This is a genomic window from Paracoccus sp. JM45, assembly GCF_003590715.1.
In the GTDB taxonomy this organism is placed as follows: Bacteria; Pseudomonadota; Alphaproteobacteria; order Rhodobacterales; family Rhodobacteraceae; genus Paracoccus.
Window position 1 is genome coordinate 1 of sequence record NZ_QQVY01000002.1, and the last position, 113034, is coordinate 113034.

The 113034-nt window shown below is 61.1% G+C and carries 115 protein-coding genes and 2 tRNA genes (1 of these 117 only partly in view); 51 read left to right on the forward strand and 66 right to left on the reverse strand.

From position 1 onward, the window contains the following. Nucleotides 1-72: 72 nt before the first annotated feature. The 3 genes from DWB67_RS03705 to DWB67_RS03715 form a co-directional block, all read right to left on the reverse strand. The gene (locus tag DWB67_RS03705) at nt 73-387 is read right to left on the reverse strand and encodes a multidrug efflux SMR transporter (RefSeq protein ID WP_119806191.1); all 315 of its coding nucleotides are present in this window, start codon (nt 385-387) and stop codon (nt 73-75) included. A 99-nt stretch (nt 388-486) separates the two neighbouring features. Further along, nucleotides 487-1683, reverse strand: a complete 1197-nt coding sequence (locus DWB67_RS03710) for a UbiH/UbiF family hydroxylase (protein ID WP_119806192.1) — start codon at nt 1681-1683, stop codon at nt 487-489. A gap of 81 nt (nt 1684-1764) precedes the next feature. Next, entirely contained in the window at nt 1765-2442 is a 678-nt protein-coding gene (locus DWB67_RS03715; RefSeq protein WP_119806510.1) for a pyrimidine 5'-nucleotidase, read from the reverse strand. A 65-nt stretch (nt 2443-2507) separates the two neighbouring features. Between DWB67_RS03715 and DWB67_RS03720 the strand changes: the two genes are divergently transcribed. From DWB67_RS03720 to DWB67_RS03735, 4 genes are all read left to right on the forward strand, one after another. Further along, nucleotides 2508-3131 carry a GntR family transcriptional regulator gene (locus DWB67_RS03720; protein WP_119806193.1) on the forward strand — a complete coding sequence of 208 codons (624 nt, stop codon included), beginning with the start codon at nt 2508-2510 and terminating at the stop codon, nt 3129-3131. Beyond that, a complete protein-coding gene (locus DWB67_RS03725; protein WP_255418537.1) occupies nt 3124-3753 on the forward strand; it encodes a DNA-3-methyladenine glycosylase in 630 nt (209 codons plus the stop codon). The genes DWB67_RS03720 and DWB67_RS03725 overlap by 8 nt, the downstream gene beginning before the upstream one ends. Further along, nucleotides 3750-4406, forward strand: a complete 657-nt coding sequence (locus DWB67_RS03730; RefSeq protein WP_119806195.1) for an alpha/beta hydrolase — start codon at nt 3750-3752, stop codon at nt 4404-4406. Before DWB67_RS03725 ends, DWB67_RS03730 begins: the two co-directional genes overlap by 4 nt. Before the next feature lie 172 nt (nt 4407-4578). Continuing rightward, complete coding sequence (locus DWB67_RS03735) at nt 4579-5178, forward strand: HNH endonuclease (RefSeq protein ID WP_119806196.1); 600 nt, start codon at nt 4579-4581, stop codon at nt 5176-5178. Here DWB67_RS03735 and DWB67_RS17995 read toward each other — a convergent pair whose 3' ends face one another. The 4 genes from DWB67_RS17995 to dapA form a co-directional block, all read right to left on the reverse strand. Continuing rightward, a complete protein-coding gene (locus tag DWB67_RS17995) occupies nt 5179-5352 on the reverse strand; it encodes a hypothetical protein (RefSeq protein WP_182911481.1) in 174 nt (57 codons plus the stop codon). 104 nt (nt 5353-5456) lie between these two features. Then, nucleotides 5457-6095 carry an NrsF family protein gene (locus tag DWB67_RS03740; RefSeq protein WP_119806197.1) on the reverse strand — a complete coding sequence of 213 codons (639 nt, stop codon included), beginning with the start codon at nt 6093-6095 and terminating at the stop codon, nt 5457-5459. Further along, a complete protein-coding gene (locus tag DWB67_RS03745; protein WP_119806198.1) occupies nt 6092-6649 on the reverse strand; it encodes a sigma-70 family RNA polymerase sigma factor in 558 nt (185 codons plus the stop codon). Before DWB67_RS03745 ends, DWB67_RS03740 begins: the two co-directional genes overlap by 4 nt. 200 nt (nt 6650-6849) lie before the next feature. Next, entirely contained in the window at nt 6850-7725 is an 876-nt protein-coding gene (gene dapA / locus DWB67_RS03750) for a 4-hydroxy-tetrahydrodipicolinate synthase (protein WP_119806199.1), read from the reverse strand. 13 nt (nt 7726-7738) lie between these two features. On the opposite strand from dapA, the gene DWB67_RS18255 reads away from it, so the two are divergent. Continuing rightward, nucleotides 7739-7870, forward strand: a complete 132-nt coding sequence (locus tag DWB67_RS18255) for a hypothetical protein (RefSeq protein WP_255418538.1) — start codon at nt 7739-7741, stop codon at nt 7868-7870. After that, a complete protein-coding gene (locus tag DWB67_RS03755; protein ID WP_182911482.1) occupies nt 7863-9923 on the forward strand; it encodes a lytic transglycosylase domain-containing protein in 2061 nt (686 codons plus the stop codon). Before DWB67_RS18255 ends, DWB67_RS03755 begins: the two co-directional genes overlap by 8 nt. On the opposite strand, the gene DWB67_RS03760 is transcribed toward DWB67_RS03755, so the two are convergent. The 3 genes from DWB67_RS03760 to DWB67_RS03770 all read right to left on the reverse strand — a co-directional run bounded on the left by DWB67_RS03760 (nt 9889) and on the right by DWB67_RS03770 (nt 12735). Then, complete coding sequence (locus DWB67_RS03760; RefSeq protein WP_119806201.1) at nt 9889-10845, reverse strand: DMT family transporter; 957 nt, start codon at nt 10843-10845, stop codon at nt 9889-9891. The two genes, DWB67_RS03755 and DWB67_RS03760, sit on opposite strands and share 35 nt — an antisense overlap. A 117-nt stretch (nt 10846-10962) precedes the next feature. Beyond that, nucleotides 10963-11754 (reverse strand): inositol monophosphatase family protein, encoded by a 792-nt coding sequence (locus DWB67_RS03765; protein WP_182911498.1) that lies wholly within the window; start codon nt 11752-11754, stop codon nt 10963-10965. A 66-nt stretch (nt 11755-11820) separates the two neighbouring features. Beyond that, a complete protein-coding gene (locus DWB67_RS03770; protein WP_119806203.1) occupies nt 11821-12735 on the reverse strand; it encodes a LysR family transcriptional regulator in 915 nt (304 codons plus the stop codon). Nucleotides 12736-12826: 91 nt separating this feature from the next. Here DWB67_RS03770 and metF point away from each other — a divergent pair, with 91 nt between their 5' ends. Further along, the gene (metF, locus tag DWB67_RS03775) at nt 12827-13705 is read left to right on the forward strand and encodes a methylenetetrahydrofolate reductase [NAD(P)H] (RefSeq protein WP_119806511.1); all 879 of its coding nucleotides are present in this window, start codon (nt 12827-12829) and stop codon (nt 13703-13705) included. On the opposite strand, the gene DWB67_RS03780 is transcribed toward metF, so the two are convergent. Both DWB67_RS03780 and DWB67_RS03785 read right to left on the reverse strand, forming a co-directional pair. Next, the gene (locus DWB67_RS03780; RefSeq protein WP_119806204.1) at nt 13702-14760 is read right to left on the reverse strand and encodes a DUF2235 domain-containing protein; all 1059 of its coding nucleotides are present in this window, start codon (nt 14758-14760) and stop codon (nt 13702-13704) included. The two genes, metF and DWB67_RS03780, sit on opposite strands and share 4 nt — an antisense overlap. Before the next feature lie 34 nt (nt 14761-14794). Further along, nucleotides 14795-15949, reverse strand: a complete 1155-nt coding sequence (locus tag DWB67_RS03785; protein WP_119806205.1) for a type III PLP-dependent enzyme — start codon at nt 15947-15949, stop codon at nt 14795-14797. A gap of 319 nt (nt 15950-16268) precedes the next feature. On the opposite strand from DWB67_RS03785, the gene DWB67_RS03790 reads away from it, so the two are divergent. Beyond that, on the forward strand, nt 16269-16619 hold the full coding sequence (locus DWB67_RS03790; RefSeq protein WP_119806206.1) for a DUF1428 domain-containing protein: 351 nt from the start codon (nt 16269-16271) through the stop codon (nt 16617-16619). Between the two features lie 66 nt (nt 16620-16685). Next, entirely contained in the window at nt 16686-19775 is a 3090-nt protein-coding gene (locus DWB67_RS03795) for a valine--tRNA ligase (RefSeq protein WP_119806207.1), read from the forward strand. Nucleotides 19776-19818: 43 nt separating this feature from the next. On the opposite strand, the gene DWB67_RS03800 is transcribed toward DWB67_RS03795, so the two are convergent. From DWB67_RS03800 to DWB67_RS03810, 3 genes are read right to left on the reverse strand one after another with little or no spacing between them, the layout of a single operon-like run. Further along, nucleotides 19819-20922, reverse strand: a complete 1104-nt coding sequence (locus DWB67_RS03800) for a pyridoxal phosphate-dependent aminotransferase (protein WP_119806208.1) — start codon at nt 20920-20922, stop codon at nt 19819-19821. Nucleotides 20923-20964: 42 nt separating this feature from the next. After that, on the reverse strand, nt 20965-21201 hold the full coding sequence (locus DWB67_RS03805) for an Lrp/AsnC ligand binding domain-containing protein (protein ID WP_119806512.1): 237 nt from the start codon (nt 21199-21201) through the stop codon (nt 20965-20967). Nucleotides 21202-21231: 30 nt separating this feature from the next. Beyond that, a complete protein-coding gene (locus tag DWB67_RS03810) occupies nt 21232-22608 on the reverse strand; it encodes an MATE family efflux transporter (protein ID WP_119806513.1) in 1377 nt (458 codons plus the stop codon). Nucleotides 22609-22738: 130 nt separating this feature from the next. Here DWB67_RS03810 and DWB67_RS03815 point away from each other — a divergent pair, with 130 nt between their 5' ends. From DWB67_RS03815 to plsY, 3 genes are read left to right on the forward strand one after another with little or no spacing between them, the layout of a single operon-like run. Beyond that, nucleotides 22739-23698, forward strand: coding sequence for an aspartate carbamoyltransferase catalytic subunit (locus tag DWB67_RS03815; protein WP_119806209.1), 960 nt, complete (start codon nt 22739-22741; stop codon nt 23696-23698). A 2-nt stretch (nt 23699-23700) separates the two neighbouring features. After that, complete coding sequence (gene pyrC / locus DWB67_RS03820) at nt 23701-24981, forward strand: dihydroorotase (protein WP_119806210.1); 1281 nt, start codon at nt 23701-23703, stop codon at nt 24979-24981. Beyond that, entirely contained in the window at nt 24978-25559 is a 582-nt protein-coding gene (plsY, locus tag DWB67_RS03825) for a glycerol-3-phosphate 1-O-acyltransferase PlsY (RefSeq protein ID WP_119806211.1), read from the forward strand. The genes pyrC and plsY overlap by 4 nt, the downstream gene beginning before the upstream one ends. A gap of 26 nt (nt 25560-25585) precedes the next feature. On the opposite strand, the gene DWB67_RS03830 is transcribed toward plsY, so the two are convergent. From DWB67_RS03830 to DWB67_RS03880, 11 genes are all read right to left on the reverse strand, one after another. Then, on the reverse strand, nt 25586-25996 hold the full coding sequence (locus tag DWB67_RS03830) for a hypothetical protein (protein ID WP_119806212.1): 411 nt from the start codon (nt 25994-25996) through the stop codon (nt 25586-25588). A gap of 152 nt (nt 25997-26148) precedes the next feature. Further along, nucleotides 26149-27519, reverse strand: a complete 1371-nt coding sequence (locus tag DWB67_RS03835) for a glutamate--cysteine ligase (RefSeq protein ID WP_119806213.1) — start codon at nt 27517-27519, stop codon at nt 26149-26151. Between the two features lie 72 nt (nt 27520-27591). After that, entirely contained in the window at nt 27592-28143 is a 552-nt protein-coding gene (locus DWB67_RS03840) for a hypothetical protein (RefSeq protein WP_182911483.1), read from the reverse strand. Continuing rightward, nucleotides 28124-28558, reverse strand: a complete 435-nt coding sequence (locus tag DWB67_RS03845; protein WP_119806215.1) for a molybdenum cofactor biosynthesis protein MoaE — start codon at nt 28556-28558, stop codon at nt 28124-28126. Before DWB67_RS03845 ends, DWB67_RS03840 begins: the two co-directional genes overlap by 20 nt. Nucleotides 28559-28562: 4 nt before the next feature. After that, nucleotides 28563-28814 (reverse strand): molybdopterin converting factor subunit 1, encoded by a 252-nt coding sequence (gene moaD, locus DWB67_RS03850; protein WP_119806216.1) that lies wholly within the window; start codon nt 28812-28814, stop codon nt 28563-28565. Next, nucleotides 28804-29436, reverse strand: coding sequence for a CDP-diacylglycerol--glycerol-3-phosphate 3-phosphatidyltransferase (pgsA, locus tag DWB67_RS03855; protein ID WP_119806217.1), 633 nt, complete (start codon nt 29434-29436; stop codon nt 28804-28806). The genes moaD and pgsA overlap by 11 nt, the downstream gene beginning before the upstream one ends. Before the next feature lie 72 nt (nt 29437-29508). Next, nucleotides 29509-31359 (reverse strand): excinuclease ABC subunit UvrC, encoded by a 1851-nt coding sequence (gene uvrC, locus DWB67_RS03860; RefSeq protein ID WP_119806514.1) that lies wholly within the window; start codon nt 31357-31359, stop codon nt 29509-29511. A gap of 300 nt (nt 31360-31659) precedes the next feature. Then, nucleotides 31660-32436 (reverse strand): SDR family oxidoreductase, encoded by a 777-nt coding sequence (locus DWB67_RS03865; RefSeq protein ID WP_119806218.1) that lies wholly within the window; start codon nt 32434-32436, stop codon nt 31660-31662. Then, a complete protein-coding gene (locus DWB67_RS03870; RefSeq protein ID WP_119806219.1) occupies nt 32433-33356 on the reverse strand; it encodes a calcium/sodium antiporter in 924 nt (307 codons plus the stop codon). The genes DWB67_RS03865 and DWB67_RS03870 overlap by 4 nt, the downstream gene beginning before the upstream one ends. Nucleotides 33357-33461: 105 nt before the next feature. Further along, nucleotides 33462-34244, reverse strand: coding sequence for a S49 family peptidase (locus tag DWB67_RS03875; protein ID WP_370453564.1), 783 nt, complete (start codon nt 34242-34244; stop codon nt 33462-33464). 71 nt (nt 34245-34315) lie between these two features. Continuing rightward, entirely contained in the window at nt 34316-35371 is a 1056-nt protein-coding gene (locus DWB67_RS03880; RefSeq protein WP_119806221.1) for a LacI family DNA-binding transcriptional regulator, read from the reverse strand. Nucleotides 35372-35494: 123 nt separating this feature from the next. Between DWB67_RS03880 and DWB67_RS03885 the strand changes: the two genes are divergently transcribed. After that, nucleotides 35495-35571: transfer RNA gene (locus tag DWB67_RS03885), tRNA-Arg, on the forward strand. Between the two features lie 158 nt (nt 35572-35729). Continuing rightward, nucleotides 35730-37121: a hypothetical protein gene (locus DWB67_RS03890; protein WP_119806222.1), complete on the forward strand. Its 1392-nt coding sequence runs from the start codon at nt 35730-35732 to the stop codon at nt 37119-37121. Between the two features lie 42 nt (nt 37122-37163). On the opposite strand, the gene DWB67_RS03895 is transcribed toward DWB67_RS03890, so the two are convergent. Continuing rightward, on the reverse strand, nt 37164-37718 hold the full coding sequence (locus DWB67_RS03895; protein ID WP_119806223.1) for a hypothetical protein: 555 nt from the start codon (nt 37716-37718) through the stop codon (nt 37164-37166). Nucleotides 37719-38032: 314 nt separating this feature from the next. On the opposite strand from DWB67_RS03895, the gene DWB67_RS03900 reads away from it, so the two are divergent. Then, a complete protein-coding gene (locus DWB67_RS03900) occupies nt 38033-38449 on the forward strand; it encodes a pore-forming ESAT-6 family protein (protein WP_119806224.1) in 417 nt (138 codons plus the stop codon). Nucleotides 38450-38506: 57 nt separating this feature from the next. On the opposite strand, the gene DWB67_RS03905 is transcribed toward DWB67_RS03900, so the two are convergent. The 7 genes from DWB67_RS03905 to DWB67_RS03935 all read right to left on the reverse strand — a co-directional run bounded on the left by DWB67_RS03905 (nt 38507) and on the right by DWB67_RS03935 (nt 44898). After that, nucleotides 38507-39694, reverse strand: coding sequence for an AI-2E family transporter (locus DWB67_RS03905; RefSeq protein ID WP_255418559.1), 1188 nt, complete (start codon nt 39692-39694; stop codon nt 38507-38509). 188 nt (nt 39695-39882) lie between these two features. After that, entirely contained in the window at nt 39883-41109 is a 1227-nt protein-coding gene (locus DWB67_RS03910) for a saccharopine dehydrogenase family protein (protein WP_119806226.1), read from the reverse strand. Nucleotides 41110-41149: 40 nt separating this feature from the next. Next, on the reverse strand, nt 41150-42244 hold the full coding sequence (nspC, locus tag DWB67_RS03915) for a carboxynorspermidine decarboxylase (RefSeq protein WP_182911499.1): 1095 nt from the start codon (nt 42242-42244) through the stop codon (nt 41150-41152). A gap of 127 nt (nt 42245-42371) precedes the next feature. Further along, complete coding sequence (locus DWB67_RS03920; protein WP_119806228.1) at nt 42372-42767, reverse strand: hypothetical protein; 396 nt, start codon at nt 42765-42767, stop codon at nt 42372-42374. A gap of 10 nt (nt 42768-42777) precedes the next feature. Then, nucleotides 42778-43563 carry a DUF6478 family protein gene (locus tag DWB67_RS03925; RefSeq protein ID WP_119806229.1) on the reverse strand — a complete coding sequence of 262 codons (786 nt, stop codon included), beginning with the start codon at nt 43561-43563 and terminating at the stop codon, nt 42778-42780. A gap of 194 nt (nt 43564-43757) precedes the next feature. Then, a complete protein-coding gene (locus tag DWB67_RS03930) occupies nt 43758-44096 on the reverse strand; it encodes a 4a-hydroxytetrahydrobiopterin dehydratase (protein WP_119806230.1) in 339 nt (112 codons plus the stop codon). 13 nt (nt 44097-44109) lie between these two features. Further along, nucleotides 44110-44898, reverse strand: a complete 789-nt coding sequence (locus DWB67_RS03935; RefSeq protein WP_119806231.1) for a phenylalanine 4-monooxygenase — start codon at nt 44896-44898, stop codon at nt 44110-44112. A 67-nt stretch (nt 44899-44965) separates the two neighbouring features. Between DWB67_RS03935 and DWB67_RS03940 the strand changes: the two genes are divergently transcribed. Then, the gene (locus DWB67_RS03940; protein WP_119806232.1) at nt 44966-45484 is read left to right on the forward strand and encodes an Lrp/AsnC family transcriptional regulator; all 519 of its coding nucleotides are present in this window, start codon (nt 44966-44968) and stop codon (nt 45482-45484) included. 3 nt (nt 45485-45487) lie between these two features. On the opposite strand, the gene cls is transcribed toward DWB67_RS03940, so the two are convergent. Then, complete coding sequence (gene cls / locus DWB67_RS03945; RefSeq protein ID WP_255418539.1) at nt 45488-47017, reverse strand: cardiolipin synthase; 1530 nt, start codon at nt 47015-47017, stop codon at nt 45488-45490. On the opposite strand from cls, the gene accD reads away from it, so the two are divergent. Together accD and DWB67_RS03955 are read left to right on the forward strand one after the other, a co-directional pair. Then, on the forward strand, nt 47004-47930 hold the full coding sequence (gene accD / locus DWB67_RS03950; protein WP_119806233.1) for an acetyl-CoA carboxylase, carboxyltransferase subunit beta: 927 nt from the start codon (nt 47004-47006) through the stop codon (nt 47928-47930). The two genes, cls and accD, sit on opposite strands and share 14 nt — an antisense overlap. Nucleotides 47931-47990: 60 nt before the next feature. Next, a complete protein-coding gene (locus DWB67_RS03955; protein WP_119806234.1) occupies nt 47991-49262 on the forward strand; it encodes a folylpolyglutamate synthase/dihydrofolate synthase family protein in 1272 nt (423 codons plus the stop codon). A gap of 5 nt (nt 49263-49267) precedes the next feature. On the opposite strand, the gene DWB67_RS03960 is transcribed toward DWB67_RS03955, so the two are convergent. Both DWB67_RS03960 and lysM read right to left on the reverse strand, forming a co-directional pair. Continuing rightward, a complete protein-coding gene (locus DWB67_RS03960) occupies nt 49268-51151 on the reverse strand; it encodes an acyl-CoA synthetase (RefSeq protein WP_119806235.1) in 1884 nt (627 codons plus the stop codon). A 154-nt stretch (nt 51152-51305) separates the two neighbouring features. Further along, on the reverse strand, nt 51306-51815 hold the full coding sequence (lysM, locus tag DWB67_RS03965; RefSeq protein WP_119806236.1) for a peptidoglycan-binding protein LysM: 510 nt from the start codon (nt 51813-51815) through the stop codon (nt 51306-51308). Nucleotides 51816-51984: 169 nt separating this feature from the next. Here lysM and DWB67_RS03970 point away from each other — a divergent pair, with 169 nt between their 5' ends. Further along, nucleotides 51985-52527 (forward strand): CAP domain-containing protein, encoded by a 543-nt coding sequence (locus DWB67_RS03970; protein WP_255418540.1) that lies wholly within the window; start codon nt 51985-51987, stop codon nt 52525-52527. Nucleotides 52528-52530: 3 nt separating this feature from the next. Here the strand turns inward: DWB67_RS03970 and DWB67_RS03975 are convergent, their stop codons facing one another. Both DWB67_RS03975 and DWB67_RS03980 read right to left on the reverse strand, forming a co-directional pair. Then, nucleotides 52531-54327 carry an ABC transporter transmembrane domain-containing protein gene (locus tag DWB67_RS03975; RefSeq protein WP_119806237.1) on the reverse strand — a complete coding sequence of 599 codons (1797 nt, stop codon included), beginning with the start codon at nt 54325-54327 and terminating at the stop codon, nt 52531-52533. A gap of 71 nt (nt 54328-54398) precedes the next feature. After that, nucleotides 54399-55064 carry a 5'-methylthioadenosine/S-adenosylhomocysteine nucleosidase gene (locus DWB67_RS03980; RefSeq protein WP_255418541.1) on the reverse strand — a complete coding sequence of 222 codons (666 nt, stop codon included), beginning with the start codon at nt 55062-55064 and terminating at the stop codon, nt 54399-54401. Between the two features lie 88 nt (nt 55065-55152). Here DWB67_RS03980 and zapE point away from each other — a divergent pair, with 88 nt between their 5' ends. Continuing rightward, a complete protein-coding gene (zapE, locus tag DWB67_RS03985) occupies nt 55153-56253 on the forward strand; it encodes a cell division protein ZapE (protein ID WP_119806238.1) in 1101 nt (366 codons plus the stop codon). Here zapE and DWB67_RS03990 read toward each other — a convergent pair. Next, nucleotides 56250-56879, reverse strand: coding sequence for a DsbA family protein (locus tag DWB67_RS03990; protein ID WP_119806239.1), 630 nt, complete (start codon nt 56877-56879; stop codon nt 56250-56252). The genes zapE and DWB67_RS03990 overlap by 4 nt on opposite strands. A 61-nt stretch (nt 56880-56940) precedes the next feature. On the opposite strand from DWB67_RS03990, the gene DWB67_RS03995 reads away from it, so the two are divergent. Together DWB67_RS03995 and DWB67_RS04000 are read left to right on the forward strand one after the other, a co-directional pair. Next, nucleotides 56941-57270, forward strand: coding sequence for an HNH endonuclease (locus tag DWB67_RS03995; protein WP_119806240.1), 330 nt, complete (start codon nt 56941-56943; stop codon nt 57268-57270). Nucleotides 57271-57744: 474 nt separating this feature from the next. Next, entirely contained in the window at nt 57745-58338 is a 594-nt protein-coding gene (locus DWB67_RS04000) for an outer membrane protein (protein WP_119806241.1), read from the forward strand. A gap of 86 nt (nt 58339-58424) precedes the next feature. On the opposite strand, the gene DWB67_RS04005 is transcribed toward DWB67_RS04000, so the two are convergent. The 5 genes from DWB67_RS04005 to rimO form a co-directional block, all read right to left on the reverse strand. Continuing rightward, nucleotides 58425-58658 (reverse strand): DUF4357 domain-containing protein, encoded by a 234-nt coding sequence (locus tag DWB67_RS04005; RefSeq protein ID WP_147385907.1) that lies wholly within the window; start codon nt 58656-58658, stop codon nt 58425-58427. A gap of 63 nt (nt 58659-58721) precedes the next feature. Beyond that, on the reverse strand, nt 58722-59084 hold the full coding sequence (locus DWB67_RS04010) for a GIY-YIG nuclease family protein (protein ID WP_119806243.1): 363 nt from the start codon (nt 59082-59084) through the stop codon (nt 58722-58724). Nucleotides 59085-59301: 217 nt separating this feature from the next. Beyond that, nucleotides 59302-60957: an energy-dependent translational throttle protein EttA gene (gene ettA, locus DWB67_RS04015; RefSeq protein ID WP_119806244.1), complete on the reverse strand. Its 1656-nt coding sequence runs from the start codon at nt 60955-60957 to the stop codon at nt 59302-59304. Between the two features lie 57 nt (nt 60958-61014). Then, on the reverse strand, nt 61015-61881 hold the full coding sequence (locus DWB67_RS04020; RefSeq protein WP_119806518.1) for a sulfotransferase: 867 nt from the start codon (nt 61879-61881) through the stop codon (nt 61015-61017). A gap of 5 nt (nt 61882-61886) precedes the next feature. Next, the gene (rimO, locus tag DWB67_RS04025) at nt 61887-63263 is read right to left on the reverse strand and encodes a 30S ribosomal protein S12 methylthiotransferase RimO (RefSeq protein WP_119806519.1); all 1377 of its coding nucleotides are present in this window, start codon (nt 63261-63263) and stop codon (nt 61887-61889) included. 123 nt (nt 63264-63386) lie between these two features. Between rimO and DWB67_RS04030 the strand changes: the two genes are divergently transcribed. Continuing rightward, complete coding sequence (locus DWB67_RS04030; protein WP_119806245.1) at nt 63387-63743, forward strand: dihydrodipicolinate reductase; 357 nt, start codon at nt 63387-63389, stop codon at nt 63741-63743. 59 nt (nt 63744-63802) lie between these two features. Next, nucleotides 63803-64264, forward strand: a complete 462-nt coding sequence (locus tag DWB67_RS04035) for a hypothetical protein (RefSeq protein ID WP_220475096.1) — start codon at nt 63803-63805, stop codon at nt 64262-64264. A 6-nt stretch (nt 64265-64270) separates the two neighbouring features. Here DWB67_RS04035 and DWB67_RS04040 read toward each other — a convergent pair whose 3' ends face one another. The 3 genes from DWB67_RS04040 to mnmD form a co-directional block, all read right to left on the reverse strand. Further along, nucleotides 64271-65032, reverse strand: coding sequence for an ABC transporter permease (locus DWB67_RS04040; protein WP_182911500.1), 762 nt, complete (start codon nt 65030-65032; stop codon nt 64271-64273). 5 nt (nt 65033-65037) lie between these two features. Further along, complete coding sequence (locus DWB67_RS04045; RefSeq protein WP_119806248.1) at nt 65038-65973, reverse strand: ABC transporter ATP-binding protein; 936 nt, start codon at nt 65971-65973, stop codon at nt 65038-65040. Nucleotides 65974-66087: 114 nt separating this feature from the next. Further along, nucleotides 66088-66774 (reverse strand): tRNA (5-methylaminomethyl-2-thiouridine)(34)-methyltransferase MnmD, encoded by a 687-nt coding sequence (gene mnmD / locus DWB67_RS04050; protein WP_255418542.1) that lies wholly within the window; start codon nt 66772-66774, stop codon nt 66088-66090. A gap of 30 nt (nt 66775-66804) precedes the next feature. On the opposite strand from mnmD, the gene DWB67_RS04055 reads away from it, so the two are divergent. Genes DWB67_RS04055 through kynA form a run of 11 tightly spaced genes read left to right on the forward strand, consistent with a single transcriptional unit; the run spans nt 66805 to nt 77817 of the window. After that, nucleotides 66805-67842: an FAD-binding oxidoreductase gene (locus DWB67_RS04055; RefSeq protein WP_255418543.1), complete on the forward strand. Its 1038-nt coding sequence runs from the start codon at nt 66805-66807 to the stop codon at nt 67840-67842. 56 nt (nt 67843-67898) lie between these two features. Further along, nucleotides 67899-69170: a DUF4202 family protein gene (locus DWB67_RS18590; RefSeq protein WP_370453565.1), complete on the forward strand. Its 1272-nt coding sequence runs from the start codon at nt 67899-67901 to the stop codon at nt 69168-69170. A gap of 42 nt (nt 69171-69212) precedes the next feature. Then, nucleotides 69213-71495, forward strand: coding sequence for a bifunctional salicylyl-CoA 5-hydroxylase/oxidoreductase (locus tag DWB67_RS04070; protein ID WP_119806250.1), 2283 nt, complete (start codon nt 69213-69215; stop codon nt 71493-71495). Beyond that, on the forward strand, nt 71492-72217 hold the full coding sequence (locus DWB67_RS04075; protein ID WP_119806251.1) for an SDR family NAD(P)-dependent oxidoreductase: 726 nt from the start codon (nt 71492-71494) through the stop codon (nt 72215-72217). Before DWB67_RS04070 ends, DWB67_RS04075 begins: the two co-directional genes overlap by 4 nt. Beyond that, nucleotides 72214-72648, forward strand: coding sequence for a MarR family winged helix-turn-helix transcriptional regulator (locus tag DWB67_RS04080; RefSeq protein WP_119806252.1), 435 nt, complete (start codon nt 72214-72216; stop codon nt 72646-72648). Before DWB67_RS04075 ends, DWB67_RS04080 begins: the two co-directional genes overlap by 4 nt. Next, entirely contained in the window at nt 72645-73457 is an 813-nt protein-coding gene (locus DWB67_RS04085; protein WP_255418544.1) for an enoyl-CoA hydratase family protein, read from the forward strand. The genes DWB67_RS04080 and DWB67_RS04085 overlap by 4 nt, the downstream gene beginning before the upstream one ends. Further along, a complete protein-coding gene (locus DWB67_RS04090; RefSeq protein WP_119806253.1) occupies nt 73454-74587 on the forward strand; it encodes an acyl-CoA dehydrogenase family protein in 1134 nt (377 codons plus the stop codon). Before DWB67_RS04085 ends, DWB67_RS04090 begins: the two co-directional genes overlap by 4 nt. Next, a complete protein-coding gene (locus DWB67_RS04095) occupies nt 74584-74973 on the forward strand; it encodes a thioesterase family protein (protein ID WP_119806254.1) in 390 nt (129 codons plus the stop codon). Before DWB67_RS04090 ends, DWB67_RS04095 begins: the two co-directional genes overlap by 4 nt. After that, the gene (locus DWB67_RS04100; protein ID WP_119806255.1) at nt 74966-75361 is read left to right on the forward strand and encodes a RidA family protein; all 396 of its coding nucleotides are present in this window, start codon (nt 74966-74968) and stop codon (nt 75359-75361) included. Before DWB67_RS04095 ends, DWB67_RS04100 begins: the two co-directional genes overlap by 8 nt. A gap of 18 nt (nt 75362-75379) precedes the next feature. After that, on the forward strand, nt 75380-76999 hold the full coding sequence (locus DWB67_RS04105) for an AMP-binding protein (RefSeq protein ID WP_119806256.1): 1620 nt from the start codon (nt 75380-75382) through the stop codon (nt 76997-76999). Further along, on the forward strand, nt 76996-77817 hold the full coding sequence (kynA, locus tag DWB67_RS04110; protein WP_119806257.1) for a tryptophan 2,3-dioxygenase: 822 nt from the start codon (nt 76996-76998) through the stop codon (nt 77815-77817). The genes DWB67_RS04105 and kynA overlap by 4 nt, the downstream gene beginning before the upstream one ends. Here the strand turns inward: kynA and DWB67_RS04115 are convergent. Beyond that, nucleotides 77814-78533, reverse strand: coding sequence for an N-acetyltransferase (locus DWB67_RS04115; RefSeq protein ID WP_119806258.1), 720 nt, complete (start codon nt 78531-78533; stop codon nt 77814-77816). The genes kynA and DWB67_RS04115 overlap by 4 nt on opposite strands. Continuing rightward, the gene (locus DWB67_RS04120) at nt 78533-79273 is read right to left on the reverse strand and encodes a molybdopterin-binding protein (protein ID WP_119806523.1); all 741 of its coding nucleotides are present in this window, start codon (nt 79271-79273) and stop codon (nt 78533-78535) included. The genes DWB67_RS04115 and DWB67_RS04120 overlap by 1 nt, the downstream gene beginning before the upstream one ends. Before the next feature lie 109 nt (nt 79274-79382). On the opposite strand from DWB67_RS04120, the gene map reads away from it, so the two are divergent. Then, the gene (map, locus tag DWB67_RS04125) at nt 79383-80180 is read left to right on the forward strand and encodes a type I methionyl aminopeptidase (protein WP_119806259.1); all 798 of its coding nucleotides are present in this window, start codon (nt 79383-79385) and stop codon (nt 80178-80180) included. Nucleotides 80181-80219: 39 nt separating this feature from the next. On the opposite strand, the gene DWB67_RS04130 is transcribed toward map, so the two are convergent. Then, a complete protein-coding gene (locus tag DWB67_RS04130) occupies nt 80220-80825 on the reverse strand; it encodes a YqgE/AlgH family protein (RefSeq protein ID WP_119806260.1) in 606 nt (201 codons plus the stop codon). A 104-nt stretch (nt 80826-80929) separates the two neighbouring features. Between DWB67_RS04130 and DWB67_RS04135 the strand changes: the two genes are divergently transcribed. After that, nucleotides 80930-81808 (forward strand): protein-disulfide reductase DsbD domain-containing protein, encoded by an 879-nt coding sequence (locus DWB67_RS04135; protein WP_182911484.1) that lies wholly within the window; start codon nt 80930-80932, stop codon nt 81806-81808. On the opposite strand, the gene DWB67_RS04140 is transcribed toward DWB67_RS04135, so the two are convergent. From DWB67_RS04140 to DWB67_RS04160, 5 genes are read right to left on the reverse strand one after another with little or no spacing between them, the layout of a single operon-like run. Further along, complete coding sequence (locus DWB67_RS04140; protein WP_255418545.1) at nt 81805-85161, reverse strand: efflux RND transporter permease subunit; 3357 nt, start codon at nt 85159-85161, stop codon at nt 81805-81807. The two genes, DWB67_RS04135 and DWB67_RS04140, sit on opposite strands and share 4 nt — an antisense overlap. After that, the gene (locus tag DWB67_RS04145; protein WP_119806263.1) at nt 85154-86491 is read right to left on the reverse strand and encodes an efflux RND transporter periplasmic adaptor subunit; all 1338 of its coding nucleotides are present in this window, start codon (nt 86489-86491) and stop codon (nt 85154-85156) included. Before DWB67_RS04145 ends, DWB67_RS04140 begins: the two co-directional genes overlap by 8 nt. Nucleotides 86492-86547: 56 nt before the next feature. Then, the gene (locus DWB67_RS04150; protein WP_119806264.1) at nt 86548-87375 is read right to left on the reverse strand and encodes a uracil-DNA glycosylase family protein; all 828 of its coding nucleotides are present in this window, start codon (nt 87373-87375) and stop codon (nt 86548-86550) included. 30 nt (nt 87376-87405) lie between these two features. Beyond that, nucleotides 87406-88113: a response regulator gene (locus tag DWB67_RS04155; protein WP_119806265.1), complete on the reverse strand. Its 708-nt coding sequence runs from the start codon at nt 88111-88113 to the stop codon at nt 87406-87408. Nucleotides 88114-88119: 6 nt separating this feature from the next. Beyond that, on the reverse strand, nt 88120-88638 hold the full coding sequence (locus DWB67_RS04160; protein ID WP_255418546.1) for a MarR family winged helix-turn-helix transcriptional regulator: 519 nt from the start codon (nt 88636-88638) through the stop codon (nt 88120-88122). A 155-nt stretch (nt 88639-88793) separates the two neighbouring features. Here DWB67_RS04160 and DWB67_RS04165 point away from each other — a divergent pair, with 155 nt between their 5' ends. Further along, nucleotides 88794-89663: a branched-chain amino acid aminotransferase gene (locus DWB67_RS04165; protein WP_119806525.1), complete on the forward strand. Its 870-nt coding sequence runs from the start codon at nt 88794-88796 to the stop codon at nt 89661-89663. A gap of 100 nt (nt 89664-89763) precedes the next feature. Here DWB67_RS04165 and DWB67_RS18000 read toward each other — a convergent pair whose 3' ends face one another. The 8 genes from DWB67_RS18000 to DWB67_RS04200 form a co-directional block, all read right to left on the reverse strand. Then, the gene (locus DWB67_RS18000; RefSeq protein ID WP_182911485.1) at nt 89764-89934 is read right to left on the reverse strand and encodes a hypothetical protein; all 171 of its coding nucleotides are present in this window, start codon (nt 89932-89934) and stop codon (nt 89764-89766) included. Nucleotides 89935-89994: 60 nt separating this feature from the next. Then, on the reverse strand, nt 89995-90459 hold the full coding sequence (locus DWB67_RS04170; RefSeq protein ID WP_119806266.1) for a PTS sugar transporter subunit IIA: 465 nt from the start codon (nt 90457-90459) through the stop codon (nt 89995-89997). 86 nt (nt 90460-90545) lie between these two features. Beyond that, a complete protein-coding gene (hpf, locus tag DWB67_RS04175; RefSeq protein ID WP_119806267.1) occupies nt 90546-91121 on the reverse strand; it encodes a ribosome hibernation-promoting factor, HPF/YfiA family in 576 nt (191 codons plus the stop codon). A gap of 192 nt (nt 91122-91313) precedes the next feature. Continuing rightward, on the reverse strand, nt 91314-92051 hold the full coding sequence (gene lptB, locus DWB67_RS04180) for an LPS export ABC transporter ATP-binding protein (protein WP_119806268.1): 738 nt from the start codon (nt 92049-92051) through the stop codon (nt 91314-91316). Continuing rightward, nucleotides 92051-92527 (reverse strand): lipopolysaccharide transport periplasmic protein LptA, encoded by a 477-nt coding sequence (gene lptA / locus DWB67_RS04185; RefSeq protein ID WP_119806269.1) that lies wholly within the window; start codon nt 92525-92527, stop codon nt 92051-92053. Before lptA ends, lptB begins: the two co-directional genes overlap by 1 nt. A 21-nt stretch (nt 92528-92548) precedes the next feature. Continuing rightward, nucleotides 92549-93136, reverse strand: coding sequence for a hypothetical protein (locus DWB67_RS04190; RefSeq protein ID WP_119806270.1), 588 nt, complete (start codon nt 93134-93136; stop codon nt 92549-92551). A gap of 4 nt (nt 93137-93140) precedes the next feature. Further along, the gene (locus tag DWB67_RS04195; protein ID WP_119806271.1) at nt 93141-94085 is read right to left on the reverse strand and encodes an SIS domain-containing protein; all 945 of its coding nucleotides are present in this window, start codon (nt 94083-94085) and stop codon (nt 93141-93143) included. 66 nt (nt 94086-94151) lie between these two features. Continuing rightward, the gene (locus tag DWB67_RS04200) at nt 94152-94766 is read right to left on the reverse strand and encodes a ribonuclease D (protein WP_119806272.1); all 615 of its coding nucleotides are present in this window, start codon (nt 94764-94766) and stop codon (nt 94152-94154) included. Between the two features lie 231 nt (nt 94767-94997). Here DWB67_RS04200 and DWB67_RS04205 point away from each other — a divergent pair, with 231 nt between their 5' ends. The 7 genes from DWB67_RS04205 to DWB67_RS18595 all read left to right on the forward strand — a co-directional run bounded on the left by DWB67_RS04205 (nt 94998) and on the right by DWB67_RS18595 (nt 102879). Beyond that, complete coding sequence (locus DWB67_RS04205; RefSeq protein ID WP_255418547.1) at nt 94998-96032, forward strand: ABC transporter ATP-binding protein; 1035 nt, start codon at nt 94998-95000, stop codon at nt 96030-96032. Then, nucleotides 96029-97120: an ABC transporter ATP-binding protein gene (locus tag DWB67_RS04210; protein ID WP_119806273.1), complete on the forward strand. Its 1092-nt coding sequence runs from the start codon at nt 96029-96031 to the stop codon at nt 97118-97120. The genes DWB67_RS04205 and DWB67_RS04210 overlap by 4 nt, the downstream gene beginning before the upstream one ends. After that, nucleotides 97117-98616 carry an ABC transporter substrate-binding protein gene (locus tag DWB67_RS04215; protein ID WP_119806274.1) on the forward strand — a complete coding sequence of 500 codons (1500 nt, stop codon included), beginning with the start codon at nt 97117-97119 and terminating at the stop codon, nt 98614-98616. The genes DWB67_RS04210 and DWB67_RS04215 overlap by 4 nt, the downstream gene beginning before the upstream one ends. A gap of 56 nt (nt 98617-98672) precedes the next feature. Beyond that, complete coding sequence (locus DWB67_RS04220; RefSeq protein ID WP_119806275.1) at nt 98673-99617, forward strand: ABC transporter permease; 945 nt, start codon at nt 98673-98675, stop codon at nt 99615-99617. Then, nucleotides 99617-100486 (forward strand): ABC transporter permease, encoded by an 870-nt coding sequence (locus DWB67_RS04225; protein ID WP_119806276.1) that lies wholly within the window; start codon nt 99617-99619, stop codon nt 100484-100486. Before DWB67_RS04220 ends, DWB67_RS04225 begins: the two co-directional genes overlap by 1 nt. Before the next feature lie 15 nt (nt 100487-100501). Then, nucleotides 100502-102292 (forward strand): gamma-glutamyltransferase family protein, encoded by a 1791-nt coding sequence (locus DWB67_RS04230; protein ID WP_119806277.1) that lies wholly within the window; start codon nt 100502-100504, stop codon nt 102290-102292. Nucleotides 102293-102525: 233 nt separating this feature from the next. Continuing rightward, a complete protein-coding gene (locus tag DWB67_RS18595; RefSeq protein ID WP_182911486.1) occupies nt 102526-102879 on the forward strand; it encodes an FCD domain-containing protein in 354 nt (117 codons plus the stop codon). A 59-nt stretch (nt 102880-102938) separates the two neighbouring features. Here the strand turns inward: DWB67_RS18595 and DWB67_RS04240 are convergent. Beyond that, nucleotides 102939-103023 (reverse strand) — tRNA-Leu (locus tag DWB67_RS04240). A 205-nt stretch (nt 103024-103228) separates the two neighbouring features. Here DWB67_RS04240 and DWB67_RS04245 point away from each other — a divergent pair. From DWB67_RS04245 to gltB, 5 genes are all read left to right on the forward strand, one after another. Further along, the gene (locus DWB67_RS04245; protein ID WP_119806279.1) at nt 103229-104212 is read left to right on the forward strand and encodes a complex I NDUFA9 subunit family protein; all 984 of its coding nucleotides are present in this window, start codon (nt 103229-103231) and stop codon (nt 104210-104212) included. Beyond that, nucleotides 104212-105015 (forward strand): undecaprenyl-diphosphate phosphatase, encoded by an 804-nt coding sequence (locus tag DWB67_RS04250; RefSeq protein ID WP_119806280.1) that lies wholly within the window; start codon nt 104212-104214, stop codon nt 105013-105015. The genes DWB67_RS04245 and DWB67_RS04250 overlap by 1 nt, the downstream gene beginning before the upstream one ends. Before the next feature lie 150 nt (nt 105016-105165). Beyond that, entirely contained in the window at nt 105166-106650 is a 1485-nt protein-coding gene (locus DWB67_RS04255) for an NAD(P)-dependent oxidoreductase (protein WP_119806281.1), read from the forward strand. A gap of 9 nt (nt 106651-106659) precedes the next feature. Further along, nucleotides 106660-107370 (forward strand): hypothetical protein, encoded by a 711-nt coding sequence (locus DWB67_RS04260; protein WP_119806282.1) that lies wholly within the window; start codon nt 106660-106662, stop codon nt 107368-107370. Next, nucleotides 107367-111905, forward strand: a complete 4539-nt coding sequence (gltB, locus tag DWB67_RS04265) for a glutamate synthase large subunit (RefSeq protein WP_119806283.1) — start codon at nt 107367-107369, stop codon at nt 111903-111905. The genes DWB67_RS04260 and gltB overlap by 4 nt, the downstream gene beginning before the upstream one ends. A 34-nt stretch (nt 111906-111939) precedes the next feature. On the opposite strand, the gene DWB67_RS04270 is transcribed toward gltB, so the two are convergent. Continuing rightward, nucleotides 111940-112287 carry an MliC family protein gene (locus tag DWB67_RS04270; protein WP_182911487.1) on the reverse strand — a complete coding sequence of 116 codons (348 nt, stop codon included), beginning with the start codon at nt 112285-112287 and terminating at the stop codon, nt 111940-111942. An 87-nt stretch (nt 112288-112374) separates the two neighbouring features. Between DWB67_RS04270 and mtgA the strand changes: the two genes are divergently transcribed. Further along, nucleotides 112375-113034 carry the 5' portion of a monofunctional biosynthetic peptidoglycan transglycosylase gene (mtgA, locus tag DWB67_RS04275; protein WP_255418549.1) on the forward strand. The gene runs 93 nt beyond the window's last position, so 660 of the gene's 753 nt are visible here — the first part of the coding sequence; it begins with the start codon at nt 112375-112377; the stop codon falls past the right edge of the window.

Here is a 113034-nt window from a genome sequence, read left to right on the forward strand (position 1 = left end):
GCATTTCAAAGACGCCCTGCGGGGGGTCCGGGGGGCGGCAAGCCCCCCGGCGGTCGCGGGACGCAAACAGGCTTAGGACGCAATTTTCATCACGATGATGCCAGAAAAAATCAACGTGGCGGCCAGAATACGCAGCAGGGTCACCGGCTCGCCCATCAGTGTCATGCCGATCACAAAGCTGCCGATCGCACCGATCCCCGTCCAGACGGCATAGGCCGTGCCTAACGGCAGGCTGCGCATGGCCAGCGCCAGCAGCCAGAAGGATGCGATCATTCCAACCACCATGATCCCTGTTGGAAGAAGGCGTGAAAAGCCGTGCGATTGCTTCATGGCAACAGCCCAGACGACCTCAAGCAGTCCGGCAGCAGCAAGTTGGATCCAAGGCATAACGCCTCCGGTCTTGGATCGGGTCGTCCCGAGGTCCTATCTGGCGCCAAGGTCGTCCTTGGACCCTCGACCTAAGGCGCGGCAGCCTGCGCTTCAAGGTCAGCGCAGGCCCAAGCCCGCTTTCATCATCAGGCGGCGCATGGGCGCGATACCGTAAAGCCCGCCCAAAGTCGCAGCCCGCAAATCGCGCAAGGGGCGCAGTTCTGCCTGACTGGCGCGGTTCAACGCGTCGATTCCCAGCAAACGCGCATAGGCATCGGGACGGCGCGTGCGTTCGAACCGCGCCAGCGACTCCGCACTGCCGGGGTTATCCTTGGACAGATCAAGCAGCGCGGCCAGATCGGCCAGACTCATGTTGAGACCCTGCGCACCGATTGGCGGCAGGACATGGGCGGCCTCGGCGATCAGGGCGGTGTGCGGGCCGGTAAAGCGGTCGGCGATCTGGCTGATGATCGGCCATTCAGTCAGGCGCGTCGCCACGCTAAGATGGCCCAGCACGCCTGCGGAACGGGCATTCACCGCCGCCTCAAATTCATCGGCAGGCAAGGCAGCCAGACGGGCGGTTTCACGGCCGTTTTCCATCCAGACAATCGCGGATGAGGATTTGCCTTCCCGATCCGGCAGCGGCACCAGCGTAAAGGGCCCGCCCGAACGGTGCACCTCGGTCGAGACATTGTGATGGGGCCGGTCGTGCGTCACCGCAAAGGCCAGCGCCTTCTGGCCATAGCGCAGCGTACGAACCCCGATGCCCAATGCCTGACGCACGGGGGAATTGCGCCCGTCCGCCCCGACCAGCAGCCGCGCGCGGATACGGCGGCCATCCGACAGCGTCACCAGCGCCCCGTCATCACGGGTCTGGACATTGGCCGTCCCTGTGCCCGGCTGGAAACGCACCGTTTGCAACTGGTCCAACCGTGCCGAAATTTCCCGTCGCAGCAGCCAGTTCGGCAGGTTCCACCCGAAGGGCTGACCGCCGATTTCGGCCGCGTCGAATTCGCGGGTCATGCGGGGTGTCGGCTCGGCCCCGCCTGCATCGACGATCCGCATCACCTGCAGCGCCGTCGCATAGGGTGCCAGCCGTTCCCACAGCCCGATCTTTTCCAGCAATTGCACCGACGGCGTCAGGAATGCCGTGGACCGCAGATCGGCCCCTTTGGCCCCTTCATCGGTCACAGGCAGGGCGGGATCGACGCAGAGAACCGAAAACCCTTCGGCCCCGAAGGCCGCAGCGGTGATCAATCCGGCGATGCCCCCGCCCGAGATCAGGATGTCGATATCTTCGATGCTGCCGTTCATGGCATTGCCCCTTGCCTTACGCCCTGCATGTTGCCCCCAAGCCCGCCAAAGGGCCAGAGGCCGCGCTGTCGCAGGCAGCATTCAGCCACGCAGCAGGCCTTGCAGGAAACCCGTCAAATCATCGGTGCGGTGCTGCACATGGGGGCCATGTTCGGCCAGCCCGTCCAACGCATCGGGACCATGCCGCCCCTGCCCCACCAGAACCGTCCGCATGCCCAACGCATGGGGCACGGCCAGGTTGCGGGGGTCATCCTCGAAAAACGCGGCCTGTTGCGGGTCAATGCCCGCAGCCCCCAGCACACGATCAAAGGCGATGGCCGCGGGTTTGGGGTGAAAGCCCGCTTCCTCGATCCCGTAAACGCTGTCGAACAGCGCCGGATCGTCCAGACCGCGCGCTGCCAGCACCCGTCGGGCATAGGCGGCATCGCCATTGGTATGGATGATCCGCCGCCCCGGCAGGGCGGCAATGGCTTTGGCCAGATCGGGGGCGGGGTCCAGCACCGAAAAATCGATGTCATGCACATCGGCCAGATAATGCGTCGCATCGACCTGATGTTCGGCCATCAGACCGGCCAGCGTAGTCCCGTGCAGCCGCCAGTATTCGGCGCGCAACCGGTCGGCATCGCCCTGCGGGACACCCAGCACGCGCATCATATAAGCCGTCATCCGCCGCTCGATCTGGGCGAACAGCTGGGCTTCGGGCGGGTAGAGCGTATTGTCCAGATCGAAGATCCAGACACGAACATGCGAAAAATCCATTTCCATCCCATAGCTTGGGCCGCTGATGCTTGCAATTCGTCGCGGCACGGCCAATCGTGTGCCGCATGAAAGATGCCTATTCCCTGATCCTGACCGCAATCGAAAGCGGCACCTATCGTCCGGGCGACCGTTTGGTTGAATCCGAATTGGCGGAACGCTTTGGCGTGTCGCGCACCCCTGTGCGCGAGGCTTTGCAACGTCTGGAAACGCAGGCGATGCTGGTGCGCGACGGTCGCAGCCTGATCGTGGCATCGCTGGATCACAGCCAGCTGGCTGAACTTTATGCCGTTCGGGCCGAACTGGAGGCGCTGGCCGCCCGTCTGGCCGCCCGCCATGCCTCCCCCGAAGAGGCGCGCGTTCTGGCCCATATGGTCGAAGAGGATCACAAATCCACCGGCGACCCCGAGGCATTGGCCCGCGCCAACAAACGCTTCCACCGCCAGATCCATCTGGCATCGCATAACCGCTATCTGGTGCAACAGCTTGATCTGGTGCACCGCACCATGGCGCTGATGGCCCGCACATCGCTGGCCGCCGAAGGGCGCAGCGAAACCGCGCTGGCCGAACATGCCCGTATCGTGGATGCCATCACCGCAGGTGACCCCGATGCCGCCGACCACGCGTTGCGGCAACATATTTCGATGGCATGGGAAACACGGCTCAAGCTGGAGGCAAAAGAAGGTGCCTAGGCGCCTGATTTCCACCCAAGATGACATTACCGAAGGCTGCGCCCATCTGGCGCGGGTTTGCCCCGTCTGGGCCAAGGTGCTGCCCCAATTGGGCAAACTGCCCCTGCGCCGCCGCGATGACGGGTTCGAGGCGATCGCCAGCGCCATCGTCGGCCAACAGATTTCCATCGCCGCGGCGGGGGCCATCTGGGCGCGGATGCAGGATGCGGGGCTGTTGACCGAGGCAGCGATTCGCGCCGCCAGCGATGATGATCTGCGCGTCGCGGGTCTGTCGCGCCCCAAGCAACGCTATCTGCGCGGCATTGCCGAGGCGGGGTTGGACTGGTCCGCCCTGCGCGACATGGATGACGATGATGCCATTGCGCGTCTGGTCGCCCTGCCCGGTATCGGCATCTGGACCGCCGAGATTTATCTGAAATTCGCCCTTGGCCGCGCCGATGTGCTGGCCGCAGGCGATCTGGCTCTGCAAGAGGCCGCGCGCATCATGTATGACCTGCCTGCCCGCCCCACGCCTGCGGTCCTGCGCAAGCTGGCCGAACCGTGGCAGCCATGGCGCGCGGTTGCGGCACGGGGGCTGTGGGCCTATTACCGAATAGCCAAAGGACGCGAGGGAACATTATGACCGAACAGCTGACATCCGCCCGCAAGGGCCCTGCCAAGGCCCGCTCGGTCGTGATTTTCGTGCATGGTTATGGCGCGGATGGTGATGACCTGTTGGGTCTAGCCGATCCGCTGTCCCAGCACCTGCCCAATACCGCATTCTATGCGCCAAATGCGTCGGAACGCTGTAAAAACAACCCGATGGGGTTCCAGTGGTTTCCTATCCCGTGGTTGGACGGATCATCCGAAGAACAGGCCAAGGCGGGGATGGATCGTTCCACCGCATCCCTGAACGCCTTTATCGACAAGGTGCTGGCGGATGAGGGTCTGACTGCTGACAAGCTGGCACTGGTCGGGTTTTCGCAAGGCACGATGATGTCGCTGCATATCGCGCCACGCCGCGCCGAACAGATCGCAGGCGTCGTCGGCTTTTCGGGCCGCCTGCTGTCCCCCGAAACCCTTGCCGCCGAGGCGCGTGTCAAGCCGCCCGTCCTGTTGCTGCATGGCGATCAGGACCCTGTCGTCCCGTTCGCCGATATGGATCTGGCCGGTAACGCCCTGCAAGAGGCAGGTTTTGTCGTCTATGGCCATGTCATGAAAGGCACTGCCCACGGCATTTCACAAGACGGGCTGTCCGCCGCGCTTTCCTTCCTGCATGAAAGGCTGCCGCGCTAGGCGGCCTTCTGCCCACCAACCTGTCATGCTGCTGTCACCGCAGGCGATTAGCTTTGCGCCAAAGACGTCCGATGACGCGCAGGCTTGCCAGATGCCTGAGGCGATATATAGTCGGACCATGGATCTGACAGGCACGGCGGTCAAAGCTCCGCCGTGCAGGTGGAAGGGCAATATGCTGGACGATCATCACCAGACCGAATTCCGAACCCAGTTCGTGCGCGAACCGGCCAATCTGCGCCATTATCCGGCGCTGGTGCTGAATGCCGATTACCGGCCGCTCAGCTATTATCCGTTGTCACTGTGGCCGTGGCAGGAAGCGATCAAGGCCGTGTTTCTGGACCGCGTCCAGATCATCGCCGAATACGACCACGAGGTCCGAAGTCAGCGACAGGCCTTCCGGATACCATCAGTTGTTGTGCTGAAAGATTATGTTCGACCCCAAAAGCGCGTGGCCTTCACGCGCTTTAATTTATTTTTACGGGACGAATTCTGCTGTCAGTATTGCGGGGCCAAGGGTGATCTGACCTTTGACCATGTGGTGCCACGGTCGCGCGGCGGCATTACCAGTTGGGAAAATGTCGTGGCGGCCTGTTCGCCCTGCAACCTGCGCAAATCGAACCGCAGCCTGCGCCATTCGGGCATGCATCTGCGCAAACCGGCAAAACAACCGACCGCTGATGAAATGCACACGATCGGGCGGCGTTTTCCACCGAATCACCTGCATGACAGCTGGATGGATTTTCTGTATTGGGACGCCGAACTGGACAGCTGATCAGCTGTCGTGGTCATGCCCGTTGCGATGGTTGTAATGCACCAGAAATGCCGCGCTTAGCGCCAGCAACGGCACGGCAATGGGTGACCACCCAGCAGCAAGGCTGACCCATAAGGTCATGGCGGCCCCAAGTATGACCACCGTGATCAGCATCAGGAAATGGGTTAGTGGCATGGGTCACTCCTCTCCTTAGGGCCAATATGGGGTCTATTGGCGGCATTGAAAAGGCCGGTCTGCGATTCCGGGAAACTTCATGACCCGCAGACCGGTGTTTTGCCTTACCAGCGCAGGAAGCGACGTCCGGCCCAAGCCCCTGCAGCCGTCACGATCGACATGCCCAGCCCGTACCACAGGATAAAGAACAACGGCGTATCTTCATTGCAATGCAGCGCATAGATCGCGGTGGCCGCACCCGCGACGCTTAGCCCCGCCATGGCACCGCTAAGGGCGGGCGCAGGGCTGGCACCGGCGCGCAGCAGATACATCACCACTGCCAGTGTCGGGATCGAAATCAGACTGATCGAGCTGAGGCAGATCATCGCCGTGCCGCCCATACTTCGCGTTTCGACCTGTTCGGGCCGAAGGCCGACAGCCTGCGTCAGCCACCAGACAGCGGCAGCAATCAGAATGGAAAAGATCACCCCGCGTGCAAAATGCAGGGTTGTGGTCTGCGGTCGGGTCAAACGGATCGCAGCCCCTGCGGCAACAACGGTCAGCACCAAGGGAATAACCCATTTCATGGCCGTGACCGGATCCATGATCGCCTGCACCAGATCGGGACGGATACCCAGCACCGCCAGAACAAGCCCGCCGAAAACGGCCAGCATCGCAACCCCCGCGCCCAGAACTTTTGGCGTCAACGGACCGTCGGACACGTCATCCGACGCAATCAGGTTTAGCAGTTCTTCGGTCTTCATAGCCCGTTCTCCTGTCGTACCTTTGCCAACCGCTGCAATGCGCGATGCAAAGCCACCCGCAACGTTCCCGGGGCAAGCCCCAGTTTAACGCCGCATTCATCCTGCGTGCGCGCCTCGATTGCCAGACAGCGCAACAGGGCGGCATCGCGGTCCTGCAAGCGGTCGATCAGCGACGCCGCGTCACGCATTTCAAAACCGTCCTGTTCAGCCTCGGCGGGTATCGTTTCGGCAAAATCATCCACTGGCACATGGACGGCGCGGCCCCGTTTACGGAACGCGTCCACCAATTTGTGCCGTGCAATCGCATAGACCCATGGCCGCAGAGGCATCTGCGGGTCCCAGGTCGCGCGCTTCACGTGAATCGCCAATAAAGTTTCTTGCACCACATCCTCGCACCAGCTTGCGTCCATGCTGCCTGCCCGTGCGCGGATGATTCCGCGCAGAACCGGCGTCATTGCCGACAGAACCCGTCGATAGGCAACTTGGTCACCTGCGATGGCCGCGCGCATAAGCGCCGACCAGTCTTCTTTGACCTTGCTGTCTTTCGCCGTCATCGAACGTCCTTACGCATGCGGGGGCTGCTACGTTACACTGCGGCGCGGTTTGGCCCGAAAAAAATACAGATCGACAAACATTAGCCGATCTTTTCGGGAATGCGAATCCCGCCCGCAATTTTTGCAGGTCGCATTCGCGTTATAAGGCTGGCATGCCGGATCGGGACAGGCAGGGGCGGTGCCCCTGCCCTTTCAGGCGCTTACAGCAGGCCTGCATGTTCCAGCGCGGCATCGATCAGGCGGCGCGTGGGTTCGGTCAGGGGCGTCAGCGGCAGGCGGACGCGTTCGTCACACATCCCCAGACGCGACATGGCGTATTTTGCACCGACCAGACCGGGTTCGATGAAAATGGCGATATGCAGGGGCATCAGCTTGTCCTGATATTCCAGTGCCGCCGCATAGTCGCCGCGCAGGGTCGCTTCCTGAAACTGCGCCGACAACTTGGGGGCCACGTTTGCGGTGACGCTGATACAGCCCACACCACCATGCGCGTTAAAGCCAAGGGCAGTCGCATCCTCACCCGACAGCTGGACGAAATCGGGGCCGCAGGTGATGCGCTGGCAGCTGACACGTTCCAATTTTCCGGTGGCATCCTTGACCCCGATGATCGACGGGATCTTCGCCAGAACGCCCATCGTTTCGGGCATCATATCCACGACCGAACGGCCCGGAATGTTATAGATGATGATCGGTAGGTCACAGGCATCGGTCAGCGCCGTATAATGCGCGATCAGGCCCGATTGCGTCGGTTTGTTGTAATAGGGCGTGACGACCAATGCTGCATCCGCACCCACTTCGGCGGCATGCTGGATCAGCCCGATCCCTTCGCGCGTCGCATTCGACCCCGCACCGGCAATGACCGGAATGCGGCCATCGACGGCCTTGACCACTTCCTCGATAACAAGACGGTGTTCGGCATGGGTCAGGGTGGGGCTTTCGCCTGTGGTTCCGACAGGCACCAAACCGTGGCTGCCTTGGTCGATATGCCATTCGACCAGCTTTTTCAGCGCGTCCAGATCCAATTCGCCGTCCTGATCGAACGGCGTGACGAGGGCTGGCAGAGACCCTTTGAACATGACACGCTCCTTGATGACTGATCTGCTGGGGTTGGATAATGAATTCGCCGACATCCCTATCCCCGCGGAAGGACCTTGCCAAGGTTGTGAATTGCGCCACGACCGTTTGCGAATAAGACTGGATGCCGATGCGACTTATGCGTGACATGCTGTATGCTGGACTTTTTGCGGTCCTGCCCCTTGCCACCCCTGCGCAGGCCGAGGATGCGGGCGCGATGGCGCTGGCCCTTGCCGCCGCCGACAGCCGCGATTGGGTGACGGCCCGCGACGCCGCCCTACGCGCCGGACCCCTGGCTGAAGCTTTGGTCGGCTGGCAGGCATTGCGCGCCGGATATGGCAGTTTCCATGAATACGCCGATTTCTTGCGCGAAAACCCCGGCTGGCCCGGTCTGGATGCGATCTATAAACAGGGCGAGGCAAAGCTGCGTGCCGATGACGACCCTGATGACATCCGCGACTGGTTCAAGGGTCGCCATCCGGCCACCTTGTCGGGGTTGGAGGCGCTGACCCCCACCCTGTCCCGCCGCAAGGCGCGGGAAGAACGGGCGCTGTTTTTCACCCTGCAACCGATGACGGCCGCCGAAGAAACCGCGCTGCTGGCCGATCCGGACAGCGAACTGGCCGAACTGGTCCCCGCCCGCGCGACAGCGATGCTGGATCAGGGCGAATGGCAACAGGCCGAACGGTTGTTGCCCCGCCTGACCCCCGCCTTGCAGCCGCTCATCAAAGCCCGCGTCACCCTGCAATCTGGCCGCGAAGGGGTGGACGATCTGATCCTTGCCCTGCCCGATGGCGCGCGAAGTGATGCCGGTCTAACGATGGACCGCTTTTTGTGGCGCGTGAAAGCCAAGATGCATGACGGCGCGCAGGACCTGATGCTGGAAGCCTCGGTCGATGCCGAAAGCCTGCGTGTGCCGGACCGGTGGGCACAGATGCGGGTCGATTACGCACGTCTGGCCATGCGCAATGGCAATTGGCAACGCGCATTGGATCTGGCCGCCCCGCATTTTCTGGACCCCGACAACCGTCATTATTCCGATCTTGAATGGCTGGCGGGGTTCGCCGCCCTGAAGACCGACCAGCCGCAACTGGCGCTGGATCATTTCCTGCATCTGGAAACCGTTGTGGGGTCCGCCATCAGCAAGGCCCGCGCCTTTTACTGGCAGGCCCGCGCGCATCAGGCGCTTGGGCATGACCGCGACGCCGAAAAAGCCTTCCGTCAGGCTGCCGAATTCCCAGGTGTCTATTACGGCCAGCTGGCGATGGAGCAGGTGCATGAACCCCTGCCCGCCGAATATGCGGTGACCGGACCTGCCATCGACACCCTGCCCGATTGGCGCGGCAGCGATCTGCGGGAAAACGGGCTGTTCCGCGCTGGTCTGTGGTTGATCGCATCGGGCCGTCGGGACGAGGCACAGCGCTTTTTCCTGCATGTGGCGCAGGATGCCGACCCCGAGGACATTGCCCGCATGTCCCGCCTGATGTTTGAAGCAGGCGCCCCTTGGCACGCGTTGCGACTGGCCAAGCAATCCGCCAATCAAGGTGTCATCTGGCCCGCCGCACAATTTCCGCTGACAGGGCTGGAACGCCGCGACCTTGGGCCGCCGCCCGAATTGGTGATGGCCATTGCGCGGCAGGAATCGGAATTCAACTTTGCGGCCAGCAGCTATGTCGGTGCGCAGGGTCTGATGCAGCTGATGCCCGCAACCGCAGAACAGATGGCGCGCCAGATCGGTGTGCCCTATGAACTGGACCGGTTGTCGATGGATGCCTTTTACAACGCCAGCCTTGGGTCTGCCTATCTGCAGGGGTTGGCGGAACGCTTCGGCACTTCGGTCGCGCTGATTGCATCGGGATATAACGCAGGCCCCGGCCGTCCGGCACGCTGGCTGAATGATTTCGGCGACCTGCGACGCGACGCCGATCCCGTCGAATGGGTCGAACTGATCCCCTTTGACGAAACCCGCAACTATGTCATGCGCGTGGCCGAGGCTTTGCCCGTCTATCGCGCCCGCATCCATGGCAAACCCGCGCCGGTTGTCACCCGCTGGGATCTGTCGGGTGGCGGGCTGATGCCGCCACCGCCCTTGCGGCTGACGCTGGCGCTGTCCAAACGCCCGCCGGAACGGCCTGCCTATGGGCCGCAACTGCCGAAGGTCTGGCCTATCGAGCCTTCTGCCTTTGACGCCATAAGGTAAACATTCCCGCGCCGACGACGATGCAGGCACCGATGATAACATTGGTGCGCAATGTCTCGCTGAAGAAGATGACGCCGATAAAGCTGATCCAGACCAGCTGGGTATAGGAAAACGGCTGCAAGGCCGATGCCTCGGCCATTTCATAGCTGCGGATCATCAGATAATGCGATGTCATGCCGCAAACGCAAAGCGCCGCCATCCAGATCCAGTCGGTCGGGGCCAGCCATTGCCAGTCCCAGATACCGACCAGCGTGATGGCCGCAGCCCCCGCAATGCCGGTCCAGAAAAAACTGACCATCGCCGGATCATCCCGCGACACATGCCGCGTCAGCAAACCGTAAAGCGCAAATAACGACGCCGCCCCGAAGGGCAACAGCGCCGACCATGACATCACACCGCCACTGGGGTTCAACACCACAAGAATGCCCGCAAAGCCGAAGCCGATGGCCGTCCAGCGCCGCCAGCCGACCTTTTCGCCAAGGATCGGCCCTGACAACGCCGCAATCAGCAAGGGATAGACCGCAAAGACCGCATGTGTTTCGATCAGGCCAAGGCGGACAAACGCCTCGACCATCAGCAGCACTTCGGCGGCCAGCAGGACCCCGCGGGCGATCTGTGTCAGGGGACGTTTCGTGCGGATGGCGCGACGCAAACCTCCCGGCTGGCGGGACACCAGCACCGTGACAAAGGCGGCAAAGACCCAATAGCGGATCATCACAATCAGCACAGCGGGATATTGCGATCCCAGAATGCGGGACACGCTGTCTTGCAGGGCAAAGATGAAACTGACCACGCACATCAGCAGGATGGCCAGACCGGTCCGGTCCTGCTTTGGCGGCGCAATCTGCGGCGGCATGGGCGGCGGGGCCGAGGCGGTCGCCGCTGAGGCACCATAGGTATAATCGGAATGTTGATCGGACATGGGGAATGCTTTCAGGAACGCCCCCCTGTTGCGCCCCATATGACCCAAGGTCAAGAAAAGGCCGGACTTGCATATCCTGCAAGCCCGGCCCCCGTGTTCTTGTTGCACCGGTCGCGATCAGTCGCGCGTGCGGATCACCTTGGCAAAGGGTTCCAGCAGCGACGGGTTCGCGGCAACGATGCGACCCGATTCCAGCGGGCTTTCGCCTTCGCGGATGCCTTCGACGAAACCACCGGCTTCGCGGACCATCAGGATGCCTGCAGCGACTTCCCATGGCTTGGTGCCGCGTTCCCAGTAACCGTCGAAACGACCGGCCGCGACATAGCACAGGTTCAGCGACGGGGCGCCAAAGCTGCGGACGCCCGCCGAAATCGGCATCAGACGCGCCAGATCCTGCAAGGATGCGGGCAATGCGCCACGGCTGGCAAAAGGAACGCCGGTCGAAAAGACTGATTCGGACAGACGGGTGCGGCCCGACACACGCAGGCGCTGGTCGTTCATGAATGCGCCGCCGCCTTTTTCAGCCACGAACATTTCATCCTTGGCAGCATCGAAGATCACCGAGGCAACAACTTCGCCCTTATGTTCCAGCGCGATGCTGACACCCCAATGGGGCAGGCCGTGCAGGAAGTTGGTCGTGCCGTCCAGCGGGTCGACAATCCAGCGGCGGGTGGGGTCTTCGCCAGCTTCTTCGCCGGTTTCCTCGCCCAACCAGCCATAGCTGGGGCGTGCTTCGCGCAGCTCTTCCTTGATCTGGCGTTCGGCTTCGCGATCGGCGCGGGTGACAAAATCACCGGCGCCCTTGACGCTGACCTGCAGGTTTTCGACTTCACGAAAGTCTTTGACGAGGCCGCGCCCGGCCTTGCGGGCGGCCTTGACCATGACGTTTAGATTGGCGCTTGCCATCACATGCTCCGGAAAAAGGGGTTGGCGCGTCATAGGGCTTGGCGCGCGGAATGTGAAGCGAAAGGCACATCACGCGGCGGAACCACGCAGCATTCGCAGGGGTTCGGTGCGTGAAAGCCGCAACACATGGGCCATATAAGGCTGTGACAGGTCGTCCTGACGCACCGCTGCATAAAGCCGCCGCCGTATTCCCTGCGGCCCCAAAGGCAATAGCGCCAGTTCGGGATTGGCACTTTCACGGCGCAAAACCCAGTCCGGCATGACAGCCACCCCCCGCCCCGATGACACCAGCATCACCGCCACTGCCGTCAGTTCTACCGTCCGTGCCCGCAGCGGTTCAACCCCCGCCGGCGTCAGAAACTGGCTGAACACATCCAGCCGTCCGCGATCCATGGGATAATGGATCAGCGTTTCCCCCGCCAGATCATCAGGGTCGGCATAGCCTTTGGCGACCAGCGGATGCCCCGCAGATACCATCAGCGTCGGTGCGTAATCGAACAGCGGCTGGAAGGTGATGCCCGGCAAATCCTCGGGGTCCGAGGAGATGACCAGATCGACCTCCTCGCGCACCAAGGCAGGCAAGGCACCAAAGGCAAGGCGCTGACGGATATCGACATCGACATCGGGCCATGCGCGGCGGAAGATATCCAGAACCGGCAAAAGCCAGTCGAAACAGGCGTGGCATTCCATGGCGATATGCAGACGCCCGATGCGACCCGCCTCGACGCCCTTGAATTCGGCCTCGGTTGCGGCGACCAGCGGCAGAACCTGTTCGGCCAGCCGCAGCAGGCGGATCCCTGCGGCAGACAGGCGCATCGGCTTGGTGCGGCGGACGAAAAGTTCAAGGCCTGCCTGTTCCTCTAGCGCTTTAACCTGATGGGACAGGGCCGATTGGGTGATATTCAAAACCTCGGCTGCGCGGGCCAGACCGCCTTGGGCATGGATGGCGTGAACAGTTCGCAGATGGCGCAGTTCCAGATGCATGATGAATTCGGCTCACGTTTATCTTGAGGATTATGAATTTGTCTCACGCCGCTGCGCGTGGCACAAGGCCTACGAACCGAAAGGAAACGTCATGACCCGCAAAGACCCAAAGATCAGCTTCGAGTTTTTCCCGCCCAAGACGCTGGATGCCTCGTTCCGGCTGTGGGAAACCGCGCGGGCGCTGGCCCCCCTGTCGCCCGAATTTGTATCGGTGACCTATGGCGCGGGCGGCACGACCCGCAAACTGACCCATGAGGCCGTCACCACGATCAACCGCCAGTTCGGGCTGGAGGTGGCTGCACATCTGACCTGCGTCGAGGCGACGCGCGAAGAAACCATGGCCATCGTTCAGGATTACGCCGATGCGGGCATCCGTGAAATCGTCGCCCTGCGTGGCGATGCCCCCAAAGGTGCCGATAAATTCACCGCCCATCAGGACGGCTTTGCCAATTCCGTCGATCTGATCGAGGCGATTGCCGCCCGTGGCGATATGAACATCCGCGTCGGCGCCTATCCCGAACCCCATCCCGAGAGTGCCGATACCGATACCGATGTCGCATGGCTGAAGCGCAAGATCGAAGCCGGTGCCACCAGCGCCATCACCCAGTTCTTCTTTGACGCTGATACCTTCTTCCGTTTCCGCGACAAATGCGTGGCCGCGGGTATCAATGCGCCGATCATTCCAGGCATCCTGCCTATCCAGAGCTGGGCCGGCACCAAGCGCTTTGCCGCCATGTGCAACACCTCGGTCCCCGATTGGGCGCATGAGGCGTTTGATCTGGCCGCATTGGACGGCACAGAGGCGCAACGCGAACTTTCCACCGGTATTTGCGTCGATCTGTGCGAAAAGCTGATTGCGGGCGGTGTGGACCGTTTGCACTTCTATACGCTGAACCGCCCCGATCTGACCCGCGATGTCTGTGCAGCTTTGGGTGTCCGGCCAAAGGCCACGCTGGAAGCGGTCGCCTAGGTCGATCCACTAGCCGATCCGATATCGCCATACGGCACCGGATCGGCATTCTGCGCCAGATGGTTGACCAGATCGGCATGGCCGACATAGGGAAGACTGACGCTGGAATGCAGCTTTTCGCTGATGTGCCGCCCTGCAATCCGCGGGGTGCGGGCCAGAAATGCCTTGCCCCAATTACGCCACGTGCCGATCGCTGGGGCATCCACGTCACAGGGGAACAACCCGCGCCAGCCGACCGGCAGGTCCAGACCGACGCTTTCGGCACGTTCCAGCATCCATGTCAGCGGGATATTTGACAGGGGTCGCGCGAATTCGAAACCCGACAGCTGGCCGCCAATGTCGGGATGTGCACCACGAAACCACATCTGTTCGATCCGGTCCGCTGCCCATTCGCTGTCCCACAGCAGCGGGGAAAAGGCGGCGCGGGTTTCATCCAGCGCAAGGGCCTGAAACGCATGCCGGATACCTGGCCCCAGATGCGCGTCATGGAAACGGAACCGCGGTTCGGTCAGCATCCACAGCAGCGGCAGGCGGATACCCAAAGCCATCACAGTATCAAAGCAACCGACCATATCGACATCGGTATCAGGCTGGCACCGGCGTCTGCGAAACGCTGCCATCGATGCCTCGGACCCGCCTTTTTGATAATACCGCCATGCCAGCCGCACGTTGCGTTCTGTGGCATATTCCGGCCTTAGCAGCCCGATCCGGCAGATCATGCCCGCAAGGCTGCGGATGGCGAACGCCCCGCGCGAATAGCCAAACATGAAAATCCGGTCGCCTTCCCGATACCCCGAGGCAAGCCAGCTGTAGGCATGGATAATACGGGATTCCAGCGTGATGCCCATGACAAGTTCGGGCAGCGTCCGCCAGCGGTTCCATTGCTGTCCCATCCCGTAATGGATGCGATAGCGGCCTTGGGCGGGTGGCAGGCTTAGCTGGCCGGTCAGCAGGCGATGGATCCGGCCAATCGAACTGCGTCGTCCGTCCCGAAGCGAGGCAAAGGTGCCGTCCAGCAGAATAACATGGGTGGTCGCAGGTCGAATCACATTCATGCCCCCAAGCTAGCATGGGGGCATGAAAAATCGCTTATGACAGTTGCATCACTGTTGCGTTGGTCACCGCGCCGAACCCGTTGAAACGGGTATTGGTCACGGTGGAATAGGCCCCCGCCCCGTGGAAGATGACATAGTCACCTTCGACCGCATCATCGGGCAGGCCCAATTCGCCGGGCAGACGGTCGACCGAATCGCACGTCGGTCCAAAGATGACACGCCCGTGCGTTTCGCCGGTGCGCGGGGTGCCTTCGGGGGACAGAACCTCGATCCGGTCAATGTTCCCGACAATCGGCAATTCCGCCAGACCGCCATATACGCCGTCATTCAGAAAGACATCGCCACCATCGCGGATACCCTTGATACGCGTGATTAATGCATAGGCGTCGGCGCACAGCCCACGTCCCGGTTCGCAAACCAGCGCAGGGGCGTTGTCGCCAAACATCTCGGTCGCGGTATCGCCGATTTCCTGAAAGATCGAAGCCAAGTCAGGTTCGACCCCGATCACCCGATGAGACGGAAAACCACCGCCGACGTTCAGGCGAACCGCTGCAACACCCGCCATATCGCAGATATCCTTGGCCACGCGGATATAGCTTTCCCATGCAATCGGGTCGGTACATTGCGTTCCCGGATGGAAGGTCAGCGACGGGACATAGCCGCGGCGCGCCACCTCGGCCAGCAATTCGGCGGCCAGTTCGGGCGAGGCCCCGAATTTTGACCCGAAGTCATAAGCCGCACCCAAAACCGGCAGCTTGAAACGGGGCGAGATTTCGACCCCTTTATCGCCGACCTTGGCCGGCACCTGTTCGAACAGCTTGTCCAATTCGGATTTGCTGTCCACCGACCACGACGTAATTCCAACGCTGACCGCATGCGCAATTTCTGAACGGCCACGGACAGGGTTGTGGTAATGGCGCGCCGCATGCGGTGCCATCCGCCCGATCAGATCAATTTCGAACGGTGAGGCGACGTCGAAACCCTGAATACCCGCAGTGACCAGATTCTGGATCACGGCCTCATCTGGGTTGGATTTCACAGCATAGGTCACAAGGCCCGGAAAGCCTTGAATGAACTGCCGCGCGCGATCCTGCAGGACCGTTGGCGCGAAGACCATGACCGGATGTTCCGGAGCAAGATGGCGAATGACATCCGCCGGATTATCCCAGACGGTCTTCTGTTGTCCCATTGCGGTTCCTTTCGCAAAGAAAGATGAGCGGGTTGATATGCCGAACCCAGAATTGCGCTTTTGGGTTCCGATTTCGCTGATGAAAAGACCAGAAATGCATGACAGCCCCGTTATTATGACGACAATCATGTCAGTTTCACAAAATCAACCGGCAGCATCGCGCGACGGAACGCAACGCCGGATCACATTGCCATAATCAGGGGTGTCTTTTATCCGAAAAACCGTCCCGCAAACCGGATCCCGCCCCCCCAAAAATCTCACCGCTTGCCCCGAATCTGCAACAGGCGCACCCTGCCCGCAGCCAGAGGGAGTTGGAGAGATGAGCTATTATTCAGGTTTCGTCGCAGCTGTGCCTGCGGATAAGCGCGAAGAATATGCCGCGCATGCGACAAAAGCATGGCCGGTGTTCAAACAGCACGGCGCATTGCGCATGGTCGAAACATGGGGCGAGGATGTCCCCCACGGCAAACAGACCGATTTTTACCGCGCCACGCAGGCGCAGGAACAAGAGGTTCCGGTCTTTTCATGGATCGAATGGCCCGACCGCGCCACAGCCGATGCCGCATGGGCCGCGATGATGTCCGAAGACCATCCCGAAATGGCCGATATGCCATTTGACGGCATGCGGATGTTCTGGGGCGGCTTCAGCCAATTGGTCGATCTTCGCTGACACCGGCGTCTCTTGGCCTTTTGTCCCATATTCGCTAATCCATCCTCAACAAAGGGGATCGCAACGATGACGATGGACAAAAGCTTTGACGCCAAGGCCGCCGAGGCCCGTATCAGCGCCGAATGGGAACAGACCGGTGCATTCGCCGCAGGGGCCAATGCATCGCGCAGTGAAACCTTCACGGTGATGATCCCGCCCCCCAATGTCACCGGCAGCCTGCATATCGGCCACGCCTTCAACAACACGCTGCAGGACATCCTTGTCCGCTGGCACCGGATGCGCGGTTTCGACACACTGTGGCAGCCCGGTCAGGACCATGCGGGCATCGCCACCCAAATGGTCGTCGAACGCCAGATGGCGCAGCGCGATGAACCGAACCGCCGCGAGATCGGCCGCGATGCCTTTGTCGAAAAGATCTGGGACTGGAAACAGGAATCCGGCGACACGATCATCAACCAGCTAAAACGCCTTGGCGCGTCCTGCGACTGGTCGCGCAATGCGTTCACCATGTCGGGTGCCCCCGGCGCGCCCGCAGGTCAGGAAGGCAACTTCCACGACGCCGTGATCCGCGTCTTTGTCGATCTGTACAACAAGGGCATCATCTATCGTGGCAAGCGGTTGGTGAACTGGGACCCGCATTTTGAAACCGCCATCAGCGACCTTGAGGTCGAGAACCGCGAAGTGCCCGGCCATATGTGGCATTTCAAATACCCGCTGGCGGGCGGCGAAACCTATGAATACATCGAACGCGACGAAGACGGCACCGTCACCCTGCGCGAAACCCGCGACTATATCAGCATCGCGACGACCCGCCCCGAAACCATGCTGGGCGATGGCGCGGTGGCTGTACATACCGATGATGCCCGCTATGCCCCCATCGTTGGCAAGCTGGTCGAAATTCCGGTCGGCCCCAAGGCCACCCGCCGTCTGATCCCGATCATTACCGATGAATATCCCGACCCCGATTTCGGGTCCGGCGCGGTCAAGATCACCGGCGCACATGATTTCAACGATTACGAAGTCGCCAAGCGCAACAACATCCCGCTTTATGCGCTGCTGGATACCAAGGGCGCGATGCGGACCGACGGCCTGTCCTATGCCGAAAGCGCGGAAATCGCGTCACGCGCGTCCAAGGGTGAGGACGTCGGTGACGTTACCAACGTGAACCTTGTGCCCGACGAATTGCGCGGACTGGACCGGTTCGAGGCCCGCAAGCGCGTGATCGACCAGATCACCGCCGATGGTCTGGCCGTGACCTATCTGCACAAGGAAATCGAAAAAGAGACTGGCGCAGAACATCTGGAACGCCGCCCCGTCATCGACAACAAACCGATCATGCAGCCATTCGGCGACCGTTCGGGCGTGGTCATTGAACCCATGCTGACCGACCAGTGGTTCGTGGACACCAAACGCATCGTCGGCCCCGCGCTGGACGCCGTGCGCGATGGCCGCACCCAGATTCTGCCCGAGCAGCATAAAAAGGTTTATTTCAACTGGCTGGAAAACATCGAGCCTTGGACCATTTCCCGCCAGCTGTGGTGGGGACACCAGATCCCCGTCTGGTACGGTCTGGACCTGTCGGTCGAGAACTTCGTCGATGACGAAAGCAATGGTGCGCTGGACGAGGTCGAGCTGTTCCGCCTGTTGGCAGACGGTCTGGTCCATGCCGGCGAACGCCAGCAATGCGCCGCGCATTTCGATGATGTCGCAGCCCTTTACGGCAACCTTATTGCCGACCTGCCCCAGCCCCTGTCCCACAGCCGCGTGGTCGAGGTTGCCGACCGTGACGCCGCCGTCCACATGCTGGCGCAATCGCTGGCCGCCTATAACCTGTCGCAGGACCCGACCGAGCTGGTCTATCCGGTCTGGCGCGACCCTGACGTGCTGGACACATGGTTCAGCAGCGGCTTGTGGCCCATCGGCACGCTTGGCTGGCCCGAACCCACGCCGGAGCTGGAAAAATACTTCCCGACCGACGTGCTGGTCACCGGCTTTGATATCATCTTCTTCTGGGTCGCCCGCATGATGATGATGCAGCTGGAGGTGGTGAAGGATATCCCCTTCCACACCGTCTATGTCCACGGATTGGTGCGCGACGAAAAAGGCGCGAAGATGTCCAAATCCAAGGGCAATGTCATCGACCCGCTGACCCTGGTCGATGATTTCGGTGCCGACGCGCTGCGCTTTACGCTGACCAGCATGGCCGCAATGGGCCGCGACCCCAAGCTGGGGCCAAAGCATGTCGAGGTGAACCGCAATTTCGTCACCAAGATCTGGAACGCGACCCGCTTTGCCGAGATGAACGGCGTGCGCGGCGGTGCGGCACGTCCCATGCCGACCCATACCGTGAACCGCTGGATTATCGGCGAAACCGCCCGCATCCTGATGGCCACGGATGAGGCGCTGGCCAGCTATCGTTTCAACGATGCGGCGACGGGGCTTTATGCCTTTGTCTGGGGCAAGGTCTGCGACTGGTATGTGGAATTCGCCAAGCCTTTGTTTGACGGCGACCACGCACAGGAAACCCGTGAAACCATGGGCTGGGTGCTGGACCAGTGCTATCTGATGCTGCACCCGATCATGCCCTTCGTCACCGAAGAGCTGTGGTCCCTGACCGGTGACCGCAAAGGTATGCTGGTGCATGGCGACTGGCCCGAACTGGGGTCCGACCTGATCGACGCGGATGCGGATCGCCAGATGAACTGGGTCATCGCCCTAATCGAGGCTGTGCGTTCCGCCCGTTCGCAGATGGGCGTGCCCGCAGGTGCCAAACTGGACCTGATCGTGACCGAGGCTGACGCCGCCGCCCGCGCCGCCCTGACCGCCAATGCGCCCCTGATCGAGCGTCTGGCGCGGGTCAACACGCCGGTCGATGGCGTAGCGGGCAAGGGCATGATCGCCGTTTCCGCCCAAGGGGCCAGCTTTGCCCTGCCCATCGGGGATGTGATCGACGTGACCGCCGAAACCGCACGTCTGAAAAAATCGCAGGCGAAATCGGTCAAGGATGCCGAAGGGCTGCGCAAGCGCCTGTCGAACCCCAAGTTCGCAGAAAACGCCGAACCCGAGGTGATCGAGGAAACCCGTGCCAAACTGGCGGCACTGGATGACGATATCGCCCGTCTGGCGGCGGCGCTGGATCAGCTGGCCGCGATGTAAGATCATCCCCGCCGGTGGGCTATTCCACCGGCGGGGACAGCCTTTAACCTGCGTTCAGTTCGTCCAACGCCTTGGGCAGCACGACGGACAGCAGGTCCATTTCATCTGCCGGACCGCAACTGATGCGGATACAGCGGTTCAACGGGGCCACACCCGGCATGCGGATAAAGACGCCCCGATCCTCAAGCGCCTTTACCAGATTTGCGGCATATGCGCCGTCATATCCGGTATCTACCGCAACGAAATTGGTGGCCGAAGGCAGCGCCCTCAACCCGTTCTGACGCGCGATCTGGCCGATACGGTCACGCGATTGCGCCACCTGATCCTGCACATGCGCCAGCCATTCGGTATCGGCCAGCGCCGCCAAGGCTCCCGCCTGCGCGATGCGGTTCACGCCGAAATGGTTACGGATGCGATCAAAGCCCGCAATCAGATCGGGCGCACCGATGGCATAACCGATCCGCGCCCCCGCCAGCCCGTAAGCCTTACTAAAGGTCCGCATGCGAATCACACGGGGGTCGTCTGCGTCGATGTCGGGAACAGCCTCTTGCGGGGCAAGCTCGATATAGGCTTCATCCAGCAGCAACAGGCAACCGGCGGGCAGTTGATCCAGCATGGCTTCGATCACCTTGCCGGAATGCCAGCTGCCCATCGGGTTGTCGGGATTGGACAGATAGACCATGCGCGAGCCGGTCTTATGGGCGGCCTCGATCAATGCCTGCGGGTCTTCGTGATCGTCGCGGTAAGGCACCTTGTGCAGCACACCGCCAAAGCCCGTGACGTGATAATTGAAGGTCGGATAGGCCCCTTCGGATGTGACAACCACATCACCCTGTCCGATCATCAGGCGCACCAGCACACCCAGCAGACCATCGACGCCTTCGCCGATGACCAGATTATCAACGCGCACACCCAGATGCGCTGCCAGCGCATTGGTCAGATCATGGCTGGGGGCATCGCCGTATTTCCAGATTTCCGGAACGGCATCGCGCATGGCCTGAATGGCACGCGGGCTGGGGCCAAAACCGTTTTCATTGGCGCCAAGTCGTGCACCAAAGGGCTGGCCGCGCCGACGCTCTAATGTTTCGGGGCCAACAAACGGAATGGTTGAAGGAAGTGAGGCGGGGATCGGGGCAAATCTGGTCATCCGCGATTCATGCCCGCAACCGCCCCCGTCCTGCAAGGGGGCTTAGAATGCCTTGAAGGTCATCGTCGTCAGGGTGCGGCTGATGTGAGGAACATCGAACAGCCGGTCGGACAGATAGCGGCCGACATCCTCATCCTCGGGGATATAGATCTTGGCCATCAGATCGTAATCGCCCGATGTGGAATACAGCTCGGACACGACTTCGCGGTCATAGATGGCTTCGGCAACCTGATAGGTCTTGCCGGGTTCACAGCGGAACTGGACGAAAACGGGGCGCATCATATCCTCCGGATCTTGGGTTGGCGCAGGTTAGACCGCAGCGCGCGGCAGGGTCCAGTCCCCGCGCGCATGACCGCGCCAGAACCGCCACATCAACAGGACCGAGGCCAGCGTCAGCCCCGCGCACAGCCCCAGCCACAACCCCGCCGGACCAAAGCCCATGGGGAACGCCAGCCAATAGGCCACAGGCATGCCGACCCCCCAATAGCTGAAGCCCGCCATCCACATCGGCACATTCGTGTCGTGAACACCGCGCAGGAAGCCAAGCGCGATCACCTGAAACGCATCGGTCAGCTGGAACAGCGCCGCATACATCAGCAGGCTGGCCCCGATGGTGACGATCAATGCTGCCTGCGGGTCGGCAGGGTCCAGATACATGCGGACCAGCTGGTGCGAAAACAACATATAGATCGAAATGGCGATCGCGGCGAAAACCAGCGACATCCAGATGACGGTGATCGCAGCGTCGCGCATCCATGCACGGTCGCCCCGCCCCTTGGCCTGCCCGACACGCACGGTTGCGGCATTGGACAGCCCCAGATGCGCCATGAAGGTGATCGAGGTGATCTGCAGCGCGATTCCATGGGCGGCCAGCTGCGGGATACCGATCCAGCCCATCATGATGTTCGAGGCGACGAACAAACCGCCCTCGGCCACCATGGTCACGCCGATGGGCCAGCCGACGCGGGCGATCTGCCCCATGGCCTGCCAGTCAGGCCGCCAGAACCGCTGGAACAGATTATACTGCCGCGCAACCGGCAGCCAATGCGCGTAAAGCACCAGCAGGATCAACTGGATGATCTGCACGGTGACACTGGCAATGGCCGCGCCCTGAACACCCAGTTCCGGCGCGCCCAGATTGCCGAAGATCAGCACCCAGTTCAGTGCGATATTCAGCGGCAGGCCCGCCAATGTGACCCACATCACCACCTGAGTGCGTTCCAAAGCCGCCAGATAGGAATTCAGCGTCAGCTGGCCCAGCACGATGCCCAGCCCCCAGCCTGCGATTCGCAGATAATCCTGCGCCAGTGCCGACACCATCGGCGTCTGGCCAAGCGCCAGCAAAATCGGTTCTGAAAACCACATCAGCGGCATGACGGCCAAGGCAAAGCCCGCCGACAGCCACAGCGCCATACGGGCACCGCGGCGAACCTCTGTTTCATTGCCGCTGGCGATATGGCTTGCGATCAGGCCCATCACGCCGGTGCCGAAACCCATGCCCAGAAAGAACAGGATATGGAAAAACGATCCGGCGATGATCAGCGCGGCAAGGGGTTCGACCCCGTACCAGCCGATCATGACAGTGTCGCCCACGCCAATGGCCATGCGGGCAAGATGGCTGCCGATCAACGGCAGGCCAAGCGACAGGGTCGCAAGGATATGGGGGCGATACCGGTTCATTTGCATGGCTTCGCCATATCTGGGCAAACACGATCGGGCAAGTGATCTTTGCATTGCCTGCAACCGGCCCCGTTCCGCTTGCCGCACGGCCCGCCATCTGCAATAGATCGCGCACCCCCAGACCAAGAGGCTGCACATGAGCTTTCGCGCCCGCCACCTGCTGGGCATCGACCATCTCAAACCCGCCGAGATCGTGTCGTTGCTGGACCTGGCACAGGAATACGCCGCCCTGAACCGCCGCACCATCAAACATTCCGATGCGCTGGCGGGCATGACCCAAATCAATATGTTCTTCGAAAACTCGACCCGCACGCAGGCCAGCTTCGAACTGGCAGGCAAGCGGCTTGGGGCCGATGTGATGAATATGGCCGTCAGCCAGTCCTCGGTGAAAAAGGGCGAAACCCTGATCGACACCGCCCTGACGCTGAACGCCATGCAGCCCGACCTGCTGGTCGTGCGCCACCCCAATTCCGGCGCGGTGAACCTGCTGGCCGAAAAAGTGAACTGCGCGGTGATCAATGCAGGCGACGGGCGGCATGAACATCCGACCCAAGCCCTGCTGGACGCGCTGACCATCCGCCGCGCCAAGGGTCGCCTGCACCGCCTGACCATCGCCATCTGCGGCGACATCGCCCATTCCCGTGTGGCGCGGTCGAACCTGATCCTGCTGGGCAAGATGGAAAACCGTATCCGCCTGATCGGGCCATCGACGCTGATGCCCGCCGGTGCCGCCGATATGGGGGTCGAACTGTATGAGGATATGCGCGAAGGCCTGAAGGGCGCCGATGTCGTCATGATGCTGCGCCTGCAGCGTGAACGTATGGACGGGGGCTTTATCCCTTCGGAACGCGAATATTACCACCGTTGGGGCTTGGACGCCGAAAAGCTGGCATTGGCTGCCCCCGACGCCATTGTCATGCACCCCGGCCCGATGAATCGCGGCGTAGAGATTGACGGCACCATCGCCGACGACATCAACCGCAGCGTCATTCAGGATCAGGTCGAAATGGGCGTCGCCGTGCGTATGGCGGCGCTGGATCTTCTGGCGCGGAACCTGCGCGCCGAACGCGGCCGCGCTGCCGCAGGCGGGGCATAATCATGGACCAGTTCTTCACCAATGCCCGCCTGATCGACCCCGAAGCCATGACCGACGACATGGGCAGCCTGCTGGTCCGCGATGGTGTTATCATCGGACGTGGCGGCCCTGATGACGCCGCCCCCGAAGGGGCGACCGTCATCGACTGCCGTGGCCGCGCCTTGGCCCCCGGCATCGTCGATTGGGGCGTAAAAATCGGCGAACCTGGCGAACGCCACAAGGAAAGCTTCCGCAGCGCCGGTCTGGCCGCAGCCGCTGGCGGCGTCACCACCATCATTGCCCGCCCCGACACCCTGCCCCCCATCGACACCCCCGAGGCACTGGAATTCGTCGGCCGCCGCACCGCCGATGCCCCCGTCAACATCCACCACATGGCCGCGCTGACCAAATCGCGCGAAGGCCGTGAGATGGTCGAGATCGGATTTCTGACCGATCTGGGCGCCGTGGCCTTTACCGACGGCGTCCGCGTGGTGCGTGACACGAAACTGCTGACCCGCTGCATGACCTATGCCCGCGGATTGAACGCCCTGATCGTCGGCCACCCGCAAGAGGCCGGCCTGTCGCAAGGTGCCGCCGCGACCAGCGGAAAATTCTCCTCGCTCTACGGCATCCCCGCCGTATCGCCGATGGCCGAGGTGATGGGTCTGGACCGTGATCTGGCGCTGGTCGCCATGACCGGCTGCCGCTGGCATGCCGACCAGATCACCACGGCGGCATCGCTGCCCGCGCTGGAACGCGCCCGCAAGGCGGGGCTGGACGTGACGGCGGGGATCTCGATCCACCATCTGACGCTGAACGAATTCGACGTCGGTGATTACCGCACCTTCTTCCGCTTTACCCCGCCCCTGCGGTCCGAGGACGACCGTCAGGCGATGGTGCAGGCCGTGGCAGATGGCGTGATCGACGTCATCGCCAGCTTCCACACCCCGCAGGACGAGGAATCCAAGCGCCTGCCCTTCGAAGAAGCCGCCCCCGGTGCCGTCGGCTTGCAAACCCTGCTGCCCGCCGCCCTGCGCCTGCATCACCAAGGCGGGCTGACCCTGCCGCAACTGTTGCGGGCGATGTCGCTGAACCCCGCACGTCGCCTTGGCCTGCCCGCAGGCCGTCTGTCGAATGGTGCCCCTGCCGACCTGATCCTGTTCGATCCGGACGCCCCCTTCATCATGGACCGCTTTGCATTGTTGTCGAAATCCAAGAACACCCCCTTTGATGGCGCCCGCATGCAGGGCCGCGTTCAGGGCACTTGGGTCGCAGGCCGCCGCGTTTTCGGAGAGAACACATGACCCTGATCCTCTGGACCCTGTTCGGATATTTGCTGGGGGCCGTTCCCTTCGGGCTGGTCATCACCCGCGCGCTTGGTCTGGGCGATCTGCGCCAGATCGGATCAGGCAATATCGGCGCGACTAATGTGCTGCGGACGGGCAATAAACCCGCCGCCCTTGCAACCCTGCTGCTGGACAGCGGCAAGGGCGCGATCGCCGTGCTGCTGGCGCGTCATTTTGCGGGCGATACGGCAGCCATGCTGGCAGGCGGGGCTGCGTTTCTGGGACATTGCTTCCCCGTATGGCTGGGCTTCAAGGGCGGCAAAGGCGTGGCGACATTCCTTGGCACGGTGCTGGCACTGCATTGGCCCTTGGGCCTGATCGCCTGCGCCGCATGGGCCGCTACAGCCGCCGTCACGCGCATCAGCAGCCTCAGCGCGCTGATCGCTGCCGTGGCTGTTCCGCTGGCGGCCGCGATCACGGGACGCGGTGATCTGCTTGCTGTAACCTGCTTTATGACGCTGCTGATCTTCATACGCCATCACGCCAACATCCGGCGCCTGATGGCAGGAACGGAACCACGCATCGGGCGAAAATAAAAATGGGGGCCAAAACCCCCGTGATGTCAGCGTTCCGCGACCAATGATCTGCCCGCAGGACGGGCTGGTCTGGTTGGGGCCGGATCGGCCTTCTTTGGAACCTCTTGCAGGTTTTTAGGGGTAAACGGCCCGATCGGATCGGCAGCTGCTTCTGGAACGGCTGGCCCCACAGGGCGCAATTCCGCCCCACGGATGGCCATACGACGCAAAGCCTCGGCGCTGCGCTGCGCCGACCCCGCGATCGAGATCAGCGCCAGACAAGCCCCTGCCAGCAGGATCAGCGCGACCATGCCCACGACGCCCATAAACACCGGCCAGGGTGGAATTCCTTCGGCCTGACGCACCAGAACCACGACAGCACCGGTCAGGGCGACCACGCCCACCAAAAAGACGGCGGCAACCAAGCGCCCGACCCATTGCATCATATTTCCACGCATCACCCGCACCCCACTCCGGTCATTCCCCGACCGAGGTGCCACCAAGCCGCAGGCAATTCAAGCCGCCCTATTCTCACCTTACCGTGCATCCTGTGCGCGGGCGGGGGGTGCGGGGGGCTGGCCCCCCGCCTGTCGCGGGACGCAATCAGGGCTCAATACGAATATTCGTCATAGATATTGGAAAGATCACCGGCCCATTCGCCGCGATATTTCTCCAGCAATTCGTCCGAGGGGACTTTACCGCTGTCCACGCTTTCCTTCAGTGCATTCAGGAAATGCGTCTCATCCGGCACCAACCCGTCATTGCCGGGGCGGGCGCGGTTCTTCAGACCCTGTTCTGCAATGGCCAGAACCTCGCGCGACAGGTCATGCAGGTTGATATCACCCACCTGCCCCTGCAATCCGTCACGCCCCGCCGCCACGCGCAGACCTTCGCGGGTTTCGGCGTCCCAGCCCTTGATCAGATCGCTTGCCGCATCCAGCGCCTGCTGGTCATAGGTCAGCCCGACCCACAGCGCCGGCAACGCGCAAAGGCGGCGCCACGGGCCACCATCGGCACCGCGCATTTCAATGTATTTCTTCACGCGGGCTTCGGGGAAGACGGTCGTCATGTGATCGGCCCAATCCGACAGGGTCGGAACCTCGCCCGGCAGGGCGGGCAGCTGGCCTTTCAGAAAATCACGGAAGCTCTGGCCAAGCGCGTTGATGTATTTCCCGTCGCGATAGACGAAATACATCGGCACATCCAAAACGTAATCGACCCAGGCCTCGTATCCGAAGCCATCCTCGAAGACGAAGGGCAGCATGCCGGTGCGTGCCGCATCAAGGTTCTGCCAGATATGGGCACGCCACGACTTCATGCCGTTGGGCTTGTTGTCAAGGAAGGGCGAATTGGCGAACAGCGCCGTCGCAACCGGCTGCAAGGCCAAGGCGACGCGCATCTTCTGGACCATATCCGCCTCGGACGCGAAATCCAGATTCACCTGAACCGTGCAGGTGCGGTACATCATCTGCGTGCCAAGCGCGCCGACATTGCCCATATAGTCGGTCATCAGGCGATAGCGCCCCTTGGGCATCATCGGCACTTTGTCCTGCCCCCAGATCGGTGCTGCGCCCAGACCGATAAAGCTGGCACCGATGTCGGCGGCGACGGCTTTCACTTCGGCCAGATGGCCGTTCACCTCGTCGCAGGTCTGGTGGATGGTTTCCAAAGGCGCGCCGGACAGTTCCAGTTGGCCACCTGGTTCAAGGCTGACATTCGCGCCGTCGCGTTCCAGACCGATCAGGTTTCCGGCCTCCAGCACCGGTGTCCAGTTGTACCGGTCGCGCAGACCTTCCAGCATTGCCATGATCGAGGTTTTACCCTCGTACGGCAGCGGCATTTTCTGCGCGTCGTCATAGCCGAATTTTTCGTGTTCCGTTCCGATACGCCACTGGTCTTTGGGTTTTTCACCGCTGGCGATATATTCGGCCAGCTGGTCACGATGTTCGATGGGGCCTCCGCCCTGCTGTGGAATGGACATGGGTCTGAGGCCTCTCTGGCGTTTGCTTGTTCGGTCACAGGTGGCAATCGTGCCCCCGCAAGTCAAGACGCGTCAGGAAGGTCGGCGCCAAACTGTGCGAATTGCGTCTTTCTGATCCGCCACTTGCGCCAGTGCTGCCGACACCATGCCCATGTCCAGACCGGGCAATGCGGTAAAGGCATCCGCCAGTGCCGATGCCCCCAAAGCATCCGCCGGAACCAGCAAAGCCTCGGCTGAAACGCTGCGAAGACGCCAATGTGCCTGCCCCTGAACGCGCATCAGGCGGATTTCGGAGAGATCGCGCAGGGCAATCTCTCCTCCGCGCTCTGTTGCACCATAGTAACGGATGGCGCCTTCCACGACCTCGACCACGCCGGGGGCGGAGACGGGTCGGCGGAAGGGATTGCGACGAAATGCGTTGATGGCCAGCACGCCGCCGATCAACATCACACAGGCACCGACAGCGGCCAGAAACCATCCACCCGAAAGCGCAATATAAAGCCCGATCAGGAAGACCCCCGCAAAGACCAGCACTTCCGAGTGGTGGGCCATCCATTGCCGCAATTCGGACCGGATCATGCGCCTGCCCTTGGGGTCGGGGGCGTTACCACCTGTCCAGCGCATCCTCGTCGCTGGCTTTGGCATCGACCCAATTTGCCGATCCGTCCTGACCGATTTCGCGCTTCCAGAACGGGGCGCGCGATTTCAGCCAGTCCATCAGGTAATCGGCGCTTTGAAAGGCCGCGTGGCGGTGGCGGGCGGCGGTGGCGACCATCATGATCGTTTCACCGACCCGAACGCGGCCATGACGGTGGATGATCCGCCAATCGGCCAGTTCGAACCGCTGTGCGGCAGCATCGCCGTAATCCTGCAAAGCGCGCTCGGTCATGCCGGGATAATGTTCAATCTCTAACGCGGCCATCTGGCCGGTATCGTCGCGCACCACACCGGTAAAGGTGACGATGGCACCCGCCCCTGCGCCAAAGCCGTCCATTTCGGCGGCAAGATCGAAAGGGGCTGTCTGGACACGGGCCGACATTGCGTTAACCGCCGGTCATCGGGGGAAAAAATGCCACCTCGCGTGCATTGGCGATGGCTGTGTCCAGATCGACCAGCTGCTGGTCCACTGCGCAGCGCAACGCCGCTATATCGCCGAATGCCGCCGCATGTCCGTCAGACCGCGCCGCCAGATCGGCCACCAGTTCGCGAACGGTCGCTGCATCGCTGGTCACGGTTTCACGCGGCTGGCCGACGCGTTCGCGCAGCCATGCGAAATACAGAACCTCAAGCGTCATGTTTGGGCCCCCGCAAATAAGGCAACGCCTTGACGAAATAATCCCAACCGGTCCATGCGGTCAGTCCGGCGGCAATCCAGATCAGGATCAACCCGATATGATTGGCAATGGCATCAAGGCTGAACGCCCAGATGATGCCGGTTTCACCCACACGCGGCGGCTGGCCATGTTCGACATAGGACAGCCCCGTCCCCAGAAACAGCACCGAGATGGCCACCATCTGCAGCGTGGTTTTCCACTTTGCCAGATTGGTCACGGCCAGCTTGCGCGACTGGTCACCCAGAAATTCGCGCAGGCCGGATACGAAAACCTCGCGGAACAGGATGATGGTCACGGGCAGGATCAACCACGGGTTCATTCCCGAATAACCGGCAATCACCACCAGCGCGATCACCACCATCGCCTTATCGGCAATCGGGTCCATCGCGGCACCAAAGCGGCTTTCCTGTTTCCAGGCGCGGGCAAGATACCCGTCGAACCAATCGGTGACCGAGGCCAGCAGGAACAGCGCCAGTGCCGCCCAATCCGCCCATGGTCGTTGAAAATACAGGAACATCAATGGCACAGCCGGGGCCGCGCAAAGACGCATGAGGGTCAATATGTTAGGCAGGGTCCAACGCATGACCGCAAGCTAGACGGTGCTGCGCCGGTTTGAAAGAGGCAAGGCGGCCTTGTCGATCAACTTGTCGATGGATCAGCCCTTTACGTGGAAATGGTCATAAACCTTTTGCGCAATCGCCGCAGAAATGCCGTCAACGGCCTGCAGATCGGCCAGACCGGCGCGACCCACCGCCTTGGCACTGCCGAAATGGGTCAACAGCGCCCTTTTCCGCGCCGCACCGACCCCCGCAATTTCATCCAGCGGATTCGACATGGCGGCCTTGGCACGTTTGGCGCGATGGGTGCCAATGGCCCAACGGTGCGCCTCGTCCCGCAGGCGTTGCAGGAAATACAGCACGGGGTCGTTCATCCCCAATGCGAAGGGGCGCTGGCCCGTGCGGTGGAATTCCTCCTTGCCGTGATCGCGGTCCTGACCTTTGGCGACGCCGATCATGGCGATATCCTCGACCCCCATTTCGGCCATGATTTGCGCCACGACCGATACCTGCCCCGCGCCGCCGTCGATCAGCAGCAGGTCGGGCCATGCTTCGGACTGGCGGTCGGGGTCTTCTTTCAGCAGGCGGGCAAAGCGCCGGGTCAGAACCTCTTTCATCATGCCGAAGTCATCGCCGGGCGTGATCTCGGTGCCTTTGATGTTGAACTTGCGATACTGGCTTTTGATGAACCCTTCGGGACCGGCGACGATCATCCCGCCGACGGCATTCGTGCCCATGATATGGCTGTTGTCATAAACCTCGATCCGGCGCGGGGCGGCGGGCAGATCAAAAGCCTCGGCCACACCTTCCAGCAGGCGCAACTGGGTCGCGCTTTCGGACATGCGGCGGGCAAGGCTTTCGCGGGCGTTGCGCAGGGCATTGGCCACCAGATCCAGCTTTTCGCCCCGCTGGGGGACCAGAACCTCGACCTTGCGACCGGCGCGTTCCGACAGGACATCGCTGGCTAGATCGGGGTCCTCCAAAGCATGGGACAGCAGGATCTGCCGCGGGGGCGGCTTGTCATCATAGAATTGCAGCATAAAGGCCTGCATCACCTCATCCGCGGATTCCGCCCCGCCCAGACGCGGATAGAAATCACGGTTGCCCCAGCTTTGGTTGCCACGAATAAAGAACACCTGAACACAGGCCTGCCCGCCTTCCATATGCAGGGCAATGATATCCGCCTCGGCCACGCCCTTCGGGTTGATGGATTGCACCGATTGCACGGCGGTCAAGGCGTTGATGCGGTCGCGCAGGGCTGCGGCGCGTTCATATTCCATCTCCTCGGCTGCTTTGGCCATTTCGGCTTTCAGATCGGCCTGGATGGTCGTCGATTTGCCCTGAAGGAAGCGTTCGGCATCATTGACCAGCGCATTATAATCAGGCGCGCTGATCCGCCCCACACAGGGACCGCTGCACCGCTTGATCTGGAACAGCAGGCAGGGACGGGTGCGCGATTCAAAGGTGCTGTCGGTGCAATTGCGCAGCAAAAACACCCGCTGCAACTGGGTCAGCGTGCGATTGACGGCACCCGCGCTGGCAAAGGGACCATAGTAATCACCCTTTTCCGACCGTGCACCGCGGTGTTTCTTGATCTGTGGATAATCATGCGATTTGGCCACAAGGATATTGGGAAACGACTTATCGTCGCGCAACAACACGTTATAGCGGGGCTTCAGCTGCTTGATCAGGTTTTGTTCCAGCAGCAGCGCTTCGGTTTCGGTATTCGTGGTCAGAAACATCATGCTGGCGGTTTCACGGATCATCCGCGCAATCCGCCCCGAATGCCCCGAGGGCCGTGCATAATTGGACACACGCGCCCGCAAATCACGCGCTTTGCCGACATAAAGCACCGCCTGTTGGGCATCCAGCATCCGGTACACGCCGGGGCTGCCGTCGATGGTGCGAAGATAATCCTGGATCAGGGCGTGGCCGGTTTTCTGGGTCATGGCGTTAACAAAGTGATTCTGGGTCGCCTCTGCAAGTTCTGAGGTGCCGCGCAAGATGAAAGCTTTCCACGGAATCTGTGGATAATTCTGTGGGTGGCCTGTGTGGGACCACCGAGTCGCCCAGCAAACGTTACAGTTCCGTGAATTTGCCCACAAAACAGGCATATTCTGAGGGTGTTGATTTTATTGTATAATTATTATTCGGGCCGATTGTGGATAGATTTACCCCCATCCACCCGCAAGATATAGGCGCTTGACCCCCTTTGGTGGACAAGATGCGGGGACAGGCCCGCTTCGGTCCTATTCGCGGCCAATGACATCGGGGGTCTGCCATCCAAGATGTTGCCCGCCGTCCACACAGACCAGCTGGCCGGTGACCGCGCGCGCATCCAGAAAATAGCCAAGTGCCTGCGTAATGCCATGTGGATCGGACCCGCGCTTCAGGATGGTGCTGGCGCGTTGTGCATCAAAATGCTGCTGGCTTTGCCGCGCGCCGATCATCGTCGGGCCCGGTCCGATGGCGTTGACACGGATCCCTGGGGCCAATGCCTGTGCGGCAGTGCGCGTCAGCGACCACAGGCCCGCCTTGGCCAGCGAATAGGTCATGAATTCCGGCGTTGGTTTCAGCACCCGCTGATCGACCATATTGACCACCAGCCCCTGCGCCTGCGGTTCACCGTTTTCATCGGCCTTGGCCTTGGGCGCCTGGGCTGCAAAGGCCTGTATCAGCTGGAAAGGCGCGCGCAGGTTCGACCCGATATGCCGGTCCCAGCTGTCCAGCGTTGCGCTGTGGATATTGTCGTAATCAAAGATCGAGGCATTGTTGACCAGCACCTGCAACTGACCCATCGCTTTGGCCACCTGCGGCACCAGATCTTGCGTTGCTTCTGTATCCAGCAGATCGGTCTGAAAGGTGTGGGCCTTCACCCCAAGGGCGCGGGCATCAGTCGCAGTCTGTTCGGCATCCGCCTGCGATCCGGCATAATGGATCGCGACGTCATAGCCCCGCCCCGCCAGATACAGCGCCATTTCCCGACCCAGCCGCTTGGCCGCACCGGTCACCAAAGCCACGGTCATAGCAGCACCCAGACATAGGCCCCGTAAAGCGCCAGAAACACCGCCCCGACTGGGCGTGATATTACGATGCCTTTGAACAGGAAGGGTGCCATCAGCAGCGACGTCCCCAGCATGACCCAAAGGTCCAGCCGCAGCATTTCGGGCGGGATCGACAGCGGTGTCACGATCGAGGTGATGCCAAGGATCGCCAGAATATTGAAGATATTCGACCCCACGACATTGCCAAGCGCCATATCCGCCCGCCCCCGTACCGCCGAAGCGACCGAGGCTGCCAGTTCCGGCAATGACGTTCCGATGGCCACCAACGTCAGGCCGATCACCGTATCGCTGATGCCGAATTCCTGCGCGATCTGCGTGGCCCCGCTGACCAGAAGGTTCGCCCCCAAGGGCAGCGCAACCAGACCACCGCCCAGCCATAGGGCGATTTTCCGGCCTTTGGCGCCGGGTTCCGCGCCTTCGATTTCATCGTCATCGACGCGTCCGGTGGACAATTGCCGCCACAGAACGGCAACCAGCGCCAGCAGCAAGATGATGCCCCCAAACATGCCGATCTGCCCTGTCGCAGCCAAGGCGATCAACAGGACCGAAGCGCCCATCATCATCGCCCAGCTTTCGCGCAGGTCGTGCCCCTTAGTCACGATCACCGACACAAGAGAGGTAAAGCCAAGGATCACCACGACATTGGCGATATTCGATCCGACCACATTGCCAAGGGCGATGCCGCTGGACCCGTTCAGGGCCGCCGAAAGCGACACCAGCAATTCCGGCGCCGATGTGCCAAAGGCCACGACTGTCAGCCCCACAACCAGCGGGGTAATTCCTAACCGCAGCGCCAGATTGACAGCGCCCTTGACCAGAAGGTCGCCCCCGAACACCAGCAACGCAAGGCCGCCCAGCACCAACAGAATGTCAACGATCACGTGGACTGATCCCCAGATATTTCTTTAACGTCCGGCGAAAGGCCGGACCGCGCACAAGCGCCATGACAACCATAACCAACAGGAAGACAAGAACGATACGCACACTCATCCCCGGGTACCGAAGGTCTGGAAGGCGGCACGTTCTTCGGCTGCATCAATCAGTGCCTCGGCGGACAGGCCAAGACGGCGGAACAGCGGTTTGCGGATGCCGTGGTTCTGAAAGCTGACCTTTTTGCCGTAAAGCGCCTTCATCTTGGGCACCAGATGGGCGATCCCGTCAGCAAGCCCAAGCCGGACAGCTTCTCGTCCCGCCCAGAATTCGCCGGTGAACAGGTCGCGGTCAGGGGCCAACCGCGCGCCGCGACGGGTGCTGACATGGTCCTTGAACGCCTGATGGATCGGTTCAAGAATGGCATGCAGGCGGGCCACATCTTCGGGGCTCTGGGGCCGGAAGGGGTCCAATGTCGATTTCGACGTCCCCGCTGTATGGACGCGCCGTTCGATGCCCCATTTGTCGATCAGCTGGTTGAACCCGAACCCCGCCGAGATCACCCCGATCGATCCAAGGATCGAACTGTCATCCGCCCAGATCTGATCCGCAGCACAGGCCAGCCAATACCCCCCCGATGCGGCCACATCCTCGACAAAGGCATGGACCGGTACGCCGGTTTCATCGGACAACCTGCGGATACGCGCAGCAATCAGGGATGACTGGACGGGCGATCCACCGGGCGAATTGATCACCAGCGCCACCGCGACGGGTTTTCCCTTGCGAAAGGCGCGTTCGATCATGGGGGCAAGGGCGGCGTCGTTCAGACCGCCCCCCCTGCCCGATCCACCAATGGTGCCGGAAAGGCGAATGACCACGATACGCGGCCGGCGGGACATCAAGCGGCTGACAAACGGAATATCCATCCGCAACAGATAGGCACAAGCCGCCTGCGCCACAAGGCGCGTGATCAGGATGGAATGTCGCGGTCCAAGGGGGTGCGCGACTGCGGATCACGGATGGTATCACCCGGAATAAAGGTCGGCGTCAGGGCGATGATCCGGTCATCCCGCCCGACATCCTTGCCCGCCACCAGACGCGCCGCGCGACGACCGATATCCACCCGACGTGCATCGGTTGTCGCCAGACGCATCGGCAAACCGTCCAGCAGATCGACACCGTTGAAGCCCGCCAGCCCGATCCGGCCCGGGACGTCATAGCCGTGTTCGATACAATGCAGCAGCCCCCCCGCCCCGATCATATCATTCGAGTAATAGAGGAAATCCAGATCGGGTGCCCGTGACAGGATACGCCCTGTCAGTTCACGCCCTTTCAGCAAGGATGATCCGCCCTGATAATATTCGCGCGCCTCAAGCTGGACACCGGCACGGGCCAGACCTTCCTCGAAGCCCAGCAGGCGTTTGCGGGCACGATGGTCTTCGGGCATATGGGTGCCGACAAACCCGATGCGGCGATAACCTGCGGCCAGAATGCGGTCGGCCATTTCGCGACCTGCCCGCACATGGGAAATACCGACCAGCGTATCGATGCCTTCGCCATCGACATCCATAATCTCGATCACGGGGATGCCACTGTTTTGCAACATGGCGCGGGCGGCCTTGCTGTGTTCCAGCCCCGCCAGAATAACCCCTGACGGCCGCCATGACAGCATGTCGTAAAGCACCATTTCCTCGCGCGCGGGGGAATAATTGGTGACGCCGATCACCGGTTGCAGGCCCGTGTCATCCAGTTCGGCTGATATCCCGCCCAACACATCCGGAAAGACCAGATTCGACAGTGACGGAATGACCACCGCAATCAGGTTCACCCGCTGGCTTGCCAGCCCCCCTGCAATCTTGTTGGGGACATAGCCAAGCATCTTGGCCGCTGTCAGAACCTTTTCCCGCGTCGCCGCCGATACATCGCCGCGGTTGCGCAGCACACGGCTGACGGTCATCTCGGAGACGCCCGAAGCCTCGGACACGTCACGAAGGGTCAGAGGGCGGCGCGGGCGTGTAGGGATCATGGGGTGCCAGTTGCTGGGGGATTGCGTCAAAGGATGTTAGCGAAACCATTCAGCAGCGACAACCACACGATACATCAGCCCGCTTGCCAAACCCTGCCTTGCACCGCTAAACGTGCCAAAGACGGCCCCGTGGCTCAACTGGATAGAGCAGCCCCCTCCTAAGGGGCAGGTTAGTGGTTCGAATCCACTCGGGGTCACCATTTCCTTAATTGATATATTGGATGATGCGGCCTTTCCCTTTTCGCTGTTGTCTGGAAAGCTGCGCGACAGTTCGTGATCTGGCTTTTTTCGTCGTGGTCATGGATGGTTCAGATGTATTTCACCGCACACTTCCGATTTGGCCGGATTGATAACCGTTATGCCCGAACGTATTGCCCGCCTCTGCATCTCGGTCCTGATTGCAATAGCGTTGTTCCAGATTTTTCATGCCTCGGATCTGTTGGCATTCGGTGGGGGGCTTGCGCTTGTCGTCTTCTTTGCGACGACATGGCGACAACTGACCGTTGTCAGTTTTGTCCCGATGGCATTGGCGATGATATTGATGGTGGAGGCCCTGATCCAAGGGGTCGGTTCGCATGTCTTTGCGCTGGCGCTGGAACGGGCGATTTTTCTGGCCTCGCTTTTGGCACTGTTGGGCGTTCTCCGGACCGCCGCCGCTGTTGCCCCGGAAATCGAGCGGGCGGGCAAATATCTGACAGCCCAGCCACCGGGGCGGCGGTATCTGGCGCTGAATTTCGGCGGGCATATCTTCGGCACGCTGATCAATCTTGGCGGGCTGGCGATTTTGCTGGATATGGCAATGCGGTCAATGGCCACGAATTCGGCCCATCTTCCCCCTGACCTGCAAGAGGTTAAATTCCGTCGCATGACACTGGCCGTAACCCGCGGCTTTGCTTTGGTCGCATTGTGGTCGCCTATGGGTTTTGCGGTGAATTCCCTGCTGCTGTCGATGCCCGAACTCGATTATCTGGATTTCGCGCCGCTTGGTTTTGCCCTGTCATTCGTTTGCGCGGGCTATGGCTGGGTGCTGGATCGGGTGACCGCACCGCGCGGGCGCAACGTGGCGCCTCCGGCGTCACCACCTGATCCCGCCGATGGACGGGCGGTCTGGTTGTTGCTGACGCATGTCGGGCTGCTGGGTGTGGCGGTGATTGCGCTGAATGCCTTGACCATCTTGTCATTCCAGCAATCGCTGTTGCTGGTGGTTCCAAGCTATAGCCTTGGGTGGGCGGCATGGACGGGTGGACGTAATGCCATCGGTGTCACGGGAAATGTGGTCCGTCAGGCTGTGTCGCGCTTTCCATTGGCAGCATCCGAACTGGGGGTCTTCGCATCAGCCGGTCTGTTGTCGGTGCTGGTGGTCGAGGTGATGCCGACCGAGGCGATCCGCATATTGGCCACCGATCTGCATCTGACCGCCCTGCCCGTCATCTGGATTTTTGCGGTTACCTTGTTCGGACTGGCCTGTATCGGTATCAATCCCATCATTACCGCATCGGTTATGGGCAGCCTTGGCACCCAGCTGGGCATTGCGGGTCTGTCGGATGTTGCCATTGCTGTGGCGCTGATCGGGGTCTGGTCAGCAGTGATGTGCTTTTCGCCTTTTATCACCACCGTCGCCTATGCAGGGGCAGTTGTAGGACGATCACCCTTTATGGTCGGGGTCAGGTGGAACTGGGTTTACAGCACGACATTGGCACTGGGATGGACCATCGCCACATCGCTGGCGGTGTATTCAGGCCTGCTCTGACGACAAAAGGCAGACCGGAAGGACCGCCTTTTGTGCTTGGATTTAGTTTGTTGCGGACTCTGACGCGTCATGTCCCACATCCAGACCCGCGTCGGTTCCCGTGCCGATCGGGTCATGGCCGGCTGTATGCGGATCATCCAAGGGCTCTGCAAAGCCGCCGTGACCGGCGTTTTCGGGAACATTGTCCATCGCCCGATCCGCAATCGAGGGTTCGCGGTCAACGATTTCTACGCCATCGACAGACTTCAGCTGACCATTGTCAGTGCTATAGACCAATTCCGTCGGTACGCCCTCACGCTGTCCGGTGATGGTCAGCGTCGGACCTTTGCGGGTGATTTTCAGATCTGTGAAGCCTTGGGCAATCATCGTCTGGATAATTGCGTCGTTATTATCGACCTCTTCCAGCACTGGCAGACCGTTGGCCCATTCCAGACCTTTGGAATGTTCCGCGTCCACAGCCCTATCCGGCACCAGCACGTCGTTGCCTTGTGGAGTGGACACGACATCTGCCTGCGCCAGCGCCGCCCCAGCCAGCACAGTGGACAGGACGGCAGTCTTGCCGCCCAGTATCAGCGTCTTGATTGGAAATGTTAGCATTTGCGTTCTCCGTCATTGATTGGCGGGGCAACGCATATGGGGCGGTGTTTTGTTCCATCACCATTGACTGCAACCTTGCTGATCACGTGATGCTCACCCGAACGTGCTGGAAATGGACCGATGTGGCGGGTCCATGGCCGGAACCTGCCGAAAGCCACGTCCTAAATCCTGCCGAAATGGCAGGCTTTTGCCGCAGATGTTGCCCTGACTATTTTGCACGGGAATTCCCCGTTCAGGCACCCTAGCTTCCTAACCAAGCGCCCCGACGCCATCAGGTGGAGCGGGCGCGACAATGACGGAAAAGGAGAAATCGCATGATCCGCCATATCGCATTGGCCATAGGCCTTGGACTGACCGCACCTGTCGCCGTTCTGGCACAAACCGCAGATGCGCCGGAAGCGCAGCCGCAAGCGCCACAGACGATGGACAGTGCTGCCACATATCAGGCCGCCCGCAACCAGCTGGGAATTTTGAAATACTGCAACGCAGAAGGCTTCTCGGGCGAGGAAGCGATTGAATCGCAATCCAAGCTGGTCGGCATGCTGCCCGGCGAGGATGCGGAAGCCGGTGCCGCCGCCGAACAAAAGGGCGAGGCAGGCACCGTCTCTATCGGTGAGGCCGAGATGTCGCTGGCCGATGCAGCTGCCAGCCAGAACAGCAATGTCGAAGAGACCTGCAAACAGATCGAAGCTGCCGTTAATCAGGTCGCCCCGACCATGCCCGCAGGCTGATCACGCCATTACAGAAATACCGGAACGCGGGTCGCACATGCGGCCCGCGTTCTGCGTTCAGGGATCGACCGCGTCGGGTGCGCCATGGGTGCGTGCGACTTCGGCAGTGACGGCGCGGGCAGCGGTTTCATCCTCGGCCTCGGCACCTGCCTCGACCAGATCGCGGGCGTCTTCCTGATCGTCGTCTTCCAGCGCGGGCGGTTCGTCACCTGCAAGGAAGTTGCCGAATTTTTCCCAACCGGGAACATGATCGGCCAGAACGCGCAGAACAACCAGAACCGGCACGGCAATCACCATTCCCAGCACCGACCACAACCACGCCCAAAGGGCGACGGCCAGAAACACGACGACCGTGTTCATCTGCAAGCGGCGCGACACGAAATAGGGCGTGATGATCTGCCCCTCAAGCGAGGTCAGCCCCAGATAGGTCAGCGCCACCATCCCCGGCCAGAACAGCCCCGGCATAACGACCAGTGCCACCAGCCCTGAAATCGCGACCCCTGTGATGGCCCCCAAATAGGGGATGAAGTTCAAAACAAAGGCCCCCATCCCGAACAGTAAGGCACCGGGCATTCCCCATGCGAACATGGCAAGGCCGATGACCAGACCAAGACCTGCGTTGATGATGGTGATGGCACCCAGATAGTTGCCAAGCGAATCCTCGATTTCACGCAGTGCCAGATAGGCACCGCGTTTGTCGCGCATCCGGTCAAAGCTCTGGACGATCTTCAGATACAGCAAATCCCCTGATGCGATCATGAAGAACAACAGGATCAGCGTGAAAAACGTCTGGCCCAGCAACAAAGGTGCGGATTTCACGACCGTGCCAAGGGTGGTCGAACCGCTTTCTTCGACCTTGATGGCGGTTGAACTGTCATCCTCTGGCCCGACTTGCTGTGCCTCGTCGATGCGTTGCGCCGCGTCGCGCAAATCTGAAATGGAATCGCGAACGCTGTCGAATTTCGCCTCAAGCTGCTGGCTGATGATCGGCATATTGTTCATGGCGCGGCTGATCGGCCCGCTGGCAGCATAGGCCAGAACAGCCACCGCCAGCATAATCGAGACTGTGACAATCAGCGCAGTTACCGCGTCAGGAATTCCGCGACGTCTGGCAAAGCGCCGGAAGGGCGTGAAAACAAAGAACAGCAGGATTGCCATTGTGACTGGCATCAGAAAATCGCGTCCCGCCGCAAGGGCAGAAAACGCAAGTACTAGGAATATTCCGATAATGGCCCAATTGGCCATACGTGGCACCGAGCTGTGTTCCTTAACAGGTACGCGCGGAAAAAGATGTCCGTTTGGACTTGGCATATATGACCCCCGATTGACGCCGCGTCCCCCAACGCATCTGGCGTTTGTCATTCGGGTGCGAACGCGAACGGCGGGCCGGATGTTCCGGCCCGCCGCTGGCAGAGGTCAAAGATCGGTCGCGATCAGATGGCGTGATCACCGGTTGCGTCGATGACGCGGGTCGGCAATCCCATATCGCCCAGCAGTTCAAGGAACGGCCGCGCGGGCAACTCCTCGACGTTGGCCATCTTTTTTACGTCCCACGGACCGCGTGCAATCAGGATCGCGGCCGCAACGGGGGGGACACCGGCGGTAAAGCTGATGCCCTGACTGCCGACCTCGGTATAGGCGTCCTTGTGGTCGGCCACGTTATAGATAAACACCTCGCCCGGTTTGCCGTCGCGGGTGCCTTTGACCAGATCGCCGATGCAGGTTTTGCCTTCGTAATCGGGCGCAAGGCTGGCGGGATCGGGCAGCACTGCCTTGACGACCTTCAGCGGCACCACTTCATCACCATTGGCCAGCTTGACGGGCTGTTCGGACAGCAGGCCAAGGTTCTGCAGCACGGTGAAGACGTTAATGTAATGTTCGCCAAAGCCCATCCAGAAGCGCACATCGGCGTCCTTGTAACGGGCAGCAAGGCTGTGAACCTCATCGTGGCCCGACAGATAGGCGTTGCGTTTGCCGACGACGGGAAGATCCCATTCGCGGCCAACCTCGAACATCTTGTTCGTCTTCCATTCGCCGCCCTGCCACGAATAGACGGTGCCGGTGAATTCACGGAAGTTGATTTCGGGGTCGAAGTTGGTGGCAAACCAGCGGCCATGCGAACCGGCGTTGATGTCGACGATATCGATGCTGTCGATCTTGTCGAAATACTCATCCTCGGCCAGACGGGCATAGGCGTTCACAACGCCCGGATCGAAACCCGCGCCCAACACGGCGGTAATGCCGGCTTTGGCCACGTCTTCGCGGCGCTTCCATTCATAGTTGGCATACCACGGCGGTGTTTCGCAGACCTTTGCAGGATCTTCGTGGATGGCCGTGTCGATATAGGCGGCACCGGTGCGGATACAGCCTTCCAGCACGGTCATATTGATGAAGGCAGTGCCCACATTGATCACGATTCCGGCGTCGACCTTGCGGATCAGCGCCTCGACCGCATCCGAGTCCATCGCGTCCAATGCATGACTGGTAAAGGGCATATCGTGCCCCTTGTCGCGCAGGCTTGCGATGATGTCATCGGCCTTGGACTGGGTGCGGTTGGCGATATGCAGATCGCCAAATTCGCCCGCCCATTGCGCAACTTTATGGGCCGTGACCTGCGCCACGCCCCCCGCACCGATGATGAGCACATTCTTATTCGCCAATTCTGTTTCCTTTCACAGGCTAGCAGAGGTTGGGTGGCCTTTACGACAGGCTGCCTTTGTAATCGTCATAGGAGAAGCTGCGGACCTTGCGGATCGTTCCGTCTTCTTCCTTCAGCGCAATGGTCGGCATCGCCAGACCGTTGAACCAGTTCTTTTTGACCATGGTATATCCGGCCGCATCCTGAATGCTGACCCGATCCCCGATCTGCAAGGGCTTTTCAAAGCGCGCCTCGCCGAAAATATCGCCTGCAAGGCAGGTCTTGCCCGCGATCTGATAGGTATGATCGCCGGTTTTGGGCAGTTTGGCGTCTTCGCGATAGATCAGCAGATCCAGCATATGTGCCTCGGTGCTGCTGTCGACGATGGCGACATCCTTGCCGTTGTTGATGATGTCCAGAACGCTAACCTCCAGCGTCGTGGTTTGGGTGATGCTGGCTTCGCCCGGTTCAAGGAAGGCCTGAACGCCGAAGCGGTCCTGGAACGCCTTCAACCGGTCGGCAAGGCGTTGCAACGGGTAACCTTCGCCCGTGAAATGGATACCGCCACCAAGGCTGACCCAGTCCAGACGCTTTAACACCGACCCGAATTCATCCTCGATCCGCGTCAGCTGACGGTCGAACAGGTCGAAATCGCCGTTTTCACAGTTGTAATGGATCATCACGCCGTTGACGCGGTCCAGCGCGGTTTCCAGTCGTTCCACATCCCATTCGCCAAGACGGCTGAACGGACGCGCAGGGTCGGCCAGATCGAACCCGCTGGTCGAAAAGCGCGGGTTCAGGCGCAGGCCGGTCGCAATGCCCGCAGCCTTGTCCGAAAAGCGGTCCAGCTGCGACAGGCTGTTGAAAATGATCTTATCGGCATAGGATACGGCTTCGTCGATTTCATGATCCGCCCAAGCCACGGAATAGGCGTGGGTTTCCTTGCCGAATTTTTCGTGCCCCAGATGCAGTTCGTAAAGGGACGACGACGTGGTGCCATCCATGTAATCGCGCATCAAATCAAAGACCGACCATGTGGCAAAGCATTTCAGCGCCAGCAGGGCCTTGGCCCCCGATGCTTCGCGCAGCCATGCGACCTTTTCCATATTGGCGCGCAGTTTCGCCATATCGATCAAATAATGGGGCGTCTGCGGCAAAGTCATGGGCGAACCTATCTTTCAAGCGCAAAGGGTGCGGACACGAAGACCGCGATATAGCCATGCCCCCCGCTTTTCGCAAGGAAACATGACGCAGAGATGAAGCAGGGGTATCTGGTTTTTCGCCCTAACCGGCGGTGGTGCCCGATGCAAAACGGCGCAATTCGCGTTTGACCAGTTCCATTTCCGCACGCAGGGCGGTGATCTCGGTTGTCAGATCATCGTCAAGGGGGCGTCCGGCCAGCAGGGGCATACGGGCCAGCACCTCGCCGTCGGGGTCGGCTTCCTCTCCGGCGGCACCGGCATCCGACCGCAACAGCAGCGTTTGCAGCCCGTCGGTCAGAACCTCGCGCGGCAGATCCATTTCGACCAGCGATGCCTCATCCCCATCGGGCGTCATGCGCCCTTCGGCGATTACTTCGCCGTGCTGGACCAGAATGATGCGGGCGGGTGCGCCCTGCGGATGGGACAGCCGACCCCGCCACAAACCACCTTTCAGACCGTGATTCTCGAATTGTGTCATGGTCTTCTCCTCAGATCTGGGCACGGGCATGACGGGACAGAATAACATCCCGCAGCGTTACGGCATTCATATAGGGGGCTTCGAAAATGACATCGACCCAAGCCTTTTCGACCGAGCGTTGGGACATATCCGCATAGCCCAGATCGAATTCGATCACGCGGTTGCAGTTATATCCGTCAATGGGATCACCCATCTGGCGCAAGATCTTTTCGGTATTCGGACCCTGCTGGATATTCAGCCGCGCATAGACGGTGATGGGGCGTTCCGATTGCAGGGTCGTTTCCAGCCGGATGATATGATGGCCGCCCAGATCCTCGCGCGCTTCGGCAGGCAACCCCAGTGAAAAGGACAGGAAACTGCCCCCGAACCCCATGATTTCCAATGCCAGTGCATAATCGGACAGATCGGTCGCACGGTGATTGCGTAGCTGTCGCAGGATCAGCGCGCGCTGCGGACAGTCATGGAACAAGGCCACCTCGTCGGACAGCCATTGGCCGCTGGAGGGTGCGACAAGCGCGGGTGTCGCATTGCGGGCGCGCAGGATTTCAGGCCGCCAGCGCCAGTCGGTTCCTGCGGGCAATTCCATGCGCGACAGTGAATCACGCCCGTTCAGCGCGCCGATTTCGGTGGTATGCAGATAACGGGTCAGGATCTGCTGCAAGTCCCGCGCCTCTTCGCGCATATCGTCCGAAGCAGCACCCGAACGGCGCTGCGCCCTGTCCAGCAGATTTTGCCAATGACGCGCGGCCCGTGCGCGGATGCGTCCTGAAAGCCAGCTGTGTTCAAGACTCGCCATGCCGGATGCCCCTATTTTCCATGAACAACAAGGGCTGCACCAATGCCGCAATCGCGGATGCCTGCATGCACAGCAGTCGGCCATCGCATGAAAGCATGGCGATCCGCCATCCGTCACAACCCCTTAACACTAACAAGAAAAGGAATAGCGGCAGATGGCAACTGGAACAAGCCTTCTGGGCCTGCACGCCGATTTCAGGCGACCAAGGTGTTCAGGCGCGCGGCACAGATCAGATCGTTTTCGGTCAGACCGCCCGATTCATGCGTGGTGAAGCTGACGCTGCAATAGCCCCAGCCAAAGGCAATATCGGGATGATGCCCCTGTTTATTGCCCAGCCATGCGGCCAGATTCGCCATTTCGACCGCCTTGGCAAAACCCTTGAAATCGAAGCGGCGGGTGATGGTCGTGGCATCATCCGACAGCACCCACCCCGTCAGCACATCGACCTGTGCGCGGGCGGCGGCTTCATCATAAGGGGCAATGCCCCCCGCGCAGGATTGGCAGCTTTTATCGGACAGATCAGAGGTGGTCATTGTTGTCTTCCTTTCACGCCGCTTTCGGCGGATATTTCGGATCATGCAGCCCAAGCTGGCGGGCATAGGCGATATCGGCCAGCAGATCACGGCGGGCTGCCGCGAACAGATCATCCAGATCCTCTATCACGAAATAGACGGGCTGGTGGATATCGATGCGGTAAGGGGTCTGCAGAATATCGATGACATTAAATGGCCGCAATTCGGGCTGGCCTGACAGCGCCCAAGGCAATTCGGTGACCGAACTTGCCAGCCCGCTGCCCAAAGCCTTTAACTGGCCATCCTGACGCATCAATCCAAATTCGATCGATAACCAGTAAAGACGGATCAGCCACGCATAATCCGCCTTGTCGCATTGCGTCCCCGCCTGCCCGATCGCCTGACTGAAGCCCGCAAAGGCCGGATCGGTCAACAGCGGCGTATGCCCGAAGATTTCATGAAAAATATCCGGTTCTTCGATATAATCGAAATGCTTGCGATCACGGATAAAACTGGCGGCAGGGAATGCCTTATCGGCCAGCATGCCGAAGAACTTACCGAAGCCGATCAAGGCAGGCACAGGTTCGACCCGCCACCCCGTCAGCCGTGCCAACCGGTCCGAAATGTCGGGACATTGCGGCACGCGGTCCGTGGGCATGTCCAGCAGCTGCAACCCGCGCAGATAGGGGGCGGCCATATGTTGGCGCACTGCGGGCAGCTGTTGTGCATAAAGGTCGCGCCAGACGGCATCCTCATCCGTGTCATAGGTGATAAAGCCATCCGCATCGGGATGTTTGGCCTGATATTCGGTTGATTTGGGCATGGCATCCTCCCCTTCCCTATAGGTTCAGATTACCGGACCGATGCGAAAAACCTTGCCGGATAACGGCATGGATGGGCAAGATCAGGCATATCCTACCCGCACAGACCCCCGGATCAGGTTTTATATACCCCCGATTGATGACACCGACCGCCGTATCCTGCGCCTGCTGCAAAATGACGCCACCATGTCGACACAGGCTTTGGCCGATGCGGCAGGTCTGTCCACATCGCCCGCATGGCGCCGCCTGCGCCGTCTGATTGAAGACGGGGTGATCAAACGGCAGGTTGCCCTGGTTGCGCCCGCCAAGGCGGGGCTGCATGCCATGGCCTATGTGCAGGTGTCCCTGCTGGATCATAACACGGCGACGCTGGCACGCTTTGACCGCTTCGTTCAGTCTGAAGACCAGATCATGGAATGCGCGACCATCACCGGCACTTTCGATTACCAGCTGAAAATTATCGCTGCCGACCCTGAAGGGCTGGAACATTTCCTGATGCGCCGGATGCTGTCAATGGGAATCATCCGCAGCACAGTCACGCATTTCGTGCTGCGCCAGACAAAATACAGCACCGCCCTGCCCGTTTAACGGTCACAGAAGCGGGGCCGCAAGCGCCATCAGATTGTTGCGCAGGCGGCGCAGTACGCTCCAATCCTGAACCTGCGACAGGGTGATGGGGTGGGATCGCGCGATATAGCTGTCCTGACGTGCATCCAGTTCGGCCACCACACCGCTGTCGAAAATGGCCATATTCACTTCGTAGTTCAGCTCGAAGCTGCGGCGGTCCAGATTGGCGCTGCCGATCATTGCCATGCGGCCATCGATGGTCATGATCTTGGCATGCAACAATCCCGGTTCGAACAGCATCAGCTGCACCCCGGCTTCAAGCAACCCGCGATAGAACCCCTGCGCCGTGGCGCCGACGATCAGACTGTCATTACGGGCCGGCAGGATCATCGTCACCTGCACCCCCCGCCGCGCTGCCGCCCTGATGGCCGCATCCAGCGCGGCATCCGGCACGAAATAAGGGGTGGTCACGACCACACTGTCGCGCGCCGCATGCAACATCCCTGTCAGACAATCGGACACACTGCCCGCCCGCAAATCCGGACCGGTGGATACAACCTGCGTCACCACGCCCGGTGCATCGACCGCCGGCACCAGCTGCAGCATGTCGCCCAGATCGCGTCCTGTATAGCTCATCCAGTCGCCAAGAAAGACCGCCTGCAACTGCCGAACGGCGGGCCCCTGAACCGACACCAGAATATCCACCCATGGCCCGTATCGGGCTTTGACGGCAAATGCAGCATCGGCGCAATTGCGGCTGCCGGTAAAGGCGATCTGGTTGTCGATGACGATGATCTTACGGTGATTGCGCAGATCCAGCCGCTGGAACAGGATACTGATAAAAGGCAGCCCCCATGGAAAGGCCGTCACGCATTCGGCCCCCGCCTGCTGCATCCGGTCCCACAAGGGCGACCGGACCATCCCGCGCGACCCAAGCGCATCCACGATGATCCGGCATTGAACGCCCCGCCCCTCGGCACGGATAATCGCCTCTACGACCTTGGTGCCGCTGATATCGGGCAACCAGATATAGAACAACAGATGCACATGGTCCGTGGCGCGGTCGATGGCGCTGACAATTTCGTCGATTGCCCGGTCCCCTTCGGCCAGCAGACGCAGGCGGTTCCCCGTCAGTGCAGGCATCCCCCCGACCGAGGCATTGGCCGCAATCAGGGGGCGCGCGTGATCGGGAACCTCTTTCAGTTCGGCAGGGCTGTTTGTCCACATGCCGGTCAGCCGGTCGCGGACGTCGGCCATGCGCTGGACCTCGGCACGGTTCATGCGGACTTCGCCGAACAGCAGATAGGCAATGATGCCAACCAATGGCACCGCCTCGATCACCATGATCCAGACCAGACGGGCCGACGGCTCCATCCTCGGGCGCAGCAAAACCCGCACGATAATCGCCAGCGCCAGCGTGCTGTGCATCACAAAGAAAACGGTCGCCCACATAACGCGCATCATCTGCGGGCCACCGGGCAATTGCAATTCCCATCGTCGCGGCATATTTGGAAGATTGAAACAGCCAAGGCCGTCCGCGATGAACTGGATCACGAATTACGTCCGCCCGCATATCAACTCGCTCTTCTCGCGTCGGGAAGTGCCGGAAAATCTGTGGACCAAATGCCCCGAATGCGGAACGATGCTGTTTCACCGGGAATTGTCGGACAATCTGAACGTCTGCACGAACTGCCAGCACCATCTGGCAATCACACCGCGTGAACGCTTTACGGCCATGTTCGACGGTGGTGCCTTCGTCGAGGTGAAGGTCCCCGAACCCGTCACCGATCCGCTGCAGTTCCGCGACCAGAAAAAATATCCCGACCGGATGAAAGCCGCCCAACGCAAGACGGGCGAAAAAGAGGCGATGCTGGTGGCCGAAGGCGAAATGGGCCGGACGCCCCTGATCGCGGTCGGTCAGGACTTCAGTTTCATGGGCGGCTCGATGGGCATGTATGTGGGCAATGCAATCATCGCTGCCGCAGAACGCGCAATTAAAACCCGCAAGCCATTGGTCCTGTTTTCCGCCGCCGGTGGCGCACGCATGCAGGAAGGCATCCTGTCGCTGATGCAGATGCCCCGCACAACAGTCGCGGTCGAAATGCTGAAAGAAGCAGGCGTTCCCTATATCGTCGTGCTGACCCACCCGACCACGGGCGGCGTGACGGCCAGCTATGCGATGCTGGGCGATATCCATATTGCCGAACCCAATGCGCTGATCTGCTTTGCAGGCCCCCGCGTTATCGAACAAACCATCCGTGAAAAACTGCCCGAAGGCTTCCAGCGCGCCGAATACCTGTTGGAACATGGCATGCTAGACCGCGTGACCCATCGCAAAGACCTGCGCGATGAACTGGTGTCGATTCTGCGGATGCTGGGCGGCATGTCTGCCCCCACCCGCGCCGATCTGCCCGCCCCCACGCCCGAGGTTCCGGTCCTGGCCGGTGACCCGATCAAGGCCGATTAACCTTTCATTCGTGTCCAAATATCCCGGGGGTCCGGGGGCTGGCCCCCGGCATTGACAGCCATGACCAATTCCGACGCCATCCTTGCCCGCCTGATGGCGTTGCACCCCAAGGTCATTGACCTGTCACTTGACCGGATGCACCGAATTCTAGCGGCCTTGGGCAACCCCGAACGCAAAATTCCGCCCGTGATCCATGTTGCCGGCACCAATGGCAAGGGCAGCACCCAGGCAATGATCCGCGCAGGGTTGCAGGCGGGCGGGAAAAAGGTTCACGCCTATACCTCGCCGCATCTGGCGCATTTCCATGAACGCATCCGGCTGGCAGGCGATCTGATCGCCGAAGACCATCTGGCCGCAACCTTGGAGGAATGCGAGGATGCGAATAACGGCCAGCCGATTACCTTCTTCGAAATCACCACGGCGGCGGCCTTTCTGGCCTTTTCGCGCACCCCCGCCGATTACACCCTGTTAGAGGTCGGCTTGGGCGGCCGGCTGGATGCAACAAACGTCATCGACACCCCCGAACTGACAGTCATCACGCCGGTCAGCATCGATCACACGCAATATCTGGGCGACACGCTGCCGCTGATTGCCGGTGAAAAAGCCGGGATCATCAAACGCGGAATTCCTTGCATCATTGGACCACAGGAAAACGACGCCCTGCGCGTGATCGAGGCGCGTGCCCAAGGTCTGACTGCCCCGATCAGCGCTTATGGCCAACACTGGATGATCCAGCCTGAACGCGATGGAATGGTGTTTCAGGATGATCACGGGCTGTGGGATCTGCCACGGCCCAATCTGGCGGGCGCGCATCAGATCCAAAACGCCGGCACGGCGCTGGCCGCCCTGCGCCAGCTTGGCGCATCCGCCGATATGGCCCGCGCGGCTGTCACGACCGCCGAATGGCCTGCCCGTATGCAACGACTGCGGCATGGCCCCCTGATCGATCTGGCAGGTCCCAAGGCAGAAATATGGCTGGACGGCGGACATAACCCGGCAGGCGGCTTGGCAATTGCCGCGACCTTGGCGGCGATGCCACAGCGTCCGACGCATCTGGTTTGCGGCATGCTGAACACCAAGGACATCACCGGCTATCTGCGCCCGCTTGCCCCCCATACCGCCAACCTGACCGCCATCGACATCCCGGACGAGGCAAACACACTGCCCGCCGCCGACACCGCCAAAGCGGCGTTGCAGGTCGGAATGGAAACCTCGACCGCAGATGACGCCGCCGAAGCAATCTCGCGTATTATCGCGAATGATCCGTCGGCGCGCATCCTGATTTGCGGGTCGCTGTATCTGGCGGGGCGGATCCTGCGCGATAACGGCTAAAGCCGTTACGCCCAATCCCATGCACAGGTGAATTGCCCAAGGCGGCTTTTGACCTGATCCTCATCCATATTGCCGCTTCGTGACATCATGGCGACCAGCCCGCGCTTTTTATCCTCGCGCACCTCGACGACATGGCTGCCCGTGCCTTCCAAAGCCGCATCATAAACGCGCTGGATGGCCAGCCGGCGCAGGTCAGGCTTGAAGATCTTACCAACAGCCGTTTTGGGCAGTTCCGGCATGATTTCAATATGCTTCGGTATGGCGGCACGTTCGCTGATATGTGCCTTGGCATGCACCATCAAATCCTCGACCGAGACATCGCCGTCTGCCGTCAGTTCGACATAGGCACAGGGAATTTCACCCGCAAAGCTGTCCGGCTGGCCGATGGCACCCACAAAGGCGACGGCGGGATGGGACAGCAGACCTTCCTCGATCTCGGCGGGGTCGATGTTATGGCCGCCGCGAATGATCAGATCCTTGGCACGGCCGGTGATCCACAGATAGCCGTCAGGGTCCAACCGCCCCAGATCACCCGTCCGCAAATAGCGGTCACGGGCGAACAGCTTATGGTTCTTATCCGCCTCGGTATAGGTTGATCCGGGGAAGACACCGGGGTTGGAAACGCAAATTTCGCCCACGGTATCGATGCCGCAGTCATGTGCGACGCCATGTTCGTCATGATGCAGGATTTTGACATCTGTGTAGGGCAGCGGAATCCCGACCGACCCGACCTTTTTCAACCCGTCTACGGGGTTACAGCTGACAAGGCAGGTTGCCTCGGTCAGGCCATAGCCTTCGGCAATCTCGACCCCCGTTGCGGATTTGAAGCGGTTGTACAATTCGATCGGCAGCGGCGCCGAACCCGAAATTGCCGTTTTAAGCGAGGTAACATCCGCATCCACAGGGCGCTGCATCAGTGCCGAAATTGCCGTTGGCACGGTAATCAGGAATGTCGCCTGCCAGCGTTCGATCAGCTTCCAGAAATTGTCGAAGACACCATCGCCGCGATAACCGGCAGGTGTCGGCATCACCAGATGCGCCCCGGACGCGATGCAGGACATCAACACCGGATAGGCCGCAAAGACATGGAACATCGGCAGCGGGCACATCAGCACATCGGTTTGGTCGAACAGCAATGTACTGCCAAGCCAACCGTTATAGATCATGCCGGAATATTTATGCTGCGCGACCTTCGGCGTTCCAGTTGTGCCGCCCGTGTGGAAATAGGCCGCCACGCGGTCCGTCTGCGGCAGATCGAATTCCAGCCGGTTGTGGTTATGCCCGCTGGCCGAGGCTTCGAAATCAATGACCTTGGCGTGGTGTTTGGTTTTCACCTTGGGCCGGATAAACGGCACGATATAGCGTTTGATCCCTCGCAAATGGCGGTTCAGGTCAATTTCGACGATATGCGTTACATCGGGGGCATTCGCTACAGCTTCAGCCGCTTTCTGGGCAACATCGGTTTTCGGGAAAGGTTTCAGCGTCACCAGCACCTTGGCACCCGTTTCGCGCAGGATGCCTGCAATCTGGTTCGCGTCCAGCAGCGGATTGATCGGGTTGACGATGCCCGCCGTTGCACCGGCCAGCAGCACGATGGGGGTTTCGACCGAATTGGGCAGCAGATAGGCAACGGTGTCATTCGGGCCGACACCAAGATTTCGGAACAGGTTGGCGGTTTCGGTCACCCGTTCCAGCAGTTTTTTCCACGTCAGGGTCGTCGCCGGATCACGGGGGCCGGACAGCAGCTGGAACGAAAGCGCGGGCCGCTGCGGGAACCGCTTGGCTGTCGCTGCGACAAAATCGTAAATCGTAACAGGCAGATCGCGGGCTTCGTATTGACCCTGACCTTCGACCCTGTCGCGATCCTCATAGCTGCCGAATTTGCCCATCAGTCCCTCCTTCACGGGCCGGCAAATGCGGCCCCTCCCTGAACGCAGGATGGTCCGATCAGGCCATGACGGGCAAGACCCCGATCCCCCAGACTGCGTAAAAACGCCGCGTCACCATAGACTGGAACGCGGCGTTCGTCATGCAGGACGATTATCAGGCATCGGCCGGAATGCGAAGGACCTGACCCGGATAGATTTTGTCGGGGTCCGACAGCATCGGGCGGTTCGCCTCGAAGATGGCATGATATTTGTTCGGATCGCCCAGACGCTGTTTGGCAATGCCTGACAGGGTTTCACCTTTATCAACGGTATGGAAGACCGGCGGGGTGGCGGCATCGGGCAGATCAGCTTCGACATTGGCGATGCCTTCGATATTGCCCACGGCCAGAATCAGCTTTTCCATCTGTTCGCGGGTGGCCTCTTTGGTTTCCAGAACCACCGTATCGCCGCGCAAACGCAGATGGACATCGCTGCCGTCCATATCCAGCGCCTTCAGTTCGTCCTTGAGTGCTGCGACCTTGCGGTCCGTATCACTGGGTACGCTTTGCGCGGTTTCAGGGGCCGCACCTTCGGAGGCCGCGGCTTTCGGGACAGCAGGCGTTGCCGCCTCGGCCTTACCGAATACGGATTTTCCGGCGTCTTTTACGAATTCCCACAGTGCCATTTTGAACCTCTCCACTCATATTTTCCAGCATTCACATTGCCTTCACAACGCCGTTGCGCCCTTGCGGATGCCAACAGAATGGAAAAAAAGCATCCGAAGGGCTTTATACAACTTAGAGTTGTTATAAGGTTGGACAGGATAGGTTTGGTCAAAAAGGACATCCTTGCCGATGCAGATGCTTAACCCATGCATTTCGTTACCAGTTGTCGCATTGCTAATTGCAGGATGCGCGACGACGACAACTACGGGGGCGCCAGATCCCCATGCCGTCACCGTGGAAACATCAGTCGAGACCGGCGATGTCACCTGTATCGCCACGACGCCGCAGGCAAACCGCCAAAGTGCTGCGACAACGAATGCCGTACGCAGTCAGGCAGGGCTGCCGCCGCTGCGGGCCAGTATGCTGCTGGCAAAGGCGGCATCGCGTCATGCCTGTGACATGGCCAAGCGGGGACGGATGACGCACAAAGGCTCTCGGACGACGGGGCCAAGCCAACGCGTCAAGGCATTGGGATATTCGCCACGGATCAGCGCGGAAAACATTGCGGCAGGTCCGTTCGACCGCCAGCGGGTGTTACGCGAATGGCGCGGGTCGAAAGGGCATCTGGACAACATCATGCTGCCGCAGGTGAATGAATTCGGCATCGGCCATGCCGTCGGCGCGGACGGCAAAACCCAGTATTGGGCTGCCGTTTATGCCGCCGAACAATAGGTTTCAGGCCGCGTCGGTGGCCTGCGGGCCATCGGTGAACTGCATCCGTGCAAGGCGCGCGTAAAGCCCACCCTGAGCGACCAGATCGTCATGCGTGCCTTGGGCAACGATGCGTCCCTGATCCAGCACAACAATACGGTCGGCTTTTTTCACGGTTGCCAGACGGTGCGCGACGACGATGGTCGTCCGCCCTTCGGCCAGACGGTTTACGGCAGTCTGGACAAGCGATTCCGATTCCGCATCCAGCGCACTTGTCGCCTCGTCCAGCAGCAGGACGGGGGCGTCGCGCAGAATGGCGCGGGCAATGGCGATACGCTGGCGTTGGCCGCCCGACAGCATGACCCCGCGTTCACCCAAAGCAGTGTCATAACCGTCCGGCAAAGCCGCGATAAAATCATGGGCGTGGGCTGCCTGTGCGGCGGCCTGCACCTGTGCATCGCTGGCCTCGGGCTTGCCAAGGCGGATATTCTCGGCGGCCGAGGCGGCGAAGATAACCGGATCTTGCGGCACCAGCGCCATCTGCGCGCGGAAATCGGTGCGTGCCATGTCGCGCAGATCGATACCGTCCAGCGTAACCCGCCCTGCCTGCGGGTCCCAGAAACGCTGGATCAGCTGGATCACGGTGGTTTTTCCCGCCCCCGAGGGACCGACAAGCGCCACCGTTTCCCCGGGCTGGATGGTCAAATCGATCCCGTCCAGCGCGGGTGCATCAGGGCGTGTCGGAAAGCGGAAACTGACGCCTTCGAATGCGATCTGGCCACGCAGAGGCTGCGGGATGGCGGTGGGATGGGCAGGGTCTTGCAGGGCGTCATGGGCGGCCAGCAATTCACCCAAACGCTCGGTCGCGCCGGCGGCGCGTTGCAATTCACCCCAGATTTCCGAAAGCGCCCCCGTCGAACCGGCCACAAGGATCGCATAGATCACGAATTGCACCAGCTGGCCCGCTGTCATAATGCCTTCACGCACGTCGCGCGCGCCGATCCACAAAACACCGATCACACCTGCAAAGATCAGGAAAATCACGATGGCGGTCATAACAGCGCGGGTGCGGATACGGGTCAGCGCGATATCGAAACTTTGTTCGGTCACATCGTCAAAGCGTGCAATGCTGCGGGCTTCATGCGTATAGGCCTGCACGGTTTGTGCAGCCAACAGCGTTTCCGAAGCGGCCCCCGACGACACCGCAATCCAGTCCTGATTGGCCCGTGACAGCACGCGCAGTCGTCGGCCCAGCACGATGATCGGAACAAGGATTGCAGGCACCAGCAGCAAAACCAGCCCCGTCAGCTTAAGCGAGGTCCACGCAAGCATCGCCATGCCGCCGCCAAGGATCAGCATATTACGCAGCGCAATCGACAGTGACGATCCGACCACCGATTGGATCAGCGTGGTGTCGGTGGTGATGCGGGACAAAATCTCGCCCGTCATGACGCGTTCGAAAAATGCAGGCGACAAAGTGATGACACGGCCATAGACGGCCTTGCGGATATCGGCCACGACGCGTTCGCCAAGCCGCGTCACAAAGAAATATCGCGCCGCCGTCCCGATGGCCAATAGGCTGACGATCACCAGTGCCGCGCCGAAATATTCATCCAGCAGCCCTGCCCCGTCGTCGAAATTATCGACCACACGGCGCACGGCCAAAGGCAGGACCAGACTGATCAGCGATGTCCCCGCCAGCGCCACCAGCGCCAGCACCACCTGCAACCGATAGGGCCGCACGAAAGGCCACAGCGCGCCAAGCGCCCCGACCTTCTTGCTGCTAGGACGATCTTCCCGAGTGCTTGCGCCGCGTCTCATTGACTGTTCCTGCTTGTTTTTCGCGGGTTTGGTGTAGGCCCTGCCCCGCCCAAGAACAAGCGGGCCGTCTGTCACAGCCTGATTGCGCCGCTGGCCAGTGCCTCTTCCAGTGCATCGACTGCCTGCGCCAGCTTGCCGTCGATCACATCCAGATATTGCGTCCAGTCGGACATGCCGCGCAAATCCTCGGCTCCGTCCGAAATCCCGCGCAGTCCGATCAACGGCAGATCGAAATGCTGCGTGACGCGCAGCAGGGCAAATGTCTCCATATCGACCATATCCTGCGCGATGCTGTCATAGGCGGCACCACTGACGATGCTGCCGCCCGTGGAAAGGCTGGCGACAGGCAGATCGGGAATGCGGTGCGGCAGGTCGATGACCGCAGGCAGATCCAGCAGCGGCGTGCGCCCCTTTTCGACACCCAAAGCCGATGCATCCATATCGCGGTACGCCACCGCCCCCACCTGATAGACCTGCGTCTGCGCCAGCCGCGCCGAACCCGCCGACCCCAGCGAGACAACCAGACGCGGCTTTTCGGCCATTTGCGCCAAGGCGAATGTCAGTTGGGTCGCAGCCTCGATTGGTCCGATGCCGGTCATCAGCGGGGTGATGCGGGCCTTCAGCGCGGGACCGTATTCGGCCGGGGCCGCCATGACGAACAGAACGGGCAAGCCGGCAAGGGTATCGGGACGGGTCATGGGCACCTGAATATTATCGGGGTTTGCACGGGTTTGCATTGCCCTTGCCGATCGGTCAAGCGCGATGGCCCCTTGCAGGCAGCATTGCCCCTGTGGCAGGTCTTTGACCGTCAAACAGGGGGCAAGAATGGGCAAGGTCAGCGATCTTTACCGCCAGCGCGTGACCGAGGGTGCCCTGCGCCCCGATCCTGCGCAGGAAACCGTTCTGCCACATATGGATCGCGTGCTGTCCGAAATGGAGGCAGCCCCCGCAACGGCACCCAAGCGGTCGGGATGGCGCGCGCTGCTGGGTGGCGGCAATGCGGCCCCTGCGGCTGCGGTCAAGGGGTTGTATCTGTGGGGCGGCGTCGGGCGTGGAAAATCCATGCTGATGGACCTGATGGCCGAAGCCGCTGGCGACATCCCCCACCGCCGCGTGCATTTCCACGAATTCATGCAGGAAATCCAGGTTGGACTGAACGAGGCGCGAAAGCGAGGTGAACAGGACACTGTCCGTCCCGTGGCGATGCAGGTCGCGTCACAAGTTAGGCTGTTGTGTTTCGATGAAATGCAGATCACCGATATTGCCGATGCGATGATTGTGGGGCGGCTGTTTCAGGTGCTGTTCGAACAGGGCGTAGTCATGGTTACCACCTCTAACCGCATCCCCGAGGATCTGTATAAGCACGGCTTGAACCGCCAATTGTTCCTGCCCTTCATCGATCTGATCCGCGAACGCATGCAGGTCATCTGTCTGGACAGCGAAACCGATTACCGCCAGAACCGCAGTGCCGGTGGGCAGGTCTGGTTCTGCCCTGCCAATACGCAGGCCGCGCAGGCGCTGGATGGTATCTGGGCCGATCTGACCGATAATGCGCCCCGCAAACCGCTGCAGATCGAGGTGAAGGGCCGTCAGGTCGAATTGCCCGCCTATGCCAACCGCGTCGGACGGGCGGGCTTCTGGGATCTTTGCGACAAGCCGCTGGGACCTGCCGATTATCTGGCAGTCGCCCGCGCAGTCGATGTGCTGCTGATCGACCGCGTGCCGCGCCTGTCGGGATCGAACTATAACGAGGCCAAGCGCTTTGTGACCCTGATCGACGCCCTTTACGAGGCGAAGGTCAGGCTGATCGCCAGTGCTGCCGACCAGCCCGAACAACTGTATAACGAAGGCGAAGGCAGTTTCGAATTCGAACGGACCGCCAGCCGCCTGCGTGAAATGCAGGACGCATCATGGGGTGCGCGTTAAGCGACACCCAGCGTTTCGCGCCCGCGCGCAACCAGATCACGCAGATCCTGAATATCCATGGCACCAAAAGCGACCTCATCCCCGCAGATAAAGCTGGGGGTGCCGCGCAGGCCCATATGGTCGCCCAGAAGAAAACTGGTGGTGATATGACGCTCGACGCTTTCGTCCTGCATATCCTGACGCAGCCTGGCCTCGTCCAGACCGACCTCTCGGGCGATACGCATGACGCTGGCTTCTTCGGCACGGCCTTCCATGGTCAGCAAGGCTGCGTGGAACCGCCAGTATTTGCCCTGCTTTAACGAGGCCAGCGATGCTTGGGTCGCGAATTCGGAATCCGCACCGAACACCGGCCATTCACGGTGGACCAGCCGAAGCTGCGGGTCCTCGCGGACCAGCTGTGACATCAGCGGCACCATTTTTCGGCAATATTCACAGTTATAGTCAAAGAACTCGGACAGGGTGATATTGCCATTGCCGTTGCCCAGAACGGGTGCGGTCGGATCACGCTCCAGGGCTTTGCGCAATTCCTCGGGCATGGGGTTTTCACGTTCGGCGGCGATTGCGGGCATGGCACCAAGCGCGGCAGTCGCACCTGCGCTGGCCAATATGAAACGACGGGTCAGCATGGGTTGTCCTTTCGCGGCGTGCGGGATCATATAACCCCTTCAGCTAACTCAAGGTCGATACATGCGTAAACAGCGCCATTTGATAGACGATGTCACGTTGGCGTCAGAGGATAACGGTCCGGACCCGATTTGCCCGCTGTGCGACCGGCCCATTCCGGCAGATGTCGAACAAAGCCGGCACCATCTGATCCCCAAAGCAAAAGGTGGTCGGAACACCGAAACCGTCCTGCTGCACCACATCTGCCATAAGACCATCCATAGAGTACTGAAAGAAAGCGAACTGGCCCGCAACTTCCACACGGTCGAGGCTTTGCGGGCCCATCCCGAACTGGGCCGGTTCTTTGACTGGGTCAGCAAACGCCCGCCGGGTTTTCTGGGAAAAGCACGGTAAGGCGGCGCGACTCTGGAACGGGGCAAAATGCCGCGGGCGCTTCTCTCATTCTGCGGATTGTGCAAGTCACCCGATGCAGCTTTCTGAAACCGGTCCGCGGAAAAACACAGGTTTCATTACAATAAATCAGGCCTTATCAACCGCTTTCCCGACCGCGTGAGGTTTTTAAACAGGCCGTTTGGGTTCATTTATACAGACCACCCCCACAGTTTGGCATCATGCGATTTCCAAGGAAATCCGGCCGATCCATCCAATATACACGGGGAAACCCATAAACCCGAAACGGGGTTTTGCGACACGAACGACAGCCACGCACATCCGCAAATCGGCGTAAACCTTTTTGACGATCACGCAGGAATCACAAATTCTTGGTTGCGGGAACGACACGCATCCAAATGGACGTATTTTCGAAAGTCTTCAAACCGGCCAGCGGCAGGAATAGATCAGCCTCACAACCAGAGTTTGGAGACAATCATGAAATTCGTTCCCGTCGTTATCGCATCCCTGATCGCAGCTGGCGCAGCCAATGCAGGCGGTTACACCGCACCGGTCGTCGAAGCTGCTCCGATCACCGTTTCGCCGGTTGTTGTCGACGCTTCGGATTGGACCGGCTTCTATGCAGGTCTTCAGTACGGTCAGGGCACCGCAACCCTGGCATATGAAGGCGACGACGCCGACACCGATTTTGACGCCTTCGGTGTCCACGGTGGTTATAACCACGATTTCGGCAAATACGTTCTGGGCGGCGAACTTGACTATAACAAGCTGGATCTGGACGACACCGATGGCGATGCCGACCTGACCCGTCTGCGCGCACGTGCCGGTTATGACATGGGCCGCTTCCTGCCCTACGTGACCTTGGGCGCGGCCCACATCTCGACCGACGAAGAATTCGCCGATATTTCGGAAACCGCTGTCACCTATGGCATCGGCGCAGACTTCAAAGTCACCGAGAAATTCACCGTTGGCGCAGAATACACCAAGCAGGACTTCGACGATGTCGAAAACATCGACGACCTGAACCTGGACACCGACATGGTGCAGGTCCGCGCGTCGTACCGCTTCTGATAAAACAGGTGGCCGCTTCGGCGGTCACCAATTTGCGAAAAAGCCGTCCCTTGGGGCGGCTTTTTTTTTACGGTCATTTGTTATGGTCAGCTTAGCTGGGCGTCTTTGAATGCGGCATAGGTTTCACCCGAACCGGTAACAGTCCAATCCGTTCTGCCATTTCTGGACGTGCCAAATAGAAAAACAGCGGCGGCACTTGGGCTGCCAAAGGCAATATCTTCCAACAGCTTGAAGCATTGCGTCCCATGGGGAACGATCCGGCCACTTTCCATAGCCTGATCCCTGACCGCGCGGGCTGTATCGCTGAATGACTGTGACACCTGCTGACTGCCGGTCGAGCCCGACAGAATGACGAATTCGCCGTCAACCTCGGCTGCGGTTGCCTAAATGCCTTTTATGGAATGCAACAGCCGGAACTGAACATCCTTGACGGGCAAAATCGGTTCGCGGACCTGCGCTACCACCGGACGGCGCAAATAATCGACGCCAATAACTGGCAGGATCAACTGGATTTCATCCAGAAAACTGTCCATATCGGCAATATCAGCTTCGGGCAGTCTTTCGAAATCAGGCTGGGTCCTGTTCACAACACGGCATTTCTTTGCAGCAAGCAGCAACGAGATTAGCTTGCGTTCAATATAGCGGACATGCGCCTTGGTCAGATTCAGGTCCTTGCTGGTGATGGCAACAAAGCGGTCCCAGAAATCCTTGTCAGGGTCCTGCGCGTGGGATTTGATCCGCGACATGATGCTGTCGCCTTCGCCGACATAGACCGAAGGAAGATCCCCTTCATAGCTGTCGCCATGAAGAAGATAGACGCCGGTTCGGCACAGCTCGTCCCGCTTTAACGCCGCGTGCGGGGCGAAGCAAGGACGTGGCCCGTCCAGTTGATAATCTCGGCGGTCAGGATTCCTGTTGCGGAACCTTCTGCCAGATACAACCGGACGGACCGTCCCTTTCCCATTAACGGGTGAATTTCTTGTATTTCACACGCTTGGGTTCGACAGCATCCGGACCAAGGCGGCGGATCTTGTCTTCCTCATAGGCTTCGAAGTTGCCCTCGAACCATTCGACATGGGCGTCGCCTTCGAACGCAAGGATATGCGTACACAGACGGTCAAGGAAGAAGCGGTCGTGGCTGATGATGACCGCGCAACCGGCGAAATCTTCCAAAGCGCCTTCCAGCGCCTGCAAGGTTTCCACGTCCAGATCGTTGGTCGGTTCGTCCAGCAGCAGCACGTTACCGCCGGTTTTCAGCAGCTTGGCCATATGGACACGGTTGCGTTCACCGCCCGACAGCTGGCCGACCTTCTTCTGCTGGTCGCCGCCTTTGAAGTTGAAGGCGCTGCAATAGGCGCGGCTGTTCATCTGGGCATCGCCCAGCTGGATCTGCTCGGCACCGCCGGAAATCTCTTCCCAGACCGTTGCATTATCGCCAAGCGCATCGCGCGACTGATCGACATAGGACAGCTGGACCGTGTCACCCCAGGTGATGGTGCCTTCGTCGGGCTGTTCATTGCCGGTCAGCATGCGGAACAGGGTCGATTTGCCCGCGCCGTTGGGACCGATAACGCCGACGATGCCGCCGGGGGGCAGGGCAAAGTCCAGATTCTCGATCAGCAGCTTGTCACCCATGGCCTTCTTCAGGCCCTCGACCTCGATCACCTTGCCGCCAAGGCGTTCGCCATTGGGGATAATGATCTGGGCGCGGGTCAGCTTGTCACGTTCGGACTGGCCTGCCATTTCGTTATAGGCGTTGATACGGGCCTTGGATTTCGCCTGACGGGCCTTGGCACCGGCGCGGATCCATTCAAGTTCGCGTTCCAGCGTCTTCTGCTTGGCTTTGTCTTCACGGCCTTCCTGTGCCAGACGCTTGGCCTTCTGTTCCAGCCATGCGGAATAATTTCCCTCGTAAGGAATACCGCGACCGCGATCCAGTTCCAGAATCCAGCTGGTAATGTCATCTAGGAAGTAGCGGTCGTGGGTGACGGTCAGGATGGTGCCGGGATATTCGATCAGGTGCTTTTGCAGCCATGCGATGGTTTCGGCATCAAGGTGGTTGGTCGGTTCGTCCAACAGCAGCATGTCGGGCGCTTCCAGCAACAGTTTGCACAGCGCGACGCGGCGACGTTCACCACCCGATAGGGTGCTGACATCGGCGTCATCGGCAGGGCAGCGCAATGCCTCCATCGCGACGTCGATCTGGCTGTCCAGATCCCACAGGTTCTCGGCGTCGATCTGGTCCTGAAGCGCGGCCATTTCGTCAGCCGTTTCATCGGAATAATTCATCGCCAGTTCGTTATAGCGTTCCAGCTTGGCCTGCTTGGCCGCGACGCCCAGCATGACGTTGCCGCGCACATTCAGGCTTTCGTCCAGCTGCGGTTCCTGCGGCAGATAGCCGACAGTCGCGCCCTTGGCTGCCCATGCCTCGCCCGAGAAATCCTTGTCCCAGCCCGCCATCACGCGCAGCAGGGTCGATTTACCGGCACCGTTGACGCCGACGACGCCGATCTTGACGCCGGGAAGGAAGTTCAGACGGATGTTTTCAAAGACCTTCTTCCCGCCGGGATAGGTCTTGGACACGCCGTCCATGTGATAGACATACTGATAGGACGCCATCGAAATCTCCTGAAAAGGTTTGTGGCTATGTAGGGGAAAAAGCCTGCCGGTGAAAGGTCAGCGAAGGTCTTCCAGAAAGCCTGCATCCAGATGTTCTTCCAGATAGGCGAATTGCGGTTCCAGCTTGTCGCGCAAAGCGGCGCGGGCCTCATCCGGGACAGAAACACCATCCGGTGAGGCAAAAACCTTTCTGCGCAAGCCTTTATAGTCGGCAGCAGGCAGGCCAAGGAATGTTTCGACCTGCCGGATCAGGCTTTCGGGTTCGCGGGCAATCCGTCCGAAGGGCAGCACCAGCAACCGGTCCGGCCCAAAATGATTTTGCCAACGCGGCAGATAGGCCGCGTAATCACCGCGATTCATCAGCACCGGATCGTCGATTTCGGTCATCCAGTCGCCGATGGTGACCGGTGTGCGGCCCGCGCGGCGCAGGTTCATTTTCAGCTGTGAAATGGCACGATCGACCGGATGGCGCAGGATATAGATGAATTGGGCATTCGGCAGGAAATCGGCCATAAATTCGACACCGGCCTCCGGCAGGGTCGAATATTCGGGCGTGATGTCAATCGGACGTGTGCCCTTGGGCGCGGGCGCAAAGATACGGCGATACCAGTTTTCGGTAAACATCTGCCCCGATGTGATATCTTCGAGGTAATGTACAAGTTCGGGCCGCATCGGTTTGTTTTTGGAAAGATAGCGGTTCACCAGATTTTCCTTGCTGCGGCGGTAATGCCACGGCAGCCACTGGCGGTGTTCGGGAACGAAGCGGTGGTTGAAAAACTGGACCTCTTTAAACGGCGGGGTCCAGATTTTCGGGTGCTGTGCCAGCATTTCGCTTAGCCAGCTTGTGCCCGCCTTTTGTGCGCCGATTCCAATTATGCGTGGCTTGCGAGGTTTCCCGTCAGGATCCCAGTCAAGCTGCGACAATTGGTTCACACATGCCCCCACAAATCATATTCGCCAGCCTCATCGACCGTTACGGTGACGATATCACCGGCTGTCAGGTCGTCAAACCCTTCATTAATGAAAAGATTGCCGTCGATTTCGGGGGCATCGGCCTTGGTCCGGCAGGTGGCACCATCTTCGTCGACGGAATCGACGATCACCTTAAGCCGGGTGCCGACCTTGGCTTCCAGCTTGGCCGCACTGATGGCCTGCGCCTTTTCCATAAAGCGTTCGAAGCGTTCCTGTTTCACCTCGGCCGGAACATGGTCGGGCAGCAGGTTCGCCCGTGCACCCGCGACGTTTTCGTATTGGAAGGCACCGACACGATCCAGTTGCGCCTCGTCCAGCCAGTCCAGCAGGGTCTGGAATTCAGCCTCAGTTTCGCCGGGATAACCGACGATGAAGGTCGACCGCAGGGTGATGTCAGGGCAGATGTTGCGCCATGCAGCGATCTCGTCCAGCGTTTTGGCCGCAGCAGCGGGGCGCGCCATGCGTTTCAGCACATCGGGATGGGCGTGCTGGAACGGAATGTCCAGATAGGGCAGCACCAGACCGTCCGCCATCAGCGGGATCATGTCGCGCACATGCGGATAGGGATAGACGTAATGCATCCGCACCCATGCCCCAAGCGACCCCAGATCGCGCGCCAGATCGGTAATATGTGCCCTATGTCCGCGTTCGGTTTCATGTTTGCGGTCCAACCCATAGGCGCTGGTATCCTGAGAGATGACCAGCAGTTCCTTGACGCCCGCCTGCACCAGCTTTTCAGCCTCGCGCACGATGGCATGGGCGGGGCGGCTGACCAGACGGCCACGCATGTCGGGGATGATGCAGAACTTGCACTTGTGATTGCAGCCCTCAGAAATCTTCAGATAGCTGTAGTGCCGCGGCGTCAGGCTGACCCCGCTGGCCGGCAGCAGATCGATGAAGGGATCGGGCGACGGCGGCACGGCCTTGTGGACGGCATCCAGCACCAGCTCGTATTGATGCGGACCTGTCACGGCCAACACCTTGGGGTGCGCGCCGGTGATATATTCGGGTTCGGCCCCCAGACAGCCGGTGACGATGACGCGACCGTTTTCGGTCAGCGCCTCGCCGATGGCATCAAGGCTTTCGGCCTTGGCGCTGTCCAGAAATCCGCAGGTGTTCACGATGACCGCATCCGCGCCCTGATAATCGGCGCTGATGGCGTAACCTTCGGCCCGCAGGCGTGTCAGGATACGTTCGCTGTCGACCAGCGCCTTGGGACAGCCAAGGCTGACCATGCCGATGGTTGGCTGGCCGTCGCGCCGATCACCGGGACGGTCATCGGGGATACGGGCACGGGCAAGGTCGGGGCGAAGATCGGGCGGATTTGTTTGCATCGGCTGCGTATAAGCGATTCGTGCGCGCACGAAAAGACGGCGCTTGCGTGAAAGCGACTGCAACTTTTCACAATGACCACGCGTATCTGGGAAATATGTCCCATTCACCACAGGTCATGCCCCATGCGATATCCCTTGCCCAGCCTTGCCGCCGCAGCCCTGACACTGTTTTTCCCGATGGTTGCCGCCGCTGAACGTATCACCGACCGCGATGATTTCATCCGGCTGGTCAACCAGCGCCGGTTGACCACCATGGGCGTCACATTGGCCGTCAGCCCCGATGGCAGGATCGGAGGACGCGCGTTCGGGTCCGATGTGCAGGGCGAATGGACATGGGACAAAGGCTGGTTCTGTCGCAGCCTTGCGTGGGGCAGCCGGACATGGCCGAACAACTGTCAGCTGGTCACGAAAGACGGGGACAAGCTGAAATTCACCTCGGATCAGGGGGCGGGCGAAAGCGCAACGCTGCGAATCCGCTAAGTCACTCTCGCCTGAACGTGATTTCCTGTTCGGGCAACATCGCGCAAGATAGGGCCATGATGACATTTCGCGCCCTGACCCTTGCCTTGATGACCCTGACGCCACTGGCGGGGTATGCCGAAACACGCGATGTCGGGCGTTTCATTGACGTCACCAATGATCGCGGCGGTAATGTGCTGGAAATGGTCCAGACGCGGCAACAGCTGGAAAGAAGCGGTAAGGACATCCGCATTCGCGGGTATTGCCGGTCGGCCTGCACCATGCTGATCACCATGCAGCGGGCCTGTCTTGGTCCGGGGGCTACCATCGGCTTCCATGCGCCGCGCATTCAGGGGACGCAGATCATCCCGCCCTATGTCGACCAGATCATGGGGAATTATTACCGCAACGGCATCAGGGAACGCTGGTTCGGTGGCTGGAACAAGTCAGTGGACATGCAGGTCATCAGCGCACAGGAATATGTCCGGCTGGACCCGCAGGCGCGCATTTGCGACAGCCTGCGGAGGAAGAAAAAGAAGTAGAGCGGCTTATTCCCGCAGCCGCCAGCCGGTGGCAAATATCCAGCGGATGATGGCCATACAGACAATCACCATCAGGCCCACGGCGACCAGCGACGCCCCGACCGGCACATCGGCCAGACCGAAGAACGCCCACCGAAAGCCCGAAATCAGGTAAAGCACCGGATTCAGCTTGGCCACAGCCCCCCAGAAGGGTGGCAGCATGCTGGCCGAATAAAAAGCACCGCCCAGAAACACCAAGGGCATGATCACCATCATCGGCACGATCTGCAGCTGTTCAAAGCTTTTCGCCCACAGCCCGATGATAAAGCCCAACAGACTGAAACCCACCGCGCTGAGCAGCAGGAAAGCAATCATCCAGAACGGATGCAGGATGTGGACGCCGACAAAGGCAAAGCTGGTCAGCAGGATCACCAGCGCGATCAGGATCGCCTTGGTGGCAGCGGCCCCGACAAAGCCCAAGGTCACTTCGACCCACCCCACGGGTGAGACAAGGTATTCATAGATCGTTCCGCTGAACTTCGGGAAATAGATGCCGAAGCTGGCATTGCTGACGGCCTGTTGCAGCACGGTCAGCATCATCAGGCCGGGGACGATGAAAGCACCGTAAGGCACGCCCTCGACCGATTGGATGCGGCCACCGATGGCCGCGCCGAAGACCACGAAATACAGCACGGTCGACACGACGGGCGAGGCAAGAGATTGCCAGATCGTGCGGAAAAACCGCATCATTTCATGGTGGAAGATGGACCAGACGCCATGCCAGTTGATCATGTTCATGCCGCATTCTCCGATTCATTGACCAGCGAGATAAACACCTCTTCAAGGCTGGACTGGCGGGTGGAAACATCGCGGACGGTAATGTCCCGCGCGGCCAGTTCGCCCAGCAGGCGGGCGATGCCGGTGCGTTCTGCCTTGGTGTCGTAATCAAAGGCCAGCTTGCGGCCATCATCCGACAGGGTCAGGTTCGCATCGGCCATATCCGCCGGAATCCCGTCCAAGGGCGCATCCAGTTCGATGGTCAGTGTCTTGCGCCCGAATTCTCCCATCAGTTCGGCGGTCGGACGGACCAATAGCAACTGTCCCTTGGCGATGACCCCGACGCGATCGGCCATTTCCTCGGCCTCTTCCAGATAATGGGTGGTCAGGATGATGGTCACGCCTTCGCGGCGCAAATCATCGACCACTTCCCACATCTCACGGCGCAAAGCGACATCGACGCCTGCGGTCGGTTCGTCCAGAAACAGCACCTTGGGGTTATGTGACAGCGCTTTGGCGATCAGCACGCGACGTTTCATCCCGCCCGACAATTCGCGTGTGGCGGCATCGCGTTTGTCCCACAGCGACAGCGCGCGCAGGATGCGTTCGATATAGGCGTCGTCATTGGGCAAGCCGTACAGGCGACGGGTAAAGCGGACGCAGTTGATGACCTTTTCAAAGGGCTCCAACGCAATTTCCTGCGGGACCAGCCCGATCATCTTGCGCGCGGCACGCCAGTCGGTGCGGATATCATGTCCGCCGACACGCACGGTGCCGCCGGTCGGCACGACCAACCCGCAAATGATGGAAATCATCGTCGTCTTGCCAGCACCGTTCGGCCCAAGCAGGGCAATGATTTCGCCTTCCTCGATGGTCAGGCTGACATCGTCCAGCGCCTTGGTGCCACTGCCGTATTGTTTCGACAGATGGTCGATTTCTATGATCGCGCTCATGCGCCATTCTCCGTTTGTTTGTGCAGACGGGTCGCATGGGCCCGCGCCGTAGGTGGGTAGCACGGTCCCGTTTTGCCAGACCCGAGGGGCATAAATCCGACCCCGCGACCTGCCTTATCCGGTCGGGGGCATCTGCAATCGCCCCACGCTCATATGCCGTTTGCTGCCGAAACCGGACCGGCGTTCGACGGCAAAGCCTGCCTGCCCCAAGGCGCGGCGCACATGGCCTGCGGCGGTATAGGTGGCGAAACTGCCATCCGCTGCGGTATGTGCGCCCACCTGTGCCATGATATTATCATTCCACATCTGCGGGTTCTTGGCAGGCGAAAACCCGTCCAGAAACCACGCATCGGCGCGCCCGTTCCATGCAGGCAGCGTATCGGCCACATCGCCCAAGATCACCTCCAGCAGAGCCTGCCCGACCTGTATCAGCGGCTGTCCCCAACCATCGCGCAGTTGCGCCGCCAGATCCGCCAGTTCGGGAAAGGCCGCATGGGCCTGTGCCAGCTTCGCGGCATTCATCGGAAACGCCTCGAAGCTGGTCATGCGGACCGGCTGGGTGGCAATCTGTGCCAAGGCCAGCAGGTTCAGCCCCGTGCCAAAGCCCAGTTCGGCCACATGGAAACCGGACACCAGCCGCGCGGGCAGGTCATTGCCATCCAGAAACACGTGCCGCGTTTCGGCCAGCCCGCCCCCCAGACTGAAATACGGATCATCGAACCGGGTCGAGACGGGAACGCCCCCCTCTCTCCAGTCCAGCTGCGGGTCGCCATTCGGCATTTGGTCGGCTAGGTCATGCATAAGGCGCAGCTTTCCGGAAAGGACAGGGATTTGGCAAGAGACAGCGTGATCCATGTGGCGGGGGCCGGTATTTCCGGTCTGGCCTGTGCTTGGGCTTTGACGCGGCGCGGGGCAACCGTCCGCGTGTATGAGATCGACCGCATCGGCGCGGGTCCGTCCGGCGGGCAGGTCGGCGCATTGGCCCCCCATGCGCCCGACGGCTGGAACCCCAAAAAGGCAATGCAACTGGAAAGCCTGCTGGCCGCGACAGACTTCTGGGCGGAAGTCGAGGATGTGTCCGGCCTGCCATCCGGCTATGGCCGCACCGGTCGCCTGCAACCGGTGCCCGACCAGCACACCGCAGACCGCTTGCAGAATCGCATCAAGGGGGCACAGCAGAACTGGCCCGCCGATAAGGGCATGTTCCTGACCGCCACCCCCGATGCCGATCTGATCCCCGCCAGCCCGACCGGCCTGTGGTTGATGGATAAGATGACCGCCCGCATCCACCCCCGCGCGGCCCTTGTAGCCCTTGCTGCGGCCATTGTCGCGCGGGGTGGTGAAATCATCTTGGGCCAAGCCGCCCCCGTCGATGGCCCCCAAATGGTCTGGGCCACCGGCGTTGCGGGCCTGACGGACCTGAACACGGCCCTTGGGCGCAAGATCGGGCAAGGCGTTAAAGGTCAATCTGCCAGTCTTGATTACGCTGCCCCCGACAGCCCGCAGGTCTTTGACGACGGCATGTATATCACCCCGCATTTCGACGGAACGGTGGCGGTCGGATCAACCTCGGAAAACACGTTCGATCATGACCGGATCGACCACCAGATCGACGACCTGCTGGGCCGCGCCCGCATTCTATGCCCCAGACTGGCCGATGCGCCGGTGCTGGAAAAATGGGCGGGCATCCGTCCCCGTGCCCGCAGCCGTGCCCCCGTGCTGGCACCCTGGCCTGACCGTGCGGGCCATCTGATCGTAAATGGCGGGTTTAAAATCGGGTTCGGTATGGCCCCCGTTATCGCCAATATGGCCGTCGATGTCATTCTGGATGGCCGAACCGACCTGCCCGATCTGGTCGCCCTGCCCTGACGCTTGCACGCATCCCTTGCCCGCGCCACACTGTCCCAAACCATCCGGAGCCGCGCATGACCACCCAGCTTGATCACGCCTTTGTCGCCATCGACGTCGCCAACACCCATGACCCCAAGCTGGAAGACGGCACCCCCGCCAACCTGCTTTACGGCCAGCGCATGACCGCCGAACAGCAGCGCCTGTTTCCCGATGCCGACGATGTGCTGCGCATCGCCTGCCGTGGCCAGCATATCGAACGCTGGACCCTGCCGCGCGACACCTATCCGATGGGGCGGCCCGGCTATCTGAAATGGCGTCAGGAACAGGGGCGTCGTCACGCCGAACGCATTGCGGGGATCATGGCCGATGCGGGTTACGGCGATGATGACACCGACCGCGCCCGCAAGATGCTGACCAAACAGGGGATCAAGCGCGACCCGCAGGTGCAAGCGCTAGAGGATGTGATCTGTTTCACCTTCATCCGCTGGTATCTGGGCGATTTCATGGCTGAACAGCCGGACGAGAAGATGCCCCGCATCATCGAGAAAACCGCCCGCAAGATGTCGGCTGACGCACGCGCACGCGCTTTGCAGGAATTTGCGATGCCGCCCGCCTTTGCCGATCTGTTCCGGCAGGCAGATCAGGTTCGGACGCTGTCACGGGCGGTTATCGTATCGCATGGCCAGCCGGGCGACCCCGCCCCCCAACAGCAGGCGATTGAGGATCTGGCCGCGGCTGTCGCCGCCCATCTGCCCGGCCTGCAGGTCATGGGCGCAACCCTTGCCATGCCCGAGGCGCTGGCCAAGACCGCCACCAGCGATGCAATCATCTATCCGATGTTCATGGCCGAGGGGTGGTTCACCGGCATCGAACTGCCCCGCCGCCTGACCGCCGCAGGTGCCCCCGGCGCGCATATCATGCGCCCTTTCGGCACCGATCCGGGCCTGCCCGCGTTGATTGTGGAAAAGGTCGGACAGGCCGCCCGCGAACAGGGCTGGGATCTGGCCGAAACAACCCTGATGCTGTCGGCGCATGGATCACAGCGGTCGCAGGCCAGCTTTGACATCACCACCGCCCTTGCCGAAATACTGACTCCGCATTTTGCGAAGGTAGTCACAGGATTTGTCGAACAGGAACCCTTTATCGCCGATGCGGCCAAAGGGTTGGACCGCGCGGTCAGCCTGCCACTGTTCGCGCTGCGCGCCGAACATGTCACCGATGACCTGCCGCAGGCATTGGATCAGGCGGGCTTTACCGGTCCCCGTCTGGACCCCATCGGCCTGTCACCCGAGGCTCCGGCGATGATTGCCCAATCAATCCGCAGTGAAGTTTTAAACTTGAAATGATTGCCCCTCCGTGCCAGCTTTTGGTGCAGGAGGTGGCGCTTGATGAAGATTCTGTGCCTTGGCGGCGGGCCTGCGGGTCTGTATTTCGCGATCTCGATGAAGCTGCGGGACCCGTCGCATGACGTGACGGTGCTGGAACGCAACCGCGCCAACGACACCTTCGGCTGGGGCGTCGTCCTGTCGGATGATGCCTTGGCACGGATGGAAAAGAACGACCCGCCCTCCACCAAGGCCATCCGCGACAATTTCATCTATTGGGACGATATCGCCGTCATCCGCGACGGTCAGCGCGACGTGTCGGGCGGGCATGGGTTCGCCGGTATCGGCCGCAAGAAGCTGCTGATCCTGCTGCAAGACCGCGCGCGCGAGTTGGGCGTCACCATGCAGTTCGAGACCGAATTTGGCCCTGCCGAAAGCTATCGTCGTGACTATGATGTCGTGGTGGCCGCCGACGGCCTGAACAGCCGCGTGCGGGGCGAATATATCAACACTTTCCGCCCCGATATCGACATGCGCCTGTGCAAGTTCATCTGGCTGGGCACGCATCAGAAATTCGACGACGCCTTCACCTTTATCTTCGAAAAGACCCCGCATGGCTGGATGTGGGGGCATGTCTATTCCTTCGACGACGACACCGCGACCTTCATCGTGGAATGCGCGCAGGACACTTGGGATGCTTTCGGTTTCGAGGATATGACCAAGGAAGACATCGTGGAAACCTGCCGCGCGGTCTTTGCCGACCATCTGGGTGGTCACAAGCTGATGTCGAATGCCGAACATCTGCGCGGATCGGCGGTCTGGATGAATTTCCCGCGGGTGGTCTGCGACCGCTGGTATCATGAAAACGTGGTGCTGATGGGGGATGCGGCGGCGACGGGGCATTTCTCGATCGGGTCGGGGACGCGGCTGGCCTTGGACAGCGCCATCGCGCTGGCTGATTACCTGCGCAGCGAACCCACACTGGAAGGTGCCTTCCAACGCTATCAGGACGAACGGCGGGTCGAGGTTTTGCGCCTGCAATCCGCCGCCCGCAACAGCCTTGAATGGTTCGAGGAGGTCGAGCGTTACTTCGACCTGCACCCCATCCAGTTCACCTATTCCCTGCTGACCCGCAGCCAGCGCATCAGCCATGAAAACCTGCGCCTGCGCGACCCCGACTGGGTGCGTCGGGCCGAGGATTGGTTCCAGCAGCAGGCAGGCGGACAAACCGGACGCGCGCCGATGTTCGCCCCCTTCCGCCTGCGCGACATGGTGCTGAAGAACCGCATCGTCGTGTCGCCCATGGCGCAATACAAGGCGCAGGACGGCTGCCCGACCGACTGGCATCTGGTCCATTACGGCGAACGCGCCAAGGGCGGCGCCGGCCTGATCTATACCGAAATGACCTGCGTCAGCGCCGAGGGTCGTATCACGCCGGGCTGTCCCGGTCTTTACGCCCCCGAACATCAGACCGCATGGGCGCGCATCGTCGATTTCGTCCACAGCGAAACCGACGCAAAGATCTGCTGCCAGATCGGCCATGCGGGACGCAAGGGCAGCACGCGTATCGGGTGGGAAGGCATGGACAAGCCCTTGGCCGATGGCAATTGGCCGCTGATATCGGCCTCGGCCCTGCCGTGGTCCGACGGCAATGCCAACCCGCGTGAAATGACGCAGGCGGATATGGATGTCGTGCGCGGGCAGTTCGTCGGCGCGACGCATATGGCCGATGCGGCAGGCTTTGACATGATCGAGCTGCACGCGGCCCATGGCTATCTGATCAGCAGCTTTCTGTCGCCGGTGTCAAACCGGCGCATCGACGACTATGGCGGCAGTCTGGAAAACCGCCTGCGCTGGCCCTTGCAGGTGCTGATTGCGATGCGCGCCGCATGGCCGAAGGACAGGCCGATGGCGGTTCGCATCTCGGCCACCGACTGGACCGACGACGGCATCACCCCCGACGAAGCGGTGGCCATCGCCCGCGCCTTCCATGAGGCGGGCGCCGATATCATCGACGTCTCCGCGGGCCAGACGACGCCGGACGCCAAGCCGGTCTATGGCCGGATGTTCCAGACGCCGTTTTCGGACCGCATCCGAAATCAGGCGGGCATCGCCACCATGGCCGTCGGCAACATCACCGAGGCCGATCAGGTGAATTCGATCCTGATGGCGGGGCGGGCCGATCTGGTCTGTCTGGCGCGTCCGCATCTGGCCGACCCTTATTGGACGCTGCATGCCGCAACCGCGCTTGGCGATACGGGCACTGAATGGCCCTTGCCCTATCTGGCAGGTGCCGATCAGGCCCGCCGCCTTGCCCAGAAACAATCCGAGGAGTTCCGCGCATGAGCACCGTCCTGATCACCGGCGGCGGTAGCGGCACGGGTGCCGACATGGCCCGCGGCTTTGCCGAACGCGGGTATGATGTCGTCATCACCGGACGCGACCGTGCGAAACTGGACCGCGTCGCAGGGGGCCGCATCCGCGCCGTCACCGGCGATGTCAGCGACCCCGATCATGTAGCCGAGGTTTTCGCCGCCGCAGGCCCCTGCCAGGTCGTTATCGCCAACGCCGGCGTTGCCGAGGCCGCACCCTTTGGCAAGATCAGTATGGACCACTGGAACCGCATTATCGCGGTCAACCTGACCGGCGTCTTCCTGACCTTCCAACAGGGGCTGGCGCAGATGCAGGCGGGGGGGCGAATGATCGCCATCGCCTCGATCGCGGGGCTGCGGGGGGCGGCCTATGCCGCGCCCTATGCAGCCAGCAAACACGGCGTGATGGGACTGGTGCGGTCGCTGGCGCAAGAGGTTGCCAGAAAAGACATCACCGTCAATGCCATCTGCCCCGGATATCTGGATACCGAAATGACGCAGCGCAGCATCGACAACGTCATGGAGAAAACCGGACGCGACCATGCAGCGGCTGTCGCCCTGATCGCGGGGCGCAATCCGCAGGGCAAATTGATCCCGCCATCCGACGTGACAGCGGCGGCGCTTTGGCTGGCAACCGCCGGATCGGGCGGCATGAACGGTCAGGCCATCACGCTGGACGGAGGTGAAGGGCCGTGAACGATCTGTCCAAACAGCGCCTTAAGACATGGATCCGCATTCTTGGGGTGACCCGCCATACCGAAAGCAGATTGCGCGATTATCTGCGACGCGAACATGGCACCACCCTGCCCCGTTTTGATGTCATGGCGGCGCTGTGGCGCTGTCGTGACGGCGTGACGATGTCGGAACTGTCGCGGATGCTGCTGGTGTCCAACGGGAATGCCACTGCCGTCGTCGACCGGCTGGAGGCCGACGGCATGGCCAAGCGCGAGGCCGAGGATGGCGACCGTCGCCGCATCCGCGTGCGCCTGACCCCGACAGGGCTGGCCGCTTTTGAAGCGATGGCCAGCGGACACGAGGCGCAGGTCGATGCCATCTTTGCCAATCTGACGCAAACCGATCTGGACACCATGCGCGATATCCTGTCCCGCGCGAAAGGAGCGATATGACCCTGATCCAGATGGCTGACCGCAGCCCGCAGCATTTCCTGTGGCAGGTGACCGACCGCATCGGCGTCATCCGCCTGAACCGCCCCGAGCGCAAGAACCCGCTGACCTTCGACAGCTATGCCGAACTGTCGTCCCATTTCCGCGATCTGGCCCATGCCGATGATGTGGATGTGGTGGTGATCGCCAGCAATGGCGGCAATTTCTGTTCGGGCGGCGATGTGCATGAAATCATCGGGCCGCTGGTCGGGATGAAAATGCCGCAGCTGCTGGCCTTTACCCGCATGACCGGCGAATTGGTCAAAGCAATGATCCATTGCCAGAAACCTGTCATCGCCGCGGTCGAGGGCATTTGCGTCGGCGCGGGTGCGATCATGGCCATGGCCTCGGACATGCGGCTGGCGGCACCTTCGGCCAAGGCGGCGTTCCTGTTTACCAAGGTCGGGCTGGCCGGATGCGACATGGGGGCCTGCGCCATGCTGCCCCGCATTATCGGACAGGGCCGCGCATCCGAACTGCTCTACACCGGTCGCCTGCTGCGGGCAGAGGAGGGTGAGCGCTGGGGCTTCTGGAACAGCCTGCATGATGATGTGGAAACTGCTGCGATGGAACTGGCCCGCAATATTGCCGCCGGTCCGACATGGGCGCATGGCATGACCAAGACCCAGCTGACGCAGGAATGGAATATGGGGTTGGATCAGGCCATCGAAGCCGAAGCGCAGGCACAGGCCATCTGCATGCAGACCGCCGATTTCGAACGCGCCTATCACGCATTTGTCGCCAGACAGACCCCCGTGTTCGAGGGTAACTGATGGACCGCAGCTTTCTAGATTGGCCCTTTTTCGAAGACCACCACCGGACCTTGGCCGCAGAGCTGGATGCATGGGCAAAAGCCAACCTGCCGGTCGATCACGGTGATGTCGATGCGGCCTGTCGCGGGCTGGTGGTGGCCTTGGGTCAGGGCGGCTGGCTGCACCATTCCGGCGGCACGGCGCTGGATATCAGGGCGCTGTGCATCATTCGCGAAACGCTGGCACGCCGCGACGGGCTGGCCGATTTCGCCTTTGCGATGCAGGGGCTAGGCATGGGGGCCGTTACCTTGTTCGGCAATGACGGGCAACGTGCTTGGTTGGACCGGACGCGGGCGGGCGATGCGATTTCGGGTTTTGCGCTGACCGAACCGAATTCGGGGTCGGATGTCGCGCGGACCGCCACCACCGCGCGGCGCGATAGCGATGACTGGGTGCTGGACGGGGAAAAGACCTATATCTCGAACGGTGGCATCGCCGACGTCTATGTCATCATTGTCCGCACGGGCGAGGCTGCGGGTGCCAAGGGTCTGTCGGCCTTTTTGCTGCCCGCCGCCACACCGGGTTTGCAGGTCGTCGACCGGATCGAGGTGATGGCCCCCCATCCGCTGGCCCATCTGCGGCTGACAGATGTGCGTCTGCCTGCCGATGCGCTGATCGGTCAGGCGGGGCAAGGTTTCCGCATCGCCATGACGGTTCTGGACCATTTCCGCCCCACCGTCGGGGCCGCTGCCTTGGGCTTTGGCCGCCGTGCGCTGGACGAAGCCCTGACCCGCGTCCGCGAACGCCAGCTGTTCGGCGCACCTATGTCCGATCTGCAGATGGTTCAGGGCCATTTGGCCGATATGGCGCTAAAGATCGATGCCGCCGCCCTGCTGGTCTATCGCGCTGCATGGGCCAAGGATCAGGGTGCGCCCCGCATCACGCGCGAGGCGGCGATGGCCAAGCTGTACGCGACCGAGGCTGCCCAGCAGGTCATCGACCAAGCCGTGCAACTGTTCGGCGGCGACGGTGTCCGCGTCGGCATGCCGGTCGAGAGCCTTTACCGCGAAATCCGCGCCTTGCGCATCTATGAAGGGGCCAGCGACGTGCAAAAGCTGATCATCGCCCGCAGTGTGTTGAAGGAATCATGATCTATTCCCGCACCATCGCCATCGAATTCTGCCACTGCGATCCGGCGGGCATCGTCTTTTATCCCCGCTATGCTGAAATGGTGAATCACATGGTGGAAAACTTCTTCCTTGAAGTGATCGGCCACGGCTTCGGCCCGATGATGGCCGCAGGTCAGGGCATGCCGACGGTCAAGCTGGAAATGGACTTTAAGAAACCTTCGCGGCTTGGGGATCGCATCCAATGGGATCTGCAGGTCGAACATCTGGGCACAAGCAGCGTGCGTTTCCTGATCCGCGCCGAAGACCGGCTGGAGGCGCGCAGCACCGTCGTCTGGATGGCGCGCGATTTCACCCCCTCGCCCTGGCCCGACGATTTCCGCACCACGTTGGAGGCTTATCATGCATGAACCCTTGCACCCCGCGCATTGGAAGCGTGCCGTCGGATATGCCAACGGCATCATGGCGCGTGGCAGGACCATCTATACCGGCGGATTAGTGGGCTGGGATGCCGATCAGCAGTTCCAGGCCGATGATTTTGCCGGTCAAGTCCGGCAGGTGTTGGAAAACATCGTCGCCGTGCTGGCCGAGGGTGGCGCAGGTCCCGAACATATCGTCCGCCTGACATGGTATGTCACCGACAAGCATGAATATCTGGGCGCCCTGCGCGACATCGGGGCCGCTTATCGCGACGTCATTGGACGCCATTATCCCGCCATGGCCTTGGTGCAGGTCGTGGCGCTGGTCGAGGATCGCGCCAAGGTCGAGATCGAAGCCACAGCCGTCGTACCGGACTGAAACCTCAAGGGGATCGCCATGCCAGCATTGGGACCAAGCGGACATCAGGACAGCTTTACGCGCGACCACCTGCCGCCGCCCGATCAATGGCCGGTGATCGATCTGTCCGGCTTTGACTATCCCGACTGGCTGAATATCGGCGCGGAACTGACCGACCGCATGGTCGATCGCGGCTTTGGCGACCGGATCGCGCTGGTCGGCAACGGGCGGGCGCGCACCTATAAGGAGCTGTCGGATTGGACCAACCGGCTGGCCCATGCGCTGATCAGCGACTATGGCGTGAAACCCGGCAACCGCGTGCTGATCCGGTCGGCAAACAACCCCGCGATGGTCGCTTGCTGGCTGGCCGCAACCAAGGCGGGGGCGGTGGTCGTCAACACCATGCCGATGCTGCGCGCCAAGGAATTGGGCCAGATCGTCGACAAGGCGCAGGTCGCCTTTGCGCTGTGCGACACCCGCCTGATGGAGGAGATTGTCGCCACCGCCAAAGAATCGCCGCTGCTGAACACCGTGATCGGCTTTGACGGCACCGCCAATCATGACGCCGAACTGGACCGCGCCGCCCTGACCAAGCCGGTGCGATTTGATGCCGTCCGCACCGGTCGCGATGACGTGGCGCTGTTGGGCATGACATCAGGATCGACGGGCGAACCAAAGGCAACGATGCATTTCCACCGCGACCTGCTGATCATCGCCGATGGCTACGCGCACGAGGTTCTGTCCGTCACCCCCGATGATGTCTTTGTCGGCAGTCCGCCACTGGCGTTTACATTCGGTCTGGGCGGGCTGGCGGTCTTTCCGCTGCGCTTCGGGGCCAGCGCTGTGCTGCTGGAAAACGCATCGCCGCCGAATATGATCAAGATCATTCAGGAACATCGCGCCACCATCTGCTTTACCGCGCCGACTGCCTATCGCGTCATGCTGCGCGCGATGGAGGAAGGCGCCGATCTGTCCAGCCTGCGGGTTGCGGTCAGCGCGGGGGAAACCCTGCCCGCCCCCGTCTGGCAGGATTGGCACGACCGCACCGGCAAACCGATGCTGGACGGCATCGGCGCGACCGAGATGTTGCACATCTTCCTGACCAACCGTCTGGATGACAGCCACCCCGGCTGCACGGGCCGTCCGGTCCAAGGGTATCGTGCCCGTATCATCGGCGATGACGGGGCCGAGGTTCCGCGCGGAGATATGGGCCGTCTGGCCGTTATCGGCCCCATCGGCTGTCGATATCTGGATGATGCGCGGCAGGGGGATTACGTCGAGAATGGCTGGAACCTGACGGGCGACACCTTCTGGCAGGATGATGACGGGCGTTTCCATTTCGCGGCGCGTTGTGACGATATCATCGTCTCCTCGGGCTATAACATCGCGGGACCTGATGTCGAAGCGGCCTTGCTGGCGCATGCCGATGTGGCCGAATGCGCGGTGATCGGCGTGGCCGACGCGGAACGTGGCCAGATCGTGCAGGCGCATGTGGTGCTGGCCGATGGCGTGGCCCCCGATCAGGCCACCACAGAACGGTTGCAGCGCCACGTCAAGGACAACATCGCGCCCTTCAAATATCCGCGCAGCGTGGTCTTTTGCGATGCGCTCCCCAAAACCCAGACGGGCAAAATTCAACGATTCAGGCTGAAGCAATGACCTACGATCCCGCGTCCGAAGGCGCCCAGATGTCCTTTGACGGGCGCATGTCCTATGGCGATTATCTGGGGCTGGACAAGATCCTGACCGCCCAGCATCCGCTGTCGGACGCGCATGACGAAATGCTGTTCGTCATCCAGCACCAGACAAGCGAGCTGTGGATGAAGTTGGCCCTGCATGAAATGTCCGCCGCCCGCGCCAGCATCGCGGCAGGCAACCTGCGCCCTGCCTTCAAGATGCTGTCCCGTGTCTCGCGCATCATGGAACAGTTGAACAGCGCATGGGATGTGCTGCGGACGATGACGCCCAGTGAATATACCGAATTTCGCCCCTCGCTGGCGCAAAGCAGCGGGTTCCAGTCGTTCCAGTACCGGATGATCGAATTCGTCGCGGGCAACCGCAATATGGCGATGATCGGCCCGCATGAACACCGCCCCGAACTGGCCGCCGCCCTGCGGGCCGAGGCGGCATCGCCTTCGCTTTACGACGTTGTAATGGACCGGCTGCGCGATGCGGGTTTCGATGTGCCCGCACGGACCGAACTGGACAAACCGCATTACGCCGACCCTGCCGCCCGCGCCGCATGGGCCCAAGTCTATCGCGACCCTGCAAAATACTGGGAACTGTACGAACTGGCCGAAAAGCTGGTCGATTTCGAGGATTACTTCCGCCGCTGGCGCTTCAACCACGTCACCACGGTCGAACGGGTCATCGGGTTCAAGCGCGGGTCGGGCGGCACCTCGGGCGTCAGCTATCTGCGGCGGATGCTGGACGTGGTCTTGTATCCAGACCTGTGGGAATTGCGGACGGAACTTTAGTCCCGTCCGTAATAGGCATAGCTGCCGGTCATGCTGAAACCCATGCTGGCATAGGTCGCCTGCGCCGCCTGATTGGCACGGCTGACCGCCAGCCCGATACGGGTCGCGCCCTGTTCGGCAGCCCAGAATGCCGCCTGACGCATCATCCAACCGGCAAGGCCCTGACGGCGGAAAGGGTCCAGAACCTCGACCCCGTGGACCATCGCGACGGGACCGCAGATTGCGGCAAAGGCACTGCCTGCAGCACGGTCCTGCATGCGCCCAAGGATGGATGTCTTGGGGTGCCCTACGCGATCCATGACCGCCTGACGCGCCGGGGTGATACTGCCTGCGGCCCAAATATCGCGCTGGATTGCCATAGGCGGCCAAACAGCGAATGTCGTGACAGGTGGCAGTGGTTCATCGGTCAAGGATGCCACCGGCGCAGACATCACCAAAGTTGGCGTTTCCACCGCGAACCCGTTTCCGGTCAGCGCGGCGATCAGATCACTTTCATCATCCCACGCACGAAACAGGGGGCGTTGGCCCCATGCCACATGTTGCGCGCAGACAGCGTCGATATCAGCCTGCCCCCACATCCCGTCGGCAATGGCCGAGCTGACCCGCCCACCGGCACCAAGCCCCCGTCCCACCAGAAACCCGCCACAACGGGCGGTTTCGGCGGCGGGCCATGTCGCCTCGAATGTGCGGGCAAGATCGGCGTCGGGGCGGGCCATTACAGCGACAGACGCGCCTTCAGGGCGGCCATTCCTTCGGCCACGCGGGCCTGATCCAGACCGCGCACCACAAGGTTGGTGCCCCAGCCGGTATCGTCGCGGAACGGATAGGACCCCAGCGACAGGTCGGCGAAATCGGCGGCGACGGCCTTCAGATCCTCGGCCACGTCGCTTTCGCCGCGGCGCACCTCGACCGTCAGGGACTGGACGGGGCGACCGCCGGGCAGGTTGGGGACTAACCATGCGACCATGCCACGAAACACCTCGGGCACGCCCGCCATGACATGGGTGTTGCCAATGGAAAATCCGGGCGCGCCCGACACCGAATTGTCCAACAGCGTCGCGCCAACCGGAATACGGGCCATCCGCAGACGGTTTTCGGTCAGCTCGGTCCCCATACGGTCACAGCGTTCCTGCAAAATCGCGCGGGCCTCGGGGTGGATTTCGACCGTTGTGTTATGGGCGGCGGCAACGGCATCTGCGGTGATATCGTCATGGGTCGGGCCAATCCCGCCCGAGGTGAACAGCAGGTCGTATTTGCCGCCAAGCGATTTGTCGTATTCACGGATCGTTTGGACAATGCGGTCATGGTCATCGGCCACGACACGGATTTCCTGCAGGTCGAAACCGGTCGCCGTCAGCACCTGCGCCAGATGATGGGCATTGCCTTCACGGGTGCGGCCCGACAGGATTTCGTCTCCGATGACCAGAATCGCGGCGGTAGGGTTGTCCGACTGCATCTGCGCTGCCCCTTGGCTTGAAATGTTGTCCATCCTTTTATGCCCGTGCGAAGGGGTGGAACAAGTGGGCACGGGGCTCTATCTAGCGGGAACACAGAAAGGATCAGCGATGGACGAAGGTCGTATTACCAAAGAAGGCATCCGCATCCACCTGCCACAGGATTCCGCAGGTATGCAAAAAGCAGGTGCGATTGCCGCGCAGATCCTGGACGAGGTCGGGCCTATGGTCGAACCCGGCCTGACCACAGGTGCATTGGACGATTTCATCACCAACCGCATCACCGAACTGGGGGCGACATCGGCCACCATCGGATACCGCGGTTACCAGCATGCCAGCTGCATCAGCGTCAACCATGTGGTTTGCCACGGGATTCCGGGCGACAAGGTGCTGAAGGACGGCGACATCCTGAACATCGACGTGACGGTCATCGTGGATGGCTGGTTCGGTGACACCAGCCGGATGTATGTGGCCGGACGCGCACCGCTCAAGGCGCAGCGGTTGCTGAAAGTTACCCATGACGCACTGATGAAGGGCATCGAGGTTGTCCGCCCCGGCGCGACATTCGGCGATATCGGTGCCGCCATCCAGACCTATGCCGAAGGGCACCGCATGTCTGTCGTGCGCGACTTTTGTGGCCATGGTATCGGAAAAGTGTTCCACGCGCCGCCGAACGTCCTGCATTTCGGTCGTCAGGGCAAAGGTCCGGTGCTGGAGGAAGGGATGTTCTTTACCATCGAGCCGATGATCAACCTTGGCCGCCCCGAAACCAAGGTTCTGGCCGATGACTGGACCGCCGTGACCCGCGACAAATCGCTGTCCGCGCAGTTCGAACATTCCATCGGTGTCACCGCAGACGGGTTCGAGATTTTCACCCCTTCGGAAAAGTTTTTCCCCGATCTGGGCTGACGTAACAGCATCCCGCAGCATAACGCTGCGGGATGTGTTTCAGGCACGACCTGCAGCCGCCGACAGCACCGAAGGGTCGATCCCTTGGGCCCTCAAGGCCCGCTGCCATTTGTCCTCGTTTGCGGCGTCAAAGATCAGATCCTCGGCGCTGTCACCGGTCAGCCAGCCATTCGCCAGCATCTCGGATTCCAGCTGCCCCGGTCCCCATCCGGCATAGCCCAGGGCCAGCACGGCAGGGTCGGGTCCGGTGCCCTGCGCCAGATCCTCGAGAATGTCGCGGGTGGTGGACATCGCCAGCGAATGACCGATGCGCATACGGCCTTCGGGGTCCTGCCCGTGTTCGGCCACCTTATGCAGCACGAAACCGCGTCCCGGTTCGACAGGTCCGCCGAAACGGATCTGGACGGGACGGGCGTTTTCCTCGACCTCGATTCCCAGTTGTTCCAGCAGTTCGGTGAAGTCGATTTCAGGCAGCGCGTGGTTCAGCACCAGCCCCATCGCGCCTTCATCGGAATGGGCACAGATCAGAACGACCGATCTTTCAAAACGGGGATCCCCCATCCCCGGCATGGCGATCAGGATCTTGCCGGTCAGATTGGAATGCGCGGTTCCTGTATCGGCGGTAGTTTTCTGCGTGATGCTCATTATGGCTCCTTTCCTGCAAAGATCGTGGCTTGGGGGCAATGTTGCAAGGCTCACGCGCATTTGTGACTTTCCATAGGGGTCACCTGACGGCTAGGTATTTGTCCATGACGCGCATTTCATCCAGATTTACCGCCCTTCTTCTTACCGCCACCTGCCTTGCCCCCCATCTGGCACTGTCGCAGGAATTGCTGTCCACACCTTGGCAATCAACGCCGTGGCAGGCTGACGACACGCCGGACGCCGCAGCCATCATGCCCCCCGGTCTGCAATCGGCACGGCTGCTGCCGGGGTGGACCGATGCACAAGGTGACCGCGTGATGGCACTGGAACTGGTGCTGGAACCCGGCTGGAAAACCTATTGGCGCACGCCCGGCGATACCGGCCTGCCCCCGCATTTCGAATGGGAAGGGTCGCAGAACCTGTCGGACGTGACATTCCACTGGCCCGCCCCCCAAGCGATCAGATCCGGTGATACGCTGGAAATGGGTTATCACGACCGGCTGGTCCTGCCCTTTACGGCCCATGCGACCGATGCGACAAAACCAATTGCGGTCGAAACGCAGGTCGATATCGGTCTGTGCGAAAGCATCTGCGTGCCTGCCGCTCTGGATCTGACCGCCGGTCAGGCCGCACCCGATCCAGACCCTGTCATTCTGGCTGCCCTTAAAGCCGAACCCGCAAGGATCGCAGGTCATTTTTCATGCCGGCTGACAGAAATGGATGATGGCATGCGGCTGTCCGTCGCGCTGCCATCACCCGACATCACGCTTGCCGCGATAGAGCTGACGGACCAACCCGACATCTGGGTGTCATCTGCCGATCTGGTGGACAAGGGTCAGGGCCCAAGTGCGGTGGTCGAAATGGTCGGACCGACGGGCAAACCCTTTGACATCGACCCCAAGGCCCTGCGCGTGACAATGGTAACCGGCAGCGAAGGAAATTCCTCGGCGGTTGAAATGTCGGGATGTGATCTGCAGGATTAGGCCGTGGCGGCGCGGCGGATCATCACCCCCGCGCCGATCAGGACCAGAGCCAGCAGCAACAGATAGCTGCCAAAAGCAATTCCGGCACCCGCCAGTGGCCACCATGCGGGCAGGGCAACCCCCGCCACCGCAACAGCCGCCAGTGGCAGCAACGTCACCACAAAGGCCAGTATCGCAGCCGCTGTTGCCATCCGCATCGCACGCCGCATGGCGGGCGCACGACCGGTTGCAAGGCTGCGGCGGAACCCCTGACGCATCCGTGCCAGATCGGCCCCGATGGCCAGCACCGCAGGCACAACCAGCAACACAAGCACCATGCCGAAGGCCAGACCATAGGCCAGCGTCACGACGGTCGGCTTCAGGAATAACGCCTGCGAGGACCGTTCATACAACAACGGCGCAAGCCCCAGAACGGTTGTGGCCGTGGTCAGCAACACGGGCCGGAAACGGTCGGCCACGGCATCCATGATTGCCGGACGCAAACCGCGATCCACAGCATATTCATCGATGGTGGAAATCAGCACGATGGAATCATTGATGATAATCCCCGACATGCCGATCAGCCCGACGATCGAGAACATGCTTAGCGGCAATTGCCACGCGTCATGCCCCCAAACCGCGCCGATCAGCCCGAAAGGGATGACCGACATCACCACCAAGGGACGCGCCCAACTGGAAAAGATCCACGCCAGCACCATATAGATGCCCGTCAGTGCCAAGGCGAAACCGGCCAGCGCGTCCGACAGGAATTCGCCCTCCTGCTCGGACAAGCCGGTGACATCGTAGAGCACACCATATTCGGCAGCGATATCGGGCAGCAGGTTGTCTTGCAGGTCTTGGGTAATCTGGGCCGCGCGTGCGGGATCGTCGCCGGAAATATCCCCCGTGACCAGAATCATCCGTTCACCGTTTTCACGCCGGACGACAGAAAAACCTGCCTCGGTGGTGACAGTGACGATATCGGATAGGGGCACCCATTGCCCTGACGCGGTCCGCATCAACATGCTGTCCAGAAAATCGCCGCGGCGTTCTTCCTCGGGCAATTCGACGGTGATGACACCGGTGCGGGTGCCGACGGGGAAGGTCGCCGCCTCGATCCCGCCAAGGCGCTGGCGCAATTCGCGGGCAAGGGATTGCGTGGTAAAGCCCAAAGCTTCGCCCTGCGGGGTCAGGTTCAGGGCCAGTTCGTCCTTGTCGTAATCCATGCTGTCTTCCAACGCGGATACCTCGGGGGATTGGGCCAGACGTTGTTTCAATGCCTCGGCTGCGGCCTTAAGCTGGATCGCATCCGCGCCGGTCATACGAACCGATATGGCATCCCCGCCGGGCCCCGACCGTGACCCGCGAAAGCTAATGGTTTCAAGACGCGGATCGGTCGGCATCGCCTGTTGCAGTGCCTGAACGAATTCAAAGCTGGAATAGGGGCGGAAATCCGGATCGATCAGTTCCAGCTGCACCGCACCCAGCAGGTCGGCATCCTTTGTTTCAGCACCGGGCAGCGGACGTCCGGCATTGCCGCCGACCATGGTCATGACATGGGTGACGGGGTTCAGGCCGTATTCGCCTTCATATTCGGCGGCTACTTTTTCGACTGCCGCCTGCACCAGCCCCATGACCCGCAGCGTATCGTCACGATCAGCGACCGGCAGCATGGCGAAATTGCCCGCAACGCTGCCCTGTTCGGGCGCGTCAAAGAACCGCCACGGCACCTTGCCCGACATCAGCGTCGCCGCCGACCATGACAGACCGACAATCGTCAGTGCCAGTACCGGATAGCGCCACAGCAGCACGAACCGCGTCAAGGGCCGGATCACAGTCGCCACAAAGCGGTCCAGCCAGCGGTTCATCACGATCGAGGGCCGGTCGTACCATCTGACCTTGGCACTGCTGGCCAGCGCATGGGCCATATGGTTGGGCAGGATCAGAAAGCATTCCACCAGTGATGCGATCAATACCATGATCACCGTCATGGGAATATCGCTGACCAACCGCCCAAAACGGCCGCCGATGAAGGCAAGCCCCGCAAAGGCAATGACCGTTGTCAGGGTCGATGACACCACCGGCGCACCCATGCGGGTGGCGGCCCGTTCGGCGGCGACCTTCGGGGCCTCGCCCAGTTTGCGGGCGCGGTAATCGGCATGCTCCCCCACGACGATGGCATCATCGACGATAATCCCCAGCGTCAGGATCAGCGCGAAAAGCGAGATCATGTTGATCGTCATGCCCGCCGCATACATCAGGGCGACCGCGGCCAGCAGCGATGCCGGAATACCTGCCGCCACCCAGATGGCCGTGCGGGCATTCAGGAACAAAAACAGCAGCCCCAGCACCAGTGCCAGCCCCATGACTGCATTGTCCAGCAACAGATCCAGCCGCGCCGAGATCAGCTCGGCCCGCGCACGGACCAGTTCCATCGTGACGCCCTGCGGCAGGGTCGGGGCCATCTGGGCGACGGCATCTTCGACCTGCCGCTGCATGCCGATGGCGTCGCCTGTGGCACTGCGCTGGACGGCGACCGTCACGGCGGGCTGGCCCTTGACGAAATAAGCGATGTCGCGGTCGATCCCGCTGTCACTGACGGTGGCCACATCCCCGACTGTCAGCTGCGTGCCATCGGGCTGCGCCTTCAGGACCAACGCCCCGACCGCCGCCGGATCGCGGGTTTCCGTCCCCGTCCGCACCCGCGCCGTCCCCGAAGAAATATCCCCCGCCGGTGTCACGGCAGCAGCGGCACCGATGACCGTGGCCACATCCTCCATCGAGACATCGTGCCGGATCAGATCGGCCATATTCAGTTCGACCAGCGTTTCGGGGGCCGACAGCCCCACCGTGGACAGACGCGTCACGCCGCGCGCATAAAGCCGGTTGGACAGATCATCGGCAATCCGGCCCAGCTGGGCCAGGCCGACAGGCCCTGAAATCACCACATCGGCCACGGAATCGCGCCACGCACGGCGGGTGATTTCCGGATCTTCTGCCCCTTCGGGCAGATCGCCTGCGGCACTGATGGCGGTTTCAACATCGGCTGCGGCGCGCGACATATCCCAATCGGGTTCGAATTCCAGACGCAGTCGGGCCGCGCCCTGCGTGGCGCGGGTTTCGGTCAGATCGACACCTTCAACCCCCATCAGCGCAGGTTCAAGGACGCCGATGATGGAGCGATCGACATCATCGGCACCTGCCCCGTCCCATTGGACGTCGACGTCGATTTCCTGAATGACCGTGTCGGGAAAAAACTGCGCCCGCAAACGGGGCGCGGCATAAAGGCCGGCCACAACCATGACGGCCAGCACAAGGTTCGCCAGCGTTTTGTGGCGGACGAAAAGCGATAAAAGCCCGCGCGATCTAGCCACGGCCCTGCCCCTGATCCCGTTGCGCCTGTCGGTCGGCTTCGGATGTGGCAGGTTCGGGGGCCTCGGCATCGCGGATACGGATGCCCGTGCCCAGTTGCGGCGCGCGTTCGGCGACAATGCGCGCGCCCTCCAATTCCGGTGGGACGCGGATCACCACATCGTCGGCCTGCCGCCGCAGGATGCTGACCAGCATCGCCGTCAAACGGCCATTTGCGTCTGCGACCAGCACCGCGCCATCGGCCCCGATCGCGGTGGCGGGAACCACGGCGGCATCGGCCACCGCAGGTTCGGTGATATGGCTGCGGACGAAATCACCGGGACGCAAAGCCGCGCCGCCTTCGGTGATACGGGCAAAGACAATCCGCCCCGCACTGCCCGAGGCGACAGATGCCGCCGCCCGATCCAGTTGCGCCTTGGCCGTCAGCTGGCCCGCACTGCCATCCAGAACCACGGTCACTGGATGATCGCCCAGCTTGCCATCGGCATCCACCAGTCGCGCGAACTGGTTCAGGGACAGCGGGATCTGCACCTCTAGCGCGTCGGGGTCGATGATGGTGGCCAGCTGTTCGTTCAGACTGACCAGCCCGCCCTGCACCACGGTCACATTGGTCACACGTCCGTCAAAACCCGCGCGCAATTCGGTATCGGCCAGTTCGCGGCGCGCCTCGGACAGGTCAACCTCGGACCGGCGCAGCGCGCTTTCGGATAGGGTCACGGCGCTTTCGGCATCGGCCAATGCCGCGCGGCGGCTGATAACGGCCTGTTCGGCAGTCGATGCAGCCAGCTGCGCGGTTTCGCGGTCAGCGCTGGTGCCAAGTCCGCGACCGGACAGTTCCTGCTGACGGACAACGGCAGCTTCGCGCAGTTCGGCCTGACGTTCGGCTGCGGCCAGATCCTGCTGGGCAATCAGAACCGACCGTCGCGCATCGGCCAATGCACCTTCGGCGTCATCGCGTTGCGCCTGACCGTTATCCAGTGCTGCCTGCGCCGCCGAAGGGTCGATCCGCGCCAGCAATTGCCCCGCCACAACCGTTCCGCCTTCCTGCAAGGCATCCGCCAGTTCCACGATCCTGCCTGATGCACCGGCCCGCAGTTGTAATTCGCGCCGCGATTCGACACTGCCGAAAACCTGCAGTTCGGGCTGGACCTGTCCTGCGGCAATGTTCAGCAAACGGGCGACATAAACCTGTTCCGAGGGCCCACGCCCCTGTCTGGCGTCACCCTCCGAAGGTAGGGACGCCTGCCATATCTGTAAAGCCGCTAAAAACAGCAGCGCAACGGTCACAAAAGTCAGAAACAGCCCCATCAGGCCACGGGTCAGAAAACGCATGCGTTATGGATCCATATGTCGGACGGTCCGGATACCCTATGATGGGGAAACGAAACCTAAACGGAAAGCGATTCCAGTTTGGCCGACAGGGACAGAAGGTCGCCCCATGCGTCGCGTTTGGCGGCAGGGTTGCGCAACAGATAGGCAGGATGCGTCATTGGCAGCGCCGGACGGCCGAACGCCTGCACCCACTGGCCCCGCAGCCGCAGGATGCCACGCTTTTCCAAGGCGGCCTGACAGGCGATATTGCCCATCAGGACGATAATATCAGGGTCGGCCAGTTCGATATGACGTGCAAGGAACGGCATACTCACAAGAATTTCATCTGCACTGGGGTCGCGATTGCCCGGCGGACGCCATGTCAGGACGTTGGTGATATAGACCGCTTTTTCGGTATCGACAGCGTCGCGGGCCATACCGATGGCCGCAAACATCTGGTCCAGTAGCTTTCCTGCACGGCCAACAAAAGGTCGGCCCTGACGGTCTTCCTCGTCGCCCGGTGCCTCGCCAAGAATCAGCACGCGGGCATCGGGCCTGCCATCGGCAAAGCAGAAATTGCGCGCGCCTTTCTTCAGCTCGACCCCGTCGAACCGTTCCTGAACCGTTGCCAGATCCTCCAGCGACATCGCCCCTGCCGCCAGTGATTTCGCCTGTGCTACACGTTGGGCAAGGTCGTCAGCCTCGGAGGGGATGGGCGGAATTTTCGGCGTAGCCTCGACCGCGATGGCGGGCAGGTCGGGGGCGGGCACACGGGCGGGCAGTTCGAACCGGTCCACCGGATCGTCCATCACCGGCACATCCGCGCCCATTTCCATCTGCCATTCCAGCAACGCAAGTGCTGCGTCACCGTCCAGCGCGATTCCCTGATATGTTGCCCTGTCCATCACCTGCGCAAGCTATGCCCCGTGGCGCGACTAGTCCACCACCAGCATATAGCCGGTGCCGCGGACGGTTTGTAAAAAGCGCGGTTCGCGCGGGTCGGGTTCGATCTTGCGGCGCAACCGGGTCATCTGGACGTCGATGGCACGTTCGCCGTTTTCCGCCTCATCCGTGGTGCCGCCTCGCCCCAGATCCTCGATCAGATCGCTGCGGCTGACGGGCTGGCCACGGCTGGCGGCAAGACGGCGCAGCAAAGCGGCCTCGGTGCCGGTCAGGCGCATGGGGGTTTCGCCCTGCCATAATTCGCCCTTTTCCGTATCATAGCGCAGCTGTCCCAAAGACAGAAACTTCGGTTGGGCCAGTTCGACCACAGGCACGCGGCGCAGAATGGCCCCGATGCGCAGCAACAGTTCGCGCGGTTCGAACGGCTTGGCCAGATAATCATCCGCACCGCTTTCAAGGCCGCTAATGCGATCCTCGGTTTCGCCCTTGGCGGTCAGCAGCAGGATGGGCGTCTGGATGCGGGTGCGCAAATCGCGGGTCAGGGCCAGCCCGTCTTCACCCGGCATCATCACATCCAGAATGATCATGTCGAATTCCAGCCCCGCCAACAAACGGCGGGCCTGCAGGGCGTCACGGGCCATGGTGACCATATAGCCGCTTTTGCGCAGGAACCGCGCCAGCAACGCGCGGATGCGTTCGTCATCGTCAACGATCAGCAGATGGGTATCGGGTAGGGTCATGATGCCTCAGCGGTCTTCGGGAAGATCCTTGAGCGACTGATACTGTGCCCGCGTCTCGGGGTCCATCATCGCTTCAAGAACCTGCCGGAAACCCGATACCGCCTGCGGACCGGCACTGCGATAGGCAGATCGCATCCTTGCGCGCTGTGCTTCGGACAGGCGACGTTCCAGCGCGGTCCCGGCGGCGGTCAGATACAACTGGCGTTCGCGGCGGTCCCGGCGCCCGATGCGGCTGTCCACCAGCCCGTCGTCGATCAGGCTGCGCAGAACACGGTTGAGTGATTGTTTCGTCACCCCCAGCACCGCCAGCAGCGATGTCACCGTCAGCCCCGGATCGCGGTTGATGAAATGCAACGCCCGATGATGGGCACGACCATAATCCAGATCGGCCAGAATCATATCGGGATCGGCTGTAAATGCACGATATGCAAAGAACATCGCCTCGATCCCGCGGCGCAGCTGATCATCGGTCAGAAACAGCAGATCCTCACCGACCATCGTCTGAATCCGCGTCTTTTCCTGCATCCGGCCCATCCTGTTCTGTCGATTGCACTTTATGGCAGCGTTGTTGACTTTCTAAACAGTGATTGCTAGCCGTCAACCATCTTGCGTAACAAACGTGCCAAATCCGCCCTGACATACGCAAGAATCGTAAAATCGGGCGGCGGATGGAGAAAGACATGACGGCGGCTTACGACGATCGCGACGGCAAGATCTGGATGAACGGGGAACTGGTCGACTGGCGCGACGCAAACGTACATATCCTGTCACACGCAATGCATTACGCCTCTTCGGTATTCGAGGGTGAGCGGTGCTATGACGGCAAAATTTTCAAAAGCCATGAACATTCGCTGCGCCTGCTGGAATCGGGGCGGCTTCTGGACATGCCGATTCCCTATACCGCCGAAGAAATCGACGCCGCCAAAGAGGCTGTGCTGAAAGCCAACGGGTTCGAAAACGCCTATGTGCGTGTGGTCGCATGGCGCGGGTCGGGTCTGGATATGGGCGTTTCAGCGGCGCGCAACCCTGTCTGCATGGCGGTGGCCGCGTGGGAATGGGGCAGCTATTACGGCGATGCCAAATGGGACGGCGCCAAACTGGACGTTGCCAAATGGAAGCGCCCCAGCCCCGAAACCATTCCGACCGCAGCCAAGGCCGCCGGTCTGTACATGATCTGCACCATGTCCAAACATGCCGCCGAAGCCAAAGGCTGTTCGGATGCGCTGTTCATGGATTGGGAAGGCTATGTTGCCGAAGCCACCGGCGCGAACATCTTTTTCGTCAAGGACGGAGAAATCCACACCCCGCTGGCAGACCGTTTTCTGAACGGCATCACCCGTCAGACCGTCGTCCAGATGCTGCGCGATCAGGGCATGACCGTGCATGAACGGCGTATTCTGCCGGAAGAACTGGAAACCTTTCAGGAATGCTGGCTGACCGGCACCGCAGCCGAGGTGACCCCCGTTGGCCAGATCGGCGACTGGCATTTTCAGGTCGGCCAGATCACCCGCGACGTTGCTGCCAGCTATGAGGCATTGGTCCGCGCCTGATCCCGCGACCCCGATGGATTGCAAGGGCCGCCCGTATGGCGGCCCTTTTGCGTGGGATCAGGTCAGTTTTCCGCGCGCAATGCGGGCATATTCGCCTGTTTTACGACTGTCGTCGCTGCGCGCCAGCGGTTTGCTGTGCAGGCTGCGGATGGCGGGATGCATAAAGGCTGCGGATGGCGGGATGCATAAAGGCTGCGCGTTCCTGTTTCAGGAATTCGCGGGCACGGGCGGTGCCCCGCGTTCTGGGCTGGTCTGCAAGGTGACGGGTCATGATGGTCCTCCCTTTCATGGTCGCCACCATCATAGGGCCGAACCGGCCATTCTCAAAGCCTCAGGCGGCTTTGATCCCTTGGGCCGCGGCCAGAACGGCATGCAAGGCGACAGGATCGTCATTGGCGCGCAGCTTGGTGCGCAGATCCGTGTCGCGTAGGGTGCGCGATACCAGCGCCAATGCCTTCAGGTGGTCCACACCACTGCTTTCGGGGGCCAGCAGCGCAAAAACCAGATCGACCGGCTGGCGGTCAACCGCGTCGAAATCCAGCGGCTTTTCAAGACGCAGGAAGATACCTGCGACGCGGTCCAGCCCGTGCAGACGCGCATGCGGCAAGGCCACGCCCTGCCCCACACCGGTCGGACCAAGGCTTTCGCGTTCCTGCAAAGCGTCCAGCACCTCGGAGGCATTCAGCCGGTATTCCGCCTGCGCCAGATCGGCCAGTTCCTGAAACAATCGCTTTTTCGAACTGATCTGACCCAATGACCGCACGGCCCCGGGTCGGAGGATTTCACTTAGTTGCATGTACCAGCGTCTTTCCCAAGCTGTGCGCCCCCGAACATGATGCTCGGGGGCGACCCAGTCACTGCAGCGTCAAAGCGCGTCGGGTTCTAGCCGTTTCCGCGCGGGTCGACCCATCCGACATTGCCGTCATCACGGCGGTGGACGACATTGACGCCTCCATGTTTCTCGTTGCGGAACACCAACAGGGGCATTCCTGACAGTTCCATCTGCATGACGGCATCACCGACCGACAAGGTCGGGACTCGCGATTCCATCTCGGCGATGATCATGGGTTGAAGACCGCTATCCTGCGATTCCCACTCATCCTCATCAGCGGCAAGGACATAGCTGCCTGCTTGTCCAAAGACAACCGGCTCGGCGCGTTCCTTATGGTGATCCTTCAGGCGACGCTTATAGCGACGCAGCTGCTTGTCCATCTTTTCGCGGCAAGCCTCGAAGGCAGCATAGATGTCGTTGGCCGTGCCACGGGCCGTCACGTTCAGGCCGGTGGACAGGTGCACGACGCCGTCGCACAAGAACTGGTGGGCGTCTTTGGAAAAGGTGACCGTCGCATCCGTGGGGCGTTGCGAATACTTCTCGATGGTTTCGCCCAGCTCGGTTTTGACATGCGAGCTAAGCGCATCTCCGACATCGATGTGTTTTCCGCTGATGGTGTAGCGCATCGTATTTCCTCTCCGGTTGCCCGCCCCGACTGCGCCGGTCCGAAACCGGCCACGGCAGGAACGGGTGTGACGGGCCGCCTTGAAAGTTCTGGCCCGCATATATCAATTTGGAGACAGTCGATCGGTTCTGTCAACGGCCCACACAAGGGCGTGAAGAAAATTCCGCAATCATCTTGCATGGTTGCAGGTCCATCAGGTCATGCGGAAATTATCGCCCAGATAGACTTCGCGGACCTTGGGGTCGGCGACGATCTGTTCGGTGGTGCCGGACATCAGCACATGACCATCATGCAGGATATAGGCGCGATCTACGATCCCCAAAGTTTCGCGGACGTTGTGATCGGTGATCAGCACACCGATTCCGCGCGATTTCAGGGCATGGACCAATGTCCGGATTTCACCGACAGCAATCGGATCGACACCTGCAAAAGGTTCGTCCAACAGCAAAAAGCTGGGATTCGAGGCCAGACAGCGGGCAATTTCCGCCCGCCTACGTTCCCCGCCCGACAGCGCCATCGCCGAAGCATTCCGCAGATGCGTAATCGAGAAATCCGCAAGCAGTTCTTCCAACCGGTCGCGGCGGTGTCGGGGGTCGGGGACGGCAACCTCCAGCACTGCCATGATGTTCTGTTCGACACTAAGGCCACGAAAAATCGACATTTCCTGCGGAAGATAGCCGATTCCCAACCTTGCGCGACGAAACATCGGCAGCCGCGTCGCATCGCGTCCGTCGATCATCACCTGCCCTGCGTCGGGCGTGACCAATCCTGCAATGCAATAAAAACAGGTCGTCTTCCCTGAACCGTTAGGCCCCAGCAATGCCACAACCTCGCCCCGTTCAAGGTTGACCGACACATCGCGGATCACCAACCGGTTGCGGTATGATTTGCGCAGGCTGCGGACATCCAGCCCTGTCGATTTATCCGGCATCAGTTCGCGCCCGGTTGCAGGACCGAACGCACCCGCCCGTTGACCTGCGCCGAACCGCTGGCCAGATCGACGGTGATCCGGTCCCCGCTGAGGACATTGCGGCCTTGGGTCAGCAGCACGTTGCCGGTTAGGACAACATTGCCGTTTTCAACGTGATAGACCGCGCGCTGCGCCTCGGCGGCATCTTCGCCGCTTACCAAGGTAACATTGCCAGTGGCCGTCATGGTCTGGATGCGGTTCTGGCCACCTTCGGCATATTGCACAGTAACCTCATCTGCGGCCAAACGCATTTCGCCCTGCCCGATAACGACATTGCCTGAAAACAGCGCACTGCCATCGGTCTGGTTGACGGTCAGATTGTCGGATGCCACCTCGACCGGGGCCGAGACATCGGCCTTCATCCCGCCAAAGGTGACATTCTGGGCGGATGCGGGCGCGGCAGCCAGTGCCAAAGCGATCAGCAGGGGGCGAAGCATGGGGTCGTTCCTTGCAAGGGGTCAGGGCTGGTATATCAGACGCACACCGCCCGAGAAATTCAATATCGCAGGTTTTTGCGCGTCATCGCTGGTGTCATCGGGGGCAAGACGCATCTGGCCGGCCTGCAACTGTCCGAACGGGGCGTCGGCCTCGATCCCCTGATCGGCGGTGATGATCGACTGGTCGGTCTGCGCCTGCAACATCTGCGTCCGCAACTGCCAGCCGGTCGAGGTGTTCATGACCACCCCGCCCTGAAGGTTGACGACGCCGTCGCGCGTCCCGCCTGTGGGGGCAACCACGTCAGCGGTCAGTCCATCGGGGCGTTTCCAGTCCAGCCGCAGGTCGCTGGCCTGCCCGCCGCTTACGCCGTCATCGGGGGTGGCACTGGCGGCGCGCAGGGACAATTCCACACCGTCATTGGTCACGCCCATATATTCGGGACCGACAATCCGGCCTTCTTCTGCGGCGGCTTTGGCGTCAACTTCGGCATAGGGAATGCTGGATTCGGTATCGGATTTCCGCGACAGCAGGAACATCGTCGACAGCATCGCCAGTGCCACCAACGGCAGCAACACCCGAAGCCAGCGCACGATACGGGTACGGTTCATCGGGTCACACCAGTCCCGCGCGCAGGCAGTCGTGGATATGCAAGATACCCTGAGGCTTGCCGTCCTGCACCGCGAACAGACAGGTGATCTTGCGGTCCTGCATCTGCGCCAAGGCTGCCTCGGCCAGCGCATCGGGGTCGATGGTGCGTGGCGCGGGGGTCATGACGGCAGCGGCCTGCAAATCTAGCAGACCCTGCATGTGACGCCGCAAATCGCCATCGGTGATAATGCCGACCAGCGCACCGTCAGTGTCCGTCACACCCGTCACGCCATAGCCTTTCTGGCTGATGACCAACAGTGCCTCGGACATGGGGGCGTTTTCGGCCACCAAAGGCAGGTCACGATGCATCAGATCACCGACTTTGGCCAGCAACGCACCCAGCTTGCCCCCCGGATGGAAGGTGCGGAAATGTTCGGGGGTAAACTTGCGATGTTCCATCAGCGCGACGGCCAAAGCATCGCCCAGCGCCAATGTCATCGTGGTCGAGGTGGTGGGAACAATACCATTGCCGCAGGCTTCAGGCGCGGCGGGCAGAACCAATCCCACATCCGCCTGCCGCATCAGGGTCGAGGCGGGACGCGCCGCCACCCCGATCAGCGGGATCTTGAAGCGGCGGGTATGGGCGATCAGGTCGGCAAGTTCCGGCGTTTCACCGCTGTTGGACAGAACCAGCGCCAGATCGGCAGGTGTGACCATGCCCAGATCGCCATGCGAGGCTTCGGCCGGATGAACGAATTGCGCCGGTGTGCCGGTCGAGGCAAGGGTCGCCGCGATCTTGCGCCCGACATGGCCCGATTTGCCCATGCCCGATACAATCACGCGCCCTTTGACAGCCAGCAGCATCTCGACCGCGCGGATGAATTTATCGTCCAGCCCGTCGGCAAGGGCGGCAAGCCCCTGCATCTCGGTCTGGATGACCCTTCGCGCTGTCGTGATATAATCTGCCATGCGTCTGCCCCTGCCTTGATCGGTCAATATCCCTTTGGCAGTCATTACAGATTGCCAAAGCCGGTGTCAGTGATGGAAGATATCCTTGTCATCGCCCCAGCCCAGCAAATCCAGATGGGCACGGGCAGGCAGAAAGTCAAAACACGCCTGCGCCAGCCCCAACCGGTTTTCACGCCGCAGTCGTTCGTCCAACGCGTCTTTCAGCTTATGCAGGTGCAACACATCGGATGCGGCATATTCCAGTTGGGCATCGGTCAGATCGACGGCCCCCCAATCGCTGGTCTGCTGCTGTTTGCTGACATCGACATTGACCAGTTCGGACAGAAGCATTTTCAATCCATGCCGGTCTGTGAAGGTCCGCACCAGTTTGGATGCGATCTTGGTGCACCACACCGGCGATGTGACGACGCCAAAGGCATTTTCCAGCGCAGCAATGTCGAAACGACCGAAATGGAACAGCTTGAGAATTTTGGGATCCGTCAGCAGCTTGGTCAGATTGGGGGCATCGGTCTGGCCCCGTGCGATCTGCACCAGATGCGCCTCTCCGTCACCCGAGGACAGCTGCACAAGGCACAGCCGGTCGCGCCGCGGGTCCAGTCCCATCGTTTCGGTATCGATGGCAACGATAGGGCCAAGCACCAGATCATTGGGAAGGTCATTTGGATACAGATGGATGCTCATCGCCTGTCCTGCTTTTTTGTGTGACGCGATCCAAGAAAGCGGACCCGTCTTTATGGGACCTCTCTGACCAGAAACGCGCGCTTCGATCCAGTAAAAATCTTTAACCATGACAAGGTTCCCCGCCGGCGGGCACTGTTGCGCGAGGAAGGCGTCACGGAACACTGCCCACAAAAAAGGCAATCCCTATGGATTTGCACAATATGCAGATTTTTTCTTGCCAGATGCATCCATATGGATACGCTGATCCATTCAGAAATTGGTTCAGGTCCGATGCAAGATAGCCCGCCGCCACATGCACCGCTGATGGATCTGCAGGATCTATCGCTGCGGATCGCCCCCCATCCCGCACCGCTGCTTGATGGCGTTTCGCTGTCGGTCCGGCGGGGCGAGACATTGTGCATCGTCGGGGAATCCGGTTGCGGCAAAAGCCTGACCTCGCTTGCATTGATGGGACTGCTGGCGCCCAAGCTGCAAACCGGTGTGTCGGGGCGGGTGCAGTTTGACGGTCAGGATGTGGCCCTGTCCGATCAGGACCATCTGGCGCAATTGCGCGGCACCCGCATCGGCATGATCTTTCAGGAACCCATGTCCAGCCTGAACCCCGCCCATCGCATCGGCGACCAGATTGCCGAAGGCTGGCGGCGTCACAACAAAGGCGACGGACGCGATCAGGCGCTGGCCATGCTGCGCCGCGTCGGTATTCCCGCCCCCGAACGGCGGATGCGCGATTATCCCCACCAGATGTCGGGCGGCATGCGCCAGCGGGTGATGATTGCCATGGCGCTGGTCAACAACCCCGACCTGCTGATCGCCGATGAACCGACAACAGCGCTGGATGTCACCATTCAGGCGCAAATTCTGGACCTGATCGGCCAACTGCAATCAGAAGGCCGCATGGGCACCATCCTGATCACCCATGATCTGGGCGTTGTGGCCGAAATCGCCACCACAGTGGCGGTGATGTATGCGGGCCGCGTCGTTGAAAAAGGTCCGGTCGGGGCAATCTTCGGTGACCCACAGCATCCCTATACCATCGGGCTGATGTCATCCGTCCCACCCCTGCGCGGCGCACGGACGCGGCTGTCCACTGTGCCCGGTATCGTGCCGTCGATCGAGACAATGCCGCAGGGCTGCCGCTTTTCCACCCGCTGTCCCTTTGCCCGGCCGGTCTGCGCCACAACCCCGCCCTTGGTGCCACTTGGGCCCGACCATCACGTCGCCTGCCATTTCGCCCCATTGGATGTCACGCAACAGGGGGCCGCATGACCCGCGAAATGATCAGGGCCACCGGTTTGGCCAAACGCTTTCCGGTGGGCGGCAGCACGTTCAAAAAGCCCAAGCTGCTGCATGCGGTCGATGTCGTCGATCTGACGGTGAACGAAGGCGAGACCTTTGCCATTGTCGGGGAATCGGGCTGCGGCAAATCCACCCTCGCGCGGCTGCTAATGCGGTTGCTGACCCCCTCGGAAGGTCGGATCACCATCGACGGGCGCGATATGTCGAAGGTGACGGGCCGCGATCTGCGGGACATGCGCCGTGACGTGCAGTTCATCTTTCAGGACCCCTTCAGTTCGCTGAACCCCCGCCTGTCGGTCGCCCGCCTTGTCGGCGAACCGCTAGAGGCGCATCGCCCCGACATGCGCGCCGCCGACCGCCGGTCCGAAGTGGCGCGCCTGCTGCGTCAGGTCGGGCTGCGTCCCGAACATATGGACCGCTATCCGCATGAATTCAGCGGCGGCCAGCGCCAGCGCATCGGCATTGCCCGCGCCCTTGCATCCGGCCCCAAGGTGCTGATCGGTGATGAGCCCGTCAGCGCGCTGGATGTCAGTGTTCAGGCGCAGGTGGTGAACCTGCTGTCGGACCTGCGCGACCAGCTGGGCCTGACACTGGTCGTGATCGCCCATGACCTTGCCGTCATCCGCCAGATGAGCGACCGCGTCGCCGTCATGTATCTGGGCCGGATCGTGGAAACCGGCACCACCGATGCAATATTCGAAAACCCGCGCCACCCCTATACCCGCGCCCTGCTGTCCGCGATTCCCGGCCCGGAAGGCAGCACGGAAAAGCTGGCCTTGGCGGGGGAAACACCCAGCCCGATGGACCCGCCCTCGGGCTGTCATTTCCGCACGCGCTGTCCCTTTGCCGAAAGCCGATGCGCCGATGCGCGTCCGCCTTTGGAAGATACCGGCACAGGCACAGACGTCGCCTGCATCCGCTGGCGCGAGATTGCGCCGGATAACGCGGCCATTCCCGCCCCCACCCCGCGCAGCGATGGCGCCAAAGAACGGTTCCGGCTGTACCGGCAGGCACTGACCGATAACGAAAACAAGACCCGACAGGAGGTTACGGAATGACACTTCACAAGACCCTGATACTGGCGGCCCTTTTGGGAACAACGGCTATGGCCGCACAGGCCCAGACGTTGAAAATCGGGCTGGAAAGCGACCCCGACGCGCTGGACCCCGACCGCAGCCGCACCTTTGTTGGCCGCATCGTCTTTACCGCAATGTGCGACAAGCTGATCGACGTCTCGCCCGAACTGGATCTGGTGCCGCAACTGGCAACCGATTGGACCGTCAGCGAAGATGGCCTGACGGCGGATATGACCCTGCGCGACGGCGTGGTCTTCCACGACGGCACCCCCTTCGACGCCGAGGCGGTCAAAGCCAATATCGAACGGTCCCAAACGCTGGAAGACAGCGTGCGCAAATCGGAAGTCAGCTCGATCGAACAGGTCGAGGTGGTGGATGCCACCCATCTGAAACTGCATCTGTCGGCCCCCGACGCGCCCCTGCTGGCGCAACTGGCGGATCGTTCGGGCATGATGATGTCGCCGGCGGCCTTTGACGATATGGCCGCAGCACCGGTCTGTTCGGGCCCGTTCAAATTCGTGAACCGCGTGTCCCAAGACAAGATCGAGCTGGAGAAATTCGCCGATTACTGGAACGCCGATGCCATCAAGCTGGACGCGGTCACCTATCTGCCGATTCCGGATTCGACCGTGCGTCTGGCCAACCTGCAATCGGGCGATCTGAACATGATCAACCGCCTTGCTGCCACCGATGTGGAAACCGTCAAAGGCAGCAGCAACCTGAAGTATGAACGCGCCGATGGACTTGGCTATCAGGGCATTACGTTCAATACCGGCAATGGTGACCGTGCCGACAACCCCTTCGGTCAGGATGCCCGCCTGCGCGAGGCACTGTCCCTGTCCATCGACCGCGAAGCCATCAATCAGGTGGTCTTTTCGGGGCTGAACGCCTCGGCCAGCCAGTTTTCATCCGCAGCCAGCCCCTATTTCGACGATGCCTTCCCTGTGCAGGAACGCGATATCGAAAAGGCCAAGGAACTGATGGCCGAAGCCGGTTACCCCGATGGTCTGGAACTGGAATTGCAGGCCCCCAACCGGCCCGAAAACCAGCAGGTCGTCCAGATGATTCAAGCCATGGCCGCCGAGACGGGGATCCGCATCAAGCTGGTCGCCAAGGAATTCGCCACAATGCTGTCGGATCAGGCCGCCGGTAACTTCGAAGCCAGTCAGGTCGGCTGGTCGGGCCGGATCGATCCGGATGGCAACATCCTTGGCTTTGTCTCGACCGATGGCGGCTTCAACGACGGCAAATATTCCAACCCCGAAGTCGACCGCATTCTGGCCGAGGCCCGCGCCGTCAGCGATCAGGCCGAACGTCAGGACCTGTACCATCAGGCCAATGAAATCCTGAATGCCGATAAGCCGCTGTTTTATCTGTATAACGAAGCTTGGCTTTATGGCGTGTCAGATAAGGTCGAAGGGTTCACCCCGAACCCCGACGGGATGATCCGTCTGGAAAACGTCTCGCTGACCGAATGATCTGACGGTCGGGCGGCATCCCCGCCCGACCCCACCCGAATGCAAGGCCCAATGCAATGCTGTCCTATCTTATCCGCAGATTGCTGATCTCGATCCCGACGCTGGTTCTGATTTCAATCTTCGTCTTTGCGCTGCAAAAGATGCTGCCGGGCGACCCCGTGCTGGCCCTTGCGGGTGAGGATCGCGACCCCGAAACGCTGAACCGTCTGCGCGATCTGTATCACCTGAACGATCCGGTCTGGATGCAATATCTGATGTGGGTCAAAGGCGCGTTGCAAGGCGATCTGGGCCAATCGATCCGCACCGGCCTGCCCGTCACCGAAATGATCGCCTCCAAACTGCCGGTAACGATCCAGCTGGCGGTGATGTCGATGATCTTTGCCACCGTGATCGGGATTCCTGCAGGCATCCTGTCAGCGGTCAAAAAGGGCACCGCGACGGATTACGTGGCCAATGTGGTCGCGCTTTCGGGGCTGTCCATTCCCAACTTCTGGCTGGGGATCATGCTGATTCTGCTGGTGTCGGTGAAATGGCAGCTGCTGCCCGCATCAGGCTATGTTCCGCTGACCGAGGATGCTGTGCAATCCATCAAGACGATGCTGATGCCGTCTTTTGTTTTGGGCACAGCACTTGCCGCGTCGCTGATGCGGCACACGCGGTCGGCCATGCTGGGCGTCTTGCGTCAGGATTACGTCCGCACCGCCCGCGCCAAAGGGCTGGCCGAACATACCGTCGTGATGCACCACGCATTCCGCAACGCCCTGACCCCCGTCGTCACGCTGGCCGCGCTGTTGTTTGGCGAATTGATCGCAGGTGCCGTTCTGACCGAACAGATTTTCACCATCCCCGGTTTTGGCAAGATGGTCGTCGATGCGGTGTTCAACCGCGACTATGCCGTGGTGCAGGGCGTCGTGCTGGTGACGGCGCTTGGCTTTATGCTGATGAACCTTGTCGCCGATGCTGCCTATGTTCTTTTGAACCCGCGACTGAGGGTCGGCTGATGACCAATACAACCGTTGATCCCGTCCTGTCCCGCCGCCCGCAATCGCGCGTCTGGCGCAAGCTGCGTGGCCACCGCAGCGCCCTTTTGGGGGTCGTACTGGTCGGGGTGTTCGTTCTTCTGGCAGTTGCAGCGCCGGTCCTGCCGATGCCCGACCCCGCGGCAGCCGATTGGGGCGCGATCCGTCAGCCCCCCTCCGCCGCGCATTGGCTGGGCACTGATGAATTGGGTCGCGACCAGCTGTCCCGCATGATCTGGGGGGCACGCGCATCGCTGATGGCAGGCGTCGTATCGGTCGCCATCGCCATTGCCATCGGTGTGCCGCTGGGGATTCTGGCGGGCTATTTCGGCGGCTGGATCGATGCCATCATTTCCCGCTGCACCGAGGCGCTGCTGGCGATCCCCTTTCTGATCCTTGCCATTGCGCTGGCCGCTTTTCTGGGGCCGTCACTGACCAATGCCATGATCGCCATCGGCATCGCCGCCACGCCGGTGTTCGTCCGCCTGACGCGCGGCCAGGCCATCAGCGTCGCCGCCGAGGATTACGTCGAAAGCGCCCATGCCATCGGGCTGCGGACGCCGGTGATCCTGCGCCGCTATATTTTTCCCAACGTCCTGCCCCCCGTGCTGGTGCAGGCCACGCTGACCATCGCCGGTGCCATCATTGCCGAAGCCTCGCTGTCGTTTCTGGGTCTTGGGCAACAGCCCCCGTCGCCCAGCTGGGGCGCAATGCTGAACACCGCCAAGAATTTCATGACCCAAGCCCCGTGGATGGCCATGTGGCCGGGCATCGCGATCTTCCTTGTGGTGCTGGGCTTCAACCTTCTGGGCGACGGGCTGCGCGACGCGCTGGACCCGCGCGAAGACTGACAAAGGATTCCATTGATGAGCAATTTTACCACCCGCCCCGATATTCGCGGCACCTTCGGCACCGTCGCCTCGACCCATTGGATCGCCTCGCAGACGGGCATGGGCATCCTGGAACGCGGCGGCAATGCCTTCGACGCCGCCGTCGCCACCGCCCTTGTCCTGCAAGTGGTCGAGCCGCATCTGAACGGCCCCGCAGGCGATCTGCCCGCCATCATCCATGTCGCCGAAACGGGCGAAACCCGCGTGCTCTGCGCCCAAGGCGTGGCCCCCAAGGGTGCGACGATGGAATATTACCGCGAACACTTCGGCGACGGGCTGATCCCCGGATCGGGACTGTTGGCGACGGTGGTCCCCGGTGCTTTCGATGGCTGGATGCTGATGCTGCGCGATCATGGCAGCATGGAGGTTGCGGACGTCATGGCCCCCGCCATCGGTTATGCCCGCGACGGCCACCCGATGCTGCCGCGCGTGGCCAATACCATCGCGGGGCTTTCCGATTTCTTCCGCACCGAATGGCCCAGCAGCGCGCAGACGTGGATGCCCGACGATATCGCGCCCACCGAATGGGCGCTGTTCCGCAACCCCGACCTGGCCGCCACGTGGCAGGGTCTGGTCGATGCCGCCACCGGCGATACCCGTCAGGCGCGCATCGATGCCGCCCGTAAGGCATGGTCGCAGGGCTTTGTCGCCGATGCGATATGTGACTATCTGGCCGACGCCCATGTCATGGACGTGTCGGGCAGCACACATTCCGGCATCCTGTCGCGTCAGGATCTGGCCGAATGGGAAGCCAGCTGGGAAGACACCCTGTCGATCGACTATCACGGCTGGACGGTTCACAAGACCGCGCCCTGGTCGCAGGGGCCGGTGATGTTGCAAGGGTTGCAGATCCTGAAGCATTTCGATCTGGCTGCGATGGACCCGATGGGCGCCGAATTCGTCCATACCGTGACCGAGGCGATGAAACTGGCCTATGCCGACCGCGAGGCTTATTACGGCGACCCCGACTTCTTCGACATACCCATGGATGCGCTGCTGTCGCCCGAATATGCCGCCGAACGCGCCAAGCTGATCACGGGCACCGCCAGCATGGACCAGCGCCCGGGTCGCATCGCCGGTTTCGAACATCTGGCCGAAGACGCCATTCTGCGCGCCGCGACCGATTTCAATGCCGCGCGCGGGGCCAGCGCCGGCGAACCGACCATGGCGCATCTGACCGAAAAGCGCGGCGATACGGTGCATATCGATGTCATCGACCAATGGGGTAATATGGTCAGCGCCACCCCCTCGGGCGGCTGGCTGCAATCCAGCCCTGTCATTCCGGGTCTCGGTTTCCCGTTGAACAGCCGCGCGCAGATGTTCTGGCTGCGTGACGGGCTGCCGACATCGCTGAAACCGGGGGCACGGCCACGCACGACGCTGACGCCATCGCTGGCGGAAAAGGACGGCACGCGGATCGCCTTCGGGACACCGGGTGGTGACCAGCAGGACCAGTGGCAGCTGATCTGGTTCCTGCGCTATGTCCACCATGGTTTGTCGATGCAACAGGGCATGGACGCGCCACTGTTTCACACCGCGCATTTCCAATCCAGCTTCTATCCGCGCGACGCCGTCCCCGGCGCGTTGATGGTCGAACCCAGTCTGGGCGAAACTGCCATCAACGATCTGCGCGCCCGCGGCCATCAAGTCACCGTCGCCGAACCCTGGAGCATTGGACGCCTGACCGCCGCCCGCCGCGAGGCCGACGGCATGCTGACCGCTGCCGCCACTCCGCGCCTGATGCAGGCCTATGCTGTCGGGCGCTGACCCCCACAACAGGCAAAGCGCATCCCTTGCGCTTTGCCACCCTATGGTCATTCAGTGACCACCCGAACGACGCGGAAGACAGGGATGTCGGGCGCATCACGCAGACGCATCCGCCGAGCGCTGGATGAATTGCAGCGTCGCGGGACAGTGTTTCGCCGTCGCCTGCTGGCGGAACAGTTAAGCCTTGTGCGACTGATGGATGTCCCCGCCAGATCGAACCGCATCTGGCACGATTGGCCGCCACACGTGCCGCGGACCATGACATCGCCCATCGGGAAACCCTAATGCAGCGGTCACGCGGGCCCGAATCGGCATATGATTACAATCGGGCGGCTGAGCTGTTTCATTACTGCATCGCCGAACTTGCCGGAAATTCACTGTTTCCGGAAATTTTCGACCTGATCCGTGGATTGCGCCGGCAGGCGGAATCGCTGTTCCAAAACCGGTCTGCCCGATGCATGCGCGTCCTTGGCCAGCAACATCAGCATATCTTTGATACCATCGCCGCCGGGAACGAAGCAGGCGCGGATCGCGCCACCCGTCCGCATAGGAAGTTTGCTGCCAATGCGATTCACGTGAAACCATAAACCATTGGTTCAGATAGCAAAAACCCCCGCAAGCACGAAGCTTGCGGGGGTTTTTATAATGGTGCCCAGGAGAGGACTCGAACCTCCACACCTTGCGGCACACGGACCTGAACCGTGCGCGTCTACCAATTCCGCCACCTGGGCAGGTGGTATGAGCGGCTGATTAAAGGCAGTTCGGGGGGCCGTCAATCGCTTTCTGTCATCTTTCTGACAGTTTTTTCGACAAATCGTAAAATCATGCCAAAAACCCTGTGCGGGACATTGCCTGCGCCCCCGTGCCGCCTTGCCGCAGGCCACATGCGGGGGTAAGGATCACAGCAACATTCGGCACGAAGGAGGCGAGACGCCCATGGCGAAACTGGTCACGATCTTTGGCGGCTCGGGCTTTGTCGGCAGGCAGGTTGCCCGCCTCATGGCCAAAGAGGGCTGGCGCGTGCGGGTTGCGGTGCGCCGCCCCGACGAAGCCCTGTTCACCCGCACTTATGGCGCAGTGGGTCAGGTGGCCCCTGTCCTGTGCAATATCCGCAGCGAGGAATCGGTGCGTGCGGCCCTGACAGGTGCCGATGCAGCGATCAACTGCGTTAACATCCTGAATGCCGAAGGCAAAAGCAACTTCAAGAACGTCTTCCACGAAGGTGCCGAACATATCGCGCGCATTTCCAAGGATCTGGGCGTCGCGCGGCTAGTGCATATTTCGGGTCTGGGAATCGATACCGAATCCTCTAGCAACTATATCGCATCGAAATCACGCGGAGAGGCCGCCGTTCTGGCGCAATTCCCGGATGCGGTTGTTCTGCGTCCTTCGGTGATCTTCGGACCGGATGACAACTTCTATAACCGCTTTGCCGGAATGACCCGCATGGGTCCGGTCATGCCCATCGTCGGTGGCAACACAAAGATGCAGCCCGTCTATGTCGAGGATGTGGCCCGCGCCGCTGTCATGGGCGCCACCGGCACCGCAGCCCCCGGCATCTATGAACTGGGTGGCCCCGACGTTCTGACCCTGCGCGAAATCGTGGGTCAGGTGCTGAAGGCCACCAACCGTCGCAAACTGGTCGCCAACATTCCCTTCCCCGTCGCGGGCATCGGCGCATCCGGTCTGGGTTTGGTGCAGACGCTGACCGGCGGGCTGTTCACCAACCCCCTCAGCCGCGACCAGTTGGCCTTGCTGCGGACAGATAATATCGTCAGCGATGACGCCAAAGGCTTTGCCGATCTGGGCATCCAGCCCGTCGCAGCCGAAGCGATGCTGGACGACTATCTGTGGCGCTTCCGTCCGTCGGGGCAATATGACGCCATTACGGATTCCGCCAAGAACCTCCGCAACACCTGATGGAACATAATACGATTGTCGCCGCCGTCCTGGGGATCCTCGAGGGGCTGACAGAGTTTATTCCGGTGTCATCGACCGGCCATGTGCTTTTGGCCGGTCACTTTCTTGGCTTCGATTCCCCTGGCCGCGCCTTCGAGGTGATCATCCAGCTGGGTGCCATCGCGGCGATCCTTGGCGTCTATGCAAGCCGCATCTGGCAGATTCTGACAGATGCCCCCCATGACCCCATCGCCCGACGCTTTATCGGCGCTGTGCTGCTGGCCTTTATGCCTGCGGTTGTGATCGGGCTTCTGGCCCATGACTTTATCAAGACCGTTCTGTTCGAAACCCCCATGCTGATTGCCGTCATGTTGATCGTCGGCGGCTTTATCATGCTGTGGGTAGACCGGCAGGCCACCCAGCCGAAATATCACCGCGCCGAGGATTTTCCCTTGGGCATGGCCCTCAAAATCGGGTTTTTCCAATGTCTGGCCATGGTCCCGGGCGTGTCACGATCCGGTGCAACCATTGTCGGCGCGTTGCTAATGGGGGCAAACAAGCGATCCGCCGCCGAATTTTCCTTCTTTCTGGCGATGCCGACGATGCTGGGCGCATTTACTTTGGACCTGATCAAGAATCGCGATATTCTGGATTCGGCCGCGATGGGAAATATTGTCATTGGCTTTATCACCGCCTTTATCAGCGCGATTATCGTTGTGCGATGGGTTTTGGGATATGTCACCCAACATGGCTATGCCCTGTTTGCCTGGTGGCGCATCATTATAGGAAGCGTTGTTTTACTGGCCCTTATGGCAGGTAAGTAAATAAAGCTGACCTATTATCAGGGTGGCGCGGCAAAAAGCGCCACCCATTCACTCAAAAAACTTTCATTTAGGTCAGTACTGCTGACTTTTCATTGCAAATGCCTTGGTTTAAGCCATCTGCGGAAGGTCCTGTAGGGAGACAGCGCAGCCATGGCCACGCAAAAGATGCTCAAATTCACGTCGACACCGCGCGAGATGCCCGAGAAACGCTCGGCCTCCGAACGCAGTGAGGACTTTCACGAGATTTACCGCGAATTCGCCGATCTGAAAGCGACCGAGCAATCCAGCCGTTGCAGCCAGTGCGGTGTTCCCTATTGCCAGTCGCATTGCCCGCTGCACAACAATATTCCCGACTGGCTGCGCCTGACCGCCGAAGGTCGCCTGAAAGAGGCGTATGACGTCAGCCAGGCCACCAATACCTTCCCGGAAATCTGCGGCCGCATCTGCCCGCAGGACCGCCTGTGCGAAGGCAATTGCGTCATCGAACAATCGGGCCATGGCACCGTCACCATTGGCGCGGTCGAAAAATACATCACCGACACGGCATGGGATGAAGGCTGGGTCCAGCCTTTCACCCCCGAACAGGAACGCGCCGAATCGGTGGGCATCATCGGTGCCGGACCGGGCGGTCTGGCTGCGGCCGATATGCTGCGCCGTCAGGGTTTTCAGGTCACCGTCTATGACCGCTATGACCGCGCGGGCGGCTTGATGACCTATGGCATCCCCGGCTTCAAACTGGAAAAAGACATCGTCATGCGCCGCAACAAGCTGCTGGCCGACAGCGGTGTCGAATTCGTCATGAACTGCAATGTCGGGGAAGACATCAGCTTTGACGCGATCCGCGGCAAGCATGATGCGGTGCTGATCGCCACAGGCGTCTATAAGACCCGCGATCTGGACATCGACAATGCCGAAGCCGGCGGCGTTGTTCGCGCCATTGATTACCTGACCGCCAGCAACAAGATCGACTTTGGCGACGATGTCCCCGATTTTGAAGACGGCGAATTGAACGCCAGCGGCAAGCGCGTTGTGGTCATCGGCGGCGGCGATACCGCGATGGACTGTGTCCGCACCGCCATCCGTCAGGGCGCGCAATCAGTGAAATGTCTGTACCGCCGCGACCGCGCCAACATGCCCGGATCGCAGCGCGAAGTGCAGAATGCCGAAGAAGAGGGCGTGGAATTCGTCTGGTTGTCGGCCCCCGGCCAGTTCACCGGCCATGTGACCGGCGTTGCCGCGACCGCACAGGAAGCCGACGTGGCGGCCTTGCCGCAGATCGCCTCGGTCCGGATCCAGAAGATGCGTCTGGGCCAGCCCGATGTGACGGGCCGCCAAAGCCCCGAACTGATCGAGGGGGCCGATTACGACGAACCCGCCGAACTGGTCATCAAGGCCCTTGGCTTCGAAGCCGAAGACCTGCCCAAGCTGTGGGGCGTCGACGGGCTGGAGGTGACGCGTTGGGGCACCATCAAGGCCAGCTTCGGCACGCATCACACCTCGATCCCCGGTGTGTTTGCGGTGGGTGACATCGTGCGCGGCGCCAGCCTTGTGGTCTGGGCCATCCGCGACGGCCGCGAGGCTGCCGATTCCATCGCGCATTTCCTTGCGGGTGATGCCCGCGTGGCCGCGCAGTAAGGTCACATGATGATGCGTTATCTTACGACATCAGCATTTGCAGCGGTGGCCCTGATGGCCACCCTGCCCGCACAGGCGGCGACATTTTCGCCGCCTGCCGGATGCACATTGCAGGTCACGGTGCAGAACCGTGGCTGTTCGGTCAGCCAGTATTACATCTGTGATGCCGACCCCGAAGGATACCAGCGCAGCGCGATTTTCGGGAAGGACGGGTTGTTCCATCTGTCGACCATCGACAAGGAAACCCGCTGGATCGAAAGCCAGTCCCCCGCCACCGGAATTATCGACACCCTGATGGACGGTGCCAAGGATGAGGCAAGCTTTTCGGAGCTGTTGGAAACCGGACGCGACGATTTCGACTTTAGCGTCCAGTCCAATGACGGTCTGGTCATGCACCAGAAGGGCTTTGACGTCCTGACTGGTGAAGCTGTCGATATCGACGGCCAGACGCTGGAACGCACGCAGTTCGAACTGACCACCCGCGGTCCCGATGGCGCGATTTTCAGCCAGCGCCGTGGCACGCAATACATCAGCCGTGAATTCGGCCGCTTTTATGGCGGCATCGAAAGCCGCACCGATGCGGCGGGCGAACAGACCAAATCGAATGACAGCCCCGTCCTTTTCAGCTTCCCTGAGGAAGACGGTTTTGGCGACACCACCCCACAATTCGACTGCGATCAATTGCTGACGCAGATCTTGCAGGAAAGGGCCGCATCATGAACAACGATTGGCAAGAACAAGAGCAGGCCCGCCGCGACTGGATGGCCAAGAACAGCCTGTACCGTGACGAGGACGAACATTCGTCCTGCGGCGTTGGCCTTGTGGTCAATATCGACGGCACTGCCAGCCGTAAGGTCGTGCAATCGGGCATCGACGCGCTGAAGGCCATCTGGCATCGCGGCGCAGTTGACGCCGATGGCAAGACTGGCGACGGCGCGGGCATCCACGTGCAGATCCCCGTCCCTTTCTTTCACGACCAGATCCGCCGTACCGGCCATGAACCCGATCATGACAAGCTGATCGCGGTCGGTCAGGTCTTCCTGCCGCGCACGAATTTTGCCGCACAGGAAGCCTGCCGGACGATCGTGGAATCCGAAGTCCTGCGGATGGGCCACTATATCTATGGCTGGCGTCACGTTCCGGTCGATACCGGCGTCTTGGGTGAAAAAGCCAACGCCACCCGTCCGGAAATCGAACAGATCCTGATCCGCTGCGAAAAGGACATCGACCACGTCCAGTTCGAGCGTGAGCTGTACGTCATCCGCCGCCGCATCGAAAAGGCCGCCATCGCCGCGCAGGTGGCACAGCTGTATTTCTGTTCGCTGTCCTGCCGGTCGATCATCTATAAAGGCATGATGCTGGCCGAACAGGTTGCGGAATTCTATCCCGACCTGAAGGACGAGCGTTTCGAATCCTCCTTCGCGATCTATCACCAGCGTTATTCCACCAATACCTTCCCGCAGTGGTGGCTGGCCCAGCCCTTCCGCATGCTGGCCCATAACGGTGAAATCAACACGCTGAAGGGCAACCTGAACTGGTTGCGCAGCCATGAAATTCGCATGGCCTCCAGCGCGTTCGGCGAAGCAGCCGAAGACATCAAGCCGATCGTCCCCGCCGGATCGTCCGACAGTGCCGCGCTGGATTCCGTGTTCGAGGTTCTGGTCCGTTCGGGACGCAGCGCACCGATGACGAAAACCATGCTGGTGCCGGAAAGCTGGTCGAAATCCACGACCGACATGCCACAGGCATGGGCTGACATGTATGCCTATTGCAACGCCGTGATGGAGCCGTGGGACGGCCCCGCCGCTCTTGCCATGACCGATGGTCGTTGGGTCTGCGGCGGTCTGGACCGCAACGGTCTGCGGCCGATGCGCTATGTCGTGACGGGCGACAACCTGCTGATCGCGGGTTCGGAGATGGGCATGGTGCCGGTCAACGAAAGCAATGTCGTCGAAAAGGGCGCACTTGGTCCGGGGCAGATGATCGCCGTGGATATGTGGGACGGCAAGCTGTACCACGACACGGAAATCAAGGACCGCCTGTCGGCCAGCCAGCCTTTTGGCGAGTGGATCGAGAAGGTCGTCGAGCTGAATGACATCATGCGCGATCTGCCGGAAACGGCGCTGCACACGGGCGACGAATTGCGCCGTCGCCAGACAGCTGCCGGTTTCACCATGGAAGAACTGGAACATGTTCTGGCCCCCATGGCCGAAGACGGCAAGGAAGCCATCGCCTCGATGGGTGATGACACGCCGCCCGCGGTCCTGTCCAACCAGTACCGCCCCATGAGCCATTTCTTCCGCCAGAACTTCAGTCAGGTGACCAACCCGCCCATCGACAGCCTTCGCGAAACGCGCGTGATGTCGCTGAAGACGCGGTTCGGCAACCTCAAGAACGTGCTGGACGAAAGCAGCAGCCAGACCGAGATCGTCGTTCTGGAAAGCCCGTTCATCGCCAATGGTGAATTCGCTGAAATGGTGCGGATGTTCGGCGATACGGTCACTTATATCGACTGTACCTTTGCCGATCATGCCGGCCCCGACGCCCTTGGCGAAGGTCTGGCCCGCATCCGCGCCGAGGCCGAGGACGCCGTCCGTTCCGGTGCCGGCCATCTGGTCCTGACCGATAAGGCACAGGGCAAGGACCGCGTGCCGATGCCGATGATCCTTGCCACCAGCTCGGTCCACAGCTGGCTGACACGCAAGGGACTGCGGACCTTCTGTTCGGTCAACGTGCAATCGGCTGAATGTATTGACCCGCATTACTTTGCCGTGCTGATCGGCAGCGGCGCGACCACCGTGAACCCCTATCTGGCGCAGGATTCGATCAATGACCGGATCGAGCGCGGTCTGCTGACCGGTTCGCTGATCGACAACATGCGTCGTTACCGCACCTCGATCGACGCGGGTCTTCTGAAGATCATGGCCAAGATGGGCATCTCGGTCCTATCGTCCTATCGCGGCGGTCTGAACTTCGAGGCTGTCGGTCTGTCGCGCGCCATGGTTGCCGAATATTTCCCCGGCATGCAGTCGCGCATTTCCGGCATCGGCCTGCACGGACTTCAGGCCAAGCTGGAGGCGCTGCACCAGAAGGCCTATCACACCAAGGACACCGACATGCTGCCGGTGGGCGGTTTCTACAAGCTGCGTCGCGCGGGCGAAAAGCATGCTTGGGAAGCCAACACCATGAAGATGTTGCAGGTGGCCTGTGAAAAGGCCAGCTATGACATCTGGAAGCAGTTCAGCGCCACGATGCGGGCGAACCCGCCGATCCACATCCGCGACCTTCTGGACATCAAGCCGCTTGGCAAATCGGTGCCGATCGAGGAAGTGGAAAGCATCACCAGCATCCGCAAGCGTTTCGTGACGCCCGGCATGTCGCTTGGCGCCCTGTCGCCCGAGGCGCATATGACGCTGAACATCGCCATGAACCGCATTGGTGCGAAATCCGACAGCGGCGAGGGCGGCGAAGATCCGGCGCACAGCCACCCGCTGCCCAACGGCGACAACCCCTGCGCCAAGATCAAGCAGGTCGCCTCGGGTCGTTTCGGTGTCACCGCCGAATATCTGAACGCCTGCGAGGAACTGGAAATCAAGGTCGCGCAGGGTGCCAAGCCCGGCGAGGGTGGCCAGCTGCCCGGCATGAAGGTGACCAAGCTGATCGCACGGCTGCGTCACTCGACCCCCGGCGTCACGCTGATTTCGCCGCCGCCGCACCACGATATCTACTCGATCGAGGATCTGGCGCAGCTGATCTATGACCTGAAACAGATCAACCCGCGCGCCAAGATCACCGTGAAACTGGTGGCATCCTCGGGCGTCGGTACGATTGCGGCAGGCGTGGCCAAGGCGAAAGCCGATGTCATCCTGATTTCGGGCCATAACGGCGGCACCGGTGCCAGCCCCGCGACATCGGTGAAATTCGCCGGTCTGCCGTGGGAAATGGGTCTGACCGAGGCGCATCAGGTTCTGGCCATGAACCGCCTGCGCGAACGCGTCACCCTGCGCACCGATGGCGGCCTGCGGACCGGTCGTGACATCGTCATGGCCGCGATGATGGGCGCCGAGGAATACGGCATCGGCACCGCCGCGCTGATCGCCATGGGCTGCATCATGGTCCGTCAGTGCCAGTCGAACACCTGTCCGGTGGGCGTCTGCACGCAGGACGAAAAGTTGCGATCGATGTTCACCGGCTCGGCGGATAAGGTCGTCAACCTGATCACCTTCTATGCCCAAGAAGTCCGCGAGATTCTGGCCGACATCGGCGCGCGGTCGCTGGACGAGGTGATCGGCCGCGCCGATCTGTTGACGCAGGTCAGCCGTGGCGCTGCCAACCTTGACGATCTGGACCTGAACCCGCTGCTGATCACTGTCGATGGCGCGGAAAAGATCGTCTACGACCGCACCAAGCCGCGCAATGCAGTTCTGGAAACGCTGGACAGCGAAATCGTCAAGGATGCTGCGCGCTTCTTTGAAGACGGCGAAAAGATGCAGCTGTCCTATGCGGTGCGGAACACGCAGCGCACGGTCGGCACGCGCACGTCCAGCATGATCGTGCAAAAATTCGGCATGCGGAACAACCTGCAACCCGATCACCTGACGGTCCGCCTGACGGGCAGCGCCGGTCAGTCCCTTGGCGCCTTCGCGGCACCGGGCCTGAAGATCGAGGTGTCGGGCGATGCCAACGACTATGTCGGCAAGGGTCTGTCGGGCGGTACCATTGTGGTGCGTCCGCCGATGGCCAGCCCGCTGGTCGCGGCTGACAACACCATTATCGGCAACACCGTGCTTTACGGTGCCACGAACGGCTATCTGTTCGCGGCGGGCCGTGCAGGCGAGCGCTTTGGTGTCCGCAACAGCGGTGCATCCGTGGTGATCGAGGGCTGTGGCAGCAACGGTTGTGAATATATGACCGGTGGTGTGGCCGTGATCCTTGGCCGGATCGGTGCCAATTTTGGTGCCGGTATGACCGGCGGCATGGCCTATCTGTATGACCCCAAAGGTTTGGCGCGCGATTACATCAACCCCGAAACGCTGGTGATGTGCCCTGTGACGCAGGACCATTGGGAAGACCAGCTAAAGGGTCTGATTGCCCGCCACCTTAAGGAAACCAATTCGCGCCGCGCAGATGACATCCTGTCAAACTGGGACCGTGAAAAGGGCAACTTCCTGCAGGTCTGCCCGAAAGAGATGCTGGCATCCCTGCCGCATCCCATTCAGGCAGTTCAGGAACCAAGCGCGGTTCCTGCCGAATAAACCCCCGAACGCGGCCCCTTGCGGGCCGCGTTTTTCATTGGTCCGCTTGCACGCCCTGACACTGGACAGGATCCGCACCCGCGCGGGACAGCGTGGCATCGGACCCTTTCGACCACCATTCCCACATGCCCGAAACATAGCGCGCGCCAGACCCTGACACAGCGCTGACGAACAGCAGATCCTGCCCTTCCAGCGGGATCATGGCCAATTGGTTCGCACCGGCATTGATATATTGAACCGACAGGGTGGTGCCGTTGTCACAGCTGTAATCCTGCACCGCTACATTCGCATCCGGCCCCAAGGGCAGCGTCAGCGCAATATCTGCATGGGCCATCCCACCCGTCATAAGGGCCATTCCTGTCAGCATCGTTATTCCACGCATATTGCGGATCCTTTCCGGTTGCGGTGTAAATTTGCGTGCCGGAACAGCTTTGGCAAGCATGGGGAACTTGACGCTTGGGCGCAGGCTATGGGACATGCCTACATGATTTCGCGCAATCCGACCCAAGATCCGCCCCCGAAAGAAGGGGCCATGCCACGACGTCGCCGCGGCATCAGAAAGCCTATGATGTTCTGGTTGCGTTTCATGGCACTGCGGGCCTGTCTGGTGATGGCGGGATCCGTGACAATCTATGCTTTTGTGAACCCGCCGATGACATGGACGATGGTCGGGGCCGCCAAGCAGAACCCGCTGGTCGATCGCCCTTGGGTGCCGATCAGCGATATCGCCCCCGTCATGCGCCGGTCCGTCGTTGCCGCCGAGGATGCGAATTTCTGCAACCACTGGGGTTTTGACATGGCCGAAATCCGCAAGGTCATCGCATCAGGCTCATCCCATGGCGCATCGACGCTGACCCAGCAGACAGCTAAGAACGCCTATCTTTGGCAGACCCGCAGTTGGGGCCGCAAGGCTGTCGAAACCGCCCTGACCCCTTTGATCGAGGCGTCATGGTCCAAAGCCCGCATTCTTGAAGTTTATCTGAATGTCGCCGAATTCGGTCAGGGCATTTTCGGCATTGGCGCGGCATCACGCGAATATTTCGGCACAACGGCAGATAAACTGACCCTTGTGCAGGCCGCCCGACTGGCCGCCGTGCTGCCCGCGCCGCGCAGCAGATCGCCCCATGCG

Bases quoted from the DNA above. Each gene is read 5' to 3' on its own strand.
- DWB67_RS04205 (WP_255418547.1), top strand. From the start codon at position 94,998: ATGGATACGCTGATCCATTCAGAAATTGGTTCAGGTCCGATGCAAGAT.
- DWB67_RS04160 (WP_255418546.1), bottom strand. From the start codon at position 88,638: ATGCAGGAAAAGACGCGGATTCAGACGATGGTCGGTGAGGATCTGCTG.
- DWB67_RS04105 (WP_119806256.1), top strand. From the start codon at position 75,380: ATGCCAGCATTGGGACCAAGCGGACATCAGGACAGCTTTACGCGCGAC.
- DWB67_RS03815 (WP_119806209.1), top strand. From the start codon at position 22,739: ATGAGCTTTCGCGCCCGCCACCTGCTGGGCATCGACCATCTCAAACCC.
- DWB67_RS04155 (WP_119806265.1), bottom strand. From the start codon at position 88,113: ATGACCCTACCCGATACCCATCTGCTGATCGTTGACGATGACGAACGC.
- DWB67_RS04070 (WP_119806250.1), top strand. From the start codon at position 69,213: ATGAAGATTCTGTGCCTTGGCGGCGGGCCTGCGGGTCTGTATTTCGCG.
- lysM (WP_119806236.1), bottom strand. From the start codon at position 51,815: ATGGCACTGTGGGAATTCGTAAAAGACGCCGGAAAATCCGTATTCGGT.
- DWB67_RS03845 (WP_119806215.1), bottom strand. From the start codon at position 28,558: ATGTCGGCCCGTGTCCAGACAGCCCCTTTCGATCTTGCCGCCGAAATG.
- DWB67_RS04000 (WP_119806241.1), top strand. From the start codon at position 57,745: ATGAAATTCGTTCCCGTCGTTATCGCATCCCTGATCGCAGCTGGCGCA.
- rimO (WP_119806519.1), bottom strand. From the start codon at position 63,263: ATGCAAACAAATCCGCCCGATCTTCGCCCCGACCTTGCCCGTGCCCGT.
- DWB67_RS04225 (WP_119806276.1), top strand. From the start codon at position 99,617: ATGACCAATACAACCGTTGATCCCGTCCTGTCCCGCCGCCCGCAATCG.
- DWB67_RS04190 (WP_119806270.1), bottom strand. From the start codon at position 93,136: ATGAACCGTACCCGTATCGTGCGCTGGCTTCGGGTGTTGCTGCCGTTG.
- lptB (WP_119806268.1), bottom strand. From the start codon at position 92,051: ATGCCGGATAAATCGACAGGGCTGGATGTCCGCAGCCTGCGCAAATCA.
- DWB67_RS03940 (WP_119806232.1), top strand. From the start codon at position 44,966: ATGGATGGGCAAGATCAGGCATATCCTACCCGCACAGACCCCCGGATC.
- DWB67_RS04200 (WP_119806272.1), bottom strand. From the start codon at position 94,766: ATGAGCATCCATCTGTATCCAAATGACCTTCCCAATGATCTGGTGCTT.
- DWB67_RS18000 (WP_182911485.1), bottom strand. From the start codon at position 89,934: ATGACCCGTCACCTTGCAGACCAGCCCAGAACGCGGGGCACCGCCCGT.
- DWB67_RS03935 (WP_119806231.1), bottom strand. From the start codon at position 44,898: ATGCCCAAATCAACCGAATATCAGGCCAAACATCCCGATGCGGATGGC.
- DWB67_RS04250 (WP_119806280.1), top strand. From the start codon at position 104,212: ATGGAACATAATACGATTGTCGCCGCCGTCCTGGGGATCCTCGAGGGG.
- ettA (WP_119806244.1), bottom strand. From the start codon at position 60,957: ATGGCGTCCTATCAGTATGTCTATCACATGGACGGCGTGTCCAAGACC.
- DWB67_RS03880 (WP_119806221.1), bottom strand. From the start codon at position 35,371: ATGATCCCTACACGCCCGCGCCGCCCTCTGACCCTTCGTGACGTGTCC.
- DWB67_RS03735 (WP_119806196.1), top strand. From the start codon at position 4,579: ATGCTGGACGATCATCACCAGACCGAATTCCGAACCCAGTTCGTGCGC.
- DWB67_RS03785 (WP_119806205.1), bottom strand. From the start codon at position 15,949: ATGGGACAACAGAAGACCGTCTGGGATAATCCGGCGGATGTCATTCGC.
- DWB67_RS03830 (WP_119806212.1), bottom strand. From the start codon at position 25,996: ATGCGTGGAAATATGATGCAATGGGTCGGGCGCTTGGTTGCCGCCGTC.
- DWB67_RS03905 (WP_255418559.1), bottom strand. From the start codon at position 39,694: ATGGCCAATTGGGCCATTATCGGAATATTCCTAGTACTTGCGTTTTCT.
- lptA (WP_119806269.1), bottom strand. From the start codon at position 92,527: ATGCTTCGCCCCCTGCTGATCGCTTTGGCACTGGCTGCCGCGCCCGCA.
- mnmD (WP_255418542.1), bottom strand. From the start codon at position 66,774: ATGCATGACCTAGCCGACCAAATGCCGAATGGCGACCCGCAGCTGGAC.
- DWB67_RS04095 (WP_119806254.1), top strand. From the start codon at position 74,584: ATGATCTATTCCCGCACCATCGCCATCGAATTCTGCCACTGCGATCCG.
- DWB67_RS03920 (WP_119806228.1), bottom strand. From the start codon at position 42,767: ATGACACAATTCGAGAATCACGGTCTGAAAGGTGGTTTGTGGCGGGGT.
- DWB67_RS03755 (WP_182911482.1), top strand. From the start codon at position 7,863: ATGCGTGACATGCTGTATGCTGGACTTTTTGCGGTCCTGCCCCTTGCC.
- uvrC (WP_119806514.1), bottom strand. From the start codon at position 31,359: ATGACCCAGAAAACCGGCCACGCCCTGATCCAGGATTATCTTCGCACC.
- hpf (WP_119806267.1), bottom strand. From the start codon at position 91,121: ATGCGCTACACCATCAGCGGAAAACACATCGATGTCGGAGATGCGCTT.
- gltB (WP_119806283.1), top strand. From the start codon at position 107,367: ATGAACAACGATTGGCAAGAACAAGAGCAGGCCCGCCGCGACTGGATG.
- DWB67_RS03925 (WP_119806229.1), bottom strand. From the start codon at position 43,563: ATGGCGAGTCTTGAACACAGCTGGCTTTCAGGACGCATCCGCGCACGG.
- DWB67_RS03745 (WP_119806198.1), bottom strand. From the start codon at position 6,649: ATGACGGCGAAAGACAGCAAGGTCAAAGAAGACTGGTCGGCGCTTATG.
- DWB67_RS03960 (WP_119806235.1), bottom strand. From the start codon at position 51,151: ATGGGCAAATTCGGCAGCTATGAGGATCGCGACAGGGTCGAAGGTCAG.
- DWB67_RS04220 (WP_119806275.1), top strand. From the start codon at position 98,673: ATGCTGTCCTATCTTATCCGCAGATTGCTGATCTCGATCCCGACGCTG.
- DWB67_RS04030 (WP_119806245.1), top strand. From the start codon at position 63,387: ATGCGATATCCCTTGCCCAGCCTTGCCGCCGCAGCCCTGACACTGTTT.
- DWB67_RS04045 (WP_119806248.1), bottom strand. From the start codon at position 65,973: ATGAGCGCGATCATAGAAATCGACCATCTGTCGAAACAATACGGCAGT.
- DWB67_RS17995 (WP_182911481.1), bottom strand. From the start codon at position 5,352: ATGCCACTAACCCATTTCCTGATGCTGATCACGGTGGTCATACTTGGG.
- DWB67_RS03975 (WP_119806237.1), bottom strand. From the start codon at position 54,327: ATGAGACGCGGCGCAAGCACTCGGGAAGATCGTCCTAGCAGCAAGAAG.
- DWB67_RS03800 (WP_119806208.1), bottom strand. From the start codon at position 20,922: ATGACCAGATTTGCCCCGATCCCCGCCTCACTTCCTTCAACCATTCCG.
- DWB67_RS03780 (WP_119806204.1), bottom strand. From the start codon at position 14,760: ATGAATGTGATTCGACCTGCGACCACCCATGTTATTCTGCTGGACGGC.
- DWB67_RS03760 (WP_119806201.1), bottom strand. From the start codon at position 10,845: ATGTCCGATCAACATTCCGATTATACCTATGGTGCCTCAGCGGCGACC.
- DWB67_RS03720 (WP_119806193.1), top strand. From the start codon at position 2,508: ATGAAAGATGCCTATTCCCTGATCCTGACCGCAATCGAAAGCGGCACC.
- DWB67_RS03980 (WP_255418541.1), bottom strand. From the start codon at position 55,064: ATGCAAACCCGTGCAAACCCCGATAATATTCAGGTGCCCATGACCCGT.
- DWB67_RS03995 (WP_119806240.1), top strand. From the start codon at position 56,941: ATGCGTAAACAGCGCCATTTGATAGACGATGTCACGTTGGCGTCAGAG.
- DWB67_RS03795 (WP_119806207.1), top strand. From the start codon at position 16,686: ATGACGATGGACAAAAGCTTTGACGCCAAGGCCGCCGAGGCCCGTATC.
- DWB67_RS03930 (WP_119806230.1), bottom strand. From the start codon at position 44,096: ATGACCACCTCTGATCTGTCCGATAAAAGCTGCCAATCCTGCGCGGGG.
- DWB67_RS03840 (WP_182911483.1), bottom strand. From the start codon at position 28,143: ATGCGCTGGACAGGTGGTAACGCCCCCGACCCCAAGGGCAGGCGCATG.
- zapE (WP_119806238.1), top strand. From the start codon at position 55,153: ATGGGCAAGGTCAGCGATCTTTACCGCCAGCGCGTGACCGAGGGTGCC.
- plsY (WP_119806211.1), top strand. From the start codon at position 24,978: ATGACCCTGATCCTCTGGACCCTGTTCGGATATTTGCTGGGGGCCGTT.
- DWB67_RS04215 (WP_119806274.1), top strand. From the start codon at position 97,117: ATGACACTTCACAAGACCCTGATACTGGCGGCCCTTTTGGGAACAACG.
- DWB67_RS03740 (WP_119806197.1), bottom strand. From the start codon at position 6,095: ATGAAGACCGAAGAACTGCTAAACCTGATTGCGTCGGATGACGTGTCC.
- pyrC (WP_119806210.1), top strand. From the start codon at position 23,701: ATGGACCAGTTCTTCACCAATGCCCGCCTGATCGACCCCGAAGCCATG.
- DWB67_RS03890 (WP_119806222.1), top strand. From the start codon at position 35,730: ATGCCCGAACGTATTGCCCGCCTCTGCATCTCGGTCCTGATTGCAATA.
- DWB67_RS04130 (WP_119806260.1), bottom strand. From the start codon at position 80,825: ATGAGCATCACGCAGAAAACTACCGCCGATACAGGAACCGCGCATTCC.
- metF (WP_119806511.1), top strand. From the start codon at position 12,827: ATGACCCGCAAAGACCCAAAGATCAGCTTCGAGTTTTTCCCGCCCAAG.
- DWB67_RS04085 (WP_255418544.1), top strand. From the start codon at position 72,645: ATGACCCTGATCCAGATGGCTGACCGCAGCCCGCAGCATTTCCTGTGG.
- DWB67_RS03770 (WP_119806203.1), bottom strand. From the start codon at position 12,735: ATGCATCTGGAACTGCGCCATCTGCGAACTGTTCACGCCATCCATGCC.
- DWB67_RS03970 (WP_255418540.1), top strand. From the start codon at position 51,985: ATGCAGATGCTTAACCCATGCATTTCGTTACCAGTTGTCGCATTGCTA.
- DWB67_RS04230 (WP_119806277.1), top strand. From the start codon at position 100,502: ATGAGCAATTTTACCACCCGCCCCGATATTCGCGGCACCTTCGGCACC.
- map (WP_119806259.1), top strand. From the start codon at position 79,383: ATGGACGAAGGTCGTATTACCAAAGAAGGCATCCGCATCCACCTGCCA.
- DWB67_RS04165 (WP_119806525.1), top strand. From the start codon at position 88,794: ATGACGGCGGCTTACGACGATCGCGACGGCAAGATCTGGATGAACGGG.
- DWB67_RS04010 (WP_119806243.1), bottom strand. From the start codon at position 59,084: ATGTCGCGGATCAAATCCCACGCGCAGGACCCTGACAAGGATTTCTGG.
- DWB67_RS04145 (WP_119806263.1), bottom strand. From the start codon at position 86,491: ATGCGTTTTCTGACCCGTGGCCTGATGGGGCTGTTTCTGACTTTTGTG.
- DWB67_RS03810 (WP_119806513.1), bottom strand. From the start codon at position 22,608: ATGCAAATGAACCGGTATCGCCCCCATATCCTTGCGACCCTGTCGCTT.
- DWB67_RS04195 (WP_119806271.1), bottom strand. From the start codon at position 94,085: ATGGCAGATTATATCACGACAGCGCGAAGGGTCATCCAGACCGAGATG.
- DWB67_RS04150 (WP_119806264.1), bottom strand. From the start codon at position 87,375: ATGGACAGGGCAACATATCAGGGAATCGCGCTGGACGGTGACGCAGCA.
- DWB67_RS04245 (WP_119806279.1), top strand. From the start codon at position 103,229: ATGGCGAAACTGGTCACGATCTTTGGCGGCTCGGGCTTTGTCGGCAGG.
- DWB67_RS04120 (WP_119806523.1), bottom strand. From the start codon at position 79,273: ATGCAGTCGGACAACCCTACCGCCGCGATTCTGGTCATCGGAGACGAA.
- DWB67_RS04210 (WP_119806273.1), top strand. From the start codon at position 96,029: ATGACCCGCGAAATGATCAGGGCCACCGGTTTGGCCAAACGCTTTCCG.
- DWB67_RS04260 (WP_119806282.1), top strand. From the start codon at position 106,660: ATGATGCGTTATCTTACGACATCAGCATTTGCAGCGGTGGCCCTGATG.
- pgsA (WP_119806217.1), bottom strand. From the start codon at position 29,436: ATGCGTTGGACCCTGCCTAACATATTGACCCTCATGCGTCTTTGCGCG.
- DWB67_RS03990 (WP_119806239.1), bottom strand. From the start codon at position 56,879: ATGCTGACCCGTCGTTTCATATTGGCCAGCGCAGGTGCGACTGCCGCG.
- DWB67_RS04100 (WP_119806255.1), top strand. From the start codon at position 74,966: ATGCATGAACCCTTGCACCCCGCGCATTGGAAGCGTGCCGTCGGATAT.
- DWB67_RS04255 (WP_119806281.1), top strand. From the start codon at position 105,166: ATGGCCACGCAAAAGATGCTCAAATTCACGTCGACACCGCGCGAGATG.
- DWB67_RS03835 (WP_119806213.1), bottom strand. From the start codon at position 27,519: ATGTCCATTCCACAGCAGGGCGGAGGCCCCATCGAACATCGTGACCAG.
- DWB67_RS04075 (WP_119806251.1), top strand. From the start codon at position 71,492: ATGAGCACCGTCCTGATCACCGGCGGCGGTAGCGGCACGGGTGCCGAC.
- accD (WP_119806233.1), top strand. From the start codon at position 47,004: ATGAACTGGATCACGAATTACGTCCGCCCGCATATCAACTCGCTCTTC.
- DWB67_RS04115 (WP_119806258.1), bottom strand. From the start codon at position 78,533: ATGGCCCGCCCCGACGCCGATCTTGCCCGCACATTCGAGGCGACATGG.
- DWB67_RS03875 (WP_370453564.1), bottom strand. From the start codon at position 34,244: ATGTCCCGCCGGCCGCGTATCGTGGTCATTCGCCTTTCCGGCACCATT.
- DWB67_RS04135 (WP_182911484.1), top strand. From the start codon at position 80,930: ATGACGCGCATTTCATCCAGATTTACCGCCCTTCTTCTTACCGCCACC.
- DWB67_RS03865 (WP_119806218.1), bottom strand. From the start codon at position 32,436: ATGACCGTGGCTTTGGTGACCGGTGCGGCCAAGCGGCTGGGTCGGGAA.
- DWB67_RS03710 (WP_119806192.1), bottom strand. From the start codon at position 1,683: ATGAACGGCAGCATCGAAGATATCGACATCCTGATCTCGGGCGGGGGC.
- dapA (WP_119806199.1), bottom strand. From the start codon at position 7,725: ATGTTCAAAGGGTCTCTGCCAGCCCTCGTCACGCCGTTCGATCAGGAC.
- DWB67_RS03790 (WP_119806206.1), top strand. From the start codon at position 16,269: ATGAGCTATTATTCAGGTTTCGTCGCAGCTGTGCCTGCGGATAAGCGC.
- DWB67_RS18255 (WP_255418538.1), top strand. From the start codon at position 7,739: ATGACTGATCTGCTGGGGTTGGATAATGAATTCGCCGACATCCCTATC.
- kynA (WP_119806257.1), top strand. From the start codon at position 76,996: ATGACCTACGATCCCGCGTCCGAAGGCGCCCAGATGTCCTTTGACGGG.
- DWB67_RS04270 (WP_182911487.1), bottom strand. From the start codon at position 112,287: ATGCGTGGAATAACGATGCTGACAGGAATGGCCCTTATGACGGGTGGG.
- DWB67_RS03730 (WP_119806195.1), top strand. From the start codon at position 3,750: ATGACCGAACAGCTGACATCCGCCCGCAAGGGCCCTGCCAAGGCCCGC.
- DWB67_RS03900 (WP_119806224.1), top strand. From the start codon at position 38,033: ATGATCCGCCATATCGCATTGGCCATAGGCCTTGGACTGACCGCACCT.
- DWB67_RS03705 (WP_119806191.1), bottom strand. From the start codon at position 387: ATGCCTTGGATCCAACTTGCTGCTGCCGGACTGCTTGAGGTCGTCTGG.
- DWB67_RS03715 (WP_119806510.1), bottom strand. From the start codon at position 2,442: ATGGATTTTTCGCATGTTCGTGTCTGGATCTTCGATCTGGACAATACG.
- DWB67_RS04035 (WP_220475096.1), top strand. From the start codon at position 63,803: ATGACATTTCGCGCCCTGACCCTTGCCTTGATGACCCTGACGCCACTG.
- DWB67_RS03955 (WP_119806234.1), top strand. From the start codon at position 47,991: ATGACCAATTCCGACGCCATCCTTGCCCGCCTGATGGCGTTGCACCCC.
- DWB67_RS03805 (WP_119806512.1), bottom strand. From the start codon at position 21,201: ATGCGCCCCGTTTTCGTCCAGTTCCGCTGTGAACCCGGCAAGACCTAT.
- DWB67_RS04170 (WP_119806266.1), bottom strand. From the start codon at position 90,459: ATGCAACTAAGTGAAATCCTCCGACCCGGGGCCGTGCGGTCATTGGGT.
- DWB67_RS03895 (WP_119806223.1), bottom strand. From the start codon at position 37,718: ATGCTAACATTTCCAATCAAGACGCTGATACTGGGCGGCAAGACTGCC.
- moaD (WP_119806216.1), bottom strand. From the start codon at position 28,814: ATGACGCTTGAGGTTCTGTATTTCGCATGGCTGCGCGAACGCGTCGGC.
- DWB67_RS18590 (WP_370453565.1), top strand. From the start codon at position 67,899: ATGACCACCCAGCTTGATCACGCCTTTGTCGCCATCGACGTCGCCAAC.